The following is a 109,109-nucleotide window of genomic DNA, read 5'->3' on the forward strand; positions in this document are numbered from 1 at the left end:
CAAGGTCGACGACGCGACCTTCGCGCCGCTGGGTCCAGTCGATGCCAAGATCGCGCTGGTCGCCGGCTCGATCGACGGATGGGCGGTGTGGGAGCCCTACGTCTCCTACGCGACGCTGAAGGATAAGGCCCGCGTCGTCGCCAACGGCGAAGGCCTGACGCCGACCATCACCTTCATCGTGGCATCCGATTCCGCCATCGCCACCAAGCGCGCGGCCGTGCAGGATCTCGTGCAGCGGCTCAACAAGGCGCGGCTGTGGTCGCTGGATCACCTGCCCGAATATGCCAGGAACACGTCCGAACTGACCAAGCTGCCGGAAGACGTGCTGCTCAGCGCCTACACCGCGCAAAAAACCAGCCCGATCGTGATCGATACCGGTATCGTCAAGGAAGTTCAGGCGGCATCCGACCGCGCCACCCGCTACGGCATCCTTTCCAAGACGCTCGATGTCAGCAAGGCCGTCGATCGCAGCTTTACGGCGGCGGCCGCCGGATCGAACTAACTCACCACTCAGATGAAACGGACAAGGGTCGGCATTCCGGTGCCGCCCCCTGGCCTCGGCCGTTGAAGTTTCTTCTGTGGTTGGCTGCATCCGGAGAATGTTGTGCGGGGAACCTGCGTAGCTTTGGAATTCAAAAAGCAACGCCCCGAGGGAATAATCGACCTCGTTCGAGATGACTTGTCACGGCCACGCGAGCGAGCGCAGAGGTCACAGATGATTCAACGCAGCACGATCTATCCAATCAAAATGGCGGCAGCGATCATCTGCCAAGCGGCACTGCTGGCCATGATCGTCTGGGGATTTCACTAGAATTCTGAACTTTCCGGCGGATGGCTACTCAACGAAACGTACTGGGCCGCATCAGACATGATCCCGCATTACACCATCCGGCATCTCGCCGGCGCGCGCGAAGAGCTCTCATGCTTCCGACAGCTGGAGGATGAATGCGCGGCGCTGTACTTCAATATTGTTCACGGCGCGAAAGTCCACAGGCGCTTCACCACCGCAAAATCGGGAGTGCCGTGCACGGACTACGTCCTGATCGCGCGCGAGGATGGCAGCGGCGGAGCTGTCAAGGAACGGGCTATCGCGCTGTTCGACGCCTCCTGATAAAGACACCTTCGCAAGACCTGCCGGTTATCCCGCCGCCGCAACTTTCGGCGTCGGCGCGACGCTGACCGCCAGTTTGCCGTAACGGTCCTTGAACGCCTCGGTGTCGATTTCCTCGAGCTGGATGGCGCCGCTCATCACGCCGGCCTTCCAGGCTTCGTGCTCGGGATCGTGCTGGAATTCCGGCATCACTTCCTTGGCAAACAATTCCAGCGAGTCGCAGATGTGCTCATGGCTGTTCTTGCCGGCCTGGTTGAGCAGGATCACCTGGTCGATGTGCGAGGAACGAAACCGCCGCAACTTCTTGCGGATGGTTTCCGGCGAGCCGATCAGGCCGCCGCGCAGAGCCGCTTCCTGCGCCTCCGGATTTTCGCGCTTCCACTTGTTGTATTCGTCCCACATGTTGACGGTGCCGGGGTCGGGACGCTGCCGGTTCTGCGACGCGCCGTAATAGCGCAGCGCGAACTGGAAGAAGGTCGCGCCATCGGCGCGCGCCCGCGCCTCCTCGTCGGTCTTGGCGCACATGAAGAATGACACCAGCGCCATGTTCGGGTTGATCTCGTAGTCGGCGAGCTTCTTCAGCCGCTTGGTGATCGCGTTGTAATAGGCGTGCACCCAGGCATGCGCGGCTTCGGCGCTGACGAACTGAAAGCCCAGCGCGCCAAAACCGTTCTCGCCGGCGCGTTCGATGGTCTGCAATTGCGAGCACGCCATCCACAGCGGCGGATGCGGCTTCTGCACCGGCTTCGGCACCACGTTGCGCAAGGGGATGTCGAAATACTTGCCGTGATGCTCGGTGCCCACCTTCGTGAACATCGGGAAGATCGCGGCGACAGCCTCCTCGAACACCTCGCGCTTGGTCTCCATGTCGCGGCCGAACGGCGTCAGTTCGGTGATCGAGGCGCTCTCGCCCATGCCGAATTCGCAGCGGCCGTTGCTGAGCAGATCGAGCACAGCGACGCGTTCAGCGACGCGGGCGGGATGGTTGGTGGTGAGCTGGAAAATGCCGTGGCCGAGCCGGATTTTTTTGGTGCGCTGGGAAGCGGCGGCGAGGAACGATTCGGGCGACGGCGAATGCGAATATTCTTCCAGGAAATGATGTTCCACGACCCAGGCATGGTCATAGCCGAGCCGGTCGGCGGTCTCGAGCTGCGTCAGGGCATTCTGGTAGAGCCGCAGCTCATCGCCCTCTTCCCACGGGCGCGGCAGTTGCAGCTCATAAAAGATGCCGAACTTCATGACGTCGCTCCCGATTGTTGTTTTGTTGCAGTGTATTCGCCGCGCTGCCCAAGTCTAGCCTCGGCCGTGAAACTCCAATTCCGCGCCGCGGAAGCCGGCTTGCATGGAACGCGCGAATGGTTAGCTTGAGGGTCTGCCTGAGTCGCGGCCGATCACGGCCCGCTCGCCCCTCCGCCGAGACCAAATGACCACGTTTACGCCGCATCAGGATTCCGCGCTGAAGGCCGTTGCCGACTGGATGAAGGCAAAGCCTGGCAAGAACGGCACGCCGCCGGTATTCCGGCTGTTCGGCTATGCCGGAACCGGCAAGACCACGCTGGCGCGGCACATCGCCGACGGCGTCGACGGCGAGGTGAAATTCGCGGCCTTCACCGGCAAGGCCGCGCTGGTGATGCGCAACAAGGGCTGCGACAACGCCTCCACGATCCATTCGCTGATCTACCGCGCGCGCGAATCCGGCGTCGAGCAGCCGAGTTTTGAACTGTGGGACGACGCGCCGGCCTCGAAGGCCAAATTGATCGTGATCGACGAATGCTCGATGGTGGACGCCGAGCTCGGCCGCGATCTGATGTCGTTCGACTGTCCGTTGCTGGTGCTCGGCGATCCCGCGCAGCTGCCGCCGATTCAGGGCGGCGGGTTCTTCACCGATTGCGAGCCCGACGCGATGCTGACCGAGGTGCATCGCCAGGCCCAGGACGATCCGATCGTGCGGATGTCGATGGATATCCGCGAGGGCCGCGAACTCGAGATCGGCCGCCATGGCGAGAGCGAGGTGGTGTCGCGCAACGAACTCGACCCGGACCGGGTGATGAAGGCCGATCAGGTACTGGTCGGGCGCAACAACACGCGCCGCGCCTACAACATGCGGGTGCGGCAGAAACAGAACATCGAGGATCCCTTGCCGGTCGCTGGCGACAAGCTGGTCTGCCTGCGCAACAACCGCAAGAAGGGCCTGTTCAACGGCGGCCTGTGGCGGGTCAAGTCGCGCGCGCAGTCGAAATCGAAGATCATCACCATGCGGCTGTCGCCCGATGAGGATTTCGGCCACAAGGTGACCAAGGTCTCGGTGCGCGGCGATTGCTTTGGCGGCGCCATCGAGACCATCCCGTGGGAGCAGCGCAAGCCCTATGACGAGTTCGACTATGGCTATGTGCTGACCGTGCACAAGTCGCAAGGCTCGCAATGGGACGACGTGGTGCTGTTCGACGAAAGTTTTGCGTTCCAGGACAGCCGCGCGCGCTGGCTCTACACCGGCATCACGCGCGCCGCGAAGCGGCTGAGCGTGGTGGTGTAGGGAAACGGTCATTCCGGGGCGATGCGAAGCATCGAACCTCAGATGCGCAATTGCGCATCGGGGAATCTCGAGATTCCGGGTCTGGTGCTAGCGCACCATCCCGGAATGACGCCAGGGCGTCACTTCTCCGCGACAAAATAGAAATCTTCCCTGCCCGGCGGCGAGCCGTAGGTGAACGGCTGTTGCGCGCGCTTGGTCATCGTCCAGACGTCGTCGCGGACAATATCGAACAGTTTCCGTACCTCGACCTTAGGCGTCTTGAGTTCACGCGCCAGCACGGTCGCGAACGGGCTGTTGACGGAATCGCCGTCGAGCGCGGTCTCGCCGTGCTTGGCGGCATAGACCACCATGAAGCCGGCCTCCGGCTCGATGTTGGAAAAGCCCTTGTTGACCAGCTTCAGCGCAATGGTCCGCTGCATGTTCTTTTCGAACGGATTGTCGCGGCAGGCATCCAATATCACCAGCCGCAGCTTGCGCGCGCCGGAAACCGCGGCGATCAATTGCTCGAGCGCCACCGCCTGCGTCTCCGCATCGCGGTCGGCGGCGAGCTTGGCGTCGGTCGGGATCAGATAGTTGACGCCGCCGATCTCCATGCCGTGACCGGCATAGTAAACCACCGCCCAATCGGCTTTTTCAGCTTGCGTGCCGAACTCGTGCAGGGCCGCGAAAAACTTGTCGCGGGTGAGGTCCGGCGCCAGCGTCACGGTCGCGAAGCCGAGGTCGCGAAGCGTGGACGCGATCAATTTGGCGTCGCGCGCCGGATTGGCAAGCGGCTGCACGTTCTTGTAGGCGCTGTTCCCGACGATCAGGGCGACCTTGCGCGGACCTGATGACGCGGGGGCTACGGCCGTCAGCGCCGCCAGGCGCTCCTTGGCGAAGCGGCGCGCAATGGCGGTATCGATATCATCGAACTTGGTCAGGGCAGCGCTCGCCGAACGGTATTCGCCGCGCGCGCCGGCGGCGTCGCCGCGTTTTTCGAACACCTTGCCGCGGTTGGCGTGCGCGCGGATGTTGTTCGGGTTGATCTTGAGCGCCTCGTTGTAATCCTTCAGCGCAGCGTCGAGGTCACCCTTTGCCAGATAGACATTGCCGCGGCTGGTCATCGCATAGACCGAATTCGGCGTGTGGGCCAACGCCACGTTGCAATCCGCGATCGCTTCGTCGAACTTCCTGATCTCGGTGTAGGTGATGCAGCGGTAGGCCGCGACCTGCGGGGCGTCGGGATTGATCTTTTTCGCCTCGGCGAAATCGGCGAGCGCCGCGTCGTATTGCTTGCGGTACGTCTGCACGCGTCCCCGGTTGAAGCGGTGATTGTACCGGCTGGCGTCGTTGTTCGCGAGCCTGACGGCGGAATCGAGTTCGGTGAGGGCGCGCTGCAGGTCGCCCTGACGCATGAAAATAAGGGCGCGGTTATTGTAGGGGCTCGAGAAGTTCGGCTGCAGTTTCGAGCTCTGCGCGTAGTCGGCCAAGGCCCGTTCGTCCTCGCCCTTGCTGCTATAGGCGAGGCCGCGCATGTTGATATATCCGGCGTTATCGGGAACCAGATCGATCGCCGTGGTATAGGCAGCGATCCCGCCGTCATAGTCGCGCTTCTTGATCAGCGCCTCGCCGCGAACGGCGAGAGCGCCAGCCCTGGCTTTGGCGGGCATTTTGTTGTCGGCAATGACGGTCTCGCAGGCGGCCAGTCTTGCGACCGGTTCCGTGTCCTTATTCCGGCAGGTGTCGATTTCGCCCGCCGCCCGCGCGGGGCCGGCGGCGACAAGGGTGACGATGACCAGGAAGAAGGCGCGCAACATCAGTGAAACGCTCCGGCGCATGAATTTTGCGTCGCCGGAGGCTGCCGGCGGTTCATTGTGGGAAGCTGTGCGAGGTCCGGTCAAGCGTGGCCAAACATCGCGCCTAACGTGTTGCGCCGGCGCGATTTCATTCACGAACTCGTGTGTCGCCGGCCGTAACAAAATGAGCCCAGGCCCGTATCTCTGCGTATCTGAGGAAGCTGCGCCGATTGCGAAACGCGGCTCCCGCTCTAAACTGCCTTCCAACAGCCCCAAGAGGAAACCATGTCCCCTCGCCGATCCAGCCGCCTTTCGCTGTGCGCCGCCGCCATCGGCGCGCTCGCCATTGCCGCGTTCGCCGTCACCCCCTCGCGCGCCGCGGAAGAAGCCGTGATCATCCCCCCGCCCGCCGCCGACGTGCAGCCGGCCAGCGGCCTCCAGACCGCGGTCCTTGCCGGCGGTTGCTTCTGGGGCGTCCAGGGCGTGTTCCAGCACACCGCGGGCGTGGTCAATGCCGTGTCCGGTTACGCCGGCGGCACCAAGGCAACTGCCGACTACAATCTGGTCTCGATGGGAACCACTGCGCATGCGGAAGTGGTCGAGGTCAAATACGACCCGAACAAGATCAGCTACGGCAAGATCCTGCAGATCTTTTTCTCTGTCGTGCACGATCCGACCCAGATGAACCGCCAGGGCCCGGACACCGGCACGCAATATCGCTCGGCGATCTTCACCACCAGCGACGAGCAGAAAAAGGTCGCGGAGGCCTATATCGCCCAGCTCAACGCCGCCAAGGTCTACAAGAAGCCGATCGTGACCAAGGTCGGCGCGCTGGAGGCGTTTTACGCGGCGGAGGCCTATCACCAGGACTACATGACGCTGCACCCGAACCAGCCCTATATTGCCTTCAACGACATCCCGAAGGTCCATAACCTCAAGAAGATCTTTGCGAGCGACTACCTCGATAAGCCGACGTTGGTGAGCAGTGCGAAGGCCAGCAACTGAGGGACCAAATTCAAAGGAGACTCCATGTCCGACACCAAGACCAAGGTCGAGAAGAGCGAGGCCGAATGGCGCCGCGAGCTGACGCCGATGCAGTATGCGGTGCTGCGCGAAAAGGCGACCGAGCGGCCGTTCTCCGGCGAATACGAGCATGAGCACCGCAAGGGCACCTATACCTGCGCCGGCTGCGGGCAGACGCTGTTCGAATCCGACGCCAAGTTCGATTCCGGCTGCGGCTGGCCGAGCTTCACCACACCCGCCGCGGATGGCCATGTCGACGAGGAACGCGACATCAGCCACGGCATGATCCGCACCGAGGTCTTGTGCTCGAAATGCAACGGCCATCTCGGCCACGTCTTCGAGGACGGCCCGGGACCGACCGGCCTGCGCTACTGCATCAATTCGGCCGCGCTGAAGCTGCAGCCGAAATAGCGTCAGCCGCCGTCGTCCCTCACTCGTCATGCCCGGGCTTGACCCGGGCATCCACGTTCTTCGTGCCGCCAATAAGACGTGGATGGCCGGGACAAGCCCGGCCATGACGACACGATGGATAATAATCACACCAATCATTCGAACTCATTTCCCACCCCGTGCGACCAAGAGCTGGTCGCGCGGGGTTTTTCATTTTCAGGGGGGCTTCTCCGGTTTGCCCGGCGCGCAAATCAAGGAAAGTTCAATGCAAATATCGAAACGTCTGCTGCTCGGTCTCGGCGCAGCCACCCTCATCATGGAGAGCGTTGTGATCCAGCCCGCTTTTGCCGCCGACAAGGTCTCCTTGTTCAAGGTCATTACCGCGAAAGATGAAATCGTCATCGGCATCGCCGAGGACGATCTGGCGCAGATGGACGGCAAGAACGCCGGCGGCATCGCCAAGATGCTGGTGGCCAAGGGCTCGATGAGCGTCTGGCGATACGCCGTGCACAAATCCGCCTCGGGCGACCTCGAACAGGCGCCGCTGCACAAGATCGGCCTGCTCGCCTCGGACTCGCTGCGCGTCGAGCCCTATTCGACGCCGCTGAAGGTGCTGCCGATCGACGAGAGCAAAAAATGACGCGCTAAGCGCGTCATCCCGGGGCGCGAAGCGAACCTCCGATGCGCCCCGGAATGACAATTCCCCCTTTCGGCGGAGCGAGGACTCGCGGCCTGGAGTATGCTTTGCTCCGGGCCGCGGGGCGTTTTCACCTGACGCCGGCCACGCTTTCAGGAGGTCGCCATGTCGCTTGGCACGATACTGATCATCATCCTGATTATTTTCCTCTTGGGCGGCTTCTCCGGCCGTTTTGGCGGCTACGGCTATGGTCTCGGCCATTCCGGCATGGGGCTTATCGGGGTGATCCTGATCGTGCTGCTCATCCTGGTCCTGCTGCGCAAACTTTAGGCGTCATAGCCCATTGAAATAACAGGGCTTATTTCGGTCCGAAACGGACCCAAAGCCAGCCATGCGCGGATTCAGCATCACCCCCGATCTGCGCATCAGGAGTCGCATTTCTGTCAAACAGGCTTATATTGGGGGTCGAAATGACGTGCACGGCGCGCCGCCCGGGATAGCGGCCCACCGTCATCCAATCCCCACTCGCTCGACGAACGAGCCAAAAAGATTGAGGTCACAAACCATGCGTCCATTCAGCTACGATACCGCTGCCGAACTGTTTCCTGCCGCGATCCGCAAGAAGAAGCGGGCCGGCTTTGCATATCGGCGTTTTGGCACCGCGGCCGAAGCGGTTCGCTTCGCGATCGAGGAGCTGCCGGCGGACTCGCTGAACGGCGCCTATCTGCAGGTCGAGGAAGCCCGCTTCGACCAGAGCGGCATCCGCACGCTCTATGAGAGCGAGGCCTTCCCGCTGACGCGCCGTCCCCGCGCGCCCGCCGCGACCGAAACCAGCGCCGACGCTGCGTAACAGTAAGCTTTCGAGTTGTCTGCCCTCGGACGATGTCCGGGGGCATTTTTTCGCGTGTGTGAAGATGATTAGCGCGGCTGCTTGTCGAGCCAGCGCTTGAGCATCCGCACGTTGCGGACGTTGGCGCGGAACATGACGTCGAAGGCGTCGCCTGCGACCGGCACCAGGCCGACCACGCCATCGAGCGCGACATTGGCCAGCATCCGCGTCGTGATGTGCCAGGGCGCGCCGAGCGCGCGCGCCTCGCGCACCACCCACAGCGAGATCGCTGTCGTGATGATGTCGCCGACGACAGGGATCAGCCCGATCAGGCCGTCGATGCCGTAGCGGATATTGGTGCCCGGCACGATGAAGGCGACGTCGAGCAGTTTCGACAGCGCTTCCAGCCGCGCCAGCCGCTGCTCGCGGGTGAGATTGCCGAACGGGTTGGCGCTGGAATTCCCGAAGTCGATCCGGAAACCCTCGAATTGCCCGCGCAGGCTGGGGTCGGGGATTTCGCGCCCCTCCTGGTCGATCACAGGCCCACGGCCCCTCGCCCGTGCCTGTGAGGGACGTTCGGTGCGGGCGCGGTTCGGCACAAAGATATCGTCGTTTGTCATGGCCATCAGATGGTAACGCAAAAGGCGCGCGCAAGTTGCGTCAAATTATCGCTGAACTTGCTGAGTTATCACCCGTGCGGCCGTCGAAGTCCGTCCCAACCGCGCAGGAACCGCTTCCGTCATTGCGAGCGAAGCGAAGCAATCCATCGGGCCGCAAAGCAAGAATGGATTGCTTCGTCGCTCGCTCTTCGCAATCACGCGGAATTCAGATTCAAATTTCAAACAGCAATGTCGTCCCGGCGCAGGCCGGGACCCGTAGCCACCGGCAGTGATTGCTTTTGCACGCAGGTCGTTATCTTCCACCTTCAACAATAAGGGCCGCGGCGTATGGGCCCAGCCTGCGCCGGGACGACGGGGATACACCTTCGCCTTCCCGCGGCGCAAAGCGCCCGGGGTGTGCGTGTCGTTCGTGCCCTCGAAAAAATCAGAGGGCGCAGGGAATGCCGGATGCGCGCTGCACCCGCGGTCTCGCGTGCGATTGTGCATAAGAATGCTGCACACGAGCATACAGGGCAGCGGAGAACATCCGACATTCCCTGCGCAATGGCTTGACGGCTTATGACGCGCTCTCCCCGGTGAGACGGCCTCTATTGCCACCGTCGCCCCTCGAAAGCGTTAGCTCCCGAAAGACTTGACGCCGTTACGGGCGCCAGGACCACACGCTTTCGCCGTACGCGTCAGTCACGACCGTCAATCGCAACGTCTGCGTCCACCGCGACCCGTCCCTCGTCGTGACGACGGCCGACGCCCCTCTGAGTGGGACGGGATGCGTGAGAATGTGCCGGTGATTTGGGTCGAAGGAAAGAGAAATATTTTTGATTTTCGGAAATTTTGGACTTGACGCAAATTCCGTAAATCAGAACTGATTTGCCCGACGGGTTGATTTGTCGCAGCCAGCCGTCATTGCGAGCGGAGCGAAGCAATCCAAGCCTCGGCCTGGCGCAATATGGATTGCTTCGCTGCGCTCGCAATGACGGAGAGAGCCCGTAGCCCGGATGAGCAACGCGATATAAGGGTCTCGTCTTTCCCGCATCTCGCTGCGCTCATGCGCGCTACGAAACTACCTGAGGAGACCGCCGACAGAGCAGGCCTTCAGAGCGCCTGTTACTTCAAATTCTGGGCGATGCCGTCGAGGGTCTGGGACCATTTTGAGCTCATGTCCGACTGGGCCTTCGATGTCCGCGTATAGATGTTGTTCGCTTCCTGAAGCGCGAGCTGAAGTTGCTGACCAAGGTCGGACCGTCCGCCGTTGACGCCGTTCAGTTCGTCCGTTGCGAGTTCGCGAATGTCGTTGTTCAGATTGGCCATGTCATTCCCCTCTTTGTCTCTGGCGAGACCATTCCCGCCGCGATGATAAGGGCTACGCGATGCGGTCGCGCCGCTCCGTGACTTCGGGCACATTCGAGAACTGGCGGGGCTGCGTTCTGGGGCAAAAGCTCCCGTTGCACACCGGGTGAACTTGAGCCTGCCGACCGCGACTAAGGGAACATGTGAGCGAGCCTTTAGACCAAGCCGCCGCCGTGGTGTGCTGCCGCTCTCAATAGCCCCGTGAGAATGAAGTCGGAGACGCTTGTCATGAATGAATGGATATCTTCGCTGGTCACATGGTTGCCGTTCCTGGCGGCGATCGCCGTGTGGTTTTGGTTCGCGCGCCGCAACGGCATGCAGGCGCGTGGATCTTCCGGCTCGACCATGATCGAGCTGTACGAACAGCAGGTCGCGGAGACCCGGCGGATGAACGGCTTTCTGGAGCGGATCGCGGCGTCGCTGGAGAAGCGGGAGAAGTAGGGCGCAACAGCGAGGTGTATTGCGCACGGGCGGTGCCTCCAGGTGGAATACGCCGCGCGTTTCGGCGGCGCCACAAACCAGCCTCCTTTGGTATGAAAATGCGTTGCCATAACGCCGCCGCGCGCCTGCGCGGCCATAACGACCAAGAGGAAACGACATGAGGACGACGACCGCGAGGGTGGGGGCCGTAGTGGCGGCGCTGGCAGTGATGGGGGTAGCCTGGGCGCACGGGCCGACCCGTCAGAAGGTGCGGGAATCGATCGAGATCAACGCGCCGCCGGCCAAGGTGTGGGCCGTGATCGGCAATTTCCAGGACATGAGCTGGCTGCCGCCGGTCAGCAAGACCGAGGGCGCGAAAGGCAACGCGATCGAGGCCACGCGGCGGCTGACGCTGGCTGGTGGTGCGACCGTCGATGAGGAACTCTACAAGTACGATGCCGAGAAGATGACCTATTCCTACCGGATCAACGCCGTCGACGTGAAGGTGCTGCCGGTAACCAACTATTCGTCCACCCTGACGGTCACGCCCAGCGCCGACGGCAAGGGAAGCAGCCTGGAGTGGGCCGGCGCGTTCTACCGCGGTTTTCCCAACAACGATCCGCCGCCGGAGCTGAGCGACCAGGCCGCCGTGAAGGCGGTGAGCGGGCTCTATAAGGCCGGCCTCGAGGCGCTGAAGAAGAAGGTCGAAAGCGGAAGCTGATCGTGCGGGCTAGAGTCTTGTCTTGACGCGTTTTCTGAGCGCGAACCGGGTCCACTTCGCTGGAAAACGCTATGTCGTGCTGGCGGCCGCGGTCGCCAGCATCGGAACGGTGTGGGCCACCCGCGCCGAGGAGGCGTTCGTCACCAATCAGCTCAGCGAAAATCTCACCGTCGTTGACCTCGCGACGTCGCGGCCCGTCGCGACCATCGCGATAGGCGGCAAGCCGGCCGGGGTTGCCATCACGCCGGATGGACGCTTCGCCTATGTGACGAGCCCCGACGCCAAGGCGCTCACCGTGGTCGATGCCGCCTCTCGCCAGGTCGTCGGCAGGATCAATGTCGGCGGTGGTCCGCTCGGCGTTGCGGTGGCACCGGATGGCGGCGCGGTCTATGTCGCCGACTGGTACGCCGCGGCGGTGCGGGTGATTGATCCGAAAGAGCAGCGCGTGATCGCCGATATCGCGGTCGGCGCATCGCCGTCGGGGCTTGCGGTAACACCGGACGGGCGGCTCCTGCTCTCGGCGGACCGCGATGCCGACAGTGTATCCGTCGTGGATACCGCGACGCGCGAACGCCGGGCGGTCATCAAGGTCGGCACGCGCCCCTTCGGCATCACGATCGATGCGGACGGCCGGCGGGCCTACACCGCCAATGTCGGATCGAACGACGTCTCCGTGATCGACATCGCCGAAAGCAGTGAAATCGGGCGCGTGAAGACGGGCCTTCGCCCCTACGCGGTCGCACTCGCCCAGGGCCGCGGCTTCGTCACCGACCAGTATGACGGCACCGTCAGCGTGTTCGATCTCGCAACGCTTGCGCCGGTCAAGCGCATCAATGTCGGCGACTATCCGGAAGGGATCGCGGCGACGGCGGACGGCAGGCAGATCATCGTGGCGAACTGGGAGAGCAACTCGATCAGCGTGATCGATGCGGTCGAGCTGAAGGTGACCGGCGAGATCAAGGTCGGCGACGGACCGCGGGCGTTCGGGATGTTTTTACGGCGGTAGTCGGCACCAGCGGAGGGTGGTGCTCCGCGGCAACCGGACGCGCGCGCAGGCCGGGCTCGTCGGTGCTATAATTGGCGGGAGAACAGAGAAAACAGGGAGGATTGCCATGTAGCATACCCTGGTGCCCAGTGATCGCGTCGAGCACGCGAACGTCTACGGACGAGACGGCGCAAAACTCGGCACGATCGAACGTCTGATGCTGGACAAGGTGAGCGGAACGGTCGCGTATGCCGTAATCAAAACCGGCGGCATGCTCGCCCCCCACCACCATTATCCGGTGCGGTGGGACGAACTCAGGTTTGATCCCGCGCGTCAGGCCTTCGTGGTCGAGCTGACGTTGGACGATTTGCGCGCCGGCCCGTCCGAGTTCGACGAAGACGGCTTCGACTGGGGCGACCGCTCAAGATCGTATCGGCACCCGCATTATTGGACGGTGTAGGGGGGCGGCGGGGTTAGCCCCACGAGTCTCCAATCGGAGCGGGTAGGGTGGGTAGAGCGAAGCGAAACCCACCATTCTGTGATGGGTTTCGCTGCGCTCGACCCATCCTACGCGCTACCACAAAGGTTGACCGTCATGGCTCCCGTCGCTCACCCCGGCCGTTTATTGAAGCGCGAACTGGCTGCTCGCAAACGCAGCGCCAATCGTTTGTCGCTCGACATCGGCGTACCCTCAGGCCGCGTCACCAGCATTCTCAACGGTCGCCGTTCGATTACGGCTGACGCGGCGATGCGCCTTGGCTGCTATTTTGGCAATGGCGCGCAGTTCTGGCTCGACTTGCAGGGCCAATACGATATTGGCGTCGTTGAGCGGAGCCGAAAATCAGGCTCAAGCTTTGCCGGATAAGCTTTTTATCCATCGTTCGTGAAACTGTTTCTGCTGCTCCACCGTGGACGGAACGACCGTTTGATCTGCATCAAAAATGTTGACAATATCTTTCCGCAAGGCCGGAGACCCTATGTGCATCCTGTATGCTAAGATCGCTGGCCCCATAGATTTCTGCATTCCAGACGGATAAACATTCTCGCTGGCACCAAAGCAATGGAGCAATGCGCCAGTTTTTTCCAAGTCGTGACGCAGGTTTTTCAGCGCCTCAAAGAAGTCCTCTTCGGACTCGGCGACCTTGGTTTCAGCGCCTTGCTCGAAAAAAACCCGATATATCTCTTTATCGACTTCCAAAATTTCATCGGCGGTAACTCTAGCGGACCGCCGCGACCCATCCGCAAGAACGACGACGATCTCGCCAGAGAAATATCGTTCCGATTCCATATTCCGGCCTAAGCGCCGATCAAGCGGATAGGGGAGTCAGCTCAAATACCCGGCCGTATTTCGACGCCTCGGCAATGTCGCCTTCGTGCAATGCAAGCCGAACCGATTCAAGCTTCTTAGCATCATCAAGCGAAAGATATGGCGACCATCCGCCTTCATCTTCGATGAGTTCGACGGACACTTCGGCGACGTATTTACCGTCACGGACCAGCTCGATTTTCGTTCGTGTCATGGCGTCCTGCGCTTCATGAAATCCGGCGACCATCGCAGCGGATCGGGCCTATAGGCCGTCACAAGCACGGCCGGGCCGTCACTGCCTCTCCGAATACCCCAAACGACATGCACGGGGCGGTCAGAGGAGTCGCGCTGCAATACTAGAACTGTCGGACCTCGAGTTGCATCAAAATAATCCTCGATCACAACGGCTGATGCGATGCCGTCGAGTAGATCGTCAAGCAGAATATCATCCGCCGCCAATTCGCGAAAGCCGTGCAGAGAGGAACGAACCTCGCGGCGTGCCACAAGGATCTTGATCCGGGCAAGAACATCACTCAATTTTCCTGCCCTCGTCCAGGCATGCTACTCCGCCGCCTCACTCGCCCCCGCACTCTTCCTCGGCTTCCCCGCCGCCCGCTTCAGCACCGGCTCCAGAAACTTGCCCGTGTAGCTCCGCGGCGCCTTGACGATGTCCTCCGGGGGGCCCCAGGCGACGATTTCGCCGCCGCCGTCGCCGCCTTCGGGGCCGAGGTCGATGACCCAGTCGGCGGTCTTGATGACTTCGAGGTTGTGCTCGATCACGACCACCGTGTTGCCCTGCGACACCAGCTCGTGCAGCACTTCAAGGAGCTTGGCGACGTCGTGGAAGTGCAGGCCCGTGGTGGGTTCGTCCAGGATGTAGAGCGTGCGGCCGGTGGCGCGCTTTGACAACTCCTTTGCCAGCTTGACGCGCTGGGCTTCGCCGCCGGACAGCGTCGTGGCCTGCTGGCCGACATGGATGTAGTCGAGGCCGACGCGGTGCAGCGTTTTGAAAGTTTCGCGGACGCGCGGGACCGCCTTGAAGAACTCGGCGGCTTCTTCCACGGTCATGTCGAGCACGTCGGCGATGCTCTTGCCCTTGAACAGGACTTCCAGCGTCTCGCGGTTGTAGCGCTTGCCCTTGCAGGCGTCGCAGGTGACGTAGACGTCGGGCAGGAAGTGCATCTCGATCTTGATGACGCCGTCGCCCTGGCAGGCCTCGCAGCGGCCGCCCTTGACGTTGAAGGAGAAGCGCCCGGGCTCGTAGCCGCGCGCCTTGGCTTCGGGCAGGCCGGCGAACCACTCGCGGATCGGCGTGAAGGCGCCGGTATAGGTCGCGGGGTTGGAGCGCGGGGTGCGGCCGATCGGCGACTGGTCGATGTCGATGATCTTGTCGATATGCTCCAGCCCCTCGATGCGGTCGTGGGGCGCGGCGCCCTCGCTGGCGTTGTTGAGTTTTCGCGCGATGGCCTTGTAGAGCGTGTCGATCAGGAGCGTCGACTTGCCGCCGCCGGAGACGCCGGTCACGCAGGTGAACAGGCCGAGCGGAATTTCCGCCGAGACGTTTTTCAGATTGTTGCCGCGCGCGTTGATCACCTTGATCGTGCGGCGATGGTTCGGTGGCTTGCGCTCGGGGATCGCCACCGACAATTCGCCGGTGAGGTATTTGCCGGTCAGCGACTTCGGATTGGCCATCACCTCGGCGGGCGTGCCTTGCGCGACGATGTGGCCGCCATGCATGCCGGCGCCGGGGCCGATGTCGAGCACGAAGTCGGCGAGGCGAATGGCGTCCTCGTCATGCTCGACCACGATCACGGTATTGCCGAGGTCGCGCAGCCGCTTCAGCGTTTCCAATAGCCGCGCATTGTCGCGCTGGTGCAGGCCAATAGAAGGTTCATCCAGCACATAGAGCACGCCTGTCAGCCCCGAGCCGATCTGGGAGGCGAGGCGGATGCGCTGGCTTTCGCCGCCGCTTAGCGTGCCCGACGAACGCGACAGCGTCAGATAATTGAGGCCGACGTCGAGCAGGAACGACAGCCGCTCGCGGATCTCTTTCAGCACGCGGATGGCGATCTCGTTCTGCTGGGCGTTGAGCGCCTTGGGCACGCTCTCGAACCATTCGCCGGCGCGGCGCACCGAGAGTTCGCTGATCTCGCCGATATGCTTGCCGCCGATCTTGACGCACAGCGCCTCCGGCTTCAGCCGGTAGCCGTGGCAGCCCTCGCAGGGGATGTCCGAAAAATACTTTGCCAGCTCCTCGCGCGCCCATTCGCTTTCGGTCTCGCGAAAACGGCGGTTGAGGTTGGTGATGACGCCCTCGAACGGTTTCTTGGTGTCGTAGGAGCGCACCCCGTCCTCATAGGAGAACTTGATCTCGTCGTCGCCGGAGCCGTGCAGGATCGCGGCCTGCGTCTTCTTCGGCAGGTCCTTCCATTTGGTGTCGAGCGTGAACTTGTAGAACTTGCCGAGCGCGGTCAGCGTCTGGATGTAGTAGGGCGAGGACGATTTGGACCAGGGCGCGATCGCGCCCTTGCGCAATGTCAGCTCCTTGTCGGGGATGACGAGGTCCTCGTCGATATGCTGCTCGACGCCGAGGCCGCCGCAGGCCGGGCAGGCGCCATAGGGGTTGTTGAAGGAGAAGAGCCGGGGCTCGATCTCGGGAATGGTGAAGCCGGATACCGGGCAGGCGAATTTCTCCGAAAACAGAATCCGTTCCGGGCCGCTCTTGTCGTGGATCTTTGCGGTCTTCTTGTCGGACTTCTTTTCGGACTTCTTTTCGTCGTCGGTGCTGCCCGCGGGCGCGTCGGCGTATTCGATCACCGCCAGCCCTTCGGCGAGCTTCAGCGCGGTCTCAAAGCTTTCGGCGAGGCGCTGGCCGATATCGGGGCGGACCACGATGCGATCGACGACGACGTCGATGTCGTGCGGGAATTTCTTGTCGAGAACAGGCGCTTCGGCGAGCTCATAGAAGCTGCCGTCGATCTTGACGCGCTGAAAGCCCTTCTTGAGGTATTCGGCGAGCTCCTTCTTGTATTCGCCCTTGCGGCCGCGCGCGACCGGCGCCAGCAGATAGAGCCGCGTGCCTTCCGGCAGCGCCAGCACGCGGTCGACCATCTGCGACACCAGCTGGCTTTCGATCGGCAGGCCCGTCGCGGGCGAGTAGGGCACGCCGACGCGCGCCCATAGCAGGCGCATGTAGTCGTAGATCTCGGTGACGGTGCCGACGGTCGAGCGCGGGTTTTTCGACGTGGTCTTCTGCTCGATCGAGATCGCCGGCGACAGGCCGTCGATCTGGTCGACGTCGGGCTTCTGCATCATCTCGAGGAACTGGCGCGCATAGGCGGAGAGCGACTCGACGTAGCGGCGCTGGCCCTCGGCATAGATGGTGTCGAAGGCGAGCGAGGATTTGCCGGAGCCGGACAGACCGGTGAACACCGCGAGCTTGTCGCGGGGAATCTCGACGTCGATGTTTTTCAGATTGTGCTCGCGCGCGCCGCGGATCGTTATCGCGCGCGTTCCCGAGCCGGCGTTGGTTTGGCGCTTCGCCCTCAGCACTTCATCCATATCGGCATTTCCAGGCGCGTGGAGGCGCGCCACGTTGGGCGCGCATGGCCAGGGAAGACCTAAGCCGGGCGCCGATGGCAGAAAGCTGGAACGTAGGAAGAACGGGGCGGGATTTCCAGTGCTCGCAGCGAGCCATCAACGGTTTGTTTTGCAATGAGTTGCCAAGGGATCGCAATGGCAGCAGATGGCAGCGGAGCCGTGGGCGGAACCAATGCGCTCAAGCAAAATGCGCTCAAACAAAAAGGCCACCTCAAAACAAAAATGGCCACCTCAAAACAAAAAGGCCGGCGCGAGGCCGGCCTTTTCATCAAATCGTTTGGTGCAGCGAAGCTCAGTACTTCGCGATGACCGGGCCGCCCCAGCGATAGTTGACGCGCACGGTCACGAGATCGACGTCCTGGCGGATGCGTTCGCTGAAGGTGCCGCCAGCCACATTCGTAAAGGTGGCGGTTCGGTTCCCCATGAACAGATGATCGTATTCGACGGCGGCCGACCAGTTCGGGGCGAAGCCGTATTCGAGGCCGACACCGACCACGCCACCCCAGCGGTTGTCATCGTTGGACGAGGCGATCAGAGCGTTGCCGACAGTGGCATTGACGCGATAGCGATCGGCGGTCACAGCCGCACCGCCCTTGACGTAAAACAGGACGTTGTTGGCGGCGTAACCGACCTGACCGGTGAGCAGGCCGAACGCGTCGACCTTCGAGCGAATGGTCGTTCCCGCGCCAAAGCCCACGGGTCCAAGGCTCACGCTGCTGCCGCTGAAGTCGGCCCAGTTGCCCTGTCCTTCGACGCCGAACACCCACGTGCCAGCCTGCCAGCGATAACCGATCTGGCCACCGGCGGTGCCGCCGCTTGCATCGTGGCAACCTTCGCTGGCAACGAACACGCCAGCGCCATTCAAGGCGTCCCAGCACTTGCGGCTCGTACCCCAACCACCGTTGGCGCCGACGTAGAAGCCGCTCCAGTCGTAAATGGCCGCGATCATCGGGGGCGCCTTGGTGTAAGGACGCGCAGCGAGATCAGCCGCAGCGGCGGGAGCCGCAAAGGCAACGAGAGCAACCGTACCCAGCAAAAACTTCTTCATTTCAAATAGTCCCCAGTCCGTTGTCCGCTTCCCGTTGGTCCCGAAGCGTTTTCGTCCAAGACGCGAGCGCCGCGCCGTTGGATAAATCCATACGCCGATTCAACCGGAAATGCCGTCTCCGAAATGCAACACTCGCGGGTGAAGTGCGGACCCTTCAAGGTAATGATTTGTTTAGAATATCCGTCGCGCAGCGCCGGCCACGGCACGATGCGAATACCGAAATACCGGCCGGGCGTGGATGACCTGAGGTTGCGTAGAACAAAACTGGAACAATGCCGCGGGCAATGCTATATGTGGATAACCGCTGCTTTGCCGAGGGATCGCTAAGTCGGGGCGGCCATCGGGCGTATAGGGTCGTCTCAAATGTCCTGACAGGATGAGGCGGCCAATCCGGCGGCCCGTGCCGGCCGATTGCAGCGGTCGGGCAGCAGTTTTTTGGTCCCGATTTTGAGTGGAGAGCGACGATGGCGGGAAGCGTGAACAAGGTGATCCTGGTCGGAAACCTCGGCAAGGATCCGGAAATCCGGCGGACACAGGACGGGCGGCCGATCGCCAATCTGAGCATCGCGACTTCGGAAACCTGGCGCGACAAGGGCACCGGCGAGCGCAAGGAAAAGACCGAGTGGCACCGCGTGGTGATCTTCAATGAAGGGCTCTGCAAGGTCGCCGAGCAGTACCTGAAGAAGGGCGCCAAGGTTTACATCGAGGGCGCGCTGCAGACCCGCAAATGGACCGACCAGAGTGGGGTCGAGAAATACTCGACCGAAGTGGTGCTGCAGGGCTTCAATTCGACCCTGACCATGCTCGACGGCCGCTCCGGCGGCGGCGGCGGCAGTTTTGGCTCCGACGATTCCAGCGGCGATTTTGGCGGCGGCCAGGCCACTTCCGCGCCGCGCCGCGCGGTAGCCGCCGGCGCCGGCCGCAACAACGACATGGACGACGATATCCCGTTCTGATCGGGGCCTGTCAGACCAACCGGGTTTGCGTGCTGTCCAAAAGACAGCGGGTTCGCGCAAGCTCGGTTGGCTCGTGTGTATTCTTAAAAATCTGATCCAACGGGTTGATTCCATGGGCATGCGCTTGTGCGATGCAGCATTCTGACTCGCGTCTATGTGAATGATATTTACATTAGGATATTGATTTAACGTTTTTCGTCTTGCGTTCGGCGATCGCGCGGGCCGTCGCCGGATGGAACCCTGGGGAGCGTCCGTCATGAGCTTCGCGCCGCTGCTGGATGCCGCCCCCGCGATCCCGTTTCATGCCTTTGCGGCGATGGCGGCCTTTGCGCTTGGCGTGGTCCAGTTCGCGGCCCCGAAGGGAACGCTGCCGCACCGGACGCTTGGCTGGATCTGGGTTGGCCTGATGGCCGTGGTCGCGATCTCCTCGTTCTGGATCCACGAGATCAGGCTGCTGGGTCCCTGGAGCCCGATCCATCTGCTGTCGATCTTCACGCCCATCATGCTGGTGCTCGGCGTCTGGTACGCGCGCCGGCACAAGGTCCGCGGCCACAAGATCACGATGATCTCGATCTTTGCCGGCGCGCTGGTTGTTGCGGGGCTGTTCACCTTCGTTCCCGGGCGGATCATGCACGCGGTGGTTTTCGGCCAATAGGCGACGCTGAGAACACCGGTTTTGACGAGCTGGATTTGGCCGCGAAGCGGCCGTATCGGGAGCCCGGAAATGGCTGGCGCGATGACTTGCCGGAAGGGCGCCGCGGGTCCTGTAAGTCCATGAAAAAACGAAGGGAAAAACAGCTGGCCGGGAGCGCCTTGGGGTGGTTAAAAGCACCCCGATACGCTATATGATTCCCAGCCTAGAACTGACCGGATTCCCCCTTTGTCTGATAACGATGAGAACAAGCCCGGCGAGCCGCCGGCGCCTTCCGATATTCGTCCCGTTTCCATTCTGGACGAGATGAAGCGCTCCTACCTCGATTACGCCATGAGCGTGATCGTGGCGCGTGCGCTGCCGGATGCCCGCGACGGCCTCAAGCCCGTGCATCGCCGCATTCTGTACTCGATGTACGAGCAGGGGCACACGCCGGACAAGAAGTACGTCAAGTCCGCGCGCGTCGTCGGTGACGTGATTGGTAAGTATCATCCGCACGGCGACCAGTCGATTTACGACGCGATGGTCCGGATGGCGCAGGAATTCTCCATGCGCGTGCCGCTGATCGACGGGCAGGGGAACTTCGGCTCGGTCGACGGCGATCCCCCGGCGGCCTACCGGTATACCGAAGCGCGCCTGACGAAATCGGCGCTCGCCGTGCTCGGCGATATCGACAAGGACACCGTCGATTTCCAGGCCAACTACGACAATTCGGAGAGAGAGCCGTCGGTTCTGCCGGCCAAGTTCCCGAACCTCCTGGTCAACGGTGCCGGCGGCATCGCCGTCGGCATGGCGACCAACATCCCCCCGCACAATCTCGGCGAAGTCATCGACGCCTGCACGGCGCTGATCGACAACCCCGCGCTCGGGATCGACGACCTCATCAACATCGTACCCGGCCCCGATTTTCCGACCGGCGGCATCATCCTCGGCCGCCAGGGTATCCGTTCGGCCTATCACCTCGGCCGCGGCTCGATCGTGATGCGCGGCAAGGTCGCGATCGACACAATTCGCAAGGACCGCGAAGCGATCATCATCACCGAAATTCCCTACCAGGTGAACAAGGCCACCATGGTGGAGCGCATCGCCGAACTGGTGCGCGAGAAGAAGATCGAGGGCGTCTCGGACCTGCGCGATGAATCGTCCCGCGAGGGCCTGCGCGTCGTCGTCGAACTGAAACGCGAAGCGGTGCCGGATGTCGTTCTGAACCAGCTCTATCGTTTCACGCCGCTGCAATCGAATTTCCCGGCCAACATGCTGGCGCTGGATTCCGGCCGCCCGCAGACCATGAACCTGAAGGACCTGCTGACGCTGTTCATCGCGTTCCGCGAGCAGGTCATCACGCGCCGGACCAAGTTCCTGCTCAACAAGGCCCGCGACCGCGCCCACATCCTGGTCGGTCTGGCCATTGCCGTCGCCAATATCGACGAGATCATCCGCGTGATCCGCGCCTCGCCCGATCCCACCACCGCCCGCGACAGCCTGATGGCGCGCGACTGGCCGGCGCGGGATGTCGAGGCGATGATTACGCTGATCGACGATCCCCGGCACCGGATGGCGCCTGACGGCACTGCGCGGCTGTCGTTCGAACAGGCCAAGGCCATTCTCGACCTCCGCCTGCAGCGCCTGACTGCGCTGGGCCGCGAGGAGATTTCCGAAGAGCTCGACAAGCTCGCGGTGGAGATCGCCGACTATCTCGAGATTCTGCGCTCGCGTGCGCGAGTGCAGGCCATCGTCAAGGCCGAACTCGCCGAGGTGAAGGCCGATTTCGCTACCCCGCGCAAGACCGTCATCATGGAGCAGGAAGACGAGGTCGAGGACGAGGACCTGATCCAGCGCGAAGACATGGTGGTCACGGTCTCGCATGCCGGCTACGTCAAGCGCGTGCCGCTTTCGGCCTACCGGGCGCAGCGCCGTGGCGGCAAGGGCCGCGCGGGCATGCAGACCCGCGACGAGGATTTTGTCTCCAGGCTGTTCGTGGCCTCGACCCATACGCCGGTGCTGTTCTTCTCCTCGCGCGGCCAGGTCTACAAGGAAAAGGTCTGGCGGCTGCCGATGGCTGCTCCCAACGCGCGCGGCAAGGCGCTGATCAACATCCTGCCGCTGGAGCAGGGCGAACGCATCACCACCATCATGCCGCTGCCGGAGGATGAGTCCTCCTGGGGCAATCTCGACGTGATGTTCGCCACGACCGGCGGCAACGTCCGCCGCAACAAACTCTCCGATTTCGTCGATGTCCGCCGTTCCGGCATCATCGCCATGAAGCTCGACGAGGGCGAGGCGATCGTCGACGTGCAGATCTGCACCGAGCGCGACGACGTGCTGCTGACCGCCGCCGGCGGCCAGTGCATCCGCTTCCCCGTCACCGATGTGCGCGTCTTTACCGGCCGCACCTCGATGGGCGTGCGCGGTATTGCGCTTGCCGAAAACGACAGGCTGATCTCGCTGTCGATCCTGCGCCATGTCGAGACCACCTCGGACGAGCGGTCGGCGTATCAGAAGATGCGCCGCGCGGTGGCCGGCGAGACCGGCGCCGAAGAGCCCGCCGATGTCGAGGCCGAGGAGATTTCAGGTACGCTCCAGCTCTCCCAGGAACGCTATGCCGAAATGTCGGCACAGGAGCAGGTGGTGCTGACCGTGTCCGTCAACGGCTACGGCAAGCGCACCTCGTCCTACGAATACCGCACCACGGGCCGTGGCGGCAAAGGCATCGTCGCGATGTCGGTCAACAACCGCAACGGCAAGCTGGTGGCTTCGTTCCCGGTCGAGGACAGCGACCAGATCATGCTGGTGACCGACAAGGGCCAGTTGATCCGCTGCCCGGTCGAGGGCATCCGCATCGCCGGCCGTTCGACACAGGGCGTGATCGTGTTCGACACCGCCGAGGACGAGCACGTGGTCTCCGTCGAGCATATCGGCGACGACGGCGAGAATGGCGAGAACGGCAATGGCGGCTAGCGCCCTGTCAGGGCGCGGTCTCATTTCAGCGGAGCCAAATTCGGTTTGACGCGAGCTTGACGGAAGCCAGATTGCTGGGCGTTCGTTAATCGTGTCGGGCGCGCCACGCGCCGCTATTTCTTCGTTGCGGCATCCGCCGGAGCGCCCGGGACAGCGCGCGGCATCGATCGCGAACCAGGGTGCATGGTGATCGTGTGGCTGGACAAGTAGGTGGCGCACGTGCTGCCGCTCAATAGCGATGGGCCGCTGGCGGCGTTCTTCGACGGCTTCATGACGCGACGGAGCTGAATGCGGCGTGCAATTTGATTGGGACCGGATGCCTGCAACCGGACCGAGCCTGCGTATGTCCGTTGTTCGGGGACGACCGGAAGTGACCGGCACGCGGCCAGCCGACGCGACTGACCCTTAGCTGACATCGAGCCTAGTCAGTCACAGGCCGGTTGGGGCGATTTGTCGCTCAACCGTGCGGTAGCAAAGTGCTAGGCTAAACCTAACGCCAGCGTGTTCTTCGGGAAGGCATGCGACGGCGCTAGTTCATCATTGATTGGCGGTGCATTGGCAATTTGGCCGCTGGCAGCGCGGGTGCAGTAGCCGGCGGGTGAGGATTACCGCATCGGGTACTTAGCGCATCGGGTACTTAGGTTGTGTCGGTTTCTCTGACGCACTCCTAATGCTGCCAGATCCGAGAAGGTCGGAACATCGAATGACATTGGGAAGTCAGCATTGAAGATTGGGCTGCCGACGATGTTTGGCTTGAGAGATGACCTCGCGGTTCACCTTTCCAGGCGGGGTCCTGCGAGAAATGGGAGCTGAGTTTTCGGGAGCGAAGAGGAGGATTTCATGGCTGGACGTGATTGGCGCATCGAAGCTAAGTACGTTGAATACTGCAGTTGCGACCTTGGCTGTCCATGCGAGTCGATGGCCGATCCGACATACGGGATCTGCACCGGCTTAGTAGCCTTCAAGATCGACAAGGGCCACTGCGAGAAACTCAGTCTCGACGGTCTCGCGGTGGTGGCCACTTTTTACTTTCCCAGAGCCATCCACCACGGCCACGGCGTCTTACAGCCGATCATCGACGAGCGTGCCAACGACGCGCAGCGGGACGCGCTGTTCTATGTCCTGTCCGGCGAGGACCAAAAGGCCGGCACGATGTTCCAAATTTTTTCAACCATTATCGAGACCATCAAGGACCCGCAGTTCTCGAACATCACTTTTGAATGGGACTTGGCAAAGCGCACCGCACGCATTGAGGTGCCGGGCTTTGTCAGGGCCAACAGCGAGCCGATCCGCAATCCGGTGACCGACGAGGAGCACCGCATGCTGACGGTGCTGCCCAACGGCTGGGTGTTCCATGAAGCCGAAAGCGCCGCCGGATTCGCCAAGGGGATCGGCGCGATCAAGTTCGATCTTAACCGCCGGCACAGTTCGCTGGCTAATGTCGCTTGGGATCCGAACGGACTCGTCCACTCCTACGACGAATACAAGCAGAAATTCGGACGGCCATAGACGACCTCACTGGCGATGAAGCTGCTGCCGTCGATGCTCGAAAAGGTACTGCACCGCGACCGGGTGATCGTGGGGGCGGGGTTGCTCTCGGTCATCGCGCTGTCGTGGTTTTGGGTTGCGCTCGGCGCCGGCATGGACATGAGCGCGGTCGAGGTAACGCGCATGCCTCGAGACATGGTGATGACGCCGGCGATCTGGACGGCAGGCTATGCTGCGCTGATGTTGTTGATGTGGTTTGTGATGATGGTAGCAATGATGCTGCCGAGCGCCACGCCGATGCTGCTAATTTTCGCGCGCGTCAGCCAGCGTGAACGAGCGGCTGAGCGGCCGTGGGTCTCGACCGGCATCTTTGCCTCAGGGTATCTCGCAGCTTGGGCCTGCTTCAGTGCGGGGGCGGTCGCGATGCAGTGGGGGCTGGAAGAAAGCGGACTGCTGTCGGCAATGATGGTTACCACCACGGCCTGGCTCGGCGCCGCGATCCTGATCGCCGCCGGGCTTTGGCAGTTTTCGCCGATCAAGCATGCCTGCTTGCGCCAGTGCCGTTCGCCCGTCAGCTTCCTAGCCGCCCACTGGCGTGTCGGACGCGGTGGTGCATTCCGTATGGGCCTGACACACGGTGCCTATTGCCTAGGATGCTGCTCGTTCCTAATGGCGCTGCTGTTTTTTGGCGGTGTTATGAATCTTTGGTGGGTCGGGGGGCTCGCAGCGCTCGTCCTGCTCGAAAAGACTTTGCCGATCGGCCACTGGCTGGCCTACGCCGTCGGGGGCGCGCTGGTCGTTTGGGGGGTATGCCTGGTGGCGAGCGCCAGCAAGCACGTGTTTGATCTTCTTTGATTCCGAGTGCTCTCGCATGAGTACTCCATCTAGTCGCGTTGCAGTGCTACGACGTCTGGTTTCAGGGATAGGCCGGGCTCATGAAGGGGTAGGGCTGGACTTCCGTTCTTGGCACGAAGCAGATCTGCCGGGGCGGCCTAGCGACGTCCGCTCTTTTGGATACAACGGACCTCGCAGTTCTGCGCGCGCCTAAGTCCAGAAAATGACCCATAGCCGACATGACGGCTGGGCCCACCGATGTCAATGCAACGGCGGACGTGGAGCGGGCAGGTCAGGATTTTCGTGTGAGCGGTAATTGCGGAGAGCCAAATTGCCTCAAGTGGCATTTTGCGGGCCCCTTATTCGGCAGCTTACCGCTGTCTCGCGTCCGCATTCGCCCATCTTGGACGTGACGCCGAGGCGCACGCGGCGGCGGCGAGTGTGCTTGAGCACGATCCCAATTTAACAATAACCACATACATCGCTCGCGGCGGACGATCAAACGCGAAGCTGTTTATCGAGGGCCTTCGGAAAGCGGGGTCGCCGAGTAGCTCTGATGCTTGTTCCGGCAGGGAGCACACGAAGCCGCGTTGTCGGGTTATCGGATAACCCAGTCAGCGCTGTTTCGGTGCTCGAAGCGCGTATAGCCTTTGATAGATCATCGGCTCTGGCATCCAATCAAGCAAGGTGTATCCAAGTGGCAGCTTGATCAGGCTGGCGATAATTCGAGATGAAGGCGGATGCCAGTAAACGGACAGGTTATGAAATTTAAGGGGAGCGAACCCCAGAGTCGTGAACTCGTGCATCAATCGCTTGTGACCGAAGTGTCTTCTGTAGTCGACGATTGGACCCGAAAGCAAAAGTATCTTGCCAGAATGTTCCTTGGCGACCTTCTCCAAAAACGCTTCTCGCTCCGGTAGGGACAGATAGTAGACGCATTCGAGGGCTGCGATGACGTCGTACCCCTCGAATGAGGCTTGCAAAAAATCAACGCTCTCAAATCTGGCGTTTGGCAGGCTTAGCGATTTGGCGCGAGCAATTGCTACATCGCTGATGTCGATGCCAACCACCGATCGTGCTTTGTCAAAGATAGCTTGCGTCAAGTGGCCTTCGCCGCAGCCGAGCTCAAGAACGGATTTGTCCCGGACGAATGGCTTCAGGCATCGGCGCAACACCTTGTCCCTGAATTGGGCGTGGGAAATATGCCAGGGGTCAGGGGTCGCGTAATAGAGATTGAAATCTGCAGCCGTTCGCATGGCTGGTTTCCGCTTGGTTGAAAGACACGCAATCTTCCCACTCGCCGAGAACGAAATGTCTGTGGCGCGTTGGCGAGATCCCGGTGCTTCAAGCCTTGCCTTTGGCGGCAACGCCTATTGCATGCTCACCCTTTCGCGCCATCGCGCTTCGAAAGTATCAAAGTCCTTCAGTGCCCAGGCTTGGGAGTCCAATGGATTGCCGGACTTCTCTGTGGCCGCGGTTGTAACTTTTCCGGCGGAAACGGGTTGCGGGGATGCTTCCTTGGGCCATTCCAGCAACGATTTCGACAGCATGGGCTTGCCTTCGTACCAGCACTTTCGTCCATCGATCAGACGATAGGACCACCAACGCCCGTGCGTATTTGACGGCGTCGCGGCGCTGCATTGTTGTTTGGCCTGCGCGTTTGGCATCCCAACTGGCAAGAGCGTAGCAATCCAAACGGCCAAGGCGATTGGTGGGAGTTTTCTCATTTGCGCACTTGTTGCTGCAAGCGGCTTACAGCGACTACCAAATCGGGGCGGCCGAGAACTTCCACCAAGCTGTCGAGGATAGTTTCATTGTTCTGCGGCCAGGGCCGAAGGTAATCTTCCAGTATGCGTTGCGCTTCGCTAATCGCCTGAACAGTCAATTGTTGATCGGTCATGTCTTCTTACCCATCAAACAAAACGCGCCCCGCCGAAAGCGGAGCGGGAAATCAAGACCCTTTTGGGAATTATCCCCGTTATTCTGCCTTATTCGATCAATTTTTGTTTCAATGTGGAGACGGTCGTGTGCGACCGTGGCGCGGCATGCACTATCTGGAGGTTGTGCGACCGGACCAATACGTGGCGCACGTTCCTCCGCTCAATGGCCACAGGCCCCTGGCAGCGTTCTTCGATGCTCACGACGCCAACGGGCGGTTAGCGCCAATCGACGCTTTCCAACTCCCGGGTGAGTTCGGCAAGCCGGTCGTGCATGCCGAACTGCGCCTTCCAGCACCATAGCTCCAGCGTGCAGCAGAGCCGGTAGAGGTCGATCGTTTCCTGCCAGTTCGGGCGCTCGATGACGCCATATCCGGCAAGCAATCCCGAACGCTTCAGTGCGTCCTGCGGCTTTTGGTGCGGTTTGACATCAGCGGATCGCCGGCTGTGGCGTTTTCGAAATCGACGATGCCGGACAGAAGCGGTGCGCGGCTCGCGGTCACCAGCACGTTTCCGGCGTGAAGATCGTAGTGACAAAGGCGAGGGACGACCGCTCCGTCGAGCAGATGCCGGCGCGCGGCAATGCCGACCCTGAGCCGCTCGGCTAGCGCGGGATCGCCGGCGCGCTCGCCGAACTCCGTCAGCTTCCGCTCGAACTGGGAAGACATGTAGTTGCGGTTGGTGGCGTGAGGCGTCCAGACGCCGTTCGGGCCGATATAGCCGAAGCTGTCGAGCGTGATGTCGTTGATCTCGCGCAGGCTCGCGCCCATCTCGGCGTAGATCGCAAACAGCTCGGCGTCCGGCAGTTCCGCCTCGTGGCTACCCAATACTAAGCCGTCGAGCTTGTTCATCAGGACGAAATGGAGGTCGATGACCGACCGCGTATCGTCGGCGACGAGAATGCGGGGAACAGGCGTGCTGATACCGCGCAGGAGGTCCAGCACGTGGACCTCTTTCGCCATCTTCCACGCCATCGACGCCGGATAGATTTTGAGAATGTAGGAAGAGGCATCTGCCAGCGTGATCTCGAATATCGCGCTGATCTCTCCGCCGCGCAGCTCGGTGGCGCCTACTACGGAAGAATGGGGAGCGAGGCGACCCGTGATCGCCCGCGCCTGGTCGATCGAGATTGCCAGCCGAGGCTTTAGCGGCGTTGGCGCGTTATCCGGCATGGACGTCGATTCCAGCGACTGCTTTGCCAAGCGAATAGCACGGGTGAAACGAAGCACAACCTGGGAAAATTCTCGCCGCATCGGGCCGGCACGCACGAAAACGTGTGCAGCACAAGGAATGCGGCGGGCATTCGAGAGCCTGGTTCCACGCAATCAAACTTTTGCCAAACGTCGCCGCTACCTCGACCGCCGGCTGGCGGTAGCGATAAAATTGTGGAACTCAATCATGTCGGCATACCCGAGCGTCACAATCGATAGAGAGCTGCGTCATCCAGGCGTCGAGGAAACTTGTGTAGAGACGGCGGGCCGATCCGATCTCGGCGGCGTCTTCGTCGCCGCACTTTATGCTGCGCTCGTCGTTCCCTTGATGACGGGGTGGTTGTACTTGCTCGGCCTGTCGTTCTGGAAGGTCATGATCTGGATGATTGCTTGATCATGCACGGTTCTCTGTCCGGCCCCCTCAAGCCCTGCGCGCGGAGCACATGAGATGCTGGACGTCCTTGCCATTTTGGTTTTGCTCGGGGTGGCTTACGCTGCTGGATATTATACGCGTGACCGTATGTCCCGAAAACGGCGTGAGAGCGCCCGCAGATGGAAGAACTACGTAGAGCAGGGACGGCCGCTTCCCGCGAATACCAACCAGGCTCCCGCCAAACAGGCGCATGGCGATCTCGCTCAAATGCTGAGCCGCTGGGATGACAGGGCCCGAGCGCGTCGATCGCAGCAATGATCCTTCTGGAAATGGTTGCTGACTGCTTCCTGAAACGCCGAAGTCCTCGGGGGGCATCCCGAGGACTTCAAATCAGAGCAAACTGACGGCTAATTAGTGGGGGCAGCGACCCTTATGGGGTGCGGTCGGCGGTAACCAGGCGCGCTTCCCGGATCAACGACTTGGAACCGGCAGCGCGGAGGCAGGAAGCCTCGAAATTCGGCCAAGCCTGCTGCGAGCAATCCTTGCCAACGGTGCGGATGTCGAGGCGGTCACCCTTGGCAAGCGCCTGCGGCACGCTGGCTTCAACCGAGGGGGCAAAGCCGGGCAAAATGGTCAGTGCGGTGGCGATGAGCGCGGCAAAGGTGATTGCGGAAAGTGCCTTGATCATGACGGTCCCCTGTCATGGGCCGTTCGGCCCGTCGTTTCGTTGGATGGATGTGTACCTAGGCGGCGTTTCCGGGTGTCTTCGCCAAGCCCAAAAATGGTTTCGTCCGGGCCGAGTTTTGTTTCGTCGCCCCGATGGGACGAAACATTGCCGGCTCCTTAAGCAGACGCGCCGACCCCAAAAGTGGTTCATTGGCCGATCCCAAATAAAAAGGCGGGTTTGCGGGGAACCGGAGCGGTTTCGAGCGAAGCCAGCCCCGGGCTTGATCCGGGGAGGTACCGGTTCGCGTGAAGAAAACGCGTCAAAACAAGAGACTGGCCCGCTTGCCGGGCCGCCCGGGGCGGGTTAGGAGGGTTCTATGCCCCGTATCGCGCTCTATCCCGGCTCTTTTGACCCCGTCACCAACGGCCATCTGGACGTGGTCCAGCACGCTGTGACCCTGTGCGACCGCCTGATCGTCGCCGTTGCCGTCCATCCCGGCAAAAAGTCATCGCTTTTTTCGACCGAAGAACGCCTGGAAATGCTCGAGGAGGTATGCGCGCCCATCGCGAAGAGCGCCGGTTGCGCCTTTGAGGCCTCCACCTACGACAATCTGACGGTCGCGGCGGCCCGGGCGGCCGGCGCCACCATCATGATTCGGGGCCTGCGCGACGGCACCGATCTGGACTACGAGATGCAGCTTGCCGGCATGAACCAGGCCATGGCGCCTGAGGTGCATACGGTGTTCGTCCCGGCGTCGCCGGCGGTCCGCCCGATCACCGCCACACTGGTACGCCAAATCGCGGGCATGGGCGGCGACTTTTCCGCATTCGTGCCGCCCTCGATCGCAGCCAAACTCAAGGCCAAATTCGCCAGCTAGCGCCCGTCCTGCGCTCGCAAAGCCTTACTCTCTCGATCCCGGAGTTTTCATGATCCGCATTCTCGCTTTTGTCGCCGCGCTCCTTTGCGCGGCTCCCGCGATCGCCCAGCCGCTGCCGGCCAATCTCGACAAGGCCAATGCGGTCGTGATCGACACGACGAAAGGCCGCATCGTGATCAAGCTGCGGGCCGACCTCGCGCCCCAGCATGCCGAGCGCATCAAGCAGCTGGCGCGCGAGGGCTATTACAACAACGTGCCGTTCCATCGCGTGATGGACGGCTTCATGGCGCAGACCGGCGACGGCCAGAACTTCAACGGCACCGGCGGCTCGAAATATCCGAACCTGAAGCAGGAGTTCTCCAAGGTGCCGTTCACCCGCGGCATCGTCGGCATGGCGCGGCGCGGCGACAGCGTCGATACCGCGAACTCGCAGTTCTTCATCATGTTCGCGGAAGGCTCGAGCCTGAACAACCAGTACACCGTGATCGGCGAGGTCGTGTCCGGCATGGATGTGGTCGACAAGCTGAAAAAGGCGCCGCCGGGATCGTCCGGTGGACAGGTCACTGACCCTGACAAGATGGTGAAGGTGCAAGTCGCATCCGATATCAAGTGAGCGATGGCGACGTCGCGCAGCAAGCCGTTCCTCGGGTTTGCCGCGCTGCTGTTGTACCTGGTATCGACGGTGCAGGCCTCGGCACAACCGCTGCAACTCGACACACTCAAGGACATCTTTGTGCGGCTGCAGTCGTGCTGGAAGCCGCCGCCGCTGTCGCAAGCCAACCCGATCGACATCACCGTGGTCGTCAGCTTCAACCGCGCGGGCGTCATTCTCGGCCAGCCCAGGATTACCTATGAATCGGAACACGCCAGCGATAACGACCGGCTCAAATACCGCATCGCGGTGATGGAAACATTGCAACGCTGTACGCCGTTGCCATTTACCGAGGGACTGGGCGGTGCCGTTGCCGGCCGGCCTTTAGCGGTCCCTTTTCGAACCCGTAAACGTCCACCCAAACCTGATGAGAGAAGAGCATGGCAGCCACAGAAAATACTTTGATCCTTGAGACCACGCAGGGTCCCGTCACCATCGAGATGCGCCCGGATCTGGCGCCGGGCCACGTCGCCCGCATCAAGGAACTGGTGCGCGAAGGGTTTTATGACGGCATCGTGTTCCATCGCGTGATCGAGGGCTTCATGGCGCAGACCGGTTGCCCGCAGGGCACCGGCACCGGCGGCTCCGGCAAGAAGCTGAAGGCCGAATTCAACAAGGAGCCGCACGTGCGCGGCACCACCTCGATGGCGCGCGCGGCGAGCCCGGACTCCGGCGACAGCCAGTTCTTCATCTGCTTCGACGACGCGTCCTTCCTCAACGGCCAGTACACGGTCTGGGGCAAGGTCACGGACGGTATGGAGAACGTCGACAAGATCAAGCGCGGCGAGCCGGTGCAGAACCCGGACAAGATCGTCAAGGCGCATATGGCTGAAGACGCGGCGTAACGCCGCCGCCGTCATTCCGGGGCGCATCGAAGATGCGAGCCCCAATGCGCAATTGCGCATTGCGGAATCTCGAGATTCCGGATTGCCGCGTTTCACGCGGCCTCCGGAATGACGCTGAGAGGCAACGCTGGAGCGCATTGCGCCATGCGCACCGATCTCTTTGACTTTGAACTGCCCCCCGCCTGCATCGCGTTGCGGCCCGCGAGCCCGCGTGACTCTGCGCGGATGCTGGTGGTGCAGCCGGGTGGCGCGTTGCAGGATCGCAGCGTCGCCGAGCTGCCGCAATGGCTGCAGCCTGGCGACCAGCTCGTCGTGAACGATACCAAGGTGATTTCAGCCCAGCTCAAGGGACGCCGCATCGGCCGCGAGACCGAACCGAAGATCGAGGCAACACTGATCAAGCGGCTCGACGGCTCGCGCTGGCGGGCGCTGGTCAAGCCGGCCAAGAAGCTGGCGCCCGGCGACGTGGTGCGCTTCGGCAATGAAGGCAAGGTCTGCCTGCTCGGTCATCTCGATGCCGAGGTCGAGGCCAAGGGCGAGGAGGGCGAGATCACGCTGTCGTTCTCGTTTCATGGACCAACGCTCGACCAGGCCATCGCCGACCTCGGCACGCCGCCATTGCCGCCCTACATCGCCTCCAAGCGCACGCCTGACGATCGCGATGCCGCCGATTACCAGACCATGTTCGCGGCCAATGAGGGGGCGGTCGCGGCACCCACCGCGGGGCTGCATTTCACACCGGCGCTGGAGGCGGCGTTGCGCTACCGCGGCGTCGGACTGCACCGGCTGACTTTGCATGTCGGGGCAGGGACCTTCCTGCCGGTCAAGGTCGAGGAAACGTCAGAACACCGGATGCATGCCGAATGGGGCTCGATCTCGGCCGAGACCGCCGCCGCCTTGAACACGGCCCGTGCCAAAGGTGGCCGCATCGTCGCGGTCGGGACCACATCGTTGCGGCTGCTCGAAAGCGCGGCCGCCGAGGACGGCACCATCCAGCTGTTTGGCGCGGAGACCGCGATCTTCATCACGCCGGGCTATCGCTTTCGCGCGGTCGATATTTTGCTGACCAACTTCCATTTGCCACGCTCGACGCTGTTCATGCTGGTGTCGGCGTTCAGCGGCTTGGAGACGATGAAGCAGGCCTATGCGCACGCGATCGCCAGCGGCTATCGCTTCTATTCCTATGGCGACGCCTGCCTGTTGTTTCGCGCGCGGGAGTGAGTGATCGACGCTTTAGCTTCGTTCGACGGCGCGCTCGAGCTTCTTGCTCAAGAACCAGGACAGGCCGAGGAACACGACCAGCAGCGCGAAGGCCACGCCGGAGGAAGCATCGCTCATCATTTTCTCCGAGACCTGACCAAAAGCGTAGCCGGCCGAGACGACCGTGCAGGACCACAGGCCCGCCGCGACGAAATTGAACGCCAGGAAAGTGGACCAGGGCAGTCGCGATATTCCATACGCAAAGCCGGCGACGCCACGAATGCCGTGCGGAAAACGATGAAACAGGATCATCCAGGCATAGTGACGGTCGGCCAGCCGGGCTGCGATCTGGACGGCACGTTCCAGCCTCGGAAACGATACGAGCCAGCGTGTGCCATAACGCCGCCCGATCCAGAACCGGATCACGTCACCGGTGAAGGTGCCGAGCCAGCAAACCATGATCAGCGTGCCGAAATTCAGCGCGCCTGCATGCGCGGCGTAGCCTGCGAACAGCGTTAGCAGCAGGCTGTGCGAGGCCGCATAGGCGAACAAGAGACTGTAGGCCGCATCGCCGTGCTGGCGGATGAGATCGAGAAACGACGCGAGATCGGTCGGAAACAGCAAATCAGCCCCGCTTTGACGACTATCCCCCGGTGACACGTCCTGTCGCCGGGGGACCAGCCCAAACGCTACTACGCTGCGGGAGCATTTGAAAGCAAAAGGCAGGCTGGGTTTATGGGCATATTCGCGCAGGGCGCAGGGTGGCCAGAACGCAGCGAACCCACCAACACATGTACGCTGTCGCGTGCCTAGGGGCGCAGGAAACGCGCTACAACGGCGGTCTGTCGGTCTTTCATATGTCGATCAACGCGGCTCGCTCGGCTTGTCCCGCTCCCGACCTTCGGCGGCTTGAGCGGCGCATTCATCCATGCCGTGGCACTTGCTCTTGTAATAATAGTACCACGATCCGGCTATGGCGCAGATCAAGACCAGCGCGAGGAGATAGACCCAGCTTCGCTTCGGCATCGTCAGCCTTCAAGTTCGGTAGCGATCGCGAACTTAACCAACGATTCGCCGTGAAGCCAGCAGGCGCTGCGCGCCCCTCATCGATGTCAGGAATTTCTCATTTCCGGCGACGCAAAGGGCGCTTCGGCTCGACGGCACGCGATCGGTCAAATCCAGGGTTCTTGCAAATGCTCCTGTTGCAGCGCGCGTTGAACCGCAGGTCTTGCCAGAATGCGATTCATGTACGGACCGACATGGGGCCAGCTTGCTCCCGGACGCGGCATTCCACGTGACCATCGACACAGGGTAAGCGCACAAGCGTCAACTGCCGAGTAAGTATCACCCAACAACCACGGGCCACCGTGAGATTCGAGCGCACCGTCGAGCATATCGAACAAGCCATACACCTTCTGTTCAGCACACGCTCGCAACTCGGGAAACATTGCTGGATCGTTGGCCCATTTATGGGGATGCAGATACATCGATAATGCAGGCTGTAACGTACTCGAGGACCACATCAGCCACTTATAAAAGTGCGCGCGTTCGCCAGTCCCTATAGCCGGAGCCAGCTCACAACCCGGATAGGTATCGACCAAATGCAGGCAGATGGCTGCGGATTCGTACAAGACCAGGTCATCCTGCACGAGGACCGGGACTAGACCGTTTGGATTCAGTCGGAGATGATCGGGTCCCTTGTGCGCGCCGCCGCTCAGATTGACAAAAATGAGCTGATAGGGAGCGCCAATTTCTTCGAGCAATATATGCGAAAAGAGGCTGATGAATCCGGGATAGTAGTAAAGCCGTATCATCAGCGATCTCCTCGCGAGCAAAAGCGAGCATGCTTCGTCGCATGAAAATGATGCGCGAAGCGTGGAGTTGGTTAGCGACGTCTAACCTACTCCACGCGTTCACCTCACGCCATCGCGCGTTGTGGCAGCAGCTCCGCAATCTGGACGGCGTTCAGGGCGGCGCCCTTCAACAGCTGGTCTGCCGAGACGAACATCGCGATCGAATGGCCTGTGGGATCGCTGAGATCCTTGCGGATGCGGCCGACCAGCACGTCGTCCTGGCCTGAAGCGTCGATCGGCATCGGGAAGTAATTCTTCGCCCGATCATCGACGATTCTGACACCCGGCGCCTTCGACAGGATCGCGCGCACCTCGTCTTCCGAGATCGGGCGCTCGCATTCGAAGGTGATGGCCTCGCAATGCGCGCGCAGCACCGGCACCCGCACGCAGGTGACGCCGATCGCGATCTTCTCGTCCTCGAAAATCTTCCGCGTCTCCTTGATGACCTTGGTCTCTTCGTCGTTATAGCCCGTCGCCGGATCAATCGCGGTGTTGTGGCTGAACACGTTGAAGGCGTAGGGAAGCGGGATCACCTTGGGCGTAAACGGCCGCCCCTCGAGGTTGGCGCGGGTCGATTCCCTGAGTTCCTCCATCGCCGCCGCACCGGCGCCGCTGGCGGCCTGATAGGTCGAGATGATCATGCGCTTGATGCGGTTTTGCCTGTGGATCGGCCACAGCGGCACTAGCGCCGTGATCGCCGAGCAATTCGGATTGGCGATGATGCCCTTGTGGTCGCGGATGCGGCCCGCGTTGATCTCGGGAATGACCAGCGGCACGTCCGGGTCCATCCGGAAGGCGGACGAATTGTCGACCACGACGGCGCCCGACTTCACCGCGATCGGCGCATACTTCTTCGAAATGCTGCCGCCGGCCGAGAACAGGGCGATGTCGACGCCGTGGAAGGAGTGCGGGGTGAGCTCTTCGATCACAACCTGCTCGCCGCGGAAGTTGACGGTCTGGCCGGCCGAGCGTGCGCTCGCCAGCGCCTTCAGCTTGCCGACGCGGAAATTGCGCTTGTCCATGGTGGCGATGAATTCGGCCCCGACGGCGCCGGTCACGCCGACAATGGCCACTACTGGATCGTTGCTCACGTTCGTCTTCCTTTGGTTTGAGTAGGCTGCAGGCAATAAAAAAAGCCCCGGTCCTTTTCAGGCGGGGCTTCGGTTCAGATGATGCGATCGTTCGACTACGCGCGCACGGCTCCCGAGCCCCCCAAGGGTGCTTTGGTTTTCGCGGTACGTTTGGTGGTCGCGTTCATGGGGCGGACTTATGCGGGAGACTTGTGCCGCCGTCAACGGGTTTTGGAGGGAAAAAGAGGCTGAATGGCCTGTTGAACAGGGCGCATCTGTTACGCCATAAGCTCACCCATGGACGTTCCCAATCATTTCGAGCTGCTCACCACCTGCGGCCAGGCCCGGCTCGGCCGGCTCTCCACCCCACACGGCGTGGTGCGGACGCCGGCCTTCATGCCGGTCGGCACCGCGGGCGCGATGAAGGGCATGCACTGGCGCGAGGTGCGCGATGCCGGCGCCGATATCGTGCTCGGCAATACCTATCATCTGATGCTGCGGCCGGGGGCCGAGCGGATCGCCGCCCTTGGCGGCTTGCAGAAATTCACGGGCTGGCAGGGGCCGATGCTGACCGATTCCGGCGGCTTCCAGGTGATGTCACTTTCAGAGCTGCGCAAGGTGACAGAGCACGCCGTGACCTTTCGCTCGCATATCGACGGCGCCAAGGTCGAGCTGTCGCCGGAACGATCGATCGAGGTGCAGCGGCTGCTCGGCTCGGATATCGCCATGCAGATGGACGAATGCGTGCGGCTACCGGCCGAACGCGCCGACATCGAACGTGCGATGCAGCTCTCGTTGCGCTGGGCCGAGCGCTCAAAACGCGCCTTCGAGAGTGCGCCTCCCGGCTACATGCTGTTCGGCATCGTGCAGGGCGGCGACGTGCCCGAACTGCGCCATGTGAGCGCGCGCGGGCTGGTCGAGATCGGGTTCCACGGTTATGCGATCGGCGGCCTTGCGGTCGGCGAACCCCAGGCGGTGATGCTCGCCATGATCGAGGAGACCGCGCCCCGGCTGCCGCAGGATCGTCCGCGCTATCTGATGGGCGTCGGCACGCCTGAAGATCTGCTGGAGGCGGTGGCGCGCGGCATCGACATGTTCGACTGCGTGATGCCGACCCGCAACGGACGCCATGGCATGGCATTTACCCGCTTCGGCCAGATCAATCTGCGCAATGCCCGTCACGCCGACGATCCGAGGCCGCTGGACGAGGAGAGCACGTGGCCGGCGACGCGCGAATACTCGCGCGCCTACCTGCATCATCTGGTGCGATCAGGAGAGACGCTGGGCGCGATGCTGCTGTCGGAAATCAATATCGCGTACTATCAGAGTCTGATGCAGGGCATGCGGGACGCCATCGGCAACGGCAGCTTTGAAGCGTTCAAAAAACAAACGCGCGCCGAATGGGCGCGCGGTGACATTGCTCCGAGGTAAAGGACTCAGTTACAGGCGAACCTCCGGATCGAATGCTTGGTCACGAAGCCGTAACCGCAGGTATCGCAGGTCCAGAGATAACCGATGACGTTGTCATACATGTAGGCGGAAGCTTCCGCGGCCACCATGGAGTCCGCACATACCGGGCAGGTCGGTAGATCACAGCCACGCGGGTCGGGCCTAGATGCGACGGACAGGACTTCAGCAACTGCTGGCATCGTGACCTCCTTGCGATCTGAAGCGGAAGCTCAACTCACGACGAAAGTATAAACCGATTTATTTGACGTTGTCGCAACACAAATGCGTTGGAACGACGTTATCGGCGAACTTTCGATTTTGCGATGCAGCGAATTTTGACTCTGACGTTTCGGACTTGCGCATCAGCTCGGCCACCTCCTAAGTAAGAGAGCCCCGAATTCCGGGCATATTATCACTATAGGAGCGTTGTGATGGAGGCATCGTCAGCCACGGGTGCAGTGCACCGTCCCGGACGGGGCAGGGTGTTCGACAGCATCGTCGATGCCGTCGGCGACACGCCGATCGTCCGCTTGCGCAAACTGCCGCAAGCCCACGGTGTCAGCGCTACCATTTTAGCTAAACTTGAATATTTCAACCCGGCGGCAAGCGTCAAAGACCGCATCGGCGCGGCGATGGTGATCGCGATGGAGAAGGCCGGCGTGATCAACGCCGACACCGTGCTGATCGAGCCGACCTCGGGCAATACCGGCATTGCGCTGGCCTTCGTCGCGGCCTCACGCGGCTACCGGTTGAAACTCGTAATGCCGGAATCGATGTCGATCGAGCGGCGCAAGATGCTGGCCTTCCTCGGCGCCGAGATCGTGCTGACGCCGGCGGCGCAGGGCATGAAAGGCTCGATCGCGACCGCCGAAGAGCTGGTGCGCACGACGCCGAACGCCGTGATGCCACAGCAGTTCAAGAACCTCGCCAATCCCGAAATTCACCGCCGCACCACCGCGGAGGAAATCTGGAACGACACCGGCGGCAATATCGATTTCTTTGTCGCTGGCGTCGGCACCGGCGGCACCATCACCGGCGTCGGCCAGGTGCTGAAGCCGCGCAAGCCTTCGCTGCGGGTGATCGCCGTCGAGCCCGAGGAAAGCCCGGTGCTGTCGGGCGGACAGCATACGCCGCACAAGATCCAGGGCATCGGCGCCGGCTTCATTCCGGACATTCTGGATCGTTCCGTGATCGACGAGATCGTCAAGATCAACTCGGCGACCGCGATCGAGATGTCGCGCGCGCTGGCCCGCAACGAAGGCATTCCGGGCGGCATCTCCTCGGGCGCGGCGATCGCCGCCGCGCTTGAGATCGGCAAGCGGCCGGAGGCCGCCGGCAAGACCATCCTCGCCATTGTGCCGTCATTCTCCGAACGTTATCTGTCGACCGTATTGTTTGAAGGAATTTAGCGATGGCGGACCAGCCGAGACGGCCGAGGACCCTGAACGACGCCCGCAGCGAGGCCGAGGCGGCGTTCAAGCGCACCACCACCAAGGTGGTGGAGGCGCCACCGAAGCCGACGGCGCTTCCCGGCGTGAAGGAACTGGTGTCGCTGCGCATCGACCAGGATGTGCTCGAATATTTCCAGGAAGGCGGCGCCGGCTGGCAGGACCGGATCAACGCGGCGTTGCGCAAGGCCGCCGGCAAATAGCCCTCGAAACAGATACGCGCGAATGCGTCCTGTCCTCGCCCGCTTCCGGCTGGCTGTCCTGAGCTGCTTCGGAGTGGCGATCGGCGGCTGCCTCGCCGATCCGGCGAGGGCGGATCAGGCGCCGTTCACCTGCACGATCCTGCCGGGCGACGAGATCGCCAGCATCGCGATGACGAACCCGCTCGCCAGCGACGCTTCCTGCATCGTCACGTGTAGATTCTCGACCACCAAATACGACAACAATCCGCAGATCACCTGTGCCAAGTCGGTGCCCTCGGGCAAGGAAGTGGAGATGTGCCGGCTGACGTCGGGCGGCGACAAATTCGTCAAACTGACCGGAGGCAACGCGGACTGCTTGGGGCTGTCCAACCCCAGTTCCGAATGAAAAAGCCCGGGATGATCCTGGGCTTTTTGCTGTCGATTGTGCGTAGGGCTTTCGCTCGAAAACGCTATTCCCTAGCGCAGCATGCCGCCCATGACGCCGCCGATGAAACGGCCGGCACCCGCCGGATCGGGGCCGCCGCCACCGCTGTGTTGACGCTGCGGCTGCGGTTGACCACCGCCACTATTGGCGCGGCGGCGCGGCTTTTCCTCGTCGCTGGAGCTTGCGGTCGGCGCCGCCGCCACGATCTCGGTCAACAGGGCCTTGTGCTGCAGCCTGTTGAGGTAGCCGCTCTTGGGGTAGCCGCGGGCGGCCTGCCAGCGCGTGATCACGGCCCGGGTCGGTGCATCGAAGGTGCCGGACATTTTGGTGTCGAAGCCGAGACCGTTCAGGCGGCGCTGGACGTCGCGGCGCTGGCCCTTGTCGAGGCCAATCTGATCCTCGGTGGTCTGGTTCGCTTCGTCCTTGAACGTCGCCGGATCGATGCCGGTGGTCAGGTTGCGCGTGGCGTTGTCCGGTTTGCTCTCCAGGGAAGCAATCCGTGCCAGCGCCAGCGATTTGAACTGACCGTTGGGATAGCTCGACACGTAGGCGTTGAGCTCTTCCGCCTTGTTGGAGTCCTTGATCGAGCGCCAGAACTCGAGTTCGACGTCGCTGCCCGGTGCGGCGGCGACCACCGCCGGCGTGGTTCCGGGCGCGGCAGGCGCGGGCGCACCGTTGAGGTAAACCGCACCGGTCAGATTGGTGTTGCCCCAGGGCAATTGACCCTTGTTGGTTTCCTCCTGGACCTGCGCGCGGACCTTGGTCATCGCCTGCTGAAGCTCGACGCCGGGCTGGGTGAGGTTGGCGAGCAGCGCGCGGGTGAACGGGCTGTTGCCGCCTTCCTTGCCGTCAAGCGCGGTCTGGCCGGGGCCGGTCGCAAACGCGATCAGCGTGCCTTCGCCGGATTTCATTTCGGCAAGGCCAGTCTGCACCGACACGCTGCGGGTGGACGGCGCGTTGGACTTGATCTTGGCGGCGAACGGATTGTCGCGGCAGGCATCGAGCAGCACCAGCTTGACCTTGGCGTCGCTCATGGTCTGGTCGAGCGTGAGGTCGATATTGATGGCTGCGCCGAGCTTGACGTCCATTTCCGATTTGATGTCGGCGTCGATCGGCAGCAGATAATTCGTGCCGCCGATGGCGATGCCGTGGCCGGCGTAGAAGAACACTGCCACGTCGGCGCCCTGCGCCTTCTTGCCGAAATCGAGCAGCTTTTCCGTCATCTTGTCGCGGGTCAGGTTGGAGCCTTCCACCACTTCAAAACCGACGTTGCGCAAGGCGGCTGCCATCGCCTTCGCGTCGATCGACGGATTGGGCAACGCGGCGACGTTCTTGTAGGTGCCGTTCCCGACCACGAAGGCGACCCGCCTTTCGGCGCTGGCGGCGCCGGCGGTGAAGACCATGCAGATCAGGGAAAGGACGAGGGTTGGGAAGCGCATCAGAAAAATCCCCCTGGCAGAATCGAAAAAGATTTCGGCGGCAACATTGGCCGCAGGTTACACGAAAAAAATCACACCGCGCCAGAAAAATGGGGAGCTTGCCCAAGTCGCTGAAGCCGTGCGATTCGCCGTTAAGCTATTGAATCTACCCGAGACCTCGTGCGATCCAGATCACAATTTGGTGGGTAAAATCCGAATTCAGGTTGCTGCCCGCGCGGGAACCGGATTGGTCGCGCGCAAGTTCAGCAGATTGCCGGCCAGGATCAGGATGGCGCCGAGCACGGTGAACAGGTCGAGCCGCTCCGCATAGATCAGCCAGCCCGCGGTGGCGGTTAAGGGAACCCGCAGGAAATCCATCGGGATCACCACCGTCGCATCGGCATGCAGTAACGCGCGTGCCATGCAGTAGTGGGAGAACGTGCCGCAGAAAGCGATCACGACGACCCAGCCCCAGGCGTTAGCCGGCGGCCACGTCCAGACGTAGAGCGCGGGAAAAAACCCGGCCACAGATTGTATCGCCAACATCCAGAAAATGATCGCGACCGAATGTTCGGTCCGGGTCAGCGATTTGACCATCGCGATCGAGATGCCGAAGCCGACCGCGGCCGCCAGCGCAATCAATTGTCCGGGATTGACCTCGCCGGTCGCCGGGCGAACGATGACAATGACGCCGACGATGCCGAGCACGATGGCCGCGACCTTCCAGACCGTCATCCGCTCGCCGAGAAACATCGCGGCCAGGATCGCGGTCCAGATCGGCATCGTGAATTCGATCGCCACCACCTGACCGATCGGAATCAGCGTCAGCGCGAAAAACCAGCCGAGCTGCGCGCCGTAGTGAATGAGGTTGCGCGAGATGTGCATGTGCAGCCGCGCGGTTTTCAGGATGGCAAATCCGCCATTGGCGCGGATCATCGGATACAGCAGGAAGAAGCCGATGATCGTGCGCATCTCCATCAGCTGGAACACGTTCAGCTCGCGCATGCCTTCGCGGCCGGCGACCACCACGATCAGCATCAAGGCGAGCCAGCCCGACATCCACAGTGCAGCCAGTGATTTGGAAGGTGTGCGGTCCATGCGCTAGCGGCTGAGTTGGGCTGACTTAGAGGGGCAGGCGGGTATCGGCGAGCGCTCGGCGATTTGCAACGTGCAAATCTGCGGACGCAGCGATGCGCGGGCGCCAATTTCGCTGTGGGAGGCAGTGCGGGATCGGTGCTAAGGATCGGCCCGTCTCAGGAGGACTTATCCATGCGTATCCTACAACCGGCCGAATGGTCGAAACCCCGCGGCTTTTCACATGGTGTCGAGGTCGATGGTCCCGGCAAATGGATCGTGCTGGCCGGCCAGACCGGCGGCGACGAGAAGGGCGACTATCAGCCCGACATGGCCGCCCAGGTCGGCACGGCGCTGAAGCGGATCATCAAACTGCTTGGCGAGGCAGGGGCTGGTCCCGAACACATCGTTCGCCTGACCTGGTATCTGACCAGCCGCAGCGAATATGAGGCGGCGGGCGCCGGGATCGGTGCGGCCTGGAAGGAAACGCTTGGTCGCAACTTCCCGCCATCGACGCTGCTCTACATCGACGGACTGGTCGATGTCAGGGCCAAGGTCGAACTCGAAGTCACCGCTTACGTGCCCAAGTCTTGAATCGGACTTAAGGCGCGCTCGAACAACACAGGAAACATAGACCATGACCAACCGCTCGACTTCAGAAGCCCGATCGACTTCAGCGAGTTTCGTGACGGCCTTCGCAACCGGCTGGCCTGAAGCCCAACCCGACATCATGGTGCTGTCGCTTACGACCCATAACGGGGTGCAGGATTTTGCCTTCAACAAGGAACAGGCCCTGCTGATCGCAAAGACCATCAAGGAGACTGCTGCGAGGCTGGAGAAGCCCAAAACCGGCTAGTAACCGCAAATACCGCTCCTAACGAAAATCGCCCGCTCTTCAGCGGGCGATTTGGTATTTGCGACAGGACGGGCGGACCGCTGCGGCTTTACTTCGAAAGCGAAATGTTGGCGGCGCGGAACTGGCTGTCGGCCCGGATGCTGACGGACTGCTTGTTGCCGGCTGTCTTGAGCGCGATGTTGGCGTTGAAACCGACGGTGACGGCCGTGACCTGGAAGTTGCCGCCGCCGCCGCGGCCCTGCAGGCTGCCGGTAATGCCGCGGCTGGTTTCGCTCCACTGCCCGACAATCGCGCCGCCCTGGTCGACCACGTTGGCCGTCAGATTGAACCTATAGGCGTCGCTCGCGCAGGTGAGGCTCATGTCCATCTTGACGCCCGCAACGTCATAGACCGCGCGGCAACGGATGCGTTCGTTGGATCCGTCGTCCAGCGTGACGGTGCCGCCGCCCGCCCACTTGCCAGCCATGCCGGCGTAAGGCCCGGAGGACTGGGCGTAACTTGCTGGTACTGCAAGCGAAGTCATGAAAAACGCGACGGCTGCAATTGTCAGCCGCCGCGGATAGGCGAAGAATTCTGATGTTCGGCTTGTCTTACTGACGGGACGCTTCCCATCGACCGCTACACGGTACACCAGCTGATGCCCCATTCCATTTCCCCGATCCGGAGTTGCCACTGAGTTGACCGTTCGCATATGCACCATTGATCGAGACTCGCACAAGTCCCCCGGAACTGACGGTGCCGGAAACCGGAGCGCCGGAGCCCGTTACCTTGCCGTCGCTGACAGTGACGGTTGAGGCGGTGCGCGCATCGCAACTGCCGGTTTTGGTGACGACGGTAACCTGCCAAAGCCCGTCATAGGGCTGCTGGGCGGCGGCGGGAGCGGCCGCGAAGGCAGCGGTGGCAAGAAACGAAGTCAAAAACAGCTTGCTGATGCGGTTGGAACGCATGGATCAAATCCCCGAAAGGTGTGTGTGATGAGCGCGTTATCCGGTCACAATGTGTTCAAACTTTGTTGCGCCGCAATAACGGAGAAAGTTCCTAACAATTCAAACACATCAAGGTGAATCCCGTTCCGGCCTCGGAACGAATAAATGCGCGAAATGGGCTTCGATTCGGGTCATGATTCGGGTCCGTGATGCTTAACTGGCTGAAACGGATGGGTTTTCCCCGTTCGGTCAGTGCTTGGCGTCGGAAAGCTTTGGCGCGAGGGTGGCAAATTGCTCGTCCTGGGGCCGGGCGGGCAGGGTCTTGTGGATCCTGGCGTAATCGATGACTTCGCCGAGCAGCTTTTGGCCGAGGGGAGCGAGCGCGCGCTCCCAGAGCTCGCGTGCGGTCTCGCCTTTCTTGACGAAAACCCACTCCTGCGCCGCGATCGCGCCGGCGTCCATCCGGTCGGCGAGGTGATAGATGGTGCCGCCGGCGATCGGATCGCCTTCCTTGATGGTCCATTCGACCGCGGCGATGCCGCGGTGCCGGGGCAGCAGCGAGGGGTGATAGCCGATACCGCCGAGCTTGGCGACGGCCAGCGCCTCGCGGGTGATGCGGGCGTGGCTGTGGGCGGTCACGATCAGGTCGCTGTCGGGGGCGATTTCCGCCGCGGCGACGAATCTGGCGTCGGCCTGCACGACGACCTCGACGCCAGCGGCCCTCGCTGCGGCCGCCAGCCGGTCTTCGTTATCGTGGACGACTATCCTCGCGATTTCGACGCCGTGTTCGCGCAGCATGGTGAAGGTCGTCACGCCGAAATGGCGGGAGCCGACGAGGGTGATCCGCATATGTTCCGTCCGTCGTTAGTCAGGCCGATATGCGGATAGCACACCAAAGCCGTCAGACTCGCCGCCGGGGTCGGCGAGTCCGGGTTATCAACAGTCAGGGTTATCAATGAAAGGGCGCGCCGGGCAAGTCGGCGTGCCGACGCCGCAGTTAGTTCCTGCCGGCGCAGCTCGGGTAGGGCGCGGGCTCGCCGGGCACGATCGGACAGACACGAATCGGCTGCAATTGGCGCAACCGCGCCAGCCATTTGGTCTCGTCAATTGCGCTTCGCCCAGTCGCCGGCGCGCGTTCGGCCCATTGCACCGTGTAGTAATCGGCGCTGCCTTTGACGGTGACGATGAGCGTGGTTTCGCTGTGTTTGTCGGCGCTGGTTTCGACCCGGCCGCAGCTTGCCACTGCGACATACGCATCTTGATCGCCGAATTTGGTCGCGCCAAATCCTTGCGCTGCGAAGGTGTCGGGACAGGCCGACTTGAACCCACCGACCATCGAGCCCGCAAAGCGCTCCGGCGAAACCCCGGCGTTGCCGGCGGCCCCCTTGGCGCCGGTCACCGTGATCATCTGGGTCCAGCTCTTGACCGTCTCGCCCTTCAGCACGGCCTCGCGGACATAGTTCGTCCCTTTGGTGTTCTCGAACACCGTGGCGAAACTGGTCGGCAACGAAAAGGTGACGAGTTGACCGAAGATTGGCGAGATCACCTTGAACGCGGTGGGGGCCGGATTTTGGGCCGATGCCGACGTCGCGAGCAGCGCGCACAAGGCCGCCGAGAAAATCGTCACTCTCGTCATTGGCAGCTTCCTGGCCGACTTCGCCTTGCAATCCGCGCGTCCGATCATAGGCCCGCGACGGCGCACCGACCAGCGTGAGAGCGGTCACATCGGGAGAAACGACGCGGCGATACGTTCGCAAATCGAAGCAGGCCATCAGGCTGCACGAGATCTCATAAGGAACGTGCCACATGAAACGCTTTGTGATTTTTGCCGCGGTTGCGCCGCCGCTCGGGTTCATCGTCGCGTTCTGGGTGATGCTCCAGATCGCCAACTGGGTTGCCGGCGGTCCGAGCACGTTCGACCTTGCACAAGTCGTGATGCTGCCGACGGTCTATTTGGTCGGTCTGATTCCAGCGCTGCTGACCGCGTGGTTCGACCATGTGCTGGTGAAACGCGAGATGCCGTACCGGATCGCGCTGACGGCCTTGTTTGCGTACTTCGTCAGTTACGTGCCGCTGGTTGGCGCATTCCGGATGGGATTCATCCACGAACCATCCGTGGTGCTGCTCGGTGTTGTCGGCGCGGTGCCGGCTGCGGTGTGTTCGTGGCTGGCGATGGAGCGCAGACAGCCGGTTGGCGCGTGATCCCCAAGGAATCTCCAAGGGTCAAGTCAGGATACGAAGCTCCGGCCTACCGGGGGTGCGGGGCTGGCCCTTGACCGGCTGTGACTGACGCGTCGCCACCAATTGAAGCTGGGTTCGCAGGTCGGCGCTGCATTGCTTCATCTGATTGCGCAGTTCGCGGCGCGTAAAGGCGGTGAGGGAGGGATCGGCCAGCTGCTGCCAGGCCGAGCGCAGCCATTCCTGCAGGGCGCGGATATCATTATCAAGGATTACGGGCTGGTTCATGCCGCCGAATCTCCGGATGTGATCGCCGCCAAGTTAGGTCTGATTCGTTTACAGATGCCTACTCCGGTAAATGACGGGCGCGACCTTTACCCCCGGAACGAGCGCCCCACATAAACGTTGGGTCCGCAGCTTTCCCCTGGAGATTCAATGTCCGGCCATTCGGCGCTTGTTGGCTTCGCAATGCTGGTCAGCCTGATCGTGCCCGGCAGCGCGTTCGCGCAGTTCCCGCCGCCCGCCGGCTCGGCCGGAGCGGGCAATTCTGCGATCAGCGGCATACCTTACGGTCCGGCCAATCCCAGCGTGGTCGGCGACCCCAGCGGCATCGGAAATGCCTCCCGGATCCCGCCACCCGGCACCAACAGTCCTGCGCCGTCTCCCAGCTACGGTTCGGTCAACGCGTCGCCCTCGGGTTCGCGCGTGGTCGTGCCGCCCTATGCGGGCGCGTCACAACGGATCACCGTTCCACGCCAGGGAAGGTCAAAAAGGCCACCCGTGCGCCCGCGCGGCCGGGTTGAGACCAGCACGTTCACCGGGATCTGTCGGGGCTGCTAGCGGCGCGTTGCCTCGGGACACGGCCTTGGGACAAGGCCATGCGTCGCGCCGGAGCCCTGCCTAATGCGGTTGCAGATCGCTCGCCTTCCAGCCGGTGGAAAGCACAAGGAACAAGGCGCGGTACGCGTGATAGCGGGCGGCGGGCCGGGTTTTCTCCCGTCCGCCTGCAATCATTTTCCCGCTCTGATCGCGCACTTGCCAGCAAAAGTTCCGGCGGCGCTTGAAGATGACAAATTGCAGCATCGGAGCCCGGAACCCCGCGCGGGGCCCATTATTCCAAAGAAAATGCGAGCAATGCATGTTTCGGTTCATGGCGTGCGCTGCTCCGATTGAGAGCGGGAGGAACGTTCAACGCGTTATGGCCGATTCTCTTCCAAAATATCCGATTCGCAGGCTTGATTGCGGATCGTAGGGGCTGGCCCAGGCGGGTTCGGTATTGTTGCCGACCGGTGCGGATTCCAGCGATTCCAAGAATGAAACCCCCGCCGGCCTGTGAGGATCGGCGGGGGCGAATGGGAAAGATGGTGCGAGGCTGGGGGTTGCCCAGGTGTCGCGCCAAGGACCCGCGTGAAATCAGCCCTATCGAACAGTTCCGGGCAAGACGATTTTGTAAGCAGTGCTGCCTGCGTTTCGTGCACGCTGCGCCAACGCGCGATCTTTGCGCGCGATCTTGGCGGCATCACTCGACCAATCGATCACTCCGCGATGAATGACGTCGTCTTGGTCCCGGAATCGTAGCGCAGCCTGAGCACGTTGAATTTGCACAGGTTGACGTTCTTCCAGAGCACCGATTCATCGTAATTCGCCCAATCCACCTTGATGTTCCAGACGCAGCCGTCCTCGTCCTCGTCCTCATCGAATTCGACGTAAGCGGTGTCCTGGTTCTTCAGGGTCTTGTCGAGTTCGTTCTCCCATTCGTCGAGGCCGTCATCGGGCGAATTGAAACCCAAAAACTTGATCGCATAGCCGGTCTCGTTGATGACCGAAACGTTGCGGTTGTCGGCGGCCAAGGCGGGCGCGGCGGCGAGCGATAGTCCAAGCACAATCAACGCGGATAAAATCGTTTTCATTTGAAATGCTCCTGGCGGCACAAGGCGTGCGGCGATGCGTTTAGCAACCTTTGCGTTCGCGGTCCTCTCACGCAGCGCACGATGATCGTAATCTGGACATCCGTATTCGTCCGGGTTAGCGGCACGCGGCTTCGCAATCTATAACGGCGTCGCTAACAGCGGGGGGCAGGGCGTTCGCTCATCACAGTGAACGCCTTCCACTGGAGGCTCACGAGGCCCGGACTCCTAGGCACTCCGGGCCTCGTCTACCTCACCCACACATCCGCTCAGCCGGTCAGCAACCGACGGCGATCTTTTCCACCGCTGAGATTGCGAACACCTCCATTCCATAGCGCTGCCGCGCGGTTCATCCGCCTGTCGCAAAACCTTCGGGCTGCGGTCAATTTGGACGGGCACCCTTCGTCGCGATTCGACGAGGATGCCTTCAATGCAGATTGGAATACGCGCGAAGCAAGACCTGACTGGACAAGGCTTGACCAGACGTCAATTGCTGGTTCGGACTGCATCCACCGCTGCGGTCGCAGCATTGGGAAGCGTTGCCAAACCTTATCTCAGCCGCGCCGCGGATCGTCCGCACATCGCCAGCGGGATCGCGTCGGGCGACGTCTCGGCCGATTCCGCGGTGATATGGGCAAGGGCCGATCGGGCCGCACGCATGCAGGTGGAGTGCTCGATCGACGAGAGCTTCAAGTCCATCCTTCGCGTCGCATCGTCGGAAGCGCTGCCCGAGCATGACTTCACCTCGAAGCTTTTGCTCGAGGGCCTTCCGCCCGGGCATGATATTTTCTATCGGGTGCGTTTCGCTGATATCGGCGAGTCCAGGATTTCGGGTGAGGCGCAGGTCGGCCATTTCCGTACCGCACCGGTGGCGCGACACGCGGTATCGTTCGTGTGGTCGGGCGATACTGCCGGCCAGGGCTGGGGCATCGATCCCGCCCGCGGCGGCATGCGGACTTACAAAACCATGCTCGAAAATCGCCCGGACTTTTTCATCCATTCCGGCGATCACATCTACGCCGACTGTCCGATCGAAGCCGAATTGAAGCTGCCGGACGGAGGCTTGTGGCGGAACATCGTCACCGAAGACAAATCCGTCGTCGCCCACAGCCTCGCGCAATATCGCGCCAACTACAAATACAATTTGCTCGACGAGAACCTGCGCGCCTTCAACGCGCAAGTGCCGATGCTCGCGCAGTGGGACGATCATGAAGTCACCAATGACTGGGCACCGATCGGCACCGCCGACGAGACCGGCTACGCCGAAGACGGCAGCTCCCACCTGGTGGCGCGGGCGGCCCGCGCGTTTCATGAATTCATGCCGATCCGCAACCTGGCTGGGCAGGCGGGGCGGATCTATCGCAAGGTCGCCTATGGGCCGCTGCTCGACGTCTTTCTGATCGACATGCGCAGCTATCGCGATTCGACCGGGAATAATCGCGACGACCGCAGCGACACCTGCATTCTCGGCCCGGCGCAACTGGCCTGGCTGAAGCGTGAACTCACGGCCTCCGATGCGACCTGGAAGGTCATCGCCGCCGACATGCCGATCGGATTGATCAGCGAGGATGCGATTGCGCTTGGCGATGGGCCGCCGGAGCGGCGCGAATGCGAGATTGCCGATCTGCTGTCCTTCATGAAGCGCATGGGTGTCAGCAACACAGTGTGGCTGACGGCCGACATGCACTATACGGCCGCGCATCGCTACGATCCGAACCGCGCGGTATTCCAGGATTTCGAGCCGTTTTGGGAGTTCGTCTCCGGGCCACTTCATGCGGGGACCTGGGCGCCCGCCCAGCTGGATAATACGTTCGGACCGGCCGTGGCGTTCCAAAAAGGCTGCAGCGCGGAGCAGGGCGAAAACCTCGCGCCATGTTTCGGACTGCAGTTCTTCGGCCGGGTCGATATCGATGGCCGATCGGAGGTCATGACGGTAACCTTGAAGGATGTCGACAATCGGGATCTATGGTCGGTGGATATCGACCCGCGGCCGGATGGACGGCAGAAGCAAGTGCTGTCTCAACACATCTGACGCAGCAGCAATGTGGATGCGTCTAACTCTGGCCTGGCAGGAGGACGTACTGCCTGGCGATCCGGAAGCGGGAATCCGCACTGTCCTGACGGAATAGCGCAAGCCTGTCGATCGCGAGGGTCTCGAGGCCGAGCGTGGAAAAACTGTTTCTCAGCATCGCCAGAACGGTCTCCAGGCGGCTTGCGTCGAGCCGGCCGGTCAGCGTCATGTGGAAACGAAACTCTTCCATCACGTAGGGATAGCCCCAGCGGTCGAGATGGGCGCGCTGCGCCGATGTCAGGCGGGAAGGATTGCGGCGCGCACGGTCCGCTTCGGTGAGCGGCGCGCGGAACGTATCGAATTCGCCGACGCAATCGGCCGCAAGGCGGATCAATTCCGCCGACGGATCAGCCGGGATTACCGCAATGAAGCCACTGATGGAGCCGACCGCCGGCCTGATGACCGGAATCGCCCGGGGCGTTGCGGCGAAGGCGGCACACGCCGCGAGGAGTTCGGCTTCAGTCCTTCCTTGTGCCAGCGAGAAGGGCGCCTTCAGCGTGGCGTGAAAGCCGTATTTGCGGGGATCGGCCGTCAGGTTGCGCCAATCCGGCGCAGCGCTGGCGACGTCTTCCGGAAACGGCAGGTCTTCGCCGCCAAAGGCGTCATAGCCAAGCATTTGCGCGCCGAAGCAATTGAGGTCGCTGGCCTGCGCCGGGGCGTAGTAGATCGCGTAACGCGGATAATTCGACATTGGCACAGGATACAGGATAGAGGCGTGTCAGGCGGCTGCAATCGCCTTGCGCGGAGCGAGGGTCGAGTTGCGCAGGCGGCCAGCTTCCGTCAGATGCACCAGCCGTCCCGCGGCCATGACGGCGACGACACGCGGCCGCAACGGCACCTTGTCATCAACGAAGATGATGTCGGCACGCTGGCCGGCGGCAATAACGCCGCGATCGGTGAGGCCGGCGGCCCGGGCGGGGGCCGACGATATCAGCTGCCAGGCCTCGGCCAGCGGCAGCACGCCATCGGCAGCGAGACGGAACGCTGCCAATAGCTGCGCCGGATAATAATAGTCCGACGCCAGCACCGAGCATAAGCCCTTGGCGATCATGTCGGACGCCTTGGTCCAGCCGGTGTGGCTGCCGCCGCGGACGACATTGGGCGCGCCGAACACGATGAAGTCGCCGGCCTCTGCCGCCTCGCGCGCGGTTTCTTCGTTGACCGGAAACTCGGCGATGCCGACGCCCTGCGCCCGAAACGCCTTCCGCATCTCGGGGCTTTCGTCGTCATGCGACAGCATGCGTACATTGGCGTCACGCGCCGCTTTCGCCAGCCGGGCGATTGAGGCCGGCACCTCGTGCGCGCGGCCAACGACGCTCGTCACCAGCAAATCGAACGCCTCGTTCGAAAGCCCGGTGCGTTCGACCATGCGGCTGCGCTTTTGCGGCTTGTCGAGGTTGGCGACCGTCCCATCCATGTGGTCGTTGAACGCGAACAGGTCGATGCGCCCATCCGACAACCATTCGCTGATCTCGGATTCGGCGTCGAGATTGTAGGTCTCGTGGCGCAGATGGAAGCGGGTGTCGGCCGAAAGCTGCGGCCGCATCGACTCGATTGCTTCCAGCAACCGCCTTGCGTTGTCGCCCGAGCGCAGGCCCGGCTCCCACGACCAGGTCGTGCCGTGGTAGACCGTGGTGATCCCGTTGCTGATCGCCTGCCGGTCGCTGTCACCAAGGGCGACGTCGATCGGGAAATCGACGCCCGGGCGCGGCATCATCTGCCGTTCAAACGCATCGCCATGAAGATCGACGATTCCCGGCAACACCAGCAAGCCGCCGGCGTCGATGCCCAGCGAAGCGCGCCCCCGGTCGGCGCCGATGGCGCTGATATCACGGCCTGCGATCCGCAGCGAGGTCTCGTGGATTTCGTGGCCGAGCAGGGCCCGGCCGCCTTCGATGAAAATGTCAGTCACGATGCTGCACCCTGATGCCTGATCTGCGCGCGGACGGAGCCCGCGCCTGCTTCGTATTTTGCCAGAAAATCCTCGACCGTGAGCTTGCGGAAATCGGGTAGGGCGCGGCGCAGCGTCTCATGGTCCCAATTCCACCAGGCAAGCTCGGCGAGCCGACCGGCGACATCTTCCGAGAACCGCCGTTTGATCGGCCGCGCCGGATTGCCGCCGACGATGGTGTAGGCCGGGACGTCCTTGGTCACGATCGCGCCGGCGGCGATCACCGCGCCGGTGCCGACGTTGCGGCCGGGCAGGATGATCGCGCCATGCCCGATCCAGACGTCATGGCCGATATGGATGTGGTGCGCGCGCCGCCATTCGAAGAACCCGGCGTCGTCGCTCTCGCCGGGAAAATAGGCGCTGGCCCGGTAGGTAAAGTGCGCCTGCGTCGCGCGGTGCATCGGGTGGTTGCCAGGGTTGATCCTGGTCATCGCCGCGATCGAGCAGAATTTGCCGATGGAAGTGTAGGTGATCTGGGCGTCGTTGACGACGTAGGAATAGTCGTCCATCGACACTTCATGCAGGATCGTGCGCGCGCCGACTTCGCAATAGGCACCAAGCTGGGCGTCGTGCAATTTCGCCGTGGGATCGACGGTCGGGTCGACTGAAAGCATTTTGCCGGCCATACGGGCGTCTCTCCGCGACAAAGATGGTGTCACGATGGCACCTCATCAACGGGCATGATGACATCTTCGTGACGGTTGCATGACTGATGTCGCGGGTGTTCGCGGGTGTGGACGGTCGCTGCACCGTGTCGCGGTTGTCACACAACTGTAAAATCCAATCGTTAGCGATGGTCCACGGTCGGGATTCTGGAGCATTGCATGCTGGTGGTGGAAGGTTTGACGTGCCGTTTCGGCACAAAAGCCGCAGTGGATGATGCGTCATTCTCGATCGCGCCCGGTAGCTTTGTCGGCGTGATTGGCCGCTCCGGTGCCGGCAAGTCGACGCTGCTGCGGATGATCAATCGCCTCGCTGAGCCTTCCGAAGGCCGCATCCTGTTCGAAGGCGTCGACGTCACCGCGCTGCGCGGCAAGGATTTGCGGCAATGGCGCGCCCGCTCGGCGATGATCTTTCAGCAGTTCAATCTGGTCGGCCGGCTCGACGTGCTGACCAATGTGCTGATGGGGCGGCTCGCCGAAATCCCGTCCTGGCGTTCGCTGACGCAAACCTGGCCCGAACGGGACAAGGCGCTAGCGATGTCGGCGCTCGAGCAGTTCGACATGGCTTCGCTTGCAGCCCAGCGCGCCGACCAGCTTTCCGGAGGTCAACAGCAGCGGGTCGCGATCGCGCGTGCGCTGGTGCAGGAGCCGGATATCATTCTCGCCGATGAGCCGATCGCTTCGCTCGATCCACGCAACACGCGGATCGTGATGGATGCGCTGCTGCGCATCAACAAGCATTTCGGCATCACCGTGATCTGCAATCTGCATTCGCTCGACCTGGCGCGGACCTATTGCGACCGCCTGATCGGCATGTCCGCGGGCCGCATCGTGTTCGATGGGGCGCCGGCGACGCTGACGGATCTCATCGCGCGCGAGCTTTACGATCTCGAAGCCAACGACGTCATGGGCGCTGCACCCGCACATGCGCCTGGTGGTGCTGCCGTCCCTGAGCTGGGCACTGCGGCGGCGGCCTGAGCGTTCTTCTGTAACAGGGCGGCCGATTGCAAACCTGCAAACGGCCGAAAAAATCAACACAACAAGAGGGCACACCATGATCAATCGTCGTATCGTTCTGGCCGGCGCAGCCGCGCTGGCGTTTTCGGCCTCCGCCGCCTCTGCGCAGGACTGGAAGGGCAAATATCCGGAACTGACCTTCGCCGTCGTGCCGGCGGAAAACGCCTCGGGCGTGACCGAACGCTGGGCACCGTTCGTCGCCTATCTATCCAAAGAGCTCGGCGTGAAGGTCACGCTGCGCATTGCCAACGACTACGCCGCCGTCATCGAAGGCCAGCGCTCCGGCAACATCCATATCGCCAGCTACGGCTCGGCGTCGTTCGCGCGCGCGCGGATGACCGGCGTCAAGACCGACGCGTTCGCTAACGACATCAATGCCGATGGCTCTACGGGTTATTACTCGGTGTTCTTCGTCAAGGCGTCGAGCCCGTACAAGAACCTCGACCAGCTGAAGGGCAAGAATCTCGCTTTGGTCGATCCGAATTCGACGTCGGGCAACAACGTGCCGCGCTTCGAGCTCGACAAGCTGGGCATCTCCGATGCCGACACGTATTTTGGCAAAGTCGTGTTCAGCGGCAGTCATGAGAACGCCATACTGGCGCTCACGCAGGGCACCGTCGAAGTCGCCGCCAATCAATGGACCACCGACAACGACTCCACGCTGGCCCAGATGCTGACCAAGGGCATGCTAAAGAACGCCGACGGCACAGTGATGAAGAAGGATGATTTCCGGATCGTCCATAAGTCTGCGCCCATTCTCAATGGGCCTTATGCTTATAATTCGGACCTTCCGGACGGCCTGAAGGCCGCCATCGCCAAGGCGTTTGCGGATGCACCGGCCAAGGACAAGGCCGCCTTCGACCGTCTTTCCGACGGCCAGAAAAAGGCATTCAATCCCGCCACGACAAAGGATTGGGACGGCATGATCGACCTGATCAAGTTCGTGGACAATCTTCGCAAGAAGAAGGCGTCCTGATCGATTGGCGGAGCGAGACCAGGCCGGGTCCATGCGACCCGGCCTTTTTCCGTTCAGGACATAACCGGCACAGCAGCCTTCCATGACATCAGCCGTATCCATCCTTCCAGCCCAGCAACTCGCGGTGCTCAACGACGCTTATCGTGCGGCGGTGGCGCGCAAGCGGCTGCGGATGACGCTGGCAACGGCGGTATTCTTCGCGGTTCTCGTCATCGCCGGGATCGGGGCCGAGGTTAATCCGGTAATTTTCGTCAACAAGATCGGAAATTTCGTCAGCTACTTCGACCGCATCGGCACGCTGGAGAGCGGCGCGCGGGTCTGGGCCGATATCGGCGAGTGGTTCTGGGGCTGGAAAAAATGGCTGGCGCTGCTCGGCGAGACCGTCCTGATCAGCTACGTCGGTACCCTGGCCGGGGCGATCCTCGCTTTTGCGCTCAATTTTCTGGCCGCTGAAAATACCTCGCCGGCGCCATGGCTGCGATTTACGGTTCGCCGCCTGATGGAGTTCTGCCGTACCGTTCCGGACATCGTGTTTGCGCTGATCTTCGTGATCGCGTTCGGTCTCGGGCCGATGGCCGGGGTTCTTGCTATCATGATCCATTCGGTCGGTGCGCTCGGCAAATTGTATTCCGAAATCGTCGAGAACATCGACATGAAGCCGGTCGAGGGGGTCCGATCGACCGGCGCGAGCTGGATATCGTGCATACGCTTCGCCGTCGTGCCGCAGGTCGCGGCGGGTTTTGCCAGCTACACGTTGCTGCGCTTTGAGATCAACGTGCGCGGCGCTTCGGTGATGGGTTTCGTCGGCGCCGGCGGCATCGGCCAGGAACTCGTCGTTGCCGTCAGGAAATTCTTTTATTCCGACGTCAGCGCGATCCTGCTGATGATCATTGTCACCGTGTTCCTGATCGATATCGGTACCGGATGGGCGCGCGGGCGGCTGTTTGGCAGGGAGGCGCGGGCATGACACGGTTGCCTGCGCCTGACTCCGGGGATTTGCGCGGCCGCTATCCCGAGGTCTTTGACCGGCCGGTTTCCTCCCGTCTCGCGATCCCCGCGATGCTGCTGGCTGCGTTCGGGATCTTCGTGTTCGGGCTGGTCGAGCTGGAGTTTTCGCCGGCGCGGATGCTGGCGGGGCTGAGCCAGCTCGGCTGGATCACGATGATGATGATCCCGCCCGATCCCGGCAGTTCGCTCCCGGTCTATCTCGTTGCGCTCGGTGAAACCCTGTCGATCGCGCTGCTCGGCACCACGCTTGCCGCGTTGCTCGCGCTGCCGGTCAGTCTGCTGGCGGCAAAGAACATCGTTCCGTCGGGTATCTTCCGGTTCCCGGTTCGCCGCTTTCTCGATTCGATCCGCGGCGTCGACACGCTGATCTGGGCGCTGGTCTGGATCAACGTCGTCGGCCTTGGGCCGTTCGCGGGCGTGCTGGCCATTGCGGTGGCGGATTTCGGCGCGTTCGGCAAATTGTTCTCCGAAGCGATCGAGGCCGCCGACCGGAAGCAGGTCGAGGGCATCCGGGCCTCCGGCGGCAATGCGCTGCACGAAATACGGTTTGGGCTGATGCCGCAGGTGCTGCCCGTCATCGCAGGGCAGGTGCTCTATTTCATCGAATCGAACACCCGCTCGGCTACGATCATCGGGATCGTCGGCGCCGGCGGCATTGGATTGCAGCTGGCCGAGCAGATCCGGGTGCTGGAATGGCAGAAAGTCTCATTCCTGATCCTGATGATCCTGGTCGCGGTGGCGGCGATCGACTGGATTTCAGGCAAGCTGCGGTTTGCGATCATCGGCCAGCGCGCGGTGGTCTGATCCAGCGATCTAATCGCTTTCGACGATGAACTCGACGCGCTCGGCGGCGAAGCGCGAGCGCTTGGTTACGATCGGCTGGCCGTCGGGATCGACGTCGGTGCTGTCGACCACCAGCACCGGGCGGCCGAGCGCGAGATCGAGCCGTGCGGCGTCGCTGGCGTCGGCTATGGCGGCGGTGATCCGGGTGGACCACCTGCGGTAATCGCGGATGCCGTAATGTGCGACCAGCTTGGTCATCGAGCGCACGCTGGCGAAGACCTGTCCCGCGTCAGGGAAGCGCTCGGCGGAAAGCCATGAGGTGCTGACGCAGATCGGTGTCCGGTCGGCCAGCCGCAGCGCCTCGATCCGGACCAAGGGTGCGCCCGTCTTCAGCCCGAGTTCCCGCGCCAGTTCACGTGTCGCGACATCGTCGGACGCTTCGATCAACTGGCCGCGCGGTTCATGGCCGCCGGCGCCTACGATCTCGGAAAACCGCGTCCGCGAGCGCAAGGGATAGGCGAGGCGCTGGGTCTCGACATAAGTGCCGCTGCCGCGCTCGGCGCGCACCAGCCCGCGTTCGGCGAGCGTCGCCAGCGCCCGGCGCACGGTATGGCGGTTGACGCGATAGGTTTCGGCGATCTCCATTTCACCCGGCAGCTTTTCGCCCGCGGCGAAGCGGCCCTCCGCAATGGCGCGTTCGATCCCGTCGGCGACCTGCCGCCACAACGCCACACCGGTGGCCGCATCCTGCATGCTCATGGTGTGAATATATCCGGGACGGTCATCCGAAAAAACAACCCTGTTGTCACCAAACAGTCATGGCGTTTGGTTATGAAGTTGTCTATTAGCATAGACAACTTGATTCCGGCAAGGTGGATATGACGGCAACCGAGAACGACAAGCAGGCGCAGCGCAAGGCAGTCATGGCGGTGCTGGCGCATTCCGATCCATCAGAGATATCCGGCCGTCTGGCGGCGATCACGCTGCCTGATCACGAGAATCTGCGCGAGCCGGAGAACGGCCTCGTGATGGTGCGCGGCCGTATCGGCGGCGACGGCTCTGCCTTCAACCTCGGCGAAGCCACGGTATCGCGTGCGGCGGTGCGGCTTTCGACCGGCCAGGTCGGATTCGGCTACACGCTCGGCCGCGACCGCGAGAAAGCGCGGATGATCGCGCTGTGCGACGCCATGGTGCAATCGGATGAATTCGCCGGCCTCATCGAGACAAAGGTGATCGCGCCACTGTGCGCGGCAATGACCGCCACACGGAACCGCAAGGCGACCGAGGCTGCGGCGACGCGGGTCGATTTCTACACCTTGGTGCGGGGAGAGGGTTGATGACGACGGTTGCCGAACTGCCCGCAGGATTTGCCGACAAGGTGCTGTCAGCGCAATCGACCTTCCGCTCGGTGATGGATGCGATGGCGCGTCCCGGCAGCGTGCAGCGCATTGCGGCCGTCGCCGGCACGCCCGCCGCGATGATGCGCGGCACCGCGGCTATTGCGCTGACCCTGTTCGACCATGATACGCCGATCTGGCTCGACAGCCGGATGTCGGAAGCATCCGATGTCGCCAAATGGCTCAAGTTCCACACCAGCGCGCCTGTGATCGCGGATTCCTCGATCAGCAGCTTTGCCCTGATCGGTAGTCCCCGCGAGCTTCCGGCGCTCGATCGTTTTGCGTTCGGCAGCAATGAATACCCGGATCGTTCGACGACGTTGATCCTGCAGGTCGACAGCCTGTCGCAGGGGCCCGCCCTCGAACTGCGCGGCCCCGGCATCGACGGCACAGCGATCCTGCAGGCCGCGATCCAGCCCCATGATTTGTTCGAACGGCTTGCCGTCAATGTGCCTCTGTTTCCGCGCGGCATCGATGTCGTGCTGGTCCATGACGATGCAATTGTCGCGATACCGCGCACCACGCGGTTCGCGAGGGGAGGCTAGACATGTACGTTGCCGTCAAGGGAGGCGAACGCGCCATCGAGAACGCCCATCGCCTGCTGGCGCATGAGCGGCGCGGCGACCGTGACGTTCCCGAGGTTTCGCTGTCCCAGATATCCGAGCAGTTGTCGCTCGGCGTCGACCGGGTCATGACCGAGGGCTCGTTGTACGACCGCGAACTCGCGTCGCTCGCGATCAAGCAGGCGCGCGGCGACATGATCGAGGCGATCTTCCTGGTCCGCGCGTTCCGCGCCACCCTGCCGCGCTTCGGCGCTACCGAGCCGGTCGATACCGGCGCGATGCAGGTGCGGCGGCGGATTTCCTCGACCTTCAAGGACATTCCCGGCGGGCAAATCCTCGGGCCGACTTTCGATTATACCCATCGTTTGCTGGATCCTCAGCTTGCCGAGGGGTTTTCTCCGGAAACGCCGGAGACGAGCGAAGCGTCGCTCGCGGCGACGCCTCGCGTGACCGACATTCTCGGCCGGGACGGCCTGATCGAGCCGTCGCCTAAGGCAGATGCGGAGACGCCGGTCGGCGACCTCACGCGCGAGCCGCTCAGCTTCCCGGCGGACCGCGACCTGCGCCTGCAGAACCTGGCGCGCGCCGACGAAGGCTTTCTGCTGGCGCTTGGCTATTCCTCGCAGCGCGGTTACGGCCGCAACCATCCGTTTGCCGGCGAAATCCGCTTCGGCGAAGTCGAGATCGAATTCATGGCCGAGGACGTAGGCTTCGCCGTGCCGCTCGGCGCGATCGCGATGACCGAATGCCAGATGGTCAATCAGTTCAAGGGCTCGGCCACCGAAGCGCCGTGTTTCACGCGCGGCTATGGGCTGGCGTTCGGGCAGAGCGAGCGCAAGACCATGTCGATGGCGCTTGTCGACCGCACGCTGCGCGCCCGCGAACTCGGCGAGGAAGTGATCGCGCCGGCCCAGGACGAAGAGTTCGTGATGTCGCATTCGGATAATGTCCAGGCGACCGGTTTTGTCGAACATCTCAAGCTGCCGCACTACGTGGACTTCCAGTCCGAACTCGGCCTGCTGCGCAAATTGCGCAAGGAGTTCGCCGAGGCCACGGAAGCGCCGCCGATGCAGGAGGCTGCGGAATGAACGCGCCGAGGTATAATTTCGCCTATCTCGACGAACAGACCAAACGGATGATCCGCCGCGCGATCCTGAAAGCGATCGCGATCCCCGGCTATCAGGTGCCGTTTGCCAGCCGCGAGATGCCGATGCCCTATGGCTGGGGTACCGGCGGCGTGCAGGTGACCGCGGCGATTCTCGGGCCCGACGACGTGCTGAAGGTGATCGACCAGGGATCCGACGACACCACGAACGCGATCTCGATCCGAAAGTTCTTCGGCAAGACCGCAGGCGTTGCGACCACGACCGCTACGGCTGACGCCACTGTGATCCAGACAAGGCACCGGATTCCCGAAGCGCCGCTGCATGGCGGGCAGGTGTTGGTCTATCAGGTGCCGATCCCCGAGCCGCTGCGGTTCCTCGAGCCGCGCGAGACCGAAACCCGGCGCATGCATGCGCTCGGCGAATACGGCCTGATGCACGTCAAGCTCTACGAGGACATCGCGCGCTTCGGTCATATTGCGACTTCCTACGCCTATCCGGTGAAGGTGAACGCGCGTTACGTAATGGACCCGTCGCCGACGCCGAAATTCGACAATCCGAAGATGGACAACTGCCCGGCGCTGCAATTGTTCGGCGCCGGCCGCGAGAAGCGGATCTACGCGATCCCGCCGCATACCACGGTGGTCTCGCTCGATTTCGAGGATCATCCCTTCACGCGCTACCGTTTCGACGCGCCCTGCGCGCTGTGCGGCGCCGGCGATTCCTATCTCGATGAAATCGTCACCGACGACAAGGGCGGCCGGATGTTCGTCTGTTCCGATACCGATTACTGCGAGAGCCGCCAGTTGACCGGTCATCGCGGCAGCGAAAGCGCGGCACCGCACAAGGAGAGGGCGCATGGCTGAGCAAACTCTCGACGATCAACCGCTGCTGGTTGCCGAAAACCTCGGCAAGACCTATGGCCGGCTGATTGCCTGCCGCGACGTGTCCTTTGCGCTCTATCCCGGCGAGGTGCTGGCCGTGGTCGGCGAGTCCGGGTCGGGCAAGTCGACGCTCTTACAACTGCTGTCGGCGCAACTGGCGCCGACCGCGGGCAGCGTCTCGTACCGGATGCGCGACGGTGTGCTGCGCGATCTCTCCGCGTTGGGCGAGGCCGAGCGGCGCTTCCTGTTCCGCACCGATTGGGGCTTTGTGCATCAGGACCCGGCGCAGGGCCTGCGGATGGCGGTCTCGGCGGGGGCCAATGTCGGCGAGCGGCTGATGGCGGTGGGCTGGAATCACTACGGCCGCATCCGCGACACCGCATCATCCTGGCTGGAGCGCGTCGAGATCGACACCGACCGCATCGACGATGCGCCGCGGACCTATTCCGGCGGCATGCGGCAGCGCCTGCAGATCGCCCGCAACCTCGTCACCGAACCGCGGCTGGTGTTCATGGACGAGCCGACCGGCGGCCTCGACGTATCGGTGCAGGCGCGGTTGCTCGACCTGATGCGCAACCTCGTCAGTGAATTGGGCCTCGCGGCCATCGTCGTCACCCACGATCTTGCAGTCGCGCGGCTCCTGTCGCACCGGGTGATGGTCATGAAGGGCGGCCGGGTCATCGAAACCGGGTTGACCGATCAGGTGCTCGACGATCCCCGCGAACCCTACACCCAGCTACTCGTTTCCTCGATTTTGCCGGCATGAGTTGGGCCAATGACCGCGATGATCGATATAACCAACGCCGAAAAAACCTTCACCATGCATCTGCAGGGCGGGGTCGAACTACCCGTCGTGCGCGGGGTCTCGTTTCACGTTGTATCAGGCGAATGCGTGGTACTGTCGGGCCCGTCGGGCGCCGGCAAATCCTCGATCCTGAAGATGATCTTCGGGAATTATCGCTGCGACGGCGGGCGGATCGGCATCCGCCACCAGGGCACCGTGATCGATCTCGCCACCGCCGAACCGCGTCAGGTGCTCAGCGTGCGCCGTTCCACCATCGGCTATGTCAGCCAGTTCTTGCGGGCGGTGCCGCGGGTGGCGACCATCGACGTGGTGGCCGAGCCCCTGATCGTGAACGGGATCGCCCGCGCAGAGGCGCGCGCGCAGGCCGGCACGCTGTTGCGCCGCCTCAACATTCCTGAGCGGCTGTGGGCGTTGCCGCCTTCGACGTTCTCGGGCGGCGAGCAGCAGCGCGTCAATATCGCGCGCGGCTTCATTTCCGATCTGCCGATCCTGCTCCTGGACGAGCCGACTGCGTCACTCGACGCCGCCAATCGCGCCGTCGTGGTTGAATTGATCGATCAGAAGAAACATCAGGGGGTGGCGATGGTCGCGATCGTCCATGACGACGAGATACGCCATCTGATCGCGGACCGGATCGTCGATGTGACGTCGTTTGCCTCGGCGGCATAGGGAAGAGAAGTGAGATGAGCGCAACGAAGCACGAAACCATTTTGGGCAATGCCGGCATCATCCTCGCCGATCGCGTGATCGCGCGCGGCTGGGTCGCCATTGCCGATGGCCGCATCGCCGAATTCGGCGAGGGCGATGCCCCCGGGCGCGCTGTGGACGCCGCCGGCGACCTCATCATGCCCGGCCTGATTGAGCTGCACACCGACCATCTCGAAGCGCACTACGTGCCGCGGCCAAAAGTGTTCTGGGATCCGATCGCCGCAGTCGTCTCCTACGACGGGCAATTGGCAACTTCGGGGATCACCACTGTGCTGGACTCTCTGCGGGTCTGGCGCGAGGACGGCGCCGAGGAGGTCGATGGCAGGGCAGGCATACTCGCTAAGGCGATCACATCGGCGCGTGAGGAAAATCTGCTGCGTGCCGATCACTTCCTGCATCTGCGCTGCGAAATCCCGATGCCGAGTGTCGTCGAGGAAGCCAAGGAGCTGATCGACCGGCCGGACATCCGGCTGATGTCGCTGATGGACCACACGCCGGGACAGCGCCAGTTCCGCGACGAAGTGAAGCTGCGCGACTATTACCGCGGCAAGGGCGGCGGCATGACCGACGCCGAGCTCGACGTGCTGTTCGAGCGGCGCTTTGCCTACCAGAAGACCTATGCCGCGACCAATATGCGCGAAATCGTGGCCTTGGCGCATCAATACGCGATACCGCTCGCCAGCCATGACGACACGACAGAGGAAAATGTCATCGACGCCGTGCGCGACCGCGTCGCGGTGGCCGAGTTTCCGACCACGATGGAAGCCGCGCGCGGCCTGCACCAGGCCGGCATCGGCATCCTGATGGGCGCGCCTAACGTGGTGCGCGGCGGCTCGCATTCCGGCAACATCGCCGCCGTCGATCTCGCCCGCGAGGGGCTGCTGGACATCCTGTCGTCCGACTATATTCCATCGAGCCTGTTGATGGCCGCCCTGCAATTGCCGCGGCATGTTCCCGCCATTGATCTTGCTTCTGCCGTCCGCACCGTCACCAAGACGCCGGCCGAGGCCGTGGGGCTTTCGGACCGCGGCGAAATCGCGGTAGGCAAGCGCGCCGATCTGATCCGGGTGCATGTGGCGCGCGACATCCCGGTGGTGCGCAGCGTCTGGCGGGAAGGGCAGCGTGTGGCATGACCGACACTCTCACCACATCAACAGGCCATTCGGACGCGATCGGTCCGGGCCGGCTCATCCTGGTGGTCGGGCCGAGCGGCGCCGGCAAGGATACGCTGCTTGGGCTGGCGAAAGCAGCCTGCGCCGATGACGGCAGCATCGCATTCCCGCGGCGCGTGATCACGCGGCAGGCCTCGGCCTCCGAGGACAATGAAGAGGTCAGCGCCGGCACTTTTGAAGCGGCGCTGGCGCGTGACGAGTACGCCATGCACTGGGAAGCGCACGGCCACCGCTATGCGATATCGCGCGCCATCGACGACGAAATCCGCGCCGGGCACACTGTTGTCGCCAATGTTTCGCGCACCATCATTCCAGCGATGCGCCAGGCCTATGCCGACGTCACGGTGATCTCGATCACCGCGCCGCCGAACGTTCTTGCGGAACGCCTGGCGATGCGCGCCCGCGGCAGTGACGGCAAGATCGAGCACCGGCTTAGTCGGACGGTGGACGAGGCCGCGCCTGACGTCACCATCGTCAACACCGGCAGCGCCGAGTTTCACGCGCGTCAGCTGGTGCGGGCGATCAAAGGCGAGAAGTGGGACGAGTAAACGGGGGACGCAAATGTCTGTCATCACGACGATCGAGCAACTCGAAGCGATCTATGGGTTTCCCGGTGAGGCCTCGACGGTCAAGGTCGCGGACCGCGTGACGGCGTCCTATCGGGCGCTGATGGATCAGTCGCCCTTCGTGGCGCTGGCGACCTGCGGACCGGAGGGGCTGGATTGTTCGCCCCGCGGCGATCTGCCCGGCTTCGTGCGCTTCCATGATGAAAAGACACTGATGATGCCGGATCGCCGCGGCAACAACCGCTGCGATTCCCTGCGCAATATCGTGCGAGACCCACGGGTGGCGCTGCTGTTCCTGATCCCGGGCTCGGGCAGCACGCTGCGCGTCAACGGCCGCGCGCATGTTTCCGCCGAGCCCGAGCTGCTGGCGTCGTTCAAGATGGAGGGCAAGGCGCCGCGCACCGTGATCGTCATGACGGTGGACGAGATCTATTTCCAGTGCGCTCGCGCCATCGTCCGCGCCGATCTCTGGAATCCCGACAAGCGCGTCGATCCGAAGACCTTGCCGACACCAGGCGATATTCTGGCCGAGATGAGCGACAACACCGTGGGCGGCGAGAAATACGACCGCGAATGGCCGGAGCGCGCGCGTCAGACGATGTGGTGACGGCCGGTTCGGAAGCGCCGTTCGCTTTCCGGTTTAACAGCTGCGCCTCTACTCCGGCAGGTCGGTTTCTCTTCGCTGATTTCCGCAGATGCGTTGCTGCGTTGCACGGGGGCATGGGCCGCTATCCTCATCTATTTGGGGGATGCCGCCCGGCTTGACCGGCCTCACGATTATCGTGACACTCCGGGTCGCCAGTCTCCGAAGGGGCGGGGATGGCATTTCCAATAGGGAGGTTTTGATGATCCGTTTTTCAGCTATCGTTGCAATTGCGTTCGCGCTCGCTGTTTTCGTCGGGGGATCGCTTGCGCAGGCCCAGAAGGCCTCAGACCCAAGGAGCCAGCCCGGTAGCGGCCAGTGCCGGCTTTCAAACGGGCAAAAATGCTAATCTGATTCGACCAGCCAGCGCGTAGCGTGGTTGTTCTGGGCTCGCCGGCCCTGCCGGTGAGCCCATTTTCGTAGCCGGTACTACCCTTGATTCGTTACCGCGGGGCCCTGACTTGTGGGGCTGTTGATGAAAGCATTGAACCGCAGCGAGGCCTCGGCAAATCTCTTCAGAAACTCGGCCGTGCTCGCCTCGGCTTCGGGCAAGACATTGTCCACAAGCCCGCCACCCGCAACGGACCCAAGTTCCTCAACGCTCAGTTCGCGATTTTCGCTGTCCATTGTCTCGCACCATTTTTGCAATGTCTCGCAGGCTCCGATCATGGCGGACCACAATCAACGGAGATGTGACGTAAATCACGAAACGAAAGAGGCCGCCGGAGTGGTGGCTTCTTTCACGGGTTCTTGCCCGGTTGAGTGTTCTGAATGGGTCGGCCGGACGGGCGCTAGATTCCGTGGCTATGCCGTATCTTCAGAATCTGAACGGACTTCGGAAGCTCGATCAGAAAATCCTTGTCGCGCTCCAGATGATGGATCCTGGATGGGTCTCCGCCCGTGAACCTGCTCATCGATTCCAAGCTTTCCCAATACGAGATGGTGACAAACTCGGTCTCGTTTTGTCTGTCCTCCCTGAACGTCTGGACGGCAAGGGCCTTCTCGATCAGCGGCTTGATGCCGACCTCGTAATTATAGGCCTCGTACGCGTCTGCCACGTCTGGATTGGTCCTGCCGCGCCAAATGCGGGCGATCTGGGGTTTGGTCATGTTGCGCCTCCGGTCGGAAAACCCGCCTCCGGAAAAACCGTTCCAACAACCCAAACGGGATTCGTCCCTGTTGGGGGCCTGGCATCTGGGCACCTGAACCGGTTGTTAAGAATTCTGCCGGACGAAACAAGCTTGAAACAATCGCGAAACGAAATCGCCATGAACCCCTCGAAATCTCGGTTCGACTAACCCTCGAACAGGAGATGATGACGATGATTAAAGTTGGTTCAAAGGAAGAAGTTGCCCTGCTGCTCGCATTGTTTGGCGTGCTCGATCTGCCGGTTCAGGCGCCGAAGAAGCGCAAATGACACTGCTGGTCGCCCCACTGTTGTTTGTCTTGCTGGGCGTCGGGGCTGTCAAAGCCAAAAAGGCAGGCCTCTCTGGCTGGGAGGTCGTCCTCATGGTCGCCGTCGGCAGCCTCTGCATTCTCGTGGTGACATTGGGAATCCTGATGTGGGGATTTCGCAACTTCGGTTAATTCCGATTGATCAGCCATACACCTGCGCTGCTAAGCGTCTAAAAGTTGTCATCGGCGCAAAATGTGGATGTTATCGTTTCCGAGGGGCCGCCTGTGGGTTGCCGGGCTGTTAGCTATGTGGCCGTTCCTGCCGGCCTATTCGGTCCAAATGCGCTCTCCGCACTGCTTGCATTCAAACATATGAGTGACAACTCCGCTTTCAGATTCCATGATCGTCTTGAGAAGAGTGAGTCTTCCTGCGCAGAAGCGGCAGTCATGGTTTGATTGATCCCGAGCAGTGGCGATCTTCTCAGCTCGAAATAACTCCATGACGCCCCCTTTCCATAAAGGGTAGGGTACGGAGCGCCGGTTTCGTGAGGCGTAATTGGGCAACAAGTCTTGCCCCGGGCGACAAAGTTAAAGGCGAAGGCCGGTTGTCCACAGCAATCCACCGCCGCGCCGCCACGCTCGGGTTGTCAACCTTCGTGCCGAAGGAAAAAGCAATCGCGCCGCCGCAACGCCTTTTGCCGTCAGACGGCTGGCAACCGCCGCCGCCGGCTGCTTCAAAGTCGCCCTAATTTGCTCTGTCGGGAACCGGACTTTAAGTGATAGATTGGGTCATCATCGGAATGAGCTTGGCAATTACCGATGCAGCCGGTCAAACGTATCGCGCTTCGTTTTTTGGGTGGCAAGATCGCGGATCAATGCCGCTTCGGCTGCGTCCCTACGAAGTGTTTCGAGCGAGGCTTGATAATCCTTCACGGGTTTTCAGTCCCGGTAGCTGCGACCTGGTTGTTGAACAGAGCGCACCGACTACGCCGAAGCGACCCGTCGGGATTGAACGTAAGAACCGCTTGCAAAATCTCATCCGACGCGCGGAAGTGCAGGACAACATCGCTGCCGTCCCATTGCAAATCGATGAGATCGCCGGCACGCGTTTCAACGAACCGTTGATGCCAGTACGCAGCGATGGCGTGCGTGCAACGCAATTCTTTCTTGCCCCCACAGTCGCATTGCAGGGAAGCATCATCGGCATAACAATCAACAATTAAAAGGTCGCCCGCGCGATAGGCATCGAGCCAATCAATCGCGATTGCTATCAGATCAACGGAAGACATCGTCCCATATCCACGCCCGCACGGCTATCATTGCGCGCTCGAAGCGCGCGCAGATATGAGCAAAATTACGCGAAAATCGCTTGTTAACGTGCGCCGACTTTTTGTTGCTTTGCCTCAACCGCGAATGGCACAAACTGCACATGCCAAGGGATGCAAGCGGGTATATCGTGTTGAATTCGCGAACAATGCCCCGTGAGAGCACCGTGCCATGGCAATCGAATTCCTCTATCGCGCAGGCATCATCGCCCTTGGCCTGATGAACGTCGGGCTGGTTGCTGTCCTGTTGTTCGCAGGCCGCTAAAGCCGCAGCCGGCGACTTAAAAATAGCGGCTCATCGCCGGATGCATCCGCTCATGACGTCCAGTGCACTAAACGGCCGCCGTCATGGGCAGGGTCTCGGATGTGTGCCTGACTTGACGCTGGCAGCCGAGCGCCGTGCCACCGGCGCACGGCCGCCTCAACACGGATTAGTAGCGCGGGCAAACCCAGTTGCCGTAGGTATCGTAGCCGCAGCCGCCGCCGTAATAGGCCCCTGCCGCCGCAGCGCCAACAGCAGCCGCGCCGACCGCTGCCGCACCGTAGCCCCGACGATACCCGTAGCCGCCATAACCGTAGCGACCGCCGCGCACTGCGACAGCGCCACCCCGAGCGCCTCGAACTGCGACCGCGCCGCCGCGGTAGCCACCACCGTGAAATCCGCCACCACCGCGATAAGCGCCACCGCCGCGACCACGGGCGTAGGCATCGTCTGGGATCAAACTGGCGGTGAGCAGAACAAGTGCCGCAAAAGCAGCAAGAATATAGCGAAGCATGGCTGAACCTCTTTCTACAAACCCTGCCGGACAGGAAATTGCTGCGCTGTCAGTGTGGGGCATTGATGTAGATCAACGGAACTTTTGCCTAAATTCATGGGGCGAGATGTCGGGTGCTGGCGGGGCTGGAACGCAAGCGGCGGGTCAAGGGCGGCGCGGCGCTCCGGCTTTATCTGCCAGCGCGATCTGGTTCGCTTCCGGGGTGAGGCCGGCGCTGTCAAGTGCGGCGCGCCATGCCGGCATCCCGATTACGACTGAAAGTGTGGGGCTGGCGATCAGATAGACGGGCGAGCCACCCTCGCGGAAAGCCATTTCGATATCGGGAAGGAACCGTGGTCTTAAGCGACGGGGACCGCAGCGTACCATGCTGTGCTCAAGCGTGGAGAATGCAATGGCTGGCCTTGGCCTGCCCTGAGATCAGCGCGTTCACGCGCGCCTGCAAGCGCTGGACCGGAATGACCCCAAGCCAGTGTAGCGGTTATCGGCCGCGGGACCGGCGTCGGGATTTTCCTTCGACAGGCATCAGGTCGCCACGTGCCCGTCGCTATCCGCCGCAGTAAAGGACAACGGCGATTTAGGCCGCGTTCAGCCGCGACAAATGTACCGAACCAAACCCACAAAGATCGTCAGCGCAATGCGGTGCCAATCGAGGCGCCCGCATCGTTCAGAAGAAACACCGGGTGCCAGCGGAATTTGCGCGGCGCTCAGACGAGCGGCTGATCGAGGAGCTGTGGGCAACCGTCGGTGTAAATCAATGGCAGTTTCAATCACTCTTGGTCGAACGTCGCGGGTGCCGATCCAGGCGAAGTCTTTGCGCTCGCATGCGCTTTATCTCGTCGTCGAGAGCGTCCATTTCCTCAGTGCGTCGCGCGTTCTTGGATTTCGGCGCATCGGCGGCGCGCAGTTTTTCCAGTGCTTTCTCGACAGAGAGTTTCGGTGTTTCGGCCATGGCAAACCTCATATCCGAGCGAGGCACGTTCGGCCCCCATACAACCTCGTAGCGGCGCCGGCTACCGTCAGAACTGACGCGGCGACCCGAATTAGTCTTGGCGATCGCGAAGCTTGCTCCCAGTGCTTCAGATACTGCGCAGGCGTCCGTTGATCTAGATCAACAAGAATGTGCGGCGACGAGTTTTCTTACGCCCCGATGCCCGCCGGGATCACCAGCAGGAGAGGATCCGGAAGGCAACCGGACGGCCCTATTCCGAGGAGCGGCCAACACCATGAACTCTCTGCTAAGGGAGATCCGAGAGACTCCGTTGCTGTGGATGCTGATATTTGTGCCCGCCGTGCTGATCGCAGCCAAGGTTGTGCCGACCGCCCATACGCTCCTGTTTGTGCTCGCAGTTCTCGCAATCGTTCCGCTTGCTGCCCTTCTTAGTCATGCAACCGAAGCCGTCTCCGAAAAGACGGGTGACGCAGTCGGTGGGTTGTTGAATGCAACGCTTGGAAACTTGACCGAGTTGATTATCGCTGTCACTGCGCTGCGAGCCGGAGAGTACATGCTGGTGAAGGCGTCGATTGCCGGCGCTATCGTCACCAACTCGCTTTTCATGCTGGGAGCCTCCTTTATGTTGGGTGGCCTCAGGTATCATGTTCAGGAGTACAATCGTGCAGGAGGCAGGATGCATTCGGCCTTGCTGTTGATGGCGACCATTGCGCTCCTTGCTCCGGCAGCGGTCTCCGAACTCGATTTGGCGCGCGGCGAGGTGATGGCTCAGAATTTCAGCGCCGCCCTGGCTATCCTGCTCATCGTGGCTTACGGATTGAGCTTGCTTTTCTCGCTAAAGACCCACAAGGAACTCTTTGCGAGCGAGGATCACGGCGAGGCGGGGGAAACAAAGTGGCCGATCAACCTAGCGGTCGGAACACTCCTCGCTGTTACCGTGTTGGTGGCGCTGGTAAGTGAAATTTTCGTTGAGTCGGTGCAACACGCGGCGACGACACTGGGGATGAGCCCGGCTTTCGTCGGGTTCATCATCGTCGCCCTGGTCGGTGCTGCAGCTGAAATGGCCGTGGCCTTTTCCGCGGCGCGCAAGAACCGCCTGGATATGAGCGTTAGCATCGCGCTCGGAAGCGCGTCCCAGATCGCGCTGTTTGTAGCACCGGTGCTGGTGCTCCTGAGTTACGTCGTCGGGCCCAAACCAATGGATCTGCAATTTTGGCCCGGTGCCGTGACCATGGTGATGATCGCGACCGTGACGGCGACCTTCGTTACGAACAGCGGTCGTTCGGCATGGTTCATCGGCGCTCTCTTGATATTCATCTACGCAATATTTGCCATGACACTCTATATGGTTCCGCCCGGATCGCACGGACTGGCGTAATGTAAGGAGTGTTCGATCCTGTAGGAATGAGCGCCGCAGCGTACCGGTTTGAGGGCAACGAAATAGGCGCGACATGCGACTAGGCTCCTACAGCTGCTTCACTGCGTTTCTAGCCATTATCTCGTGCACGTCTCATAGCGCGATCGCGCAGAGCCTTACGCCGTTCCGCTATGAATCCCAGGCGCAACGCCATTGTCCCGGGGACATGATCGTCTGGCTCGATTTCAGAACAGGACGCTATTACCTGAAGGGCCAGAGGCGTTACGCGTCGGGATATAGCGGCAGCTTCGTATGCAGGAATGAGGTCCGGAATAGCAGCTACCGGCGCTCGCCCTTGGGCTTGAGGTAGGCCTGAACCGTCGTGAACGAACGCGCCGTGTCTTCCGCGACCTCTCGACACCGCAGTGCGCTCCAAGCGCCCCGTGCAGGTTCAGGTCCGGACGGGGCAGTTATTGTCGCGCTGAAAGTGTTTCTAACCGAGCTTCAGTACCAGATGGAGTGTCTGCGGGTCTCGGCGCGCGGCGGGCCTGAAGCCGAACTTTCCGAATACCTTTATCATCGCTGCGTTTTCGGGCAGAACTTCTGCCGTTAATTCTTGCAGCCCGGCATCGCGCGCGAACTTGACGAGATGACGCATCAGGATCGAGCCGATGCCTCGGCCTTGCCAGGTATCGACGACGACAAATGCCATCTCGGCCCGCCCGGGCTCGAAGACAATGTACCTGCCGCCTCCGGCAATCACCTTGCGACTGGCTTCCTCTGTGATCGCGACAATCGCGACGTGATTCTTGAAATCGACGTCCATGAAGAAGGCGCGCTCCTTCTCCGAGAAGTGGCGCTTCATGACGAAGAATCGGCGCTGCAATGATTGCGCGCTGGTCTTTTCGATCGCAGCGAGCATGTCTGCTTCGTCCTCCCGCCGGAGCGCGCGGATTTCGACTTGGCTGCCGTCGCGCAGCAGCTCGCGTCCGGTGTAGTTGATCGGCTCAGACATTGGGCCTCATGTGCTGGCGAACAAGGCTGCCGTCTCGATCGACGTCCGCCGATGAAGCCCGGGCCCGGATTGCGGTCGTTTGATTTGGATCAAGACTTCAGCGCGAAAAACGGCCGGTAGCTTGACGACAGCATGCCCACTCCCAGATGAGGGCGCGTCCTTGAAAACCTTTCGCCAGCTCCGGTCCGGAGAGGACCTCATCCAGCTTGCGATCCGGCTCGGATTGCTCGCTTTCCTGGTCTACTGGACGTTCGTTCTCATCCGTCCCTTTGTGCCGATCCTGGCCTGGAGCATCGTACTCGCCGTCGCGCTCTATCCTGTCTTTAATCTCCTTTCCAGGCTTCTCGGCGGTCGTCCGAGGCTCGCAGCGGCAATTCTCACCGTCATCAATCTCGCCATCGTCATCGGGCCGGCGACCTGGCTTGGCTTGAGTGCAGTGGAGGGAGTGAAGGATTTCGCCGCAAATCTGAGCGCTGGTAACCTGGCGGTTCCATCACCGCCGGACGGCGTCAAGAATTGGCCGCTCATCGGTCCTCAGCTTTTCGAGCTCTGGAACCAAGCGTCCGACAACATTCGAGCGGCCCTGCGCGAGGTGGTGCCCCATCTGAAGCCGTTGGCTGGCACCATGCTCGGCCTCGCGGGCAATGCCGGCGTGGGAACGTTCAAGTTTCTCCTGTCTGTGGCGCTGGCCGGCTTTCTCTTTCCCTACGGCTCGCAGCTAGTAGGGGCGGGCAGGGGCTTTCTCCATCGCATCGTGCCCGAACAGAGCGAACATTTTCTGGAACTGGCGGGTACGACCATACGCGCGGTATCCCAGGGCGTCATCGGCGTCGCGATCATCCAGTCCCTTCTGGCGGGCATTGGCTTCAAGCTGGCAGGCATTCCCGGCGCCGGCCTGCTGGCCTTCGTGGTTATGATCCTGACTATCGTGCAGATCGGCGCGGCGATCGTCCTGGTTCCCGTGATCGTCTGGATCTGGATCGACAAGGACTTTACCACAGCGGTTCTGATGACGGTGTTCCTGGGCATCGTCGGCATACTCGACAACATCTTGAAGCCGCTCTTGATGGCGCGCGGCCTGACGACGCCGACGGTCGTCATCCTCGTCGGGGTGATAGGAGGAACGCTCGCGCATGGAATTGTTGGTCTCTTTATCGGACCGATCATTCTCTCCGTGTCCTGGGAATTGACGGTCGCCTGGATACGCATCGATCGTACCGACGCGACATTGCCGGATCGACTTTCGAACGTTGACATAAATCAACGTTCGATGCCGCGAGGCTCGTTGAGTGAACTTCCCGACAAGTGAGGTCGAAACATGGCGATGGACAAAGCAACGTTGCCGGGCGGTCCGATGTCAGGGCTAGTCGCTTCGGCTGTAGAGTACATGATGGACGCTGGCCAGCGCAGCGTCCTGTTCCTGGACGTCCTGCGTCAACGCGGCGATCAGTATCGGGAACACGTGGCGCAAACGGCACCGCATGTCCTGCAATACGCCGCCGAACTGATCACCGACGGCCGCAAGCTGGATGAACCGGTGAATTATGCGCTCGTACGCATCATTCCGCCCAAAGGCGTCGAAATAGATCTCGACCGGCGACCGTTCATCGTGGTCGATCCCCGCGCCGGGCATGGTCCGGGAATCGGGGGATTCAAGGCGGACAGCGAAATCGGCGTTGCGATGAAAGCGGGTCATCCCTGCTATTTCATCGGATTCTTGCCCGAGCCGATGCCTGGACAAACAATCGAGCGCATCGCGCGCGCCGAAGCCGTGTTCATCGAGACGGTCATCAGCCGCCATCCGCAGGCCGACGGCAAGCCTTGCGTGATCGGAAACTGCCAGGCCGGCTGGGCCGTCATGATCCTGGCGTCGCTGCGGCCGGAACTGTTCGGACCCATCATCATTGCAGGCGCGCCGCTTGCCTATTGGGCAGGCGTGCATGGCAAAAACCCGATGCGCTATTCGGGTGGCCTGCTCGGAGGAAGCTGGCTAACCGCGCTGACTAGCGACCTCGGAGCCGGCAAATTCGACGGCGCCTGGCTCGTGCAAAACTTCGAGAGCCAGAATCCTTCGAATACGCTGTGGACCAAGCAGTACAACGTCTACTCAAAGGTCGATAGCGAGGCCGACCGATACCTCGAATTCGAACGCTGGTGGGGCGGGCACGTCAATCTGAACGCCGAGGAAATCCAGTTCATCGTCGATGAACTGTTCGTCGGCAATAATCTCGCCGCCGGTCGGATCACGACGTCTGACGGTCAGCCGGTCGATTTGCGCAATATCAGATCACCGATCGTGGTATTTTGCTCAAAGGGGGACAATATTACCCCGCCGCAACAGGCGTTGGACTGGATCCTCGATCTCTATGCAGACGTCGACGAAATCAGGGCCTACGGTCAGACGATCGTCTACACGGTTCACGAGAGTGTCGGCCATCTCGGCATTTTCGTTTCCGGCGGCATTGCCAAAAAGGAACACGCTGAATTTTCCAGCAATATCGATCTGATCGATGTCCTGCCGCCCGGTCTCTACGAAGCAACTTTCGAGGCCAAGGGCACCGATACGACGAATGCCGACCTCGCCGCCGGCCAGTGGGTGATGCGCTGCGAGGCGCGGACGCTTGAAGACATCCGTGCCATGGGCGGCAATTCTCCCGAGGATGAGCGGCGGTTTGCCGCCGCCAAGCGCGTTTCGGAAATCAATCTCACGGCCTACAAGAAGTACCTCCAGCCCTGGATCAAGGGCATGGTGAAGCCTCAGGCGGCGGAGATGATGCGCAATCTGCATCCGTTGCGGCTTCAGTATGAAGCTTTCAGCAGTCGGAATCCGTTCATGGCGATGGTGAAGTCGCTGGCGGAGCGGGTGAGCGAGGATCGCAAGCAGGTCTCGACAGACAATCCCTTCGTTGCCTTTCAGGAGCAGATCTCCAAGCAGATCGTCAATGCGCTGGACAGTTGGCGGGATTCGCAGGAGGCGCTCAGCGAGGCGACCTTCCTTGCGGTCTACGGCTCGCCGGCGTTGCAAGCGGCTGTCGGAATCGATCCGCAATCGGCCCCATCGCGCCGGCAGGAAATGTCTGCAGCACACCGTGAAATGCTCCAGAGGCGGATAGCCGAGCTGAAATCCAAAATCAGCGAAGGCGGCCTTCGCGAAGCGGCCATTCGCGGTCTTCTGTATGTCGGGTCGGCGAGGGGGATGGTGGACGAGCGGAGCCTAGAAGCATTGCGCAACGTTCGCCGTAGCGACTCCGGAGCGCGGCTAACGCTGACAGAGTTCAAGATGCTGGTCCGCGAGCAATTTTTCATGCTTCTGCTGGATCAGGAGGGAGCACTGGCCGCGATACCGAAGCTCTTGCCCGACAATGCAAAAGCACGCCAGGCGGCTTTCGCAGCGATTCGCGAAGTGCTGTCCGCGAGTGCCGCAATATCGGGAGAGGTCGCGAAGCGTCTGAAGCGTGTTGCCAAACTGTTCGGCGTCGATGCGGGCGAATTTTCGGATAAGGCTTCGAAGGGCGCCCCTTTCGATCCGAAGGCGAAGGCATCGTAGCGTTTACTGGAAAGATCCGGAGCGACATCATGAAAGCCATGCCAGCCGATTCAGGAAAAGCGCGCTCTCCGAGCAAGTATGACCGTCTGATCGCCGCGGCCAAGGCGGTGCCACCGGCGCCGACCATTGTCGTGCATCCCTGCGATGAAACCTCGCTGCGCGGCGCCGTCGACAGCGCGGCGGCGGGCATTATCCGGCCGGTGTTGGTCGGGCCTGAAGGAAAAATCAGGGATACGGCCAGCAAATACGGCCTCGATATTTCCGGCTTCGAGATCGTCGATGCCCTGCACAGCGAGGCCGCGGCTGCAAAGGGTGTTGAGCTCATCCATGCCGCCAAGGGCGAGATGCTGATGAAGGGCAGCCTGCACACCGACGAGTTGATGCGTAGCGTCACGGCAAAGGTGGACGGCCTGCGGACTGACCGGCGGATCAGCCATGTGTTCGTGATGGATGTGCCGGCCTATGCCGAGACGCTCTTTGTAACGGACGCGGCCATCAACATCTTTCCAGATCTCGATGCCAAGCGGGACATCATCCAGAACGCGATTGATCTCTATACGCAAGCCGGCTTCGGCAAATCACCGCGTGTGGCGATCCTGTCCGCCGTCGAAACCGTTACCTCCAAGATTCCATCCACGATCGAGGCAGCGGCGCTCTGCAAGATGGCGGATCGCGGGCAGATCACCGGGGGCGTGCTCGACGGACCACTTGCCTTCGACAATGCGATCGATGTGGAAGCGGCACGGATCAAGGGAATCAAATCCGAGGTTGCCGGCCGGGCGCAGATCCTGCTCGTTCCCGACCTCGAAGCCGGCAACATGCTGGCGAAGAATCTCGCCTACTTCGCCAAGGCGGATAGTGCCGGCATCGTGCTCGGCGCCCGGGTGCCTGTCGTTCTGACGTCGCGTGCGGACACAGCGCGCGCGCGGATGGCGTCCTGCGCGGTTGCGGCTCTCTATGCAAATGCAAGGCGCCAGCGTGCTCCAAATGTTGCCGCGTGATTGCCATGGATACGATCCTCGTCGTCAATGCTGGCTCCTCGAGCGTCAAGTTCCAGATCTTTTCGGTCGAGGGAGAGGGAAAGCTAAAGCGGCTGATCAAGGGCCAAATGGATGGCATTGGCAGTCGTCCTCGCTTGCGGGCGAGTGGCGCGGACAGTGATCCATTGGCCGACCGCGCCTATCCGATCGAAGCGGTTCCGGATGTTCCGGCCGCGATGGGTATCGCAGGCGGATGGCTGCGCGACGAACTTCGCATTAGCCCGATGGCCGTCGGTCATCGCGTCGTTCATGGCGGTCCGGACTTTGACCGGCCGGTGCTGATTGACCACGGCGTCGTAGCCCGGTTGGAGCGGTTCGTCGCGCTGGCCCCGCTTCATCAGCCGCATAATTTGGCCCCGATCCGGTCGCTGCTGGCCAAGTTTCCAGCTCTTCCGCAAGTGGCCTGTTTCGACACCGCGTTTCACCGCACGCACGACGCCGTGGCTGACTACTATGCAATTCCGCATCAGCTTCATGCCGAGGGCGTGCGGCGTTACGGATTTCACGGTCTCTCATACGAATATGTCGCGAAGACCTTGCCGCAAGTCGCACCCGCAATCGCAAAGGGGCGGGTGATTGTCGCCCATCTCGGTAGCGGCGCCTCCATGTGTGCGCTGAAGGGGGGACGCAGCATTGAGAGCACCATGGGGTTCACCGCCCTCGACGGGCTGCCCATGGGAACGCGCCCGGGGCAAATCGACCCTGGGGTCCTGCTCTATCTGATCTCCGAAAAGGGAATGTCGGCCGCCAATGTCCAGAACTTCCTCTACCGCGATTGCGGATTGAAGGGGCTCTCGGGCATCAGCAACGATATGCGTGAACTGGAAGCTAGCGAGGATCCCAAGGCGAAACTGGCGGTCGACTATTTCGCTTATCGCATCGGCCTCAACGCCGGCATGCTTGCGGCCGCGTTGCAGGGGCTGGACGCTTTCGTCTTTACCGCCGGTATCGGGGAAAACTCGGTGGCTATCCGGGCACGCATCGCCGACCAACTGAGGTGGCTTGGGGTGACCCTCGACGAGGCCGAGAATTCCCGCCACGCGCGCCTGATATCCCGTTCCGACAGCCGTATTCCGGTCTACGTCATACCGACCGACGAGGAGCTGATGATCGCGCAGCATACATTGTCGCTGCTGTTGAACACGCCATCGTCCAGCGCCAGGCATGAGAGGGTGTCATGATTCCCGTATTCCCGGATTCCAAGGTCGCCCTGAAGGGCAAGAAAGGCCTGATCGTCGGCATCGCCAACGACCAATCGATCGCATGGGGGTGCGCCAAGGCCTTTCGTGCACTCGGGGCTAATCTCGCCGTGACCTATCTGAACGAGCGTGCCAAAAAATACGTCGAGCCGCTCGCACAGGCATTGGAGGCGCCGATCTTCATGCCAATGGATGTCATGGTCGAGGGCCAGACGGAGCAGGTGTTCGAACGGATCGGGAAGGAATGGGGCCAGCTCGATTTCCTGCTGCACTCGATCGCCTTCTCTCCGAAGGAGGCGCTCCATGGACGCGTGGTGGACGTCGGCCGCGACGGCTTCCTCAAGACGATGGACGTTTCGTGCTGGTCGTTCATGCGAATGGCCCATCTGGCCGAACCGTTGATGAAGAATGGTGGAACCATGTTCACCATGACCTATTACGGCAGCCAGATGGTGGTGGAGAACTACAATGTGATGGGTGTGGCGAAAGCGGCGCTCGAAGCAGCCGTTCGCTACATGGCCGCGGAGCTGGGCCCGAAGGGCATCCGCGTTCACGCGATTTCACCCGGGCCGCTCGCCACGCGCGCAGCGTCGGGGATTCCCGAATTCGACGAACTGATGGACAAGGCGCAATCGAAGGCGCCGGCGCGCAGTCTCGTCAGTATCGACGACGTCGGCAACGCAACCGCATTTCTGGCGCTCGACGGCGCCAAACTCATCACGGGCGGCGTGCATTATGTCGACGGCGGCTATCACATCATCGACTGAGTGCGTTTGACGCTGTCCGCCGCGCCGCCTAGCGATAGTGCAGGGCGATCAGCTCGGCGACGCACGCGGGGCGCTTGCCGCCCTCGATCTCGATCACGAGATGATAGTTCACGCGCAAGCCATCCGGCGGCACGTCTTCCGCTTCCGCGACCGTAACGCGGCCGCGCAGCCTTGAACCCGCCGGAACCGGCGCAAGATACCGTATCCTGTCCGCCCCGTAGTTCAGGGTGTTGCGCAGACCTTTCAGCCCGATCACCGATCGAATGAAGAGCGGCGCGAGCGCGAGCGACAACAGTCCGTGAGCGATGGTGGTGCCGCCTGGCAACTCCTTCTTCGCGCGCGCCTGGTCGATATGGATCCACTGCTCGTCGCAGGTCGCTTCCGCGAACTGGTTGATTCGTTGCTGCGAGACTTCGACCCAGTCGCTTGTGCCGATCTCGGTGCCGAGAGCGGATTTGATCTCGTTGAAGTCGCTGAATATCCGCATGCTCGTTACCTTGTCAGATCCTCATTTCGGGGACCGTATCGGGAATGACGAGCTCGGCATCCGTTACGGCGATGACCTCGGCGATGCTGACACTCGGCGCGGTTTCCAGCAGGGTCGCTTTACCCTCCGGGAAGGCGATGACGGCCATGTCAGTCACGACCAAACTTACCGGCCTTGTCGACGTCAGCGGCAGGGTACATTTGGCGACGATCTTCGATTTGCCCTTAGCAGCATGCTGCATGGCGACGATAACCCGCTTGGCGCCGCTGACGAGGTCCATTGCCCCGCCCATGCCCGGCACCATCTTGCCGGGGATCATCCAGTTGGCGAGATGTCCATGCGCGTCGACCTGCAGGCCGCCGAGGACCGTCACATCGACATGGCCGCCGCGGATCAATCCGAAGGATATCGCGCTGTCGAAGGTGCTGGCACCCGGCAGAGCGCTGATCGGGCGTCCGCCCGCGTCTGTCAGAAGCGGATGAGCCATGCCTTGCTCCGGCACCGGTCCTGTACCGATCAATCCGTTTTCCGACTGAAAGAACACCGTAAGCTCCGGTGGAACGTAGTTGGCGACCAGCGTTGGAATGCCGATCCCCAGGTTCACGAGATCGCCGGTATGGAGCTCCCGCGCGACGCGCCGGGCGATGATCGTCTGTGCATCCATGGTTCACCTGTTTGTAATCAGGTAATCGACGAGCGGCGCCGGGGTCATGACGTGATCGGGTGCGATGACGCCCACGGGCACGATGTGCTCCGCCGTTACGATCACGGTGTCGGCCGCCATCGCCATCACCGGGTTGAAATTGCGTGCGGTCAGCGCGTAGGTGAGGTTGCCGAGGTAATCGGCCAGAAAGGCGTGGACCAAAGCAAATTGCGCCCGCAGCGCAGTCTCGAGCAGAAACGTCGTTCCGTTTACCTCGATCTGGCGCTTGCCTTCGGCCACCGAGGTGCCGACGCCGGTTGGCGTGAGTACGCCTCCGAGACCGCAACCACCCGCGCGAATGCGTTCGACGAAGGTCCCTTGGGGTACGAGGTCGACGGCGAGCTGATCGGCCAGCATCTGCTGCTGCGCCTTCGGATTGAGGCCGATGTGGCTTGCGGTGAGGCGCGAGACGAGTGTCGCATCGAACAGTTTGCCAACGCCTTTGCCGGGTACCGCAGCGTCGTTGCTGATCAGCGAAAGACGGCTCTTTTGTTGCCTGACGACCTCGTCAAGCAGGCGCTCCGGCGTTCCGACGCCCATGAACCCGCCGACCATGATGCTCGCCCCGGCCGGGATCATCGCAACGGCTTCTTCGACGGAAACTGCCCTCATGATTGAAACTCCAGTCGATCAATGAAAGGGCGGAAGTAGCAGCGATGATGAGGAGGGCCGTCGCCGCATCTTTGATCTGCGTCAAGGCTTTCCGCTATTCCGCGCGGGGAATGGTAATGTCGACGCCTTTGAGCGCTTGCGCCCATAACGGGCGAATCTGCCACAAGGCGGCGGGTGTCTCTACCTCAAAGAGTTGAAGTCAGTTCCAAGGCCGGCAGAGGCGCTCGATGGCCCTTGCCGGTCGCACCCAGCAAGAGAAAGCAATGGCGCTTCAATTCCTGGTCGGCTTCGTCGTCAGCGTGATCAACATCATGATCCACGCGCTGGTGACAGTCGGTGCGATCGGCATTGCCCGCTCCGCGGGGCTGCGGCACCGCAAGCGGCCGAGATTGCACCTGATGGCCGTGATGGTCGGAACGGCGGCGGCACTGATGGTGGCGCACACGCTGGAGGTCTTTGTTTGGGCGCTAGCGTATTTATTCGTCGGCGCGGCGCCCGCCGGCAGCGATCTGCTCTATTTCGCCTTCGTAAATTATACCACACTCGGTTACGGAGATATCACGCCTGTACAAGCCTGGCGACTGACCGGGCCGATGACCGCAATGAACGGTATCCTGATGTTCGGCTGGTCAACCGCGGTTCTGTTCGAGGTGCTCCGCAAGACGCTCGAGCGCTTCGCGTCGATCGGCGCTCCCGGTTTCAGTTCTGCAGATCGAGGGTAGCGAGCTGCCGTCGATTCAGAAGGACAATCTGGCGCTGATTGCTGCCGATGAATCCGATGATGCCGTGTTCATGCAGCCGCGATAGTGCACGAGACACCGTTTCCAGTGTCAGCCCCAGATAGTCGGCAATGTCGCGCCGCGACATCGGCAGTGGCATGACGCCTGCCGCCGTAAGTCGTCGGTCCATCTCGATCAGGAAGGCGGCGACGCGCTCCAGAGAAGTCTTGCGACCGAGCAGGAGCATGTGGTTCTCCGCATGCTGCAGATTGTCCGTGGTCATGCTGAGCAGGTTCCGCGAGACCATGGCATCGCTCTCCGCCACCATCTCGAGGCTCCGCCGTTTGATCAGGCGAACCGTGGTGCTCACGATCGCCTCTGCCGTAAACCGATGCTCGTTTCCGTTTTCCAGTCCGAAGATGTCGCCGACGAGGTGGAATGCGCCGATCTGGCGACGGCCGTCCGAAAGCAGCTTGTAGCTTCGCACTGCGCCCGTCTTGACCTGATAGACGTAGTCCGCAGGCTCCGTTTCCCCGTAGATTTCGGTACCTTTCTTGTAGGTAAATTCGTTTAAACTTACTTTTGGATTTGAATCACTCGTTATTCCGAGTTCGCCGAGAGAGGTGGGACGGGGGGTCGGATCGGTCGTGATACGGACAAACATGACCAACTCCTGTACGGTAACCCGTTATTGGGCGTGGTCGGCCTTCTGAATATTTTGTGGGAAGGTATGCGCTCCGTTGGGGTAGCTAATCTTCTGCGAAGGCAACATTTTTTACTATTGTCTGAAGGTTCATTGTACCAAAGGACAGGTCTATAATACGGCGCCAGAGAAGACAGCTCTCGGGACGGATACCGTCCCCTGGTCTTGGCGTTTGAATGTTCTGCTATGCCACCGTTTTTGGGCAGTAGTGTTTGATCAGATCGATTGCTCGCCGCCGCAAGGATGCAGCTTGCGCTGGAGACGATCGCGATGGATGTGGGCCCCAACCCCTCAGGTGGGAGCGAGATGTCAGTTCGAGTGACGGCTAGGAGGGGACATTGCCTGGCCTTGTTTACGTGGTGGATGACGATGCTTCGTTTCGGACAGCGATTGCACGCCGGCTGAAATTTGCTGGCTATGAAGTCGAAACATACGCATCGGCCCAACAACTGCTCGATCGTCTGCCGGCTTCTGAAAAGCCCGGATGCATCCTGCTTGACGTGAAATTGCCCGGACTGAACGGCCTGGAGTTGCAAAGCCGCCTCATCGAGCTCCGGTCGATCCTGCCGATCGTCTTCGTCACCGGCCATGCCGACACCCCGACGATCGTACAGGCAATCAAGGCAGGCGCCGAGGATTTCCTGACCAAGCCGGCATCATCAGAGCAACTGCTCGCAGCGATCGAGCGCGCCTTGGCGCGCTATGAGTTGGCACGCAGCCAACGAGGCGCGCTAGATACGGCTCTCGCTCATCTTGTGACACTGACGCCGCGTGAGCGACAGGTCTTCGATTCGATCGTGCGCGGCAAGATCAACAAGGAAATTGCCAGGGAACTGGGAACGACCGAGCGCACGGTGAAAGCGCATCGTCATGAAGTGATGGAAAAGATGCAGGTGCACTCGCTCGCGGAACTGGTCTCGAGCGCGGAACGGCTCGGCCTTATCGGTCGCAACGAAAGTTCAGGCAGCTAGCCGGCGCAGCGAAATCCTGGCGCAATTGTCGCCTCATTCGTCGATGTCCTGTTCGAACGTCTGCGCTGGCGCTCCCTGATGGGCCGGCGCAAACTGACCAAGCGGCAGCGACGTGGAGAGCGTCAACAGGCTCGAATCCACGAATTCTAGTCGCAGCGTCTGACCCGAAGCCATTTCCTTGACCATCTTTGGATCTGCCATGCTGCCCGCGATGCAGGCATTGGTGAGGCACCAGGTATAAGGCACGAGATGGGGCTCGCCTTGGTCGATCGTAAGCTTGACCGGCGTCGGCAGATACATGCCGACGGGGGAGAACACCTGCAGCCGTGCAGTGGCGTCGCCTTCACGCTCGACGATATCGACGCGGACCGCCACCTGGCCGGTCGCGAATGTGCCGGTAATCGAAATCCGACAAATCATTTTTGCGCCGCCTGGCTTGAAGCACAGTTTTTTCCAGCCTCCATAAGCGATGTCCTTTACCTCTCGCTGCCCGCGGGGCGCAATTTCGGTGTCCGCAGGTTTCGGCGCGGCGGTCGGGTCTGGTTGTGACGCAGCAGGCCGGTGAGATGCCAGGCTCGCGACAGCAGCCAACAATAGGGCCACGAAGGTGGGGATCGCACAATTGCTTCCGCGGTGCGGTTCGATGCGATGTGAGCGTGACATGGGTGGCCTCCAAGCGTGGCGTTACCTATCCCTGTTCGTCGAGAAACTTCGTCACGAGCGGCGACCAGATCGGTATGGCATCGGGAGAGCCGATAAAGAAATGTCCATCGTTACCGAATGGCGCCACCAAATGGTACTCGGCCTTGCCGCCAGCTGCGGTAAAGGCCTCGTGCATGCGTTTGGACAGGGCAGGGCCGAAGAAGGTATCGTTCTCGATGTAGATCCACAGCATCGGCACCCGCGATGTGCGGCCGAACTCACCGGTCACTTCCACCAGTTTGTCCGGCGCGCAATTGTTGTTCGGCTTGCCGTCTACACGTCCGCCACGGCCGGCGGCGAAGGTGATGATTGCCTTGACCTGGGGCGGGTTCAGGCTTGAAAGCGCGATCGAGGCCCAACCGCCGGCGGATTGCCCGACCACAATGACGCCGTTCGGCACGATGCGCTTTTCGGCGATCATGTAGTCGATGATCCAGAGGTCAACCTGCGCAACCGCAAGGCCAGGAGCGCGGAAATTGGGATTGCTGCACTTTCCGACTTTCGAGAAGAACGGGCCGTAGAGTCCATGCTCGGGTATGTCGATGGCCGCGGCGCCGTAGCCGGTGCCGACGGGGGCCACCACGAGGTAGCCGCGTTTGGCAAACCACTTGGCGGCATCGCGAAACTCCACAAGAGGAAAAAAGCTGCGGCCGGTCGGGGTCATTGAAACGCCATGGTTCATGATCACGAGCGGGAACGGCCCATCGCCGACCGGCCGCACCAGGTAGGCGAACATCGGAAGCGGCAGCGGCAGCGCCCAGATCTCTTCCTGGATAGGGCGCGACGTGGCCTGATCGTCCGCACGCGATGGCGTGATCAGATTTGCGAAAAGCAGCAGTAACGTAGCGAGGCCCCGGAAGCTCTGCTGACACATGTCACGACTCCCTCGATGTGGCGACCTGCGCAAATCTAACCAACGAGGCAACGCTGGAGATGGCCTGCCTGACAGTGTCCATGGTCGCATTCCCCCGGCGCATCTATCGATCGTGCATCAATTTGAATCCCGGAATTCGTCGAAAGCTTGATCCAGATCAATTCGCGTCGGGCTCGAGGTGTCGCCTATGATCACCGGCAATCTGCGCCAGGCGACTGAGGGAGTGTTCGCCGTGGTCTCCGGGCAACTCGGCTCGCTTCACCGCCCCGGCATCCTTGCAGCATTGTGCGTCGCTTTTGGTATTGGGGCGGCTGTCGGCGCCTACGCAATGAAGCTTATCCCGGACCTCGCGATTGGCCTGCTCGTGCTGGTGCTGCTGGTCGTCCTGTTTCGCTGCGAGACACTCAATGAGGGGCGCCTATGAAGTCGCGCTCGTTTCCGCGAACGGGCTGGACACGGATTTTTCCGCCGTTGACCTGGCTTGCTGAATACAGGAGGGCTTGGTTACGCCATGATGCGATCGCCGGCGTGACGCTCGCCGCCTATGCGATCCCGGTGTCACTGGCCTATGCGGGCCTTGCCGGGTTGCCGCCCCAGGTCGGCATTTACGGCTACATGCTTGGCGGCTTGGGCTACGCTCTCCTTGGATCGTCCCGCCAGCTTGCGGTCGGCCCAACCTCCGCAATCTCGCTCATGATCGCCGGCAGCGTCGGGGCGCTCGCCGGAGGGGACGCGATGCGCTTCGCACAGATCGCGAGCCTTTCGGCATTCGCGGTGGCGCTGCTTTGCCTGATCGCCTGGCTTTTCAAGCTCAGCATTCTCGTCCGTCTGGTCAGCGACAGCATTCTCGTCGGCTTCAAGGCGGGGGCCGGACTCACAATCATCATGAGCCAGTTGCCGAGCCTGTTCGGCGTGGCCGGTGGTGGCCACAACTTCTTCGACCGGGCCATCAGGCTTGCAGGGCAGGTCGGCGACACCAATCTGCTCGTATTGGCAATTGGAGTTGCAGCGATCCTGCTCCTGCTCCTCGGTGAACGGTTTTTATCGGGCAGGCCGGTCGGGCTCGCCGTGGTGGCGCTGTCAATCCTGATGGCAACCGTGTTCGCCCTTCCGGCACTGGGCGTACCTGTTACCGGAAACATCCCGGAAGGATTGCCGGCTTTCGAGGTGCCCACTTTCGGGATGCTGGAATTCCAGGAGTTGTTTCCAATAGCGGCCGGATGCCTGCTGCTGGCCTATATAGAAGGTGTTTCGGCGGCCCGGAGCTTTGCCGCAAAGCATGGATACAACCTTGATGTCCGGCAGGAATTTCTGGGGCTGGGGGCCGCCAACCTCGCGGTTGCGTTTGGCCACGGCTATCCCGTGGCCGGCGGATTGTCGCAATCCGCCGTCAACGACACGGCGGGAGCGCGCACGCCCCTGGCATTGGTGTTTTGCTCGTTTGCCCTCGCCCTCTGCTTGCTGTTTTTTACGGGATTGCTGACCAACCTTCCCAAGGCGGTGTTGGCTGGCATTGTCTTTGTTGCCGTTTACAGACTGGTCGACATCCGCGCGCTGCTTCGCATGTGGACAGTAAGCCGCATCGACTTCTATGCCGCGGTTATCGCGCTGGTGTCCGTGCTGCTGCTCGGGATCCTCCAAGGTGTGCTGCTCGCCGCCCTTGCATCCATCTTCCTGCTGCTTGGGCGGGCGTCGCAGCCCAACATCGCGTTTCTCGGGCGACTTCCTGGATCGGGCCGTTATTCCGACAGCGCCAGGCATGAGGGTGTGGAGCCGCTGGTTGGTGTCATCGCGTTCCGCCCTGAAGCCTCGCTGCTCTACATCAATGCCGAGACGATTCTGGAGACGGTTTTGAGGGCGCTGCGAAAATCGTCTGACGTCAGGATGGTTGCCTGCGATCTTTCGGCATCCCCCTACATCGATCTGGCCGGGGCACGGATGCTGCTCGATCTCCATGACGAGCTGGCGTCGCGTCATGTAGCGTTCTGCATCGTCGGTGCCCATGCGCAGTTGCGTGACCTGTTGCGGGCGGAAGGGCTGGCGGAGAAGACGGACAGCAGCGAATGGCTCCGCACACTCGACAGTGTGCTGGGCGAGAGCAATGCCAGCGAACGATCCGGTCTCCGTGAGGGACGGTCGCCTGGACCGTGAAGCGCGGCATTCGTCGCAGCTTGGCGAGTTCGAGTCGAGGGAGTGCGCCCCTTGACTTGGATCAAGGGAGTGGGCGGGCAGTGGGTAAATGTCCAGCGACGCCAGTCCCGTATAGACCGGATCGATCCGTTCTCTCCCTCTCGGTCCGTTCGAAGCTGCTGGCTTTCGGAGCGTGACACTTCAGAGGAATAAACGCATGAAAAAGTTTGGCATAAGCGTCGCCCTGGTTGCCTTGCTCGTGGGCGCGACTGGTACCAGTACGCCATCCCGAGCTGAAACCGGCCAGGTCGCGGTCGTCTTCACCAAAGGCGGGTTCATCGTCGGAGTCGGAGGCGGCGAGGGTGTGCTCGTGCTCCGAGGCAAGCGCTATCCGTTCACCGTATCGGGCATGAGCGTCGGCTTCACCATCGGAGCCTCGACCACCAAGCTTGTCGGACGGGCCCTCAATCTGAAGGGGCCGGCTTCGATCGAAGGCTCGTATGGCGCTGTCGGAGCAGGTGGCGCCGTTGCGGCTGGCGCCGGAGGCGTTCAATTGCAGAATGCCAACGGCGTCATCCTGCAGCTGAGCGGCCCGAAGGTCGGCGCCGAAGTATCAGCTGCAGTTGGCGGGGTAACGATACGTTTGAAATAGAGCCGAACCGGTCGGGCCGCGCAATTGCGCAGCCCAATCTGTTCAGTAGCGCTCTGCCACGAAAGTCATCTCGCTCGAGCCAGCCTGGTCGTCATAGCGTTTTTTGCCGGAACGCTTCGGCAGCTTGACCTTTTCCTTTTGCACGCGCTTGTGCGGGATCAGATCCATCGGGCTCAGCTTCCATTGCCGCAGCGGATCGTTAATTCTGGCCTTGAAGCGGCGCTCCTGCTCGTCCATTCCGACCTTGAGCCAGAGCTTGATCAGGATGACGCCGCCCTCGATGATGTACTTCTCCATCTGGGGACAGAGCAAAAGGAATCGCTCGTGCCGGCGCGGTTGTACCAGCTGCGGTCGAAGATCACGATCGCCTGCAGCCGGAAAATGCTGCATGTAGCGCTGAAGAAACAGTTGCGTATTCTCGCGATCCGACGGCGCCGGCAAGGCGGCCACGCGAAACACGCGTGGACTGACCGTTTCCGTGATCGCCTTGATCGTGCCGCCCTTGCCAGCGGCGTCCCGGCCCTCGAACAGGATAATGACCCGAAGCTTGTTTTCTTTCACCCATTCCTGGAGATGGCAAAGCTCGACCTGGAGCTTTCCTAGTTCTTTTTCATAGTCCTTGCGTTTCATTCCTTCCGTGTGTCCGTCGGCGGACATGGTCACCGTTCCGTTGTTGCAAGCCAGATCCGCCCGAACTGCCCTCAGTCTCCCCAGGCAATGGTGATTGCGACGTCGCCTGGAACACCTCCCGAGTAATCGATGATCTGGTAGCTGATGCGATAGCCGCGCGGTTTCAGGTAGTCGGTCCAGAGCTGGAATATTTCCTTCGGAATCCCCGTCAGTGTATTCTCCCAGCCCGGCTCCTGCTGATTGATGGCGCGGCCCTTGTCGGTGCACAGCGTGTTGGGGAACCGATAGACCTGCACTTCCGTCAATCCGTTTCGCACCGCCCGCTGGATAACGGCCGAGGCGAGCTGGATTTTTTCTTCCTCGGATTTGCCCGACGGACGGCTCAGCCGCTCGATCAGGACGCGTTTTTCGGTTTCGGCGGCAGCGGCAAGGCGCGCGTATTGTTCTGCCTTTTCGGCCTCCTTGAGGGCGGCTTCCGTCCGGATCTGTTTCACGCTGGGAATGAGATTATCGATGCTGCCAGGCATGATTGATGGCTCCTGAGTGGGTGTTCTGCCTCTGCGTTGCCAAAGCTAGGTGACGGCGACGTCGTTCCCTTGATCCAAATCAAGCAATTCGCATCGGGGAGGCCCGCACTGTTTCGCGACGTCTGCGCGAACGGCCAGTTCCGGCTTGGGAGAGGGCGTTGAGCGGTCACTGACAGGGGCTCGAGAGAAATCCGATGACTGTGCTTCGAAACCTGGCCCTCGCGGCGGCAGTCTCACTCTGCTCTGCCTTGCTACCACCGCATCGGGCGAATGCGTTCGAGCTCACCGGTGCATGGGCCACGAGTGCGGACCAATGCGCCAAGGTGTTCACCCGCAAGGGACGCGCAAACAGGGTGAGTTTCACGAATTTCTCCGGCGTGTACGGTGGCGGCTTCATCGCCGAATCCGATCGCCTGAAAGGCAAGCTTGAAAATTGCCTGATCAAGTCGAGGAAGGAGGATGGTCAAACCATCAACCTGGTGGTCGCTTGCGCCTCAGGCATCATGCTTTCAAACGTCCAGTTCTTCCTGAAGGTGATCGATGACAACACCATCTCCCGGGAGTTTCCAGGCATGGAAGGAATGGATGTGAAGTATCACCGCTGCCAGATCTAGCCGCAGGAGCTTGCTATTGCTCCTCCTGCGTGCAGATCGGAGGACGCCTGCGGTCGGGTCACGACGCGCTGTTAACGTCGTCCGACCCGGCTGAGGGGTTGGCTGCAGTGTCGCTCGCGCTGGGAATGTGCTCGAATGCAGCCGTTCGAACTGCCGGGGTAGGTGGATGAGCGCACGCGTCCCGACCGCAGCGATCAACCCGGGCTGGCCAGTCCTGGCCGTCCGTCTCTGCGTCTGCCTGTTGGTCCTGGCAGCCATGCTGCCCGGACCGGCAAGCGGCGAGCCGCGCGGCGAACCCAAACGTGTGCTGATGCTGCACTCGTTCGGGCGCGACTTTCTGCCGTGGAGCGCATTTGCCCGCACCATCCGGACCGAGCTCGAGCAGCAATCGCCGTGGCCACTGGAGCTTCAGGAGCACAATCTACTGTCGGCACGGGTCAACAACCCGGGACCGGAAGCGCCGTTTGTCGACTATCTGCGGTCACTTTACTCCGGCCGTCCGCCGGACATCGTGGTGAGCATTGGCGCACCTGCGGCCCGGTTTGTTCAGAAATATCGGGCACAGCTTTTCCCTGAAACGCCCATGGTGCTGACGGCGGTCGAGCAGCGACTGGTGAACCGAACGGACCTGACCGACAACGACACCGTGATCGCGGTCTACAACGATTTCTCAGCCTTTTTCGACAGCATTCTTCAGGTCCTGCCGGACACGCAGACGATTGCCGTGGTCATAGGCGCCTCGCCCCTGGAGAAATTCTGGCTCGAGGAGGTAAAGAGGGAAGGCAAGCCCTTCGAAAGCCGGGTCGCATTCGTCTGGTATGCCGATCTCTCCTTTGCGGAAATACTCAAGCGGGCGTCGATGCTCCCGCCACATACTGTTCTGTTCTGGGGCTTGATGTCGATCGATGGTGCAGGTGTCGCCCATGAGGGCGATCTCGCCTTGCGCAACCTTCGTGCGATCGCCAACGCCCCGATCTTTTCTTTCCAGGAAGCCTATTTCGGCCGAGATACCGTCGGCGGCCCGATGCATTCAATCAACGAATCGAGCGAAAGAACCGTCAATGCCGCCATCCGCATTCTCGGTGGCGGGAAACCAGCCGATATCAAGGTGCAGCCGATCGGATTTGCATCGCCAAAGTACGACTGGCGGGAGATGCAGCGCTGGGGCATCAGCGAGAGCAACCTGCCCCCGGGGAGTGAAATCTTGTTTCGTGAGCCCGGCATATGGGAGAGATATAGTTGGCAGCTGTCGCTGATTGCGTGCGTAATCCTGATCCAGGGAGGGTTGATCGGCGGATTGCTCCGTGAACGGAGTCGCCGCCGTTTCGCCGAAGTCGAATCGCGTCAACGCCTGGCGGAGCTTGCACACCTCAACCGCTATTCGGCTGTCGGCGAACTGACGACTTCGATCGCGCATGAGATAAATCAGCCGCTTGGCTCCATCCTTACCAACGCCGAGACGGCCGAACTCATGCTGAAGAGCTCTTCACCGAATCTCGATGAAGTCAGGGAAATTCTCGTTGACATCAAGCGTGACGATCAGCGCGCCAGTGAAGTGATACGTCGCCTACGCAGCGTGCTGAAGAAAACACCTTTTGAAATGCGAGATATCGAGCTGAACGAGACGGTACGGCAAGTGATCGGATTTGTCGCAGCCATGGCCCACGGCCGCGATATCGCACTGAAGTGCTGCACGGCCTCGGCGGGCCTGCACGTCAAGGGCGATGCTGTTCAGCTGCAGCAGGTTTTTCTGAATCTGATGATCAATGCGATGGATGCGATATCCGAAGTGGAGGCGAAGAAGCGCGAAGTTTGCGTAACCACGAGCCTTTCGGGCGCCAGTGCGGAAATCAGGATTAGCGACACCGGCGCCGGTATCGCGACCGGCGATCTCAAGAACGTCTTCGATCCGTTTTTCACGACAAAGCCGCAAGGCATGGGCATGGGACTTGCGATCGCCCGCACCATCGTCGAAGCGCATCACGGACAGATTTCTGCGGAAAATCAGCCGCTCGGCGGCGCGCTTTTCACAATCAGGCTTCCGATCGCTCGCGATCGATCAACGTCGGCCTGATATACGCCCGCCACGCTGCTCTTGCGGCGCAGCAAGGCGGTACCGCAGGTTCCTTGATCTTTATCAAAGAACGACCTCGCCTCGGACCGATTCTTGCCGCGATGAGCCCAAGGAGGGGCGTGATGTTCCGCTGCGGCAAGACCCTTATCGCACTCGCGTTGCTAATCGCGAATCCTGTCGCCGTCTCCGCTCAAACGACCGACAATCCGCCTGCTCCGAGTAGTTCGGCGCAACCGACCAGCCAACAGCCGCCGAGTGCGGAACTGCTGAAGCCCGAAGAGCTCGAGGCGCTGGTTGCGCCGATTGCGCTCTATCCCGACGAGTTGCTGGCAAATGTCCTGGCGGCGTCGACCTATCCGCTAGAGGTGGTGCAGGCCGATCGTTGGCTCAAGGAACACAAAACCTTGAAAGGCGATGCGTTGAAGAAGGAGGTCGAGAAGCAGTCGTGGGACAATAGCGTCAAGGCGCTCACGAGCACCGCAGACGTCATTTCGATGATGAGCGATAAGGTCGACTGGACCAAGAACCTCGGCGATGCCGTGCTCGCGCAGCAGCCGGATGTGATGGACGCGATCCAGCGCCTCCGCTCCAAGGCCTATGACAACAAGAAGCTGGTCACCACCAAGCAACAGAAGGTCAGCGTTCAAACCCAGGAAAACAAGCAGGCGATCGTCATCGAGCAGGCCGATCCCAATACGATGTACGTGCCGTACTACGATCCGGCGACCGTTTATGGAGCCTGGCCTTATGCGGAATATCCACCCTATTACTTCGGGTACCCGTCCTATATCGGTGCCGGAGTGATCGCGGCCGGTCTCGCCTTCGGTACAGCCTGGGCGATCGGACGCTGGGGCAATTACTGGGGCGGTGGATTCAACTGGGGCAACCGCAACGTCTACGTCAACCACTTCAACAGGACGACCAACATCGGGAACAATTGGCAGCACAACCCGGCGCATCGCCAGGGCGTGCGATACAACAACGCGAACGTTCAGCAGCGCTTCGGTAACAACAACCTGAAGGCGGGCGCCTCCAATCGGATGGATTTCCGCGGCCGCGACGGACAGCAGGTGCTTCGTCCAGGGCAGGATCGGCCGGGCGCTGCCGATCGCGCTGGCGATCGGGCAGGTGATCGCGTCGGCGACCGGGCGGGGGACCGTGGTGGCGATCGTGTCGGGGATCGCGGCGGCAATCGGCCGAGCACGGCGGATCGTGCCAAAGCCGGCGGCGGAGATCGTGCCAAGGCGGCCAAGGGTGGCGGCGATCGCGCGAAGGCCGCCAATCGTGGAGGTGGCGGTGGCCGCGGCTCGGCCATGAATGTGTCGTCGGGCAGGGCTGCTGCGGCGCAATCGGCCCGTGGCCGGGCAAGTATGGCGAGCATGGGCCCGCACGGCGGCGGTCCGAGCTTCGCCGGGCGGGGCGGCGGCGGTGCGGCATTTGCCGGTGGAGGAGGTGGCTTCCGCGGCGGCGGAGGTGGCGGCGGCTTCCGTGGTGGTGGCGGCGGCGGAAGGCGCTCCGACATCGAACTGAAGCATGATGTCGTCCTGCTCGGTCATCTCGCTAATGGTCTCGGCTATTACCGCTTCAGCTATCTCGGCAGCAGCAAGCCCTATGTCGGCGTCATCGCGCAGGAAGTGCAGACCGTGGCGCCAGAGGCCGTGACCCGCGGTCCGGACGGCTATCTCCGCGTCCGCTACGAACAGCTGGGATTAAAACTGCGCTCCTACACCGACTGGCTTGGTAGCGGCGCAAAGATTCCGACTCCAGCGGAGGTCTTGCCATGATCATGCTTAAACCGCTCGGTCGCGCGGCTTTGGTGGGCATCGCTGCAATCGTGGCAGTGGCGCTGTTGACCACTTCTGTGTCCCGGGCGCAGCAGGCCTATCCCTCGCCGGAGGATGCCGCGGCGGCGCTGGCTGCCGCAGTCAAGACCGGGACGAGGAGCGCGATACTCAAAGTCCTCGGCAAAGACGGGAAAGACATTGTCGAGTCCGGTGATGACGTTGCCGATGCTGAGATGCGCCAGCGGTTCCTGTCCGCCTATGACGCCAAACATTCCATCAAGGCCGAGGGAAACAAGAAGGCTACGCTCGTCCTCGGCGCGGACGATTTTCCATTCCCGATTCCCTTGGTGAACAACAGGACGGGCTGGGAGTTCGACCCGGCTGCGGGGCGTATCGAAATTCTGTATCGTCGCATCGGACGCAATGAACTGGACGCGATTCAAACCTCGCTGGCTTACGTGGATGCGCAGAACGAATATGCCGAAAAGGATCGCACCGGCGAGGGGGTAGGGGTCTACGCACAACACATCGTCAGTAGCCCGGGCAAGAAGGATGGGCTGTTCTGGCGCGACGATCGCGAGCCGAGCCCGCTGGGCGAATTGGCGGCGCAGGCCTCTGCCGAAGGGTACAAGGTCGGAGAGCAGGCGGCACCCTACCACGGCTATTATTATCGAATTTTGAAGGGCCAGGGATCCAACGCGCCGGGTGGAGCTTTGAACTACGTCGTCAAGGGGAAAATGATCGGCGGCTTCGCGCTGATCGCATACCCCGCCGAGTACGGAAATTCCGGCGTCATGACCTTCATGGTCAATCATGCCGGTACCGTCTACCAGAAGGATCTCGGAACACGTACCGATAGCATCGCCAAGCGCGTTTACTTGTTCGACCCGGATCAGACCTGGAAGAAGGTGGATGTGGCGGCTCCTTAAGCGCAGGAAAGCTGAAGCGATGTCATGGTTGGTTCGGATCGCTGTGGTCGCGCTTTTCGCCGCTGTTCTTCCGGCGACATCGCTCGCGCAGGCGCCCGGCTATGTTCGCGTCAAGCTTCTCAAGGCGGGCTTGATGGTGGGCGCCGGTGGCGGCAGCGGCGTCCTGACGTACCGCGGTCGCGACTATCCGTTCCGAGTATCCGGTCTCAGCCTGGGTGTAACGGCTGGAGCATCGGTCAGCCGGTTGGAAGGATGGGCTTCGGGCATTAGGCAGGTCAGCGACTTCGCCGGTACCTATAGCTCCGTCGGTGGCGGGGGCACCTTCGTCGGTGGATTCGGAGGCGTTCAGTTAGGGAATGAGAAGGGCGTAAAGATCGCCCTGCAAGGACCCCGGGCAGGGATGGAGTTCGCCGCGAACCTCAGCGAGGTCAGGATTTCACTGAAATGAGTTCACTCAGCCGCCGTCGGGGAGTCCCGTTCTTGCTACGATCTTTCATTTGCTTGACCTAGATCAAAGGTGGAGGTGCCAGCGCTCCGATGGTCAGGCCACGCGCCGAATTGCGACGCTGCACATCGCGGGCGCCCAACCAATCAGTCTAAGCGGTGGGAGAAGCACCATGAAGGCAAGCGCAGCCCTGAGGAAGGAAGCTGATGCCGGAGATTGCTGGAACGGTTTTCGGCCTGGAGACTGGCTCAGCTCCATCAACGTTCGCGACTTCATCGTCCGCAACGTGACGCCCTACACAGGCGACGAAGCTTTTCTCGCCGGACCGTCGCAGCGCACCAAGGCCGTTTGGGCGAAATTGCAGCCGTATTTCACCGAGGAAAGAAAAAAGGGAGTGCTTGCGGTAGATGCTCAAACTCCCTCGACATTGCTTGCCCACAAGGCCGGCTATATCGATCGTGACAACGAAATCGTCGTGGGTCTTCAGACCGACCAGCCTTTCAAGCGGGCGATTTTTCCCTTCGGTGGGTTGCGGATGGTCGAGGCGGGCCTCAAGGCCGCGGGCTTCGAGCCCGACCCGGCTGTCCACAAGGCTTTCACGAACTACCGAAAATCGCATAACGACGGCGTCTTCGACGCCTATACGCCCGAGATCATGAATTGCCGACGGTCCGGGATTATCACGGGCCTGCCGGATGCTTATGGCCGCGGCCGCATTATCGGGGACTACCGGCGGGTAGCTCTTTACGGGATCGATCGGCTTCTCGAGGCCAAGCGTGCCGAGCGTAAGCAGATCGACGGCATGTGGCCGAGCGATGACATCATTCGGCTGCGCGAAGAACTATCCGACCAGATGCGCGCGCTCGAGGACCTTGCTTCGATGGCGAAGCTATACGGCCACGACATATCGAAGCCCGCCCACAATGCCCAGGAAGCATTCCAATGGACCTACTTTGCCTATCTGGGGGCGATCAAGGAGGCCAATGGGGCGGCAATGTCCATCGGACGCATATCGAGCTTCCTGGACATCTACATCGAACGGGACCTGAAGGCGGGCGTTCTCGACGAAGGCAGAGCTCAGGAACTCTGGGATCAGCTGGTTCAGAAGCTCCGTATCGTTCGTTTCCTGCGCACGCCCGACTACGACGCGCTATTCAGCGGAGACCCCTATTGGGCGACCGAGTGTGTCGGCGGTATGGATCTGGACGGGCGCACGCTGGTGACCAAGAGCAGCTATCGCATGTTGCACACGCTTTCAAATCTTGGCCCAGCACCCGAACCGAACATTACGGTTCTCTGGTCCAGCCATATGCCCACAACATTCAAGCGCTATTGCGCCAAGGTCAGCCGCGATACGTCATCCCTTCAGTACGAGAACGACGATCTGATGCGTCCGTTCTGGGGTGACGATTACGGCATTGCCTGCTGCGTTTCAGCGATGCGCCTGGGCAAGCAGATGCAGTTTTTCGGCGCCCGCGTAAACCTGGCGAAGGCGCTGCTGTACGCGATCAATGGCGGCCGCGACGAGGTCTCAGGCGAGCAGGTCGCCCCCGAAACGCTGCCGGTCGCGGGCGACTTCCTCGACTACGACGACGTGATGGCCAAGTTCGATACTACCATGGAGTGGCTGGCACGCACATACGTGCACGCGATGAACTGCATCCACTACATGCACGACAAGTACTTCTACGAACGCCTGGAGATGGCGCTTCACGATCGCGACATTCTCAGAACCATGGCATTCGGCATCGCCGGCCTCTCGGTGGTGGCCGACAGCCTCAGCGCGATCAAGTACGGAAAGATCCGCGTCGCCCGCGATGAGAAAGGATTGGTGGTTGACTACCAGAACGAGGGGAACAAGGCGACGCCGCAGTTCGGCAACAACGATGACCGCGTCGATCAAATCGCGTCGGACATCGTCACCAGCTTCATGGGGAAGATACGAAAGCACCCCACCTACCGCAACGCGACGCACACACAGAGCGTGCTCACCATCACTTCGAACGTGGTGTACGGCAAGGCTACGGGAAACACCCCCGATGGCCGCCGCAAGGGCGAGCCGTTCGGGCCGGGCGCAAATCCGATGCACGGCCGGGACAGCCATGGCTGGCTCGCCTCCTGCCTGTCCGTTGCCAAGCTTCCTTACAAGGACGCGCAGGACGGCATCAGCTACACGGTCTCCGTCGCTCCACAGAAGGCGCATCTGTCCGAGAGTCAGTTGATCGATGAAGCCGTCAAGGCGTTCGACGTCTATTTCGATCGTGGCGGGTTCCACATGAACCTGAACGTGATCGACAAGGACACGCTCGAGGACGCCATGAAGAATCCGGACAAGTACCCGCAGCTCACCATTCGAGTCTCGGGCTACGCCGTCAACTTCGTTCGTCTGACGCCGGAGCAGCAGCGAGATGTGATCAGCCGCACTTTCCACGGCCAGATCTGAATCGAGGTGCACCATGTCGACGGTGCAGACACTTGAACCCGGAAGCCGTCATGACCTCCGGGTAGGCATTTCACCCGACGCGCCCGACGAAAGCCAGTTCAAGGACGAGAAGGGCGCGTTCGGATATTGCCATTCCTACGAAACCTCGTCCCGATACGACGGGCCGGGGCTGCGCGTGGTGCTGTTCGTCTCCGGCTGCCTCTTGCGCTGCACGTACTGCCACAATCCGGATACCTGGCATCTGAAGGACGGGACCTACGTTTCGGTCGATCACGTGCTCCGTCGGCTGGGCGATTTCGCGCCCGCCCTTCGCTCGCTCGGCGGGGGCCTGACCATTTCCGGCGGCGAGGCGATGGTCCAGTTGGCGTTCACGCGGCGGATATTCGCCGGCGCGAAAGCAATGGGCCTGCACACGGCCATCCAGACCTCCGGATTTCTGGGCGATCGCGTCGATGAAGAATACCTGTCGAACATTGACCTCGTCCTGCTCGACATCAAGAGTTCGGATCCCGAGACGTACCGACGGGTGACGGGCCGCGATCTCGCGCCGACGCTGCGCTTCGCCGAGCGGCTGGCTTCGCTGTCGAAGCCGACGTGGATCCGCTTCACGCTCGTCCCCGGAGAGACCGACGATCCCGCCAACGTCGAGGGCATCGCCCGGTTCGTCGCGCCGATGAAGAACGTTGAATGGGTCGAGGTGCAGCCGTTCCACCAGATGGGCGCGTTCAAGTGGAAGGCGATGGGGCTCGACTACAAGCTTCTCGATACTCCGACGGCCGGCCGGGAGCTGGTGGATCGGGTGATCGGGCAATTCCGCGCGGCAGGCTGCCGGGTGCGCTGACGACAGGCTGGGGAGACCGGACATCATGTTGGACCTTGTTCGCGAGATCATCGGAAGTCAGCCGATACTGACGGCGTTTCTCGCGATCGGGTTGGGCTACCTGGTCGGTCAGATCAGTATCGGGGGTTTTTCTCTCGGCGTCGGCGCCGTTCTTTTCGTGGGCCTTGCCATCGGTGCGTTCGCCCCCAAAGCCCAGATCATTGGACCAATCGGGCTGACAGGACTGATCATGTTCCTGTATGGGATCGGGATCCTCTACGGCAGGCAGTTCTTCGAAGGCATGTTCGGCGTCGGGCAGAAGTACAATCTGCTGGCGCTTGTCGGATGCATAGCCAGCTTGATCGTTGCGCTTGGGCTCGGGCACATTTTCGGTATCAAGATCGGACATACGCTCGGCATCTATGCCGGATCAATGACGAGCACCGCCACACTCCAGGCTGCGCTCGACGTTATGAAGAACAAGGATCCGTCGATCGGCTATTCCATTGCCTACCCCTTCGGGGTCATCGGTCCAATCCTGTGCATTTACTTTATGACCCAGATCGTAAAGCCGAAATTTCCGGCCAAGGCGCAGCGGTTCCACATGGGCGAAATTTCGATCGGTGAAAGCCATGCCGGAAAGCGACTCGACGAACTGACGACGGCGCTCGGCGGTGTGCGGGTCACGATGGTTCGAAAGGGCGGACACAACTTCGTTCCTGCAGCCGATACCGTCTTGACCGCGGGCGATGCCATTCTCGTGGTCGCGGAGGAGAATGAAGCAATTGCCAGGGCGGCCGCCACGCTTGGAAAACTGGAGCCCGGCCGCTTGGCCAGCGACCGCGCTGATCTCGACTACATCAGAGTCTTTGTCGGCAAAGCCGGCGTGGTCGGAATACCTCTTGCCGATCTCCCGATGCCGACCGGCTATCCAACCCATTTATTGCATGTCCGTCGTTATGATGCGGACCTCGTGCCGGCGCCGGACCTGATGCTCGAATTCGGCGACCGGATCGGGATACTGATGCCTCCGGACCGCAAGGAGGAGATTCGGCGCTACTTCGGCGACACGGTGAAGGCGGCGGCCGAATTCAGCTACGTCTCGCTCGGGCTCGGAATGGTCATGGGTGTCCTGCTTGGGCTCATTCCGATTCCGATTCCTGGAGTAGGCGTGGTGACGCTCGGTATCGGAGGAGGACCGCTGATCGTCGCTCTCATCCTTGGCAAATTGCGGCGCACTGGCCCAATGCTCTGGACCATGCCGCTACCAGCGAACATCGTCTTGCGAAACTTCGGACTTGCGATGTTTCTTGCTACCGTCGGCGTCAACGCAGGGCAGCCCTTTGTTCGAACCGTCGCGGAATCCGGGTTCACAATGCTCTTTATCGGGGTTGCCGTTCTTCTGACGACGGTGTTCATCGTCCTGCTGGTCGGCCACTACGTTCTGAAGATCCCGTACGACGACCTAGTGGGCGTGGCATCCGGGGCGACAGGGAATCCGGCGATTCTCGTCTATTCGACCAAAATGGCGCCCACGGAGCGGCCCGACATCGGCTACGCCATGATCTTTCCTTCCATGACGATAGTGAAGGTAATCGCCACGCAGATTGTGGGCCTCCTCATGGTTGGCAGCAGCGCCGACTAGGTGACTGATCAGAACCGGGCCCTTGCCATGGTTCATTCATGAACAGGATCTCGCAGATCGACGGTCCTGGTGAAGATCGCTCGCTGGGCAGGCACGGGAGACACGGAATGGCTGATCGGGCATCCCCGCCGCAACCACCGATCTTCAATTTGAATGCGTACAGCCCGGCTGAGATCAAGGAGGCGGTCGAAAAAGTCGGAGTCAAGAAGACGAACCTTCCCTTTCTGGCTTCATTTATGCTGGCGGTAATCGCAGGGGGCAGCATCGGACTAGGCGCGCTTTACTATACCGTCATCGTCAGCGATGCGGGGCTGAGCTTCGCCGCGGCGCGTGTGATGGGCGGAGTGGCGTTTTCGCTCGGGCTCGCCATCGTTCTGGTCGGCGGAGCCGAACTCTTCACGGGAAACAATCTGATCGTGATGGCTTGGGCGAGCGGACATGTGACGACGAAGGAAATGCTGCGCAACTGGGTCGTCGTCTATTTCGGTAATCTGATCGGCGCGCTCGGACTTGTCGTCCTGGTCTTCCTTTCGCATCATCTCGAAATGAATGGAGGCCGCGTCGGCCTGTCGATATTGAATACGGCTGTCGCCAAGATCCAGCCCGACGCCGTGACGTTATTCTTCAAGGGAGTTTTGTGTAACCTGCTCGTTTGCCTGGCGGTGTGGCTTGCGTATGCCGGCCGGTCGGTTACCGACAAGATTGTTGCGCTCCTATTTCCGGTCTCCGCCTTCATCGCCGCTGGGTTCGATCACTGCGTCGCCAACATGTATTTCCTGCCTTTGGCCTGGTTGATGGCGCGAACAGGCAATGTCCCTCCTGATTTCGACGCGTCAGTCATCACAATGGCGGGCATCATTCACAATCTGGTGCCGGTCACGCTCGGCAACATCGTCGGTGGTGCCGGCCTCGTCGGCGCAATGTATTGGATGATCTATCGGGCAGCCTTCGGCAAGGGCGGCAAGCGCAATGCTACTCATGGCAACGAAGGTTCATGAAGTAGCTGCCAAGAATCGTCTATCGCGTCGGAACGGGTTTGTAGTCGCCGCAATAGACGATGAGCCCGACGATCGCATTTCCCCGAGCGTGATTTTCTGCTCGCGCTTCACTCGGAGATTGCGGCAACTGATTTGCCCACACAGTGCCCACACAGACGATTTTCGAGAGGGGTGATGAGAGGAAGAAAATCGGTCTAAGTTATTGATTTTGCATGGTGAGCGCGGAGGGACTCGAACCCTCGACCCCATGATTAAAAGTCACGTGCTCTACCGCCTGAGCTACGCGCTCACTCGACGCGCTGTGTAGGGGGCGGACCCCTGCGGGTCAATAGCGCCGGCGCCAGAAAATGTTGGGCTGTGCGATCCAAATTCCTGAGGTTCGGCTTGCGGTTAGTCCGGCTTCTTCAAGCGGGCTGCGCCGATGGATTCACCGTCCGTTAATTGGCTTCCCGGCGAATCTCGGATGCGACCGGCTGGGAGGGGCGCGCGACCGTCGGCAGCCGGACCGGCCGGATCCCGATCAGTTCCGCCGTCCGCACCGCGCTGTTGCGCCAGAAGGCGAACGAGTTGGTGCGGGAGTTCTCCAACAGCGCAATCGCGACCGCGGACAGGAACGGCAGGCTTTGCAGCACCAGCACGCCAGCGAACACGTAGATTTCGTGCACCTGCTTGGATCCGTTCGTGACCACCAGCACGGCAGCGCCGATCAGAAGCAGCACGCCGATCACGGCCTCCCAGAACGCCTGGAATTCGATCGACATCCGCGACAGGCCGCCCTTGGAGGTGCGGGCAAAAGCGAGGTGCTCCGTTATCAGGCCCTGGGCGACGGCGCGCGACACGGTCCACTGCACGCTCATCGCCGCGATCATGGCGCCCAGCATCTGGCCGGCCTTGATCTTCACGCGCAGGCGATAGAGCGCGATGAAATGCACCAGCGAGACGACGAAGGAGGCGATGATCGGAAACGTCAGGATCTTGTCGGGAATGGCGATGTCGGCAAACGCCACGATCGGAACCCAGATCAGGTTGAGGATCGCAACCACCACGCCAAGGCTCTCGGCGCCGAGCCAGTTCAGCCAGCCGAGCGAAAATTCCCGGCGTTGATCGGGGCTAAGCCGGCTCGCGCCGGGCAGGAAACGCCGCCAGTGCTTCTTGACGATCTGGAAGCCGCCGTAAGCCCAGCGGTGGCGCTGCTTCTTGAACGCTTCATAGGTGTCGGGGAGCAGGCCCTCGCCGTAGCGGACGTTGGTGTAATGCGTCAGCCAGCCCTGTTGCTGGATGGTCAGCCCGAGATCGGTGTCCTCGCAGATTGTGTCGCTGGACCAGCCTCCAGCCATATCCATCGCGGAGCGGCGGATCAGGCACATCGTGCCGTGCACGATGATCGCGTTGAACTCGTTGCGCTGGACCATGCCGATGTCGAAGAATCCGGCATACTCGCCGTTCATGATGTAGTGCATCAGCGAGAGGTCGCCGTCGCGGTGCTCCTGCGGCGCCTGCACCAGGCCGACGCGGGGGTCCGCGAAGACAGGGACGAGGTCCTTCAGCCAGTCCGGATGCACGACATAGTCGGCGTCGATGATGCCGATGATTTCGGCGTCCGCCGCGGTGCGCTCCATCGCGATGCGCAGCGCGCCGGCCTTGAAGCCCTGCACCTTCTCGGCGTTGATGAACTTGAAGCGTTCACCGAGCGCACGGCAATGATCCTGGATCGGCTGCCAGAATGCCGGGTCGGGCGTGTTGTTGATGATGCAGACGCATTCGAAGTTCGGATAGTCGAGCCGGGCCACCGCGTCGAGCGTCTGCTTCAGCATCTCGACCGGCTCGAAATAGGCGGGAATGTGGATCGACACCTTCGGGAAGGTGACGTTCTCGCCGATGGTGGCGGGCGCCAGCGGCGCGCTCTTGGTGATCAGCCGGCGCGGGCCGCGGCCGAAGGCGACCGCCGCGATCTCCTCGATCCGCGCCATCGCGATCAGCACCAGCGGCACCAGCAGGATCAGGCCCAAGGTCAGCGCGAAGGCTGAGCCGAATACGAAATAGTGAGTATCCCAATAGGCGAACACGGTGGCTGTCCAGGCGCCGACGCCGTTCGCGGCCGCCGACAGCATGACGGTCTGCATGACCGTCGGCCGGTCGAGGCGCAGGATCGGCAACGACAACAGAATGCCGACCAGCAGCGCGATGAGCGCCAGCTTCCAGTAGTTCACATTCACGATCGGGCCGGTCCATGCGAATTTGGGTTCGCGCGAAGCATCCAGGATGCCCCAATAAGGTCCGACACCGCCTTCGTTGAATTTCCAGGGCTTATCGATCGCCTCGACGATGTTGTAGTCCATGCCGATGGCGTCGGCACGGGTCACGAAATTGCGCAGCACCGACGCCTGCTCGAACGGACCGGGCTCGGCGTTCCGCAGATTGTAGCCTGCGCTCGGCCAGCCGAATTCGGCAATGACGATACGCTTTCCCGGGAACTGGTCGCGCAACAGTTGGTACATGGCGACGGCCTGGTCCACCGCTTGTTTGTCGGTGAAGTTTTCCCAATAGGGAAGGACGTGCGCGCCGATGAAGTCGGCGGAGTTGGCCAACTGCGGATAGTCGCGCCAGATGTTCCAGATCTCGCCTGTCGTCACGGGAACGTTGACGGATTTCTTGATCCGCTGGATCAGCCGTCCCAAACGAATGACGTTGTTTTGCGCCGTCATCCATTTCACCGCTTCGGCCCGCTTGTCTTCAGGCTGCGCTTCCGCTTCCTGAAGCCGCTGGGCTTCCTCGCGAACGATGCGTGCGCCTTCGGAGTCCAGGTCCGCTGGCGACACAAGGTTCTCGATCGGGACTTGCTCGCCCCGGTAGATGGTTTCGTTGCCGACGACGACCCCGATGACGTTGCTGTTTTTCCGCGCGAGATTGATGACCGCCTCGATCTCGCGCTTGTTGCGGTCCTTGTCCTTGTCGATCCAGGCGCCCACCGTAACCTTGAGGCCGAACTCAGCAGCAATTGCCGGCACCAGTTCGTTGCCTTCGGTCGACGCGTACAGGCGAATCGCCCGTGTCAGCGTCGAGAGTTTTTTCATATCGGCGCGAATCTTCTCCGCGTCGCCGTCAACGACGACGTGCTCCGGCTCAAACGGCGTGTAGGAGAGGCTCGGCAGATTGCCCCGGAAATCGGGCGCTGGCCGCTTTTCCTGGAACAGACCCCACAACGCAGCATGAGCTGCAGTCACAAACAGCAGAACGGCGACGACGACGCGCATCGGCGGCTAAACCATACGGGGCCCAAATGAGGGGAAAGCGAACCCGTCCCCTAGGTTCGACCGACAACGCGGCTTCATGAGGATAATCCTGCCGCACAATTTAACAACTGGTATGACGCCATGGCGTTTTAAGGGCGCGGACGATTCAAACGCTGAAAAATTTGAATCGTTCCCGGCAGTTACGGCCGGTTACTTCGCCGGCGTCGGGCTGGCGCTGGGGGCCGGCGAGGGCGCTGCCGCTGGCGTGGGAGCTGCGTTGCCGGCGGTCGGGGGCGTGGCCGGGCTGGCCGCCACCGCAGCCTGCGGTTGGGCCGCCGGATTGATCCAGCAGGCGTGAACCCTGTCGTCGAGGCTCCTAGGCACCTTGTCGTCGATCTGTCCCCCGAAGCGGGTCAGGCAGCGGAACGTCGCCTGGACATGGCCGCCGGGGCAACCGAACCGGTCATAGAGGTCCAGATGCCGGAATGCCGTATCAAGGTCGTCGCGCCACATCAGGCGGACTACGCGCCGGCCGAGCCAGACGCATTCCGGGTTCCCGCCGGGGCCGTTGATGACCTGCGAAGCCTCACCGAATTCATCGGTTTTCCGCTGATTATCCTTGGTCGGGTCGGCCGGATTGGCCGCCGGGGGCTTGCCGGACTGGTCCGGGGCGGGGGTGCCGCTCTGGGCGAAAACCCCGCCTGTGCCGAGCAGGAGGGCAAGGCCTGCAACGGCGAGATGGCGCAAAACCGCATTCTTGAGATCAGGCCCACTGCGACGCATACATTCCCCGACTTGTTTCATGGCCACTGAATTCCCAAAAAGGCAATTCCCGCGGCCCGTGATGGCTTGGCTAGTTGCCGTCCAAATAGGTCTCCAATGCGGCGGAGACACTGCCGGATTCCCATGACCGTTATTTCGGTTTTTGTCCAGCAAACTCACAACTTTATCGTGGCGTGGTAAAATCGCCGCAGGAAGGTCGGCGGGAAGACTTGGATCGAGAGGACTTGGATGAAGTCTTAGGTGAAGACTTTAGGTGGAGACTTGGGGCAGGTCTTTGGATTAGGTCTATCCTGGACTTGGCAGAACGCCGGTGACCGGCTAATCGACGGTCCCCGCCCGGAGGATGGAACCGATTTCTCTTCGTACGCCGCTGGCGCTTCTCCTGACATCGCTAGGTATGATCGCAGCTTTGTGGTGGTGGTTGGCCACCCCGATCACGCTTGTGCGCGCCCCGATCGATCCCAACGCCAAATTGCAATGCGTTTCCTACGCGCCGTTCCGCGACGGGCAGACACCGCTGATTCCGACCACGCATATCAGTGCGGAACAGATTGCGCAGGATCTGGCGCAACTCGCCAAGATCACCGACTGCGTGCGCACCTATTCGATCGAGAACGGCCTCGACCAGGTTCCGGCACTCGCCGCCAAGGTCGGGCTCAAGGTCATGCAGGGCGTCTGGCTCAGCAGCAACCGGATCAAGAACCTTTCGCAGATCGCGATCGCGGTCGGCCTGACCAAGCAATATCCAGGCGTCATCACCGCTCTGGTGATCGGCAACGAGGTGCTGCTGCGCGGCGAGATGACGACGTCGGATCTGGCGGCCTACATCCGCGGGGTCAAGCCGCAGGTCACCGTTCCCGTCACCTATGCCGATGTCTGGGAGTTCTGGCTGCGCAACCGTGAGATCTACGACGCGGTCGACTTCGTCACGATTCATATCCTGCCGTACTGGGAAGACATTCCGGTGCGCGCGAAGTTTGCCGCCTCCCATGTCGATTCGATCCGCAAGCGGATGGCGGTCGCCTTTCCGGGCAAGGAAATCCTGATCGGCGAGACCGGCTGGCCCAGCGCCGGGCGGATGCGCGAAGGCGCGCTGCCGTCGCGCACCAACCAGGCGCGGGTGGTTTCCGAAATTCTCGATCTCGCCAAGCGCGAAGGCTTTCGCGTCAATCTGATCGAGGCCTACGACCAGCCTTGGAAGCGCCAGCTCGAGGGCACCGTCGGCGGCTATTGGGGCCTGATCGACGCGGCGCAGCGGGCGGTGAAATATCCGCCAGGCGAGGCCATCAGCAATTTTCCGTTCTGGAAGCTGCAGATGGGATGCGGCATGGCGCTGAGCTTTTTCGTGTTTTTCGCGGGCTGGCTGACGTTGCGGCGGCGACCCTGGCAGCCGCGGCTGGCCGCCTGGCTTGTGGTCGGCACCTCAGCGACGATCTCCGGCATGCTGCTCGGCGTCGCCGCCGACAAGATGTTCTACGAGAGCTACGGGACCGGCGGCTGGCTGCAATGGGGGGCGCTGCTCGCGGCCGCGATTGCTTCACCGATGCTGTGCGCCAACGCTGCGATGTCAGGACGGCCGCTGCCGACCTTCCTCGAATTGCTCGGTCCGCGCGACGGCCGGACCGGATCGGTGCTGTCCGTGCTGCTCGGCCTGACGCTGGTGGTCGCGACGCTGATCGGCGCGGCGACCGCGCTCGGTTTTGCGTTCGATCCGCGTTATCGCGATTTTCCGTTCGCGTCGCTGACCATGGCCGTGGTGCCGTTCGCCGCCTTGATGCTGGTCAACCGGCCGAAAGAGGGCACTCGCCCGATCGCCGAATCGGCCTTTGCCGGACTGCTCGCGGTGGCCACGCTCTATATCGGCTTGAACGAAGGCCCGCAGAACTGGCAGGCGATGTGGACCTGCGCGATCTACTTCCTGCTCGCGCTTACGCTGTGGCGGGCGCGGGCCGTGCAAATCCCAAAATAAGCAGCCCGATCGCGATCCCCGACAGCGCGACGTTATAGAGCACGATCCCGAGCCCGGCTGCGATCAGGCCGCCGGTCAAAAGCACGATCGACGGCCGCATCACGTGAAGCACCGCGATGATCAGGGCGACGATGCCGAACACCGAATTCTTGAACAGGGTGGTGGCGAGCGTACGGGCCTTGCAGATCATCGTCTGCAGGCCGGCGTCGCACGCCAGCGCGACGGTGGAGAACTCGACCGCGAGATAGCGCAGATACAGCGCGTAGCCGACGGTGACGAAGCCGACCACCAACAGGAACTGCACCTGATAGGGCGTCAGCCGGAACGGAATTTTTTTCACAGCGGCATTTTCTCGAGCGTGGATGGATGGCGGGGCGAATATGGTCGGGAATGGCCGCCGGGACAAGTCATTGCAGGACATTAAGGAGTGTCACAAGCAGATCAGAGTCTGACCGCAACCCATTGTATTACAATGAAATATCTATTGGCCTCTCTTGCCGAACCAGGACGAGACCGCCGATGTCGATGTTTCCGGTCGCTTTGGCGGCTCCTCCGCGACGACGGCCGCTCGTTTCGCCACCGCACCCCGCCGGCGCGGCGAAGGTTTTGCGCTCGGCGCAGGCGCGGGGTTGTCACCGGTCAGCGACAGCCGTTGGCCGTCGAAGATCGCCGTCTCGCAGTTCCGCTTGTTTTCGGTGAGGACGGCGCAGATCCGGGCGGCAGCTCCGGCGTCGTTGATGGGACCGGCCACCAGCCGAAGCTGCATGCCGAGCCCGTTGGTGCTTTCCTTGATCACGATGATCGGGCGGAGCGCGGCGAGCGGCGCGTTCGATCTTGATTTCAACAGCCCGCGCCACAGCGCGCGCAGGCCGGGGACCGAATTGGCGGTGCCGAGATCGACCCCGAATTGGGTCCGTTGGACCGGGACCTTCGGGGCGGTTTCCTCGTCCGCCTCGGCGTCCGTGGCCGGCGCGGCCGCCATCACTTCCGGGATCGGGCTCGCTGTCACCGGACTCAGGGGTCTGGTGGGTTCGATCAGTTTGGTGGCGGACGTATCGGGCGGCGCCATGAAGGATTGTGAGGCGACCAGCGGCGTAGCCGGCGTCGCAGCGTCGGCCTTCGCAACTTCGATCTTCACGGTATCGATTTTCGCAGTATCGGACTTTACCGCTTCAGGCTTTACCACCTCAGGTTTGGCGGCTTCAGACCTTGTCGGGTCGGTCGTCTTTGCTTCGATCTTCGGCAGCTCGGTTTTGGGGGGGTCCTTGCCAGGTTCTTTGGCCGGATCCTTGGCAACGGATGAAACCGCCGCCGGACCCGGTTCGGCGGGGATCGGATTGGCAACGGATTTGTCAGGCACTGCCGCAGCCGTCTGCGTCGCCACCGGCGCCACGGCGGGAGCTGGACTTTGCGCGGCCTGATTCTGGGAAGCTTGGGGCTCGGCGGGCATCGAGGGCGTAGCCGGGGCCGGCGATGTCGCGGCGGAATTCTGGCGGGCGATGGACCCGGTCACGGAGTCCAGCCCGCGTTCCAGGCCGGTGACGCGGGTGTAGAGCCGGTCGCGATCGCTGTTGAGCGTATCGATGGCCGCGGCGAGCCGTCGCGCCTCGCGTTCCGTTTGATTGGCAACATTCTGGATCTGCTGCGCTCGCTGGCCGAGATCGGCCGCGGCCATCTGGTCGCGCTTCCATCCAAACTGGGTCTGGTTGGCCATGACGGCGACGACGACCGCGGCCACCGCACCGACACCCCACGATCCGAGCCGCCACAGCGCGCGGCGGTCGAGATCCTCTTCCTCGGCCAGCAAACCGCTCAGCACGCCGCCGGTATTGTCCGTCTCGAGGCCGCCAGCGCGATGGTCGGAATTCTTGGCCAAACGTCTTTGGCCCTCCCGAGGCCTGCCGAATCACAGGGCAAACATTAACAGGAATTCTGCCATGATCTTGAATCCGGAACTTTGCGGGACGGCGAATCAGGTTTCCACTCACAGCGAAAACACCTAAAGACGGCGCCGGCGCATTTTTTGATATTTGAGGACTTCGCATGACTGCTCGATCCAGCCTGACGGTGGTGCTCGCGGCCGGCGAGGGGACGCGGATGCGGTCCTCGTTGCCGAAAGTGCTGCACCCGGTGGCCGGCCAGTCGCTGCTGGCGCATGTGCTGGATGCCGCCCCGAAGGGCGCGGGCGCCTCGCTCGCCGTCGTGATCGGCCCCGATCACAAGGCGGTCGCCGACGAGGTTGCGCGGATACGCCCCGATGCCGCGACCTTCATCCAGCGCGAACGCCTCGGCACCGCGCATGCGGTGCTGGCGGCCCGAGAGGCGCTGGCGCGCGGCGCCGACGACCTGATCGTCGCCTTCGGCGATACGCCTTTGATATCGGCCGAGACGTTTGCGCGAATGCGCGCGCCGCTGGAGAAGGGCGCAGCCCTCACCGTGCTCGGTTTTCACGCCGCCGACCCCACCGGTTACGGTCGCTTGCTGATCGAAGGCGATCACCTGGTGGCGATCCGCGAGCATGCGGATGCCAGCGCCGAGGAGCGCAAGGTCACGCTGTGCAATGCCGGGGTGATGGCGTTCGACGGCAAGAAGGCGCTCTCGATCCTCGAGCGGATCGGCAATGCCAACAGCAAGGGCGAGTATTATCTCGTCGATGCCGTCACACTCGTCAGGGACATGGGATTGGAGGCCGTCGTGATTGAAACCAGCGAGGATGAAGTGCGCGGAATCAACACCAAGGCGCAGCTCGCCGAGGCCGAATCTGTGATGCAGGCGCGGCTGCGCAAGGCAGCGCTCGACGCCGGCGTGACGCTGATCGCGCCGGAAACGGTGCATCTTGCCGCCGACACCACCTTCGGCAACGACGTCACCATCGAGCCGTTCGTGGTGATCGGCCCCGGCGTCACCATCGCCGACGGCGCGGTGATCCATTCGTTCTCGCACATCGTGCAGGCCTCGATCGGCAAGAAGGCGTCGGTCGGCCCGTATGCGCGGCTGCGGCCCGGCACCTCGCTCGGCGACGGCGCGCGGATCGGCAATTTCGTCGAGACCAAGGCCGCTCATTTGGAAGCCGGCGTCAAGATCAACCATCTCTCCTATATCGGCGACGCCCATGTCGGCGCCAATTCCAACATCGGCGCCGGCACCATCACCTGCAACTATGACGGCTTTTTCAAGCACAAGACCACGATCGGCGAGGGCGCTTTCATCGGCACCAATTCGTCGCTGGTGGCGCCGGTGAAAATCGGCAAAGGCGCCTATATCGGTTCGGGCTCCGTCATCACCAAGGACGTGCCCGACGATGCGCTGGCCGTCGAGCGCAGTCCGCAGAACAACCGCGACGGCGGCGCGGCACGCTACCGCGAGATGAAGCTGCGGGCGAAGGCGAAGAAGGAAGGTTGAGGGCGCTTGCGTGCTAGAGGTCGTCGAACGACGACATCTCGTCCTGGTCGTCCCGGCGAACGCCGGGACCCATACCGCGTGATCTCTCGGTGAAGTCTCGGTAGCAGAGACCTTTCGCAAAACTTTTCCCTGTGGTTATGGGTCCCGGATCGCGCTTCGCTTGTCCGGGACGACAAGAATGTGCGTTCGCATTCTCGCGGCGCGATGCGCCCGAGTTTTGCTCGTGAACTTCCCGCCCCCGATAGCAGAGGGCGCAGGGAATGCCGGATGCGCGCTGCACCCGCGGTCTCATGTGCGATTGTGCTAAGAAAGCTGCACATGAGCATACAGGGCAGTGGAGAACATCCGACATTCCCTGCGCAATGGCTTTACGGCTTATAACGCGCTCTCCCCGGTGAGACGGCCTCTATTGCCACCGTCGCCTCGCAGATCGCTCCGCAAGACTTGACGCCGTTACGGGCGCCAGGACCACACGCTTTCGCCGTACGCCTCCGCTGCGCCCGTCAAGCGCAACATCGGCGTCCACCGCAGCCCACCCCACGTCCGTGACGATCGCGATACGCCCCTCGTGAAGGGATGAGACGAAACCGATATATTCTGATTTGGCGAAGTTGTCAAGCATAATTTCCGTAAATCGGAAACCATTTGCGCTACGCGCTGAATATCAGCAGATACTTGCCGCTCCCGTCAGGAGAAGCTGGTGATCCCCACTCAGGCATACAGCTGCAGGAACTTGCCAGATTGATGCGAGCCGTCACAGCAGCTACTCTTGTTTGCGAT

Annotated in this window: 122 protein-coding genes and 1 tRNA gene (1 of these 123 cut by a window edge); 70 read left to right on the plus strand and 53 right to left on the minus strand. The window is 61.8% G+C overall.

Going from position 1 to position 109,109, the window contains the following annotated elements:
- Together JQ597_RS03080 and JQ597_RS03085 are read left to right on the plus strand one after the other, a co-directional pair.
- Window positions 1-502, plus strand: the 3' portion of a protein-coding gene (locus tag JQ597_RS03080; RefSeq protein WP_212262777.1) for an ABC transporter substrate-binding protein. The gene continues 482 nt to the left of window position 1, outside the view; only the last 502 of its 984 coding nucleotides appear in the window; its start codon lies beyond the left edge, outside the window; the stop codon is at window positions 500-502.
- Window positions 503-868: 366 nt separating this feature from the next.
- Window positions 869-1,111 carry a hypothetical protein gene (locus tag JQ597_RS03085; protein ID WP_212262778.1) on the plus strand — a complete coding sequence of 81 codons (243 nt, stop codon included), beginning with the start codon at window positions 869-871 and terminating at the stop codon, window positions 1,109-1,111.
- 27 nt (window positions 1,112-1,138) lie between these two features.
- Here the strand turns inward: JQ597_RS03085 and JQ597_RS03090 are convergent, their stop codons facing one another.
- A complete protein-coding gene (locus JQ597_RS03090; protein WP_212262779.1) occupies window positions 1,139-2,350 on the minus strand; it encodes an LLM class flavin-dependent oxidoreductase in 1,212 nt (403 codons plus the stop codon).
- A 184-nt stretch (window positions 2,351-2,534) separates the two neighbouring features.
- Between JQ597_RS03090 and JQ597_RS03095 the strand changes: the two genes are divergently transcribed.
- Entirely contained in the window at window positions 2,535-3,644 is a 1,110-nt protein-coding gene (locus JQ597_RS03095) for an ATP-dependent DNA helicase (protein WP_212262780.1), read from the plus strand.
- Window positions 3,645-3,763: 119 nt separating this feature from the next.
- On the opposite strand, the gene JQ597_RS03100 is transcribed toward JQ597_RS03095, so the two are convergent.
- Window positions 3,764-5,440, minus strand: a complete 1,677-nt coding sequence (locus JQ597_RS03100; protein WP_212262781.1) for a caspase family protein — start codon at window positions 5,438-5,440, stop codon at window positions 3,764-3,766.
- Window positions 5,441-5,704: 264 nt separating this feature from the next.
- Here JQ597_RS03100 and msrA point away from each other — a divergent pair, with 264 nt between their 5' ends.
- The 5 genes from msrA to JQ597_RS03125 all read left to right on the plus strand — a co-directional run bounded on the left by msrA (window position 5,705) and on the right by JQ597_RS03125 (window position 8,319).
- Complete coding sequence (msrA, locus tag JQ597_RS03105; protein WP_212262782.1) at window positions 5,705-6,424, plus strand: peptide-methionine (S)-S-oxide reductase MsrA; 720 nt, start codon at window positions 5,705-5,707, stop codon at window positions 6,422-6,424.
- A 24-nt stretch (window positions 6,425-6,448) separates the two neighbouring features.
- The gene (msrB, locus tag JQ597_RS03110; RefSeq protein ID WP_212262783.1) at window positions 6,449-6,853 is read left to right on the plus strand and encodes a peptide-methionine (R)-S-oxide reductase MsrB; all 405 of its coding nucleotides are present in this window, start codon (window positions 6,449-6,451) and stop codon (window positions 6,851-6,853) included.
- A gap of 244 nt (window positions 6,854-7,097) precedes the next feature.
- Window positions 7,098-7,472, plus strand: coding sequence for a hypothetical protein (locus tag JQ597_RS03115; protein ID WP_249133825.1), 375 nt, complete (start codon window positions 7,098-7,100; stop codon window positions 7,470-7,472).
- 162 nt (window positions 7,473-7,634) lie between these two features.
- A complete protein-coding gene (locus JQ597_RS03120; RefSeq protein WP_212034340.1) occupies window positions 7,635-7,799 on the plus strand; it encodes a DUF3309 family protein in 165 nt (54 codons plus the stop codon).
- 235 nt (window positions 7,800-8,034) lie between these two features.
- Entirely contained in the window at window positions 8,035-8,319 is a 285-nt protein-coding gene (locus JQ597_RS03125) for a hypothetical protein (RefSeq protein ID WP_212262784.1), read from the plus strand.
- Window positions 8,320-8,387: 68 nt separating this feature from the next.
- On the opposite strand, the gene JQ597_RS03130 is transcribed toward JQ597_RS03125, so the two are convergent.
- Together JQ597_RS03130 and JQ597_RS03135 are read right to left on the minus strand one after the other, a co-directional pair.
- Window positions 8,388-8,924, minus strand: a complete 537-nt coding sequence (locus JQ597_RS03130; protein WP_212262785.1) for a DUF4112 domain-containing protein — start codon at window positions 8,922-8,924, stop codon at window positions 8,388-8,390.
- Window positions 8,925-10,022: 1,098 nt separating this feature from the next.
- The gene (locus tag JQ597_RS03135) at window positions 10,023-10,226 is read right to left on the minus strand and encodes a hypothetical protein (protein WP_212262786.1); all 204 of its coding nucleotides are present in this window, start codon (window positions 10,224-10,226) and stop codon (window positions 10,023-10,025) included.
- A gap of 267 nt (window positions 10,227-10,493) precedes the next feature.
- Between JQ597_RS03135 and JQ597_RS03140 the strand changes: the two genes are divergently transcribed.
- The 5 genes from JQ597_RS03140 (at window position 10,494) to JQ597_RS03160 (ending at window position 13,256) form a co-directional block, all read left to right on the plus strand.
- The gene (locus tag JQ597_RS03140) at window positions 10,494-10,706 is read left to right on the plus strand and encodes a hypothetical protein (protein WP_212262787.1); all 213 of its coding nucleotides are present in this window, start codon (window positions 10,494-10,496) and stop codon (window positions 10,704-10,706) included.
- A 157-nt stretch (window positions 10,707-10,863) separates the two neighbouring features.
- A complete protein-coding gene (locus tag JQ597_RS03145) occupies window positions 10,864-11,406 on the plus strand; it encodes an SRPBCC family protein (RefSeq protein ID WP_212262788.1) in 543 nt (180 codons plus the stop codon).
- A 76-nt stretch (window positions 11,407-11,482) separates the two neighbouring features.
- On the plus strand, window positions 11,483-12,412 hold the full coding sequence (locus JQ597_RS03150) for a YVTN family beta-propeller repeat protein (protein WP_349628781.1): 930 nt from the start codon (window positions 11,483-11,485) through the stop codon (window positions 12,410-12,412).
- A 121-nt stretch (window positions 12,413-12,533) separates the two neighbouring features.
- On the plus strand, window positions 12,534-12,851 hold the full coding sequence (locus JQ597_RS03155) for a PRC-barrel domain-containing protein (RefSeq protein WP_349628776.1): 318 nt from the start codon (window positions 12,534-12,536) through the stop codon (window positions 12,849-12,851).
- Window positions 12,852-12,932: 81 nt separating this feature from the next.
- Window positions 12,933-13,256, plus strand: a complete 324-nt coding sequence (locus JQ597_RS03160) for a HigA family addiction module antitoxin (RefSeq protein WP_249147180.1) — start codon at window positions 12,933-12,935, stop codon at window positions 13,254-13,256.
- Here JQ597_RS03160 and JQ597_RS03165 read toward each other — a convergent pair.
- From JQ597_RS03165 to uvrA, 4 genes are read right to left on the minus strand one after another with little or no spacing between them, the layout of a single operon-like run.
- Window positions 13,239-13,679 carry a hypothetical protein gene (locus JQ597_RS03165; protein WP_212262988.1) on the minus strand — a complete coding sequence of 147 codons (441 nt, stop codon included), beginning with the start codon at window positions 13,677-13,679 and terminating at the stop codon, window positions 13,239-13,241. The genes JQ597_RS03160 and JQ597_RS03165 overlap by 18 nt on opposite strands.
- Before the next feature lie 19 nt (window positions 13,680-13,698).
- On the minus strand, window positions 13,699-13,911 hold the full coding sequence (locus JQ597_RS03170; RefSeq protein ID WP_212262789.1) for a hypothetical protein: 213 nt from the start codon (window positions 13,909-13,911) through the stop codon (window positions 13,699-13,701).
- A complete protein-coding gene (locus JQ597_RS03175; RefSeq protein ID WP_212262790.1) occupies window positions 13,908-14,234 on the minus strand; it encodes a DUF4258 domain-containing protein in 327 nt (108 codons plus the stop codon). Before JQ597_RS03175 ends, JQ597_RS03170 begins: the two co-directional genes overlap by 4 nt.
- Before the next feature lie 24 nt (window positions 14,235-14,258).
- Complete coding sequence (gene uvrA / locus JQ597_RS03180) at window positions 14,259-17,258, minus strand: excinuclease ABC subunit UvrA (RefSeq protein WP_212262791.1); 3,000 nt, start codon at window positions 17,256-17,258, stop codon at window positions 14,259-14,261.
- A gap of 174 nt (window positions 17,259-17,432) precedes the next feature.
- Here uvrA and JQ597_RS03185 point away from each other — a divergent pair, with 174 nt between their 5' ends.
- On the plus strand, window positions 17,433-17,606 hold the full coding sequence (locus tag JQ597_RS03185) for a ubiquitin family protein (RefSeq protein ID WP_212262792.1): 174 nt from the start codon (window positions 17,433-17,435) through the stop codon (window positions 17,604-17,606).
- On the opposite strand, the gene JQ597_RS03190 is transcribed toward JQ597_RS03185, so the two are convergent.
- On the minus strand, window positions 17,590-18,345 hold the full coding sequence (locus tag JQ597_RS03190) for an outer membrane protein (protein WP_212262793.1): 756 nt from the start codon (window positions 18,343-18,345) through the stop codon (window positions 17,590-17,592). The genes JQ597_RS03185 and JQ597_RS03190 overlap by 17 nt on opposite strands.
- A 464-nt stretch (window positions 18,346-18,809) precedes the next feature.
- Between JQ597_RS03190 and JQ597_RS03195 the strand changes: the two genes are divergently transcribed.
- From JQ597_RS03195 to JQ597_RS03215, 5 genes are all read left to right on the plus strand, one after another.
- On the plus strand, window positions 18,810-19,301 hold the full coding sequence (locus tag JQ597_RS03195) for a single-stranded DNA-binding protein (protein WP_192739871.1): 492 nt from the start codon (window positions 18,810-18,812) through the stop codon (window positions 19,299-19,301).
- Window positions 19,302-19,557: 256 nt separating this feature from the next.
- Complete coding sequence (locus JQ597_RS03200) at window positions 19,558-19,956, plus strand: DUF2306 domain-containing protein (protein WP_212262794.1); 399 nt, start codon at window positions 19,558-19,560, stop codon at window positions 19,954-19,956.
- Between the two features lie 225 nt (window positions 19,957-20,181).
- Complete coding sequence (gyrA, locus tag JQ597_RS03205; RefSeq protein ID WP_212262795.1) at window positions 20,182-22,911, plus strand: DNA gyrase subunit A; 2,730 nt, start codon at window positions 20,182-20,184, stop codon at window positions 22,909-22,911.
- An 840-nt stretch (window positions 22,912-23,751) separates the two neighbouring features.
- The gene (locus JQ597_RS03210; RefSeq protein WP_212262796.1) at window positions 23,752-24,420 is read left to right on the plus strand and encodes a DUF1326 domain-containing protein; all 669 of its coding nucleotides are present in this window, start codon (window positions 23,752-23,754) and stop codon (window positions 24,418-24,420) included.
- A 15-nt stretch (window positions 24,421-24,435) separates the two neighbouring features.
- Window positions 24,436-25,254 carry a DUF2182 domain-containing protein gene (locus tag JQ597_RS03215; RefSeq protein WP_212262797.1) on the plus strand — a complete coding sequence of 273 codons (819 nt, stop codon included), beginning with the start codon at window positions 24,436-24,438 and terminating at the stop codon, window positions 25,252-25,254.
- A 593-nt stretch (window positions 25,255-25,847) separates the two neighbouring features.
- Here JQ597_RS03215 and JQ597_RS03220 read toward each other — a convergent pair.
- The 5 genes from JQ597_RS03220 to JQ597_RS03235 all read right to left on the minus strand — a co-directional run bounded on the left by JQ597_RS03220 (window position 25,848) and on the right by JQ597_RS03235 (window position 28,342).
- Window positions 25,848-26,489, minus strand: a complete 642-nt coding sequence (locus JQ597_RS03220; protein WP_212262798.1) for a class I SAM-dependent methyltransferase — start codon at window positions 26,487-26,489, stop codon at window positions 25,848-25,850.
- Window positions 26,490-26,603: 114 nt separating this feature from the next.
- Complete coding sequence (locus tag JQ597_RS03225) at window positions 26,604-26,960, minus strand: hypothetical protein (protein ID WP_249136028.1); 357 nt, start codon at window positions 26,958-26,960, stop codon at window positions 26,604-26,606.
- Window positions 26,957-27,133, minus strand: a complete 177-nt coding sequence (locus JQ597_RS03230) for a hypothetical protein (protein WP_192736102.1) — start codon at window positions 27,131-27,133, stop codon at window positions 26,957-26,959. Before JQ597_RS03230 ends, JQ597_RS03225 begins: the two co-directional genes overlap by 4 nt.
- A gap of 256 nt (window positions 27,134-27,389) precedes the next feature.
- Complete coding sequence (locus JQ597_RS37475) at window positions 27,390-27,554, minus strand: hypothetical protein (protein WP_249147187.1); 165 nt, start codon at window positions 27,552-27,554, stop codon at window positions 27,390-27,392.
- 11 nt (window positions 27,555-27,565) lie between these two features.
- Window positions 27,566-28,342: a phosphotransferase family protein gene (locus JQ597_RS03235; RefSeq protein WP_249147188.1), complete on the minus strand. Its 777-nt coding sequence runs from the start codon at window positions 28,340-28,342 to the stop codon at window positions 27,566-27,568.
- On the opposite strand from JQ597_RS03235, the gene JQ597_RS03240 reads away from it, so the two are divergent.
- Entirely contained in the window at window positions 28,341-28,775 is a 435-nt protein-coding gene (locus tag JQ597_RS03240; protein WP_212262799.1) for a hypothetical protein, read from the plus strand. The genes JQ597_RS03235 and JQ597_RS03240 overlap by 2 nt on opposite strands.
- A gap of 409 nt (window positions 28,776-29,184) precedes the next feature.
- Here JQ597_RS03240 and JQ597_RS03245 read toward each other — a convergent pair whose 3' ends face one another.
- Entirely contained in the window at window positions 29,185-29,442 is a 258-nt protein-coding gene (locus tag JQ597_RS03245) for a hypothetical protein (protein ID WP_212262800.1), read from the minus strand.
- Window positions 29,443-29,797: 355 nt separating this feature from the next.
- Here JQ597_RS03245 and coaD point away from each other — a divergent pair, with 355 nt between their 5' ends.
- The 5 genes from coaD to queA all read left to right on the plus strand — a co-directional run bounded on the left by coaD (window position 29,798) and on the right by queA (window position 33,016).
- Window positions 29,798-30,298 carry a pantetheine-phosphate adenylyltransferase gene (gene coaD / locus JQ597_RS03250; protein ID WP_212262801.1) on the plus strand — a complete coding sequence of 167 codons (501 nt, stop codon included), beginning with the start codon at window positions 29,798-29,800 and terminating at the stop codon, window positions 30,296-30,298.
- A 49-nt stretch (window positions 30,299-30,347) separates the two neighbouring features.
- A complete protein-coding gene (locus JQ597_RS03255) occupies window positions 30,348-30,911 on the plus strand; it encodes a peptidylprolyl isomerase (RefSeq protein WP_212262802.1) in 564 nt (187 codons plus the stop codon).
- A gap of 3 nt (window positions 30,912-30,914) precedes the next feature.
- Window positions 30,915-31,355 (plus strand): UCP034077 family protein, encoded by a 441-nt coding sequence (locus JQ597_RS03260; protein ID WP_212262803.1) that lies wholly within the window; start codon window positions 30,915-30,917, stop codon window positions 31,353-31,355.
- On the plus strand, window positions 31,331-31,795 hold the full coding sequence (locus JQ597_RS03265; RefSeq protein ID WP_212262804.1) for a peptidylprolyl isomerase: 465 nt from the start codon (window positions 31,331-31,333) through the stop codon (window positions 31,793-31,795). The genes JQ597_RS03260 and JQ597_RS03265 overlap by 25 nt, the downstream gene beginning before the upstream one ends.
- A gap of 144 nt (window positions 31,796-31,939) precedes the next feature.
- A complete protein-coding gene (queA, locus tag JQ597_RS03270) occupies window positions 31,940-33,016 on the plus strand; it encodes a tRNA preQ1(34) S-adenosylmethionine ribosyltransferase-isomerase QueA (protein ID WP_212262805.1) in 1,077 nt (358 codons plus the stop codon).
- Between the two features lie 12 nt (window positions 33,017-33,028).
- On the opposite strand, the gene JQ597_RS03275 is transcribed toward queA, so the two are convergent.
- From JQ597_RS03275 to JQ597_RS03290, 4 genes are all read right to left on the minus strand, one after another.
- A complete protein-coding gene (locus JQ597_RS03275) occupies window positions 33,029-33,619 on the minus strand; it encodes a DedA family protein (RefSeq protein ID WP_212262806.1) in 591 nt (196 codons plus the stop codon).
- Window positions 33,620-33,859: 240 nt separating this feature from the next.
- Window positions 33,860-34,021, minus strand: coding sequence for a flagellar basal body-associated FliL family protein (locus JQ597_RS03280; protein WP_212262807.1), 162 nt, complete (start codon window positions 34,019-34,021; stop codon window positions 33,860-33,862).
- A gap of 146 nt (window positions 34,022-34,167) precedes the next feature.
- Complete coding sequence (locus tag JQ597_RS03285) at window positions 34,168-34,809, minus strand: glutathione S-transferase family protein (RefSeq protein ID WP_212262808.1); 642 nt, start codon at window positions 34,807-34,809, stop codon at window positions 34,168-34,170.
- Between the two features lie 104 nt (window positions 34,810-34,913).
- Window positions 34,914-35,939, minus strand: coding sequence for an aspartate-semialdehyde dehydrogenase (locus tag JQ597_RS03290; protein ID WP_212262809.1), 1,026 nt, complete (start codon window positions 35,937-35,939; stop codon window positions 34,914-34,916).
- 276 nt (window positions 35,940-36,215) lie between these two features.
- On the opposite strand from JQ597_RS03290, the gene tgt reads away from it, so the two are divergent.
- Window positions 36,216-37,349 (plus strand): tRNA guanosine(34) transglycosylase Tgt, encoded by a 1,134-nt coding sequence (gene tgt / locus JQ597_RS03295; protein ID WP_212262810.1) that lies wholly within the window; start codon window positions 36,216-36,218, stop codon window positions 37,347-37,349.
- Between the two features lie 5 nt (window positions 37,350-37,354).
- Here tgt and JQ597_RS03300 read toward each other — a convergent pair whose 3' ends face one another.
- Window positions 37,355-37,567 carry a hypothetical protein gene (locus JQ597_RS03300; protein WP_192736088.1) on the minus strand — a complete coding sequence of 71 codons (213 nt, stop codon included), beginning with the start codon at window positions 37,565-37,567 and terminating at the stop codon, window positions 37,355-37,357.
- A gap of 231 nt (window positions 37,568-37,798) precedes the next feature.
- On the opposite strand from JQ597_RS03300, the gene cysK reads away from it, so the two are divergent.
- Genes cysK through JQ597_RS03315 form a run of 3 tightly spaced genes read left to right on the plus strand, consistent with a single transcriptional unit; the run spans window position 37,799 to window position 39,403 of the window.
- A complete protein-coding gene (gene cysK / locus JQ597_RS03305) occupies window positions 37,799-38,776 on the plus strand; it encodes a cysteine synthase A (protein ID WP_192736087.1) in 978 nt (325 codons plus the stop codon).
- A gap of 2 nt (window positions 38,777-38,778) precedes the next feature.
- Window positions 38,779-39,018 (plus strand): BrnA antitoxin family protein, encoded by a 240-nt coding sequence (locus JQ597_RS03310; RefSeq protein WP_192736086.1) that lies wholly within the window; start codon window positions 38,779-38,781, stop codon window positions 39,016-39,018.
- A 22-nt stretch (window positions 39,019-39,040) separates the two neighbouring features.
- Window positions 39,041-39,403 (plus strand): hypothetical protein, encoded by a 363-nt coding sequence (locus JQ597_RS03315; RefSeq protein ID WP_249147206.1) that lies wholly within the window; start codon window positions 39,041-39,043, stop codon window positions 39,401-39,403.
- A gap of 71 nt (window positions 39,404-39,474) precedes the next feature.
- Here the strand turns inward: JQ597_RS03315 and JQ597_RS03320 are convergent, their stop codons facing one another.
- Together JQ597_RS03320 and JQ597_RS03325 are read right to left on the minus strand one after the other, a co-directional pair.
- A complete protein-coding gene (locus JQ597_RS03320; protein ID WP_212262811.1) occupies window positions 39,475-40,881 on the minus strand; it encodes a caspase family protein in 1,407 nt (468 codons plus the stop codon).
- Window positions 40,882-41,079: 198 nt separating this feature from the next.
- The gene (locus JQ597_RS03325) at window positions 41,080-41,958 is read right to left on the minus strand and encodes a DMT family transporter (protein WP_212262812.1); all 879 of its coding nucleotides are present in this window, start codon (window positions 41,956-41,958) and stop codon (window positions 41,080-41,082) included.
- A gap of 171 nt (window positions 41,959-42,129) precedes the next feature.
- Between JQ597_RS03325 and JQ597_RS03330 the strand changes: the two genes are divergently transcribed.
- Window positions 42,130-42,528: a RidA family protein gene (locus tag JQ597_RS03330; RefSeq protein ID WP_212262813.1), complete on the plus strand. Its 399-nt coding sequence runs from the start codon at window positions 42,130-42,132 to the stop codon at window positions 42,526-42,528.
- Window positions 42,529-42,571: 43 nt separating this feature from the next.
- The gene (locus JQ597_RS03335; protein WP_212262814.1) at window positions 42,572-42,790 is read left to right on the plus strand and encodes a hypothetical protein; all 219 of its coding nucleotides are present in this window, start codon (window positions 42,572-42,574) and stop codon (window positions 42,788-42,790) included.
- 88 nt (window positions 42,791-42,878) lie between these two features.
- On the opposite strand, the gene JQ597_RS03340 is transcribed toward JQ597_RS03335, so the two are convergent.
- The 4 genes from JQ597_RS03340 to JQ597_RS03355 form a co-directional block, all read right to left on the minus strand.
- Window positions 42,879-43,436: a hypothetical protein gene (locus JQ597_RS03340; protein ID WP_409363326.1), complete on the minus strand. Its 558-nt coding sequence runs from the start codon at window positions 43,434-43,436 to the stop codon at window positions 42,879-42,881.
- On the minus strand, window positions 43,381-43,737 hold the full coding sequence (locus JQ597_RS03345) for a hypothetical protein (protein WP_212037380.1): 357 nt from the start codon (window positions 43,735-43,737) through the stop codon (window positions 43,381-43,383). Before JQ597_RS03345 ends, JQ597_RS03340 begins: the two co-directional genes overlap by 56 nt.
- Window positions 43,738-43,965: 228 nt before the next feature.
- The gene (locus tag JQ597_RS03350) at window positions 43,966-44,565 is read right to left on the minus strand and encodes a formyltransferase family protein (protein WP_212262816.1); all 600 of its coding nucleotides are present in this window, start codon (window positions 44,563-44,565) and stop codon (window positions 43,966-43,968) included.
- Window positions 44,566-44,713: 148 nt separating this feature from the next.
- Entirely contained in the window at window positions 44,714-45,352 is a 639-nt protein-coding gene (locus tag JQ597_RS03355) for a hypothetical protein (protein WP_212262817.1), read from the minus strand.
- A 170-nt stretch (window positions 45,353-45,522) separates the two neighbouring features.
- On the opposite strand from JQ597_RS03355, the gene JQ597_RS03360 reads away from it, so the two are divergent.
- Complete coding sequence (locus JQ597_RS03360) at window positions 45,523-45,918, plus strand: DUF5413 family protein (protein WP_212262818.1); 396 nt, start codon at window positions 45,523-45,525, stop codon at window positions 45,916-45,918.
- 21 nt (window positions 45,919-45,939) lie between these two features.
- Here JQ597_RS03360 and JQ597_RS03365 read toward each other — a convergent pair whose 3' ends face one another.
- Complete coding sequence (locus JQ597_RS03365) at window positions 45,940-46,182, minus strand: hypothetical protein (RefSeq protein ID WP_212262989.1); 243 nt, start codon at window positions 46,180-46,182, stop codon at window positions 45,940-45,942.
- 147 nt (window positions 46,183-46,329) lie between these two features.
- Between JQ597_RS03365 and JQ597_RS03370 the strand changes: the two genes are divergently transcribed.
- Window positions 46,330-46,734 carry a hypothetical protein gene (locus JQ597_RS03370; protein WP_212262819.1) on the plus strand — a complete coding sequence of 135 codons (405 nt, stop codon included), beginning with the start codon at window positions 46,330-46,332 and terminating at the stop codon, window positions 46,732-46,734.
- 60 nt (window positions 46,735-46,794) lie between these two features.
- On the opposite strand, the gene JQ597_RS03375 is transcribed toward JQ597_RS03370, so the two are convergent.
- Entirely contained in the window at window positions 46,795-46,977 is a 183-nt protein-coding gene (locus tag JQ597_RS03375; protein WP_212262820.1) for a hypothetical protein, read from the minus strand.
- A 452-nt stretch (window positions 46,978-47,429) separates the two neighbouring features.
- A complete protein-coding gene (locus tag JQ597_RS03380; RefSeq protein WP_212262821.1) occupies window positions 47,430-47,804 on the minus strand; it encodes a hypothetical protein in 375 nt (124 codons plus the stop codon).
- A 427-nt stretch (window positions 47,805-48,231) separates the two neighbouring features.
- On the opposite strand from JQ597_RS03380, the gene JQ597_RS03385 reads away from it, so the two are divergent.
- Window positions 48,232-49,833: an alkaline phosphatase D family protein gene (locus JQ597_RS03385; RefSeq protein WP_212262822.1), complete on the plus strand. Its 1,602-nt coding sequence runs from the start codon at window positions 48,232-48,234 to the stop codon at window positions 49,831-49,833.
- Between the two features lie 22 nt (window positions 49,834-49,855).
- On the opposite strand, the gene JQ597_RS03390 is transcribed toward JQ597_RS03385, so the two are convergent.
- From JQ597_RS03390 to JQ597_RS03400, 3 genes are read right to left on the minus strand one after another with little or no spacing between them, the layout of a single operon-like run.
- Window positions 49,856-50,563: a DUF1045 domain-containing protein gene (locus JQ597_RS03390; protein ID WP_212262823.1), complete on the minus strand. Its 708-nt coding sequence runs from the start codon at window positions 50,561-50,563 to the stop codon at window positions 49,856-49,858.
- A gap of 27 nt (window positions 50,564-50,590) precedes the next feature.
- Window positions 50,591-51,784, minus strand: a complete 1,194-nt coding sequence (locus tag JQ597_RS03395) for an alpha-D-ribose 1-methylphosphonate 5-triphosphate diphosphatase (protein WP_212262824.1) — start codon at window positions 51,782-51,784, stop codon at window positions 50,591-50,593.
- The gene (locus JQ597_RS03400) at window positions 51,781-52,449 is read right to left on the minus strand and encodes a transferase hexapeptide repeat family protein (RefSeq protein WP_212262825.1); all 669 of its coding nucleotides are present in this window, start codon (window positions 52,447-52,449) and stop codon (window positions 51,781-51,783) included. Before JQ597_RS03400 ends, JQ597_RS03395 begins: the two co-directional genes overlap by 4 nt.
- A 198-nt stretch (window positions 52,450-52,647) precedes the next feature.
- Here JQ597_RS03400 and phnC point away from each other — a divergent pair, with 198 nt between their 5' ends.
- The 4 genes from phnC to phnE (JQ597_RS03420) all read left to right on the plus strand — a co-directional run bounded on the left by phnC (window position 52,648) and on the right by phnE (JQ597_RS03420) (window position 56,290).
- Window positions 52,648-53,463 (plus strand): phosphonate ABC transporter ATP-binding protein, encoded by an 816-nt coding sequence (gene phnC / locus JQ597_RS03405; protein WP_192736070.1) that lies wholly within the window; start codon window positions 52,648-52,650, stop codon window positions 53,461-53,463.
- 76 nt (window positions 53,464-53,539) lie between these two features.
- Complete coding sequence (gene phnD / locus JQ597_RS03410; RefSeq protein WP_212262826.1) at window positions 53,540-54,478, plus strand: phosphonate ABC transporter substrate-binding protein; 939 nt, start codon at window positions 53,540-53,542, stop codon at window positions 54,476-54,478.
- Between the two features lie 82 nt (window positions 54,479-54,560).
- Window positions 54,561-55,445, plus strand: a complete 885-nt coding sequence (gene phnE, locus JQ597_RS03415; protein ID WP_212262827.1) for a phosphonate ABC transporter, permease protein PhnE — start codon at window positions 54,561-54,563, stop codon at window positions 55,443-55,445.
- Entirely contained in the window at window positions 55,442-56,290 is an 849-nt protein-coding gene (gene phnE / locus JQ597_RS03420) for a phosphonate ABC transporter, permease protein PhnE (protein ID WP_212262828.1), read from the plus strand. Before phnE (JQ597_RS03415) ends, phnE (JQ597_RS03420) begins: the two co-directional genes overlap by 4 nt.
- A 9-nt stretch (window positions 56,291-56,299) precedes the next feature.
- Here the strand turns inward: phnE (JQ597_RS03420) and phnF are convergent, their stop codons facing one another.
- A complete protein-coding gene (phnF, locus tag JQ597_RS03425; RefSeq protein ID WP_212262829.1) occupies window positions 56,300-57,028 on the minus strand; it encodes a phosphonate metabolism transcriptional regulator PhnF in 729 nt (242 codons plus the stop codon).
- Window positions 57,029-57,147: 119 nt separating this feature from the next.
- Between phnF and phnG the strand changes: the two genes are divergently transcribed.
- Genes phnG through JQ597_RS03470 form a run of 9 tightly spaced genes read left to right on the plus strand, consistent with a single transcriptional unit; the run spans window position 57,148 to window position 64,074 of the window.
- Complete coding sequence (phnG, locus tag JQ597_RS03430) at window positions 57,148-57,606, plus strand: phosphonate C-P lyase system protein PhnG (RefSeq protein ID WP_212262830.1); 459 nt, start codon at window positions 57,148-57,150, stop codon at window positions 57,604-57,606.
- Window positions 57,606-58,211, plus strand: coding sequence for a phosphonate C-P lyase system protein PhnH (phnH, locus tag JQ597_RS03435; protein ID WP_212262831.1), 606 nt, complete (start codon window positions 57,606-57,608; stop codon window positions 58,209-58,211). Before phnG ends, phnH begins: the two co-directional genes overlap by 1 nt.
- 2 nt (window positions 58,212-58,213) lie before the next feature.
- Window positions 58,214-59,317 carry a carbon-phosphorus lyase complex subunit gene (locus JQ597_RS03440; RefSeq protein WP_212262832.1) on the plus strand — a complete coding sequence of 368 codons (1,104 nt, stop codon included), beginning with the start codon at window positions 58,214-58,216 and terminating at the stop codon, window positions 59,315-59,317.
- Entirely contained in the window at window positions 59,314-60,198 is an 885-nt protein-coding gene (locus tag JQ597_RS03445; protein WP_212262833.1) for an alpha-D-ribose 1-methylphosphonate 5-phosphate C-P-lyase PhnJ, read from the plus strand. The genes JQ597_RS03440 and JQ597_RS03445 overlap by 4 nt, the downstream gene beginning before the upstream one ends.
- Window positions 60,191-60,982 (plus strand): phosphonate C-P lyase system protein PhnK, encoded by a 792-nt coding sequence (phnK, locus tag JQ597_RS03450; protein ID WP_212262834.1) that lies wholly within the window; start codon window positions 60,191-60,193, stop codon window positions 60,980-60,982. The genes JQ597_RS03445 and phnK overlap by 8 nt, the downstream gene beginning before the upstream one ends.
- A 9-nt stretch (window positions 60,983-60,991) precedes the next feature.
- The gene (phnL, locus tag JQ597_RS03455) at window positions 60,992-61,690 is read left to right on the plus strand and encodes a phosphonate C-P lyase system protein PhnL (protein WP_212262835.1); all 699 of its coding nucleotides are present in this window, start codon (window positions 60,992-60,994) and stop codon (window positions 61,688-61,690) included.
- A 14-nt stretch (window positions 61,691-61,704) separates the two neighbouring features.
- Window positions 61,705-62,862 (plus strand): alpha-D-ribose 1-methylphosphonate 5-triphosphate diphosphatase, encoded by a 1,158-nt coding sequence (locus JQ597_RS03460; RefSeq protein WP_212262836.1) that lies wholly within the window; start codon window positions 61,705-61,707, stop codon window positions 62,860-62,862.
- Complete coding sequence (gene phnN, locus JQ597_RS03465) at window positions 62,859-63,449, plus strand: phosphonate metabolism protein/1,5-bisphosphokinase (PRPP-forming) PhnN (protein WP_212262837.1); 591 nt, start codon at window positions 62,859-62,861, stop codon at window positions 63,447-63,449. Before JQ597_RS03460 ends, phnN begins: the two co-directional genes overlap by 4 nt.
- 13 nt (window positions 63,450-63,462) lie before the next feature.
- Window positions 63,463-64,074, plus strand: a complete 612-nt coding sequence (locus tag JQ597_RS03470) for a pyridoxamine 5'-phosphate oxidase family protein (RefSeq protein WP_212262838.1) — start codon at window positions 63,463-63,465, stop codon at window positions 64,072-64,074.
- Between the two features lie 465 nt (window positions 64,075-64,539).
- On the opposite strand, the gene JQ597_RS03475 is transcribed toward JQ597_RS03470, so the two are convergent.
- Both JQ597_RS03475 and JQ597_RS03480 read right to left on the minus strand, forming a co-directional pair.
- Complete coding sequence (locus tag JQ597_RS03475; RefSeq protein WP_212262839.1) at window positions 64,540-64,737, minus strand: hypothetical protein; 198 nt, start codon at window positions 64,735-64,737, stop codon at window positions 64,540-64,542.
- A gap of 164 nt (window positions 64,738-64,901) precedes the next feature.
- Window positions 64,902-65,219: an antibiotic biosynthesis monooxygenase family protein gene (locus JQ597_RS03480; RefSeq protein WP_212262840.1), complete on the minus strand. Its 318-nt coding sequence runs from the start codon at window positions 65,217-65,219 to the stop codon at window positions 64,902-64,904.
- Between the two features lie 304 nt (window positions 65,220-65,523).
- On the opposite strand from JQ597_RS03480, the gene JQ597_RS03485 reads away from it, so the two are divergent.
- Entirely contained in the window at window positions 65,524-65,697 is a 174-nt protein-coding gene (locus JQ597_RS03485; protein ID WP_212262841.1) for a hypothetical protein, read from the plus strand.
- Between the two features lie 737 nt (window positions 65,698-66,434).
- On the opposite strand, the gene JQ597_RS03490 is transcribed toward JQ597_RS03485, so the two are convergent.
- From JQ597_RS03490 to JQ597_RS03505, 4 genes are all read right to left on the minus strand, one after another.
- Window positions 66,435-66,794 (minus strand): hypothetical protein, encoded by a 360-nt coding sequence (locus JQ597_RS03490; RefSeq protein ID WP_212262842.1) that lies wholly within the window; start codon window positions 66,792-66,794, stop codon window positions 66,435-66,437.
- A gap of 467 nt (window positions 66,795-67,261) precedes the next feature.
- Window positions 67,262-67,606, minus strand: coding sequence for a hypothetical protein (locus JQ597_RS03495; protein WP_212262843.1), 345 nt, complete (start codon window positions 67,604-67,606; stop codon window positions 67,262-67,264).
- A 144-nt stretch (window positions 67,607-67,750) separates the two neighbouring features.
- Window positions 67,751-67,918: a hypothetical protein gene (locus tag JQ597_RS03500; RefSeq protein ID WP_212262844.1), complete on the minus strand. Its 168-nt coding sequence runs from the start codon at window positions 67,916-67,918 to the stop codon at window positions 67,751-67,753.
- A gap of 451 nt (window positions 67,919-68,369) precedes the next feature.
- Window positions 68,370-68,555 (minus strand): hypothetical protein, encoded by a 186-nt coding sequence (locus JQ597_RS03505; protein WP_212262845.1) that lies wholly within the window; start codon window positions 68,553-68,555, stop codon window positions 68,370-68,372.
- Between the two features lie 274 nt (window positions 68,556-68,829).
- Between JQ597_RS03505 and cax the strand changes: the two genes are divergently transcribed.
- Window positions 68,830-69,933, plus strand: coding sequence for a calcium/proton exchanger (cax, locus tag JQ597_RS03510; protein ID WP_212262846.1), 1,104 nt, complete (start codon window positions 68,830-68,832; stop codon window positions 69,931-69,933).
- Between the two features lie 472 nt (window positions 69,934-70,405).
- On the opposite strand, the gene JQ597_RS03515 is transcribed toward cax, so the two are convergent.
- Complete coding sequence (locus JQ597_RS03515) at window positions 70,406-70,927, minus strand: GNAT family N-acetyltransferase (RefSeq protein ID WP_212262847.1); 522 nt, start codon at window positions 70,925-70,927, stop codon at window positions 70,406-70,408.
- Between the two features lie 160 nt (window positions 70,928-71,087).
- Here JQ597_RS03515 and JQ597_RS03520 point away from each other — a divergent pair, with 160 nt between their 5' ends.
- The 5 genes from JQ597_RS03520 to fabI are packed head-to-tail and all read left to right on the plus strand — an operon-like array spanning window position 71,088 to window position 77,480.
- On the plus strand, window positions 71,088-72,236 hold the full coding sequence (locus tag JQ597_RS03520) for an AI-2E family transporter (RefSeq protein ID WP_212262848.1): 1,149 nt from the start codon (window positions 71,088-71,090) through the stop codon (window positions 72,234-72,236).
- A gap of 9 nt (window positions 72,237-72,245) precedes the next feature.
- On the plus strand, window positions 72,246-74,474 hold the full coding sequence (locus JQ597_RS03525) for a DUF3141 domain-containing protein (RefSeq protein WP_212262849.1): 2,229 nt from the start codon (window positions 72,246-72,248) through the stop codon (window positions 74,472-74,474).
- A gap of 38 nt (window positions 74,475-74,512) precedes the next feature.
- On the plus strand, window positions 74,513-75,475 hold the full coding sequence (locus JQ597_RS03530) for a phosphate acetyltransferase (protein WP_212262976.1): 963 nt from the start codon (window positions 74,513-74,515) through the stop codon (window positions 75,473-75,475).
- Window positions 75,476-75,480: 5 nt separating this feature from the next.
- A complete protein-coding gene (locus JQ597_RS03535) occupies window positions 75,481-76,695 on the plus strand; it encodes an acetate/propionate family kinase (RefSeq protein WP_212262850.1) in 1,215 nt (404 codons plus the stop codon).
- A complete protein-coding gene (fabI, locus tag JQ597_RS03540) occupies window positions 76,692-77,480 on the plus strand; it encodes an enoyl-ACP reductase FabI (protein WP_212262851.1) in 789 nt (262 codons plus the stop codon). Before JQ597_RS03535 ends, fabI begins: the two co-directional genes overlap by 4 nt.
- 28 nt (window positions 77,481-77,508) lie before the next feature.
- Here fabI and JQ597_RS03545 read toward each other — a convergent pair whose 3' ends face one another.
- The 3 genes from JQ597_RS03545 to JQ597_RS03555 are packed head-to-tail and all read right to left on the minus strand — an operon-like array spanning window position 77,509 to window position 79,282.
- Entirely contained in the window at window positions 77,509-77,967 is a 459-nt protein-coding gene (locus JQ597_RS03545) for a MaoC family dehydratase (protein ID WP_212262852.1), read from the minus strand.
- Between the two features lie 13 nt (window positions 77,968-77,980).
- Complete coding sequence (locus JQ597_RS03550; protein WP_212262853.1) at window positions 77,981-78,631, minus strand: 3-oxoacid CoA-transferase subunit B; 651 nt, start codon at window positions 78,629-78,631, stop codon at window positions 77,981-77,983.
- Between the two features lie 3 nt (window positions 78,632-78,634).
- On the minus strand, window positions 78,635-79,282 hold the full coding sequence (locus JQ597_RS03555; RefSeq protein WP_212262854.1) for a CoA transferase subunit A: 648 nt from the start codon (window positions 79,280-79,282) through the stop codon (window positions 78,635-78,637).
- Between the two features lie 263 nt (window positions 79,283-79,545).
- On the opposite strand from JQ597_RS03555, the gene JQ597_RS03560 reads away from it, so the two are divergent.
- Window positions 79,546-80,004 (plus strand): potassium channel family protein, encoded by a 459-nt coding sequence (locus JQ597_RS03560; protein ID WP_212262855.1) that lies wholly within the window; start codon window positions 79,546-79,548, stop codon window positions 80,002-80,004.
- Here JQ597_RS03560 and JQ597_RS03565 read toward each other — a convergent pair.
- Window positions 79,982-80,665: a helix-turn-helix domain-containing protein gene (locus JQ597_RS03565; RefSeq protein ID WP_212262856.1), complete on the minus strand. Its 684-nt coding sequence runs from the start codon at window positions 80,663-80,665 to the stop codon at window positions 79,982-79,984. The two genes, JQ597_RS03560 and JQ597_RS03565, sit on opposite strands and share 23 nt — an antisense overlap.
- 377 nt (window positions 80,666-81,042) lie before the next feature.
- On the opposite strand from JQ597_RS03565, the gene JQ597_RS03570 reads away from it, so the two are divergent.
- On the plus strand, window positions 81,043-81,675 hold the full coding sequence (locus JQ597_RS03570) for a response regulator transcription factor (RefSeq protein WP_212262857.1): 633 nt from the start codon (window positions 81,043-81,045) through the stop codon (window positions 81,673-81,675).
- A 33-nt stretch (window positions 81,676-81,708) separates the two neighbouring features.
- Here JQ597_RS03570 and JQ597_RS03575 read toward each other — a convergent pair whose 3' ends face one another.
- Together JQ597_RS03575 and JQ597_RS03580 are read right to left on the minus strand one after the other, a co-directional pair.
- Entirely contained in the window at window positions 81,709-82,278 is a 570-nt protein-coding gene (locus JQ597_RS03575; RefSeq protein WP_349628777.1) for an invasion associated locus B family protein, read from the minus strand.
- An 85-nt stretch (window positions 82,279-82,363) separates the two neighbouring features.
- Window positions 82,364-83,251, minus strand: a complete 888-nt coding sequence (locus JQ597_RS03580; protein WP_212262859.1) for an alpha/beta hydrolase family protein — start codon at window positions 83,249-83,251, stop codon at window positions 82,364-82,366.
- A gap of 187 nt (window positions 83,252-83,438) precedes the next feature.
- On the opposite strand from JQ597_RS03580, the gene JQ597_RS03585 reads away from it, so the two are divergent.
- The 3 genes from JQ597_RS03585 (at window position 83,439) to JQ597_RS03595 (ending at window position 86,033) form a co-directional block, all read left to right on the plus strand.
- Complete coding sequence (locus JQ597_RS03585) at window positions 83,439-83,675, plus strand: DUF1275 family protein (RefSeq protein ID WP_212262860.1); 237 nt, start codon at window positions 83,439-83,441, stop codon at window positions 83,673-83,675.
- Window positions 83,672-85,402, plus strand: coding sequence for a SulP family inorganic anion transporter (locus JQ597_RS03590; RefSeq protein WP_212262861.1), 1,731 nt, complete (start codon window positions 83,672-83,674; stop codon window positions 85,400-85,402). The genes JQ597_RS03585 and JQ597_RS03590 overlap by 4 nt, the downstream gene beginning before the upstream one ends.
- Before the next feature lie 196 nt (window positions 85,403-85,598).
- On the plus strand, window positions 85,599-86,033 hold the full coding sequence (locus tag JQ597_RS03595) for a hypothetical protein (RefSeq protein WP_212262862.1): 435 nt from the start codon (window positions 85,599-85,601) through the stop codon (window positions 86,031-86,033).
- Between the two features lie 42 nt (window positions 86,034-86,075).
- On the opposite strand, the gene JQ597_RS03600 is transcribed toward JQ597_RS03595, so the two are convergent.
- On the minus strand, window positions 86,076-86,690 hold the full coding sequence (locus tag JQ597_RS03600; protein ID WP_249147210.1) for a polyphosphate kinase 2 family protein: 615 nt from the start codon (window positions 86,688-86,690) through the stop codon (window positions 86,076-86,078).
- A gap of 44 nt (window positions 86,691-86,734) precedes the next feature.
- The gene (locus JQ597_RS03605) at window positions 86,735-87,190 is read right to left on the minus strand and encodes a hypothetical protein (protein ID WP_212262863.1); all 456 of its coding nucleotides are present in this window, start codon (window positions 87,188-87,190) and stop codon (window positions 86,735-86,737) included.
- Between the two features lie 194 nt (window positions 87,191-87,384).
- On the opposite strand from JQ597_RS03605, the gene JQ597_RS03610 reads away from it, so the two are divergent.
- The 9 genes from JQ597_RS03610 to JQ597_RS03650 all read left to right on the plus strand — a co-directional run bounded on the left by JQ597_RS03610 (window position 87,385) and on the right by JQ597_RS03650 (window position 98,942).
- Window positions 87,385-87,804, plus strand: a complete 420-nt coding sequence (locus JQ597_RS03610) for a hypothetical protein (protein WP_212262864.1) — start codon at window positions 87,385-87,387, stop codon at window positions 87,802-87,804.
- 166 nt (window positions 87,805-87,970) lie between these two features.
- Window positions 87,971-89,878: a sensor histidine kinase gene (locus JQ597_RS03615; RefSeq protein WP_212262865.1), complete on the plus strand. Its 1,908-nt coding sequence runs from the start codon at window positions 87,971-87,973 to the stop codon at window positions 89,876-89,878.
- A gap of 122 nt (window positions 89,879-90,000) precedes the next feature.
- A complete protein-coding gene (locus tag JQ597_RS03620) occupies window positions 90,001-91,662 on the plus strand; it encodes a DUF3300 domain-containing protein (RefSeq protein WP_212262866.1) in 1,662 nt (553 codons plus the stop codon).
- On the plus strand, window positions 91,659-92,591 hold the full coding sequence (locus JQ597_RS03625) for a DUF2950 domain-containing protein (protein ID WP_212262867.1): 933 nt from the start codon (window positions 91,659-91,661) through the stop codon (window positions 92,589-92,591). Before JQ597_RS03620 ends, JQ597_RS03625 begins: the two co-directional genes overlap by 4 nt.
- Window positions 92,575-93,039, plus strand: coding sequence for a lipid-binding SYLF domain-containing protein (locus tag JQ597_RS03630; protein ID WP_249133097.1), 465 nt, complete (start codon window positions 92,575-92,577; stop codon window positions 93,037-93,039). The genes JQ597_RS03625 and JQ597_RS03630 overlap by 17 nt, the downstream gene beginning before the upstream one ends.
- 169 nt (window positions 93,040-93,208) lie before the next feature.
- Complete coding sequence (gene pflB, locus JQ597_RS03635) at window positions 93,209-95,479, plus strand: formate C-acetyltransferase (RefSeq protein WP_212262868.1); 2,271 nt, start codon at window positions 93,209-93,211, stop codon at window positions 95,477-95,479.
- A 13-nt stretch (window positions 95,480-95,492) separates the two neighbouring features.
- Window positions 95,493-96,320, plus strand: a complete 828-nt coding sequence (gene pflA, locus JQ597_RS03640; protein WP_212262869.1) for a pyruvate formate-lyase-activating protein — start codon at window positions 95,493-95,495, stop codon at window positions 96,318-96,320.
- Between the two features lie 25 nt (window positions 96,321-96,345).
- Entirely contained in the window at window positions 96,346-97,944 is a 1,599-nt protein-coding gene (locus JQ597_RS03645; RefSeq protein WP_212262870.1) for an aspartate:alanine exchanger family transporter, read from the plus strand.
- A 107-nt stretch (window positions 97,945-98,051) separates the two neighbouring features.
- Complete coding sequence (locus tag JQ597_RS03650) at window positions 98,052-98,942, plus strand: formate/nitrite transporter family protein (RefSeq protein ID WP_212262871.1); 891 nt, start codon at window positions 98,052-98,054, stop codon at window positions 98,940-98,942.
- Window positions 98,943-99,155: 213 nt separating this feature from the next.
- Here the strand turns inward: JQ597_RS03650 and JQ597_RS03655 are convergent.
- From JQ597_RS03655 to JQ597_RS03665, 3 genes are all read right to left on the minus strand, one after another.
- A tRNA-Lys gene (locus tag JQ597_RS03655) sits at window positions 99,156-99,231 on the minus strand.
- A gap of 148 nt (window positions 99,232-99,379) precedes the next feature.
- Window positions 99,380-102,196: a glycosyltransferase gene (locus JQ597_RS03660; protein ID WP_212262872.1), complete on the minus strand. Its 2,817-nt coding sequence runs from the start codon at window positions 102,194-102,196 to the stop codon at window positions 99,380-99,382.
- A gap of 189 nt (window positions 102,197-102,385) precedes the next feature.
- Window positions 102,386-102,958, minus strand: coding sequence for a beta-1-3, beta-1-6-glucan biosynthesis protein (locus JQ597_RS03665; RefSeq protein ID WP_212262873.1), 573 nt, complete (start codon window positions 102,956-102,958; stop codon window positions 102,386-102,388).
- 343 nt (window positions 102,959-103,301) lie between these two features.
- On the opposite strand from JQ597_RS03665, the gene JQ597_RS03670 reads away from it, so the two are divergent.
- Window positions 103,302-104,927, plus strand: coding sequence for a glycoside hydrolase family 17 protein (locus JQ597_RS03670; protein ID WP_212262874.1), 1,626 nt, complete (start codon window positions 103,302-103,304; stop codon window positions 104,925-104,927).
- Here the strand turns inward: JQ597_RS03670 and JQ597_RS03675 are convergent.
- Together JQ597_RS03675 and JQ597_RS03680 are read right to left on the minus strand one after the other, a co-directional pair.
- Entirely contained in the window at window positions 104,887-105,267 is a 381-nt protein-coding gene (locus tag JQ597_RS03675) for a hypothetical protein (RefSeq protein WP_212262875.1), read from the minus strand. The genes JQ597_RS03670 and JQ597_RS03675 overlap by 41 nt on opposite strands.
- Window positions 105,268-105,408: 141 nt before the next feature.
- The gene (locus JQ597_RS03680) at window positions 105,409-106,803 is read right to left on the minus strand and encodes a hypothetical protein (RefSeq protein WP_212262876.1); all 1,395 of its coding nucleotides are present in this window, start codon (window positions 106,801-106,803) and stop codon (window positions 105,409-105,411) included.
- Between the two features lie 167 nt (window positions 106,804-106,970).
- Here JQ597_RS03680 and glmU point away from each other — a divergent pair, with 167 nt between their 5' ends.
- Window positions 106,971-108,329: a bifunctional UDP-N-acetylglucosamine diphosphorylase/glucosamine-1-phosphate N-acetyltransferase GlmU gene (gene glmU / locus JQ597_RS03685; protein WP_212262877.1), complete on the plus strand. Its 1,359-nt coding sequence runs from the start codon at window positions 106,971-106,973 to the stop codon at window positions 108,327-108,329.
- Window positions 108,330-109,109: the final 780 nt, after the last annotated feature.

Origin of the sequence: Bradyrhizobium sp. AUGA SZCCT0177 (assembly GCF_018130125.1) — a bacterium.
Lineage (GTDB): Bacteria > Pseudomonadota > Alphaproteobacteria > Rhizobiales > Xanthobacteraceae > Bradyrhizobium.

Coding starts and splice junctions, on each gene's coding strand:
- phnL (WP_212262835.1), top strand. CDS start 60,992: ATGACCGCGATGATCGATATAACCAACGCCGAAAAAACCTTCACCATG.
- JQ597_RS03545 (WP_212262852.1), bottom strand. CDS start 77,967: ATGCGGATATTCAGCGACTTCAACGAGATCAAATCCGCTCTCGGCACC.
- JQ597_RS03310 (WP_192736086.1), top strand. CDS start 38,779: ATGGCGGACCAGCCGAGACGGCCGAGGACCCTGAACGACGCCCGCAGC.
- JQ597_RS03595 (WP_212262862.1), top strand. CDS start 85,599: ATGAAAAAGTTTGGCATAAGCGTCGCCCTGGTTGCCTTGCTCGTGGGC.
- JQ597_RS03220 (WP_212262798.1), bottom strand. CDS start 26,489: ATGCGAACGGCTGCAGATTTCAATCTCTATTACGCGACCCCTGACCCC.
- JQ597_RS03255 (WP_212262802.1), top strand. CDS start 30,348: ATGATCCGCATTCTCGCTTTTGTCGCCGCGCTCCTTTGCGCGGCTCCC.
- JQ597_RS03590 (WP_212262861.1), top strand. CDS start 83,672: ATGAAGTCGCGCTCGTTTCCGCGAACGGGCTGGACACGGATTTTTCCG.
- JQ597_RS03355 (WP_212262817.1), bottom strand. CDS start 45,352: ATGACGAGAGTGACGATTTTCTCGGCGGCCTTGTGCGCGCTGCTCGCG.
- JQ597_RS03350 (WP_212262816.1), bottom strand. CDS start 44,565: ATGCGGATCACCCTCGTCGGCTCCCGCCATTTCGGCGTGACGACCTTC.
- JQ597_RS03630 (WP_249133097.1), top strand. CDS start 92,575: ATGTGGCGGCTCCTTAAGCGCAGGAAAGCTGAAGCGATGTCATGGTTG.
- JQ597_RS03390 (WP_212262823.1), bottom strand. CDS start 50,563: ATGTCGAATTATCCGCGTTACGCGATCTACTACGCCCCGGCGCAGGCC.
- JQ597_RS03120 (WP_212034340.1), top strand. CDS start 7,635: ATGTCGCTTGGCACGATACTGATCATCATCCTGATTATTTTCCTCTTG.
- JQ597_RS03145 (WP_212262788.1), top strand. CDS start 10,864: ATGAGGACGACGACCGCGAGGGTGGGGGCCGTAGTGGCGGCGCTGGCA.
- JQ597_RS03160 (WP_249147180.1), top strand. CDS start 12,933: ATGGGTTTCGCTGCGCTCGACCCATCCTACGCGCTACCACAAAGGTTG.
- JQ597_RS03585 (WP_212262860.1), top strand. CDS start 83,439: ATGATCACCGGCAATCTGCGCCAGGCGACTGAGGGAGTGTTCGCCGTG.
- JQ597_RS03185 (WP_212262792.1), top strand. CDS start 17,433: ATGGCAGCAGATGGCAGCGGAGCCGTGGGCGGAACCAATGCGCTCAAG.
- JQ597_RS03605 (WP_212262863.1), bottom strand. CDS start 87,190: ATGCCTGGCAGCATCGATAATCTCATTCCCAGCGTGAAACAGATCCGG.
- JQ597_RS03360 (WP_212262818.1), top strand. CDS start 45,523: ATGAAACGCTTTGTGATTTTTGCCGCGGTTGCGCCGCCGCTCGGGTTC.
- JQ597_RS03475 (WP_212262839.1), bottom strand. CDS start 64,737: ATGGACAGCGAAAATCGCGAACTGAGCGTTGAGGAACTTGGGTCCGTT.
- JQ597_RS03335 (WP_212262814.1), top strand. CDS start 42,572: ATGACCAACCGCTCGACTTCAGAAGCCCGATCGACTTCAGCGAGTTTC.
- JQ597_RS03345 (WP_212037380.1), bottom strand. CDS start 43,737: ATGCGTTCCAACCGCATCAGCAAGCTGTTTTTGACTTCGTTTCTTGCC.
- cysK (WP_192736087.1), top strand. CDS start 37,799: ATGGAGGCATCGTCAGCCACGGGTGCAGTGCACCGTCCCGGACGGGGC.
- coaD (WP_212262801.1), top strand. CDS start 29,798: ATGCCCCGTATCGCGCTCTATCCCGGCTCTTTTGACCCCGTCACCAAC.
- JQ597_RS03280 (WP_212262807.1), bottom strand. CDS start 34,021: ATGCCGAAGCGAAGCTGGGTCTATCTCCTCGCGCTGGTCTTGATCTGC.
- fabI (WP_212262851.1), top strand. CDS start 76,692: ATGATTCCCGTATTCCCGGATTCCAAGGTCGCCCTGAAGGGCAAGAAA.
- JQ597_RS03460 (WP_212262836.1), top strand. CDS start 61,705: ATGAGCGCAACGAAGCACGAAACCATTTTGGGCAATGCCGGCATCATC.
- JQ597_RS03665 (WP_212262873.1), bottom strand. CDS start 102,958: ATGCGTCGCAGTGGGCCTGATCTCAAGAATGCGGTTTTGCGCCATCTC.
- JQ597_RS03530 (WP_212262976.1), top strand. CDS start 74,513: ATGCCAGCCGATTCAGGAAAAGCGCGCTCTCCGAGCAAGTATGACCGT.
- JQ597_RS03095 (WP_212262780.1), top strand. CDS start 2,535: ATGACCACGTTTACGCCGCATCAGGATTCCGCGCTGAAGGCCGTTGCC.
- JQ597_RS03115 (WP_249133825.1), top strand. CDS start 7,098: ATGCAAATATCGAAACGTCTGCTGCTCGGTCTCGGCGCAGCCACCCTC.
- msrB (WP_212262783.1), top strand. CDS start 6,449: ATGTCCGACACCAAGACCAAGGTCGAGAAGAGCGAGGCCGAATGGCGC.
- JQ597_RS03140 (WP_212262787.1), top strand. CDS start 10,494: ATGAATGAATGGATATCTTCGCTGGTCACATGGTTGCCGTTCCTGGCG.
- JQ597_RS03260 (WP_212262803.1), top strand. CDS start 30,915: ATGGCGACGTCGCGCAGCAAGCCGTTCCTCGGGTTTGCCGCGCTGCTG.
- JQ597_RS03375 (WP_212262820.1), bottom strand. CDS start 46,977: ATGCTGCAATTTGTCATCTTCAAGCGCCGCCGGAACTTTTGCTGGCAA.
- pflB (WP_212262868.1), top strand. CDS start 93,209: ATGAAGGCAAGCGCAGCCCTGAGGAAGGAAGCTGATGCCGGAGATTGC.
- JQ597_RS03535 (WP_212262850.1), top strand. CDS start 75,481: ATGGATACGATCCTCGTCGTCAATGCTGGCTCCTCGAGCGTCAAGTTC.
- JQ597_RS03565 (WP_212262856.1), bottom strand. CDS start 80,665: ATGTTTGTCCGTATCACGACCGATCCGACCCCCCGTCCCACCTCTCTC.
- JQ597_RS03615 (WP_212262865.1), top strand. CDS start 87,971: ATGAGCGCACGCGTCCCGACCGCAGCGATCAACCCGGGCTGGCCAGTC.
- JQ597_RS03320 (WP_212262811.1), bottom strand. CDS start 40,881: ATGCGCTTCCCAACCCTCGTCCTTTCCCTGATCTGCATGGTCTTCACC.
- JQ597_RS03445 (WP_212262833.1), top strand. CDS start 59,314: ATGAACGCGCCGAGGTATAATTTCGCCTATCTCGACGAACAGACCAAA.
- JQ597_RS03195 (WP_192739871.1), top strand. CDS start 18,810: ATGGCGGGAAGCGTGAACAAGGTGATCCTGGTCGGAAACCTCGGCAAG.
- JQ597_RS03285 (WP_212262808.1), bottom strand. CDS start 34,809: ATGATACGGCTTTACTACTATCCCGGATTCATCAGCCTCTTTTCGCAT.
- JQ597_RS03340 (WP_409363326.1), bottom strand. CDS start 43,436: ATGGGGCATCAGCTGGTGTACCGTGTAGCGGTCGATGGGAAGCGTCCC.
- JQ597_RS03485 (WP_212262841.1), top strand. CDS start 65,524: ATGACACTGCTGGTCGCCCCACTGTTGTTTGTCTTGCTGGGCGTCGGG.
- JQ597_RS03400 (WP_212262825.1), bottom strand. CDS start 52,449: ATGGCCGGCAAAATGCTTTCAGTCGACCCGACCGTCGATCCCACGGCG.
- JQ597_RS03490 (WP_212262842.1), bottom strand. CDS start 66,794: ATGTCTTCCGTTGATCTGATAGCAATCGCGATTGATTGGCTCGATGCC.
- JQ597_RS03130 (WP_212262785.1), bottom strand. CDS start 8,924: ATGGCCATGACAAACGACGATATCTTTGTGCCGAACCGCGCCCGCACC.
- JQ597_RS03370 (WP_212262819.1), top strand. CDS start 46,330: ATGTCCGGCCATTCGGCGCTTGTTGGCTTCGCAATGCTGGTCAGCCTG.
- phnD (WP_212262826.1), top strand. CDS start 53,540: ATGATCAATCGTCGTATCGTTCTGGCCGGCGCAGCCGCGCTGGCGTTT.
- JQ597_RS03315 (WP_249147206.1), top strand. CDS start 39,041: ATGCGTCCTGTCCTCGCCCGCTTCCGGCTGGCTGTCCTGAGCTGCTTC.
- JQ597_RS03230 (WP_192736102.1), bottom strand. CDS start 27,133: ATGACCGATCAACAATTGACTGTTCAGGCGATTAGCGAAGCGCAACGC.
- JQ597_RS03505 (WP_212262845.1), bottom strand. CDS start 68,555: ATGGCCGAAACACCGAAACTCTCTGTCGAGAAAGCACTGGAAAAACTG.
- JQ597_RS03125 (WP_212262784.1), top strand. CDS start 8,035: ATGCGTCCATTCAGCTACGATACCGCTGCCGAACTGTTTCCTGCCGCG.
- JQ597_RS03100 (WP_212262781.1), bottom strand. CDS start 5,440: ATGTTGCGCGCCTTCTTCCTGGTCATCGTCACCCTTGTCGCCGCCGGC.
- queA (WP_212262805.1), top strand. CDS start 31,940: ATGCGCACCGATCTCTTTGACTTTGAACTGCCCCCCGCCTGCATCGCG.
- JQ597_RS03240 (WP_212262799.1), top strand. CDS start 28,341: ATGGACGTCGATTCCAGCGACTGCTTTGCCAAGCGAATAGCACGGGTG.
- JQ597_RS03515 (WP_212262847.1), bottom strand. CDS start 70,927: ATGTCTGAGCCGATCAACTACACCGGACGCGAGCTGCTGCGCGACGGC.
- JQ597_RS03555 (WP_212262854.1), bottom strand. CDS start 79,282: ATGAGGGCAGTTTCCGTCGAAGAAGCCGTTGCGATGATCCCGGCCGGG.
- JQ597_RS03645 (WP_212262870.1), top strand. CDS start 96,346: ATGTTGGACCTTGTTCGCGAGATCATCGGAAGTCAGCCGATACTGACG.
- JQ597_RS03170 (WP_212262789.1), bottom strand. CDS start 13,911: ATGACACGAACGAAAATCGAGCTGGTCCGTGACGGTAAATACGTCGCC.
- JQ597_RS03330 (WP_212262813.1), top strand. CDS start 42,130: ATGCGTATCCTACAACCGGCCGAATGGTCGAAACCCCGCGGCTTTTCA.
- JQ597_RS03325 (WP_212262812.1), bottom strand. CDS start 41,958: ATGGACCGCACACCTTCCAAATCACTGGCTGCACTGTGGATGTCGGGC.
- JQ597_RS03610 (WP_212262864.1), top strand. CDS start 87,385: ATGACTGTGCTTCGAAACCTGGCCCTCGCGGCGGCAGTCTCACTCTGC.
- JQ597_RS03470 (WP_212262838.1), top strand. CDS start 63,463: ATGTCTGTCATCACGACGATCGAGCAACTCGAAGCGATCTATGGGTTT.
- pflA (WP_212262869.1), top strand. CDS start 95,493: ATGTCGACGGTGCAGACACTTGAACCCGGAAGCCGTCATGACCTCCGG.
- JQ597_RS03620 (WP_212262866.1), top strand. CDS start 90,001: ATGTTCCGCTGCGGCAAGACCCTTATCGCACTCGCGTTGCTAATCGCG.
- JQ597_RS03265 (WP_212262804.1), top strand. CDS start 31,331: ATGGCAGCCACAGAAAATACTTTGATCCTTGAGACCACGCAGGGTCCC.
- JQ597_RS03165 (WP_212262988.1), bottom strand. CDS start 13,679: ATGGAATCGGAACGATATTTCTCTGGCGAGATCGTCGTCGTTCTTGCG.
- JQ597_RS03235 (WP_249147188.1), bottom strand. CDS start 28,342: ATGCCGGATAACGCGCCAACGCCGCTAAAGCCTCGGCTGGCAATCTCG.
- JQ597_RS03525 (WP_212262849.1), top strand. CDS start 72,246: ATGGCGATGGACAAAGCAACGTTGCCGGGCGGTCCGATGTCAGGGCTA.
- JQ597_RS03190 (WP_212262793.1), bottom strand. CDS start 18,345: ATGAAGAAGTTTTTGCTGGGTACGGTTGCTCTCGTTGCCTTTGCGGCT.
- phnK (WP_212262834.1), top strand. CDS start 60,191: ATGGCTGAGCAAACTCTCGACGATCAACCGCTGCTGGTTGCCGAAAAC.
- JQ597_RS03225 (WP_249136028.1), bottom strand. CDS start 26,960: ATGAGAAAACTCCCACCAATCGCCTTGGCCGTTTGGATTGCTACGCTC.
- phnC (WP_192736070.1), top strand. CDS start 52,648: ATGCTGGTGGTGGAAGGTTTGACGTGCCGTTTCGGCACAAAAGCCGCA.
- JQ597_RS03580 (WP_212262859.1), bottom strand. CDS start 83,251: ATGTGTCAGCAGAGCTTCCGGGGCCTCGCTACGTTACTGCTGCTTTTC.
- JQ597_RS03300 (WP_192736088.1), bottom strand. CDS start 37,567: ATGCCAGCAGTTGCTGAAGTCCTGTCCGTCGCATCTAGGCCCGACCCG.
- JQ597_RS03495 (WP_212262843.1), bottom strand. CDS start 67,606: ATGCTTCGCTATATTCTTGCTGCTTTTGCGGCACTTGTTCTGCTCACC.
- JQ597_RS03600 (WP_249147210.1), bottom strand. CDS start 86,690: ATGTCCGCCGACGGACACACGGAAGGAATGAAACGCAAGGACTATGAA.
- JQ597_RS03500 (WP_212262844.1), bottom strand. CDS start 67,918: ATGGCTTTCCGCGAGGGTGGCTCGCCCGTCTATCTGATCGCCAGCCCC.
- JQ597_RS03090 (WP_212262779.1), bottom strand. CDS start 2,350: ATGAAGTTCGGCATCTTTTATGAGCTGCAACTGCCGCGCCCGTGGGAA.
- JQ597_RS03550 (WP_212262853.1), bottom strand. CDS start 78,631: ATGGATGCACAGACGATCATCGCCCGGCGCGTCGCGCGGGAGCTCCAT.
- JQ597_RS03480 (WP_212262840.1), bottom strand. CDS start 65,219: ATGACCAAACCCCAGATCGCCCGCATTTGGCGCGGCAGGACCAATCCA.
- JQ597_RS03650 (WP_212262871.1), top strand. CDS start 98,052: ATGGCTGATCGGGCATCCCCGCCGCAACCACCGATCTTCAATTTGAAT.
- JQ597_RS03245 (WP_212262800.1), bottom strand. CDS start 29,442: ATGATCAAGGCACTTTCCGCAATCACCTTTGCCGCGCTCATCGCCACC.
- JQ597_RS03385 (WP_212262822.1), top strand. CDS start 48,232: ATGCAGATTGGAATACGCGCGAAGCAAGACCTGACTGGACAAGGCTTG.
- JQ597_RS03660 (WP_212262872.1), bottom strand. CDS start 102,196: ATGCGCGTCGTCGTCGCCGTTCTGCTGTTTGTGACTGCAGCTCATGCT.
- JQ597_RS03210 (WP_212262796.1), top strand. CDS start 23,752: ATGGCTGGACGTGATTGGCGCATCGAAGCTAAGTACGTTGAATACTGC.
- phnN (WP_212262837.1), top strand. CDS start 62,859: ATGACCGACACTCTCACCACATCAACAGGCCATTCGGACGCGATCGGT.
- JQ597_RS03670 (WP_212262874.1), top strand. CDS start 103,302: ATGGAACCGATTTCTCTTCGTACGCCGCTGGCGCTTCTCCTGACATCG.
- phnE (WP_212262828.1), top strand. CDS start 55,442: ATGACACGGTTGCCTGCGCCTGACTCCGGGGATTTGCGCGGCCGCTAT.
- JQ597_RS03625 (WP_212262867.1), top strand. CDS start 91,659: ATGATCATGCTTAAACCGCTCGGTCGCGCGGCTTTGGTGGGCATCGCT.
- phnG (WP_212262830.1), top strand. CDS start 57,148: ATGACGGCAACCGAGAACGACAAGCAGGCGCAGCGCAAGGCAGTCATG.
- JQ597_RS03440 (WP_212262832.1), top strand. CDS start 58,214: ATGTACGTTGCCGTCAAGGGAGGCGAACGCGCCATCGAGAACGCCCAT.
- phnF (WP_212262829.1), bottom strand. CDS start 57,028: ATGAGCATGCAGGATGCGGCCACCGGTGTGGCGTTGTGGCGGCAGGTC.
- JQ597_RS03380 (WP_212262821.1), bottom strand. CDS start 47,804: ATGAAAACGATTTTATCCGCGTTGATTGTGCTTGGACTATCGCTCGCC.
- cax (WP_212262846.1), top strand. CDS start 68,830: ATGAACTCTCTGCTAAGGGAGATCCGAGAGACTCCGTTGCTGTGGATG.
- glmU (WP_212262877.1), top strand. CDS start 106,971: ATGACTGCTCGATCCAGCCTGACGGTGGTGCTCGCGGCCGGCGAGGGG.
- JQ597_RS03560 (WP_212262855.1), top strand. CDS start 79,546: ATGGCGCTTCAATTCCTGGTCGGCTTCGTCGTCAGCGTGATCAACATC.
- JQ597_RS03200 (WP_212262794.1), top strand. CDS start 19,558: ATGAGCTTCGCGCCGCTGCTGGATGCCGCCCCCGCGATCCCGTTTCAT.
- uvrA (WP_212262791.1), bottom strand. CDS start 17,258: ATGGATGAAGTGCTGAGGGCGAAGCGCCAAACCAACGCCGGCTCGGGA.
- tgt (WP_212262810.1), top strand. CDS start 36,216: ATGGACGTTCCCAATCATTTCGAGCTGCTCACCACCTGCGGCCAGGCC.
- phnE (WP_212262827.1), top strand. CDS start 54,561: ATGACATCAGCCGTATCCATCCTTCCAGCCCAGCAACTCGCGGTGCTC.
- JQ597_RS03135 (WP_212262786.1), bottom strand. CDS start 10,226: ATGGCCAATCTGAACAACGACATTCGCGAACTCGCAACGGACGAACTG.
- phnH (WP_212262831.1), top strand. CDS start 57,606: ATGACGACGGTTGCCGAACTGCCCGCAGGATTTGCCGACAAGGTGCTG.
- JQ597_RS03365 (WP_212262989.1), bottom strand. CDS start 46,182: ATGAACCAGCCCGTAATCCTTGATAATGATATCCGCGCCCTGCAGGAA.
- msrA (WP_212262782.1), top strand. CDS start 5,705: ATGTCCCCTCGCCGATCCAGCCGCCTTTCGCTGTGCGCCGCCGCCATC.
- JQ597_RS03085 (WP_212262778.1), top strand. CDS start 869: ATGATCCCGCATTACACCATCCGGCATCTCGCCGGCGCGCGCGAAGAG.
- JQ597_RS03215 (WP_212262797.1), top strand. CDS start 24,436: ATGAAGCTGCTGCCGTCGATGCTCGAAAAGGTACTGCACCGCGACCGG.